At 33.7% G+C, this 115,343-nt stretch carries 106 protein-coding genes (1 of these 106 only partly in view); 66 read left to right on the top strand and 40 right to left on the bottom strand.

What is annotated here, in order from left to right; all coding sequences use genetic code 11:
• Together GXM17_RS09605 and GXM17_RS09610 are read left to right on the top strand one after the other, a co-directional pair.
• On the top strand, positions 1–889 hold the 3' portion of the coding sequence (locus GXM17_RS09605; protein ID WP_163399119.1) for a glycosyltransferase family 4 protein. It extends 218 nt beyond the left edge of the window; 889 of the gene's 1,107 nt are visible here — the last part of the coding sequence; the start codon falls outside the window, past its left edge; its stop codon occupies positions 887–889.
• Complete coding sequence (locus GXM17_RS09610; RefSeq protein WP_163399120.1) at positions 886–1,839, top strand: WaaS/CpsH family glycosyltransferase; 954 nt, start codon at positions 886–888, stop codon at positions 1,837–1,839. The genes GXM17_RS09605 and GXM17_RS09610 overlap by 4 nt, the downstream gene beginning before the upstream one ends.
• A gap of 169 nt (positions 1,840–2,008) precedes the next feature.
• Here the strand turns inward: GXM17_RS09610 and GXM17_RS09615 are convergent, their stop codons facing one another.
• A complete protein-coding gene (locus GXM17_RS09615) occupies positions 2,009–3,223 on the bottom strand; it encodes a glycosyltransferase family 4 protein (protein WP_163399121.1) in 1,215 nt (404 codons plus the stop codon).
• Between the two features lie 332 nt (positions 3,224–3,555).
• Here GXM17_RS09615 and GXM17_RS09620 point away from each other — a divergent pair, with 332 nt between their 5' ends.
• On the top strand, positions 3,556–4,125 hold the full coding sequence (locus GXM17_RS09620) for an L-threonylcarbamoyladenylate synthase (RefSeq protein ID WP_163399122.1): 570 nt from the start codon (positions 3,556–3,558) through the stop codon (positions 4,123–4,125).
• 7 nt (positions 4,126–4,132) lie between these two features.
• Here the strand turns inward: GXM17_RS09620 and GXM17_RS09625 are convergent, their stop codons facing one another.
• Positions 4,133–5,257: a cysteine desulfurase family protein gene (locus GXM17_RS09625; RefSeq protein ID WP_163399123.1), complete on the bottom strand. Its 1,125-nt coding sequence runs from the start codon at positions 5,255–5,257 to the stop codon at positions 4,133–4,135.
• Between the two features lie 87 nt (positions 5,258–5,344).
• Between GXM17_RS09625 and GXM17_RS09630 the strand changes: the two genes are divergently transcribed.
• A complete protein-coding gene (locus GXM17_RS09630; RefSeq protein WP_163399124.1) occupies positions 5,345–6,322 on the top strand; it encodes a hypothetical protein in 978 nt (325 codons plus the stop codon).
• Between the two features lie 136 nt (positions 6,323–6,458).
• Here the strand turns inward: GXM17_RS09630 and GXM17_RS09635 are convergent, their stop codons facing one another.
• A complete protein-coding gene (locus tag GXM17_RS09635; RefSeq protein ID WP_163399125.1) occupies positions 6,459–7,007 on the bottom strand; it encodes a Smr/MutS family protein in 549 nt (182 codons plus the stop codon).
• A complete protein-coding gene (locus GXM17_RS09640) occupies positions 6,997–7,158 on the bottom strand; it encodes a hypothetical protein (protein WP_341872903.1) in 162 nt (53 codons plus the stop codon). The genes GXM17_RS09635 and GXM17_RS09640 overlap by 11 nt, the downstream gene beginning before the upstream one ends.
• Before the next feature lie 125 nt (positions 7,159–7,283).
• Between GXM17_RS09640 and GXM17_RS09645 the strand changes: the two genes are divergently transcribed.
• Entirely contained in the window at positions 7,284–7,568 is a 285-nt protein-coding gene (locus GXM17_RS09645) for a DUF2752 domain-containing protein (RefSeq protein ID WP_163399127.1), read from the top strand.
• Positions 7,569–7,574: 6 nt separating this feature from the next.
• On the opposite strand, the gene GXM17_RS09650 is transcribed toward GXM17_RS09645, so the two are convergent.
• Positions 7,575–8,282, bottom strand: a complete 708-nt coding sequence (locus GXM17_RS09650) for a DUF1003 domain-containing protein (RefSeq protein ID WP_163399128.1) — start codon at positions 8,280–8,282, stop codon at positions 7,575–7,577.
• 190 nt (positions 8,283–8,472) lie between these two features.
• Here GXM17_RS09650 and epsC point away from each other — a divergent pair, with 190 nt between their 5' ends.
• The 5 genes from epsC to GXM17_RS09675 all read left to right on the top strand — a co-directional run bounded on the left by epsC (position 8,473) and on the right by GXM17_RS09675 (position 12,322).
• Positions 8,473–9,270, top strand: coding sequence for a serine O-acetyltransferase EpsC (epsC, locus tag GXM17_RS09655; protein ID WP_163399129.1), 798 nt, complete (start codon positions 8,473–8,475; stop codon positions 9,268–9,270).
• The gene (cysM, locus tag GXM17_RS09660) at positions 9,267–10,154 is read left to right on the top strand and encodes a cysteine synthase CysM (protein ID WP_163399130.1); all 888 of its coding nucleotides are present in this window, start codon (positions 9,267–9,269) and stop codon (positions 10,152–10,154) included. The genes epsC and cysM overlap by 4 nt, the downstream gene beginning before the upstream one ends.
• A 107-nt stretch (positions 10,155–10,261) precedes the next feature.
• Positions 10,262–11,248 carry an aldo/keto reductase gene (locus GXM17_RS09665; RefSeq protein ID WP_163399131.1) on the top strand — a complete coding sequence of 329 codons (987 nt, stop codon included), beginning with the start codon at positions 10,262–10,264 and terminating at the stop codon, positions 11,246–11,248.
• Between the two features lie 138 nt (positions 11,249–11,386).
• Positions 11,387–11,788: a hypothetical protein gene (locus GXM17_RS09670; RefSeq protein ID WP_163399132.1), complete on the top strand. Its 402-nt coding sequence runs from the start codon at positions 11,387–11,389 to the stop codon at positions 11,786–11,788.
• A gap of 93 nt (positions 11,789–11,881) precedes the next feature.
• Positions 11,882–12,322 (top strand): hypothetical protein, encoded by a 441-nt coding sequence (locus GXM17_RS09675; protein WP_163399133.1) that lies wholly within the window; start codon positions 11,882–11,884, stop codon positions 12,320–12,322.
• A gap of 1 nt (position 12,323) precedes the next feature.
• Here the strand turns inward: GXM17_RS09675 and GXM17_RS09680 are convergent, their stop codons facing one another.
• Complete coding sequence (locus tag GXM17_RS09680) at positions 12,324–13,376, bottom strand: sensor histidine kinase (protein ID WP_163399134.1); 1,053 nt, start codon at positions 13,374–13,376, stop codon at positions 12,324–12,326.
• Positions 13,377–13,534: 158 nt separating this feature from the next.
• On the opposite strand from GXM17_RS09680, the gene rlmD reads away from it, so the two are divergent.
• Genes rlmD through GXM17_RS09695 form a run of 3 tightly spaced genes read left to right on the top strand, consistent with a single transcriptional unit; the run spans position 13,535 to position 16,286 of the window.
• Positions 13,535–14,947 (top strand): 23S rRNA (uracil(1939)-C(5))-methyltransferase RlmD, encoded by a 1,413-nt coding sequence (rlmD, locus tag GXM17_RS09685; RefSeq protein ID WP_163399135.1) that lies wholly within the window; start codon positions 13,535–13,537, stop codon positions 14,945–14,947.
• Between the two features lie 12 nt (positions 14,948–14,959).
• On the top strand, positions 14,960–15,496 hold the full coding sequence (locus GXM17_RS09690; protein ID WP_163399136.1) for a DUF6452 family protein: 537 nt from the start codon (positions 14,960–14,962) through the stop codon (positions 15,494–15,496).
• Positions 15,468–16,286 carry a DUF6048 family protein gene (locus tag GXM17_RS09695; protein ID WP_163399137.1) on the top strand — a complete coding sequence of 273 codons (819 nt, stop codon included), beginning with the start codon at positions 15,468–15,470 and terminating at the stop codon, positions 16,284–16,286. The genes GXM17_RS09690 and GXM17_RS09695 overlap by 29 nt, the downstream gene beginning before the upstream one ends.
• 102 nt (positions 16,287–16,388) lie before the next feature.
• Here the strand turns inward: GXM17_RS09695 and GXM17_RS09700 are convergent, their stop codons facing one another.
• Positions 16,389–16,625 (bottom strand): hypothetical protein, encoded by a 237-nt coding sequence (locus GXM17_RS09700; protein ID WP_163399138.1) that lies wholly within the window; start codon positions 16,623–16,625, stop codon positions 16,389–16,391.
• A 137-nt stretch (positions 16,626–16,762) separates the two neighbouring features.
• Positions 16,763–17,920, bottom strand: coding sequence for a THUMP domain-containing class I SAM-dependent RNA methyltransferase (locus GXM17_RS09705; protein WP_163399139.1), 1,158 nt, complete (start codon positions 17,918–17,920; stop codon positions 16,763–16,765).
• 155 nt (positions 17,921–18,075) lie between these two features.
• Between GXM17_RS09705 and GXM17_RS09710 the strand changes: the two genes are divergently transcribed.
• From GXM17_RS09710 to GXM17_RS09755, 10 genes are all read left to right on the top strand, one after another.
• Positions 18,076–18,840: a class I SAM-dependent methyltransferase gene (locus GXM17_RS09710; protein ID WP_163399140.1), complete on the top strand. Its 765-nt coding sequence runs from the start codon at positions 18,076–18,078 to the stop codon at positions 18,838–18,840.
• 16 nt (positions 18,841–18,856) lie between these two features.
• On the top strand, positions 18,857–19,525 hold the full coding sequence (locus tag GXM17_RS09715) for a ZIP family metal transporter (protein ID WP_163399141.1): 669 nt from the start codon (positions 18,857–18,859) through the stop codon (positions 19,523–19,525).
• Positions 19,526–19,728: 203 nt separating this feature from the next.
• The gene (gene murQ, locus GXM17_RS09720; protein WP_163399142.1) at positions 19,729–20,541 is read left to right on the top strand and encodes an N-acetylmuramic acid 6-phosphate etherase; all 813 of its coding nucleotides are present in this window, start codon (positions 19,729–19,731) and stop codon (positions 20,539–20,541) included.
• Positions 20,542–20,658: 117 nt separating this feature from the next.
• Complete coding sequence (locus GXM17_RS09725) at positions 20,659–20,880, top strand: DUF6095 family protein (RefSeq protein WP_163399143.1); 222 nt, start codon at positions 20,659–20,661, stop codon at positions 20,878–20,880.
• 263 nt (positions 20,881–21,143) lie between these two features.
• A complete protein-coding gene (locus GXM17_RS09730; protein ID WP_163399144.1) occupies positions 21,144–21,716 on the top strand; it encodes a pentapeptide repeat-containing protein in 573 nt (190 codons plus the stop codon).
• Between the two features lie 2 nt (positions 21,717–21,718).
• Entirely contained in the window at positions 21,719–22,294 is a 576-nt protein-coding gene (locus tag GXM17_RS09735; RefSeq protein WP_163399145.1) for a DUF1572 family protein, read from the top strand.
• Between the two features lie 137 nt (positions 22,295–22,431).
• Entirely contained in the window at positions 22,432–22,803 is a 372-nt protein-coding gene (locus GXM17_RS09740; protein ID WP_163399146.1) for a DNA topoisomerase IV, read from the top strand.
• 33 nt (positions 22,804–22,836) lie between these two features.
• Positions 22,837–23,610, top strand: a complete 774-nt coding sequence (locus GXM17_RS09745; RefSeq protein WP_163399147.1) for a TerC family protein — start codon at positions 22,837–22,839, stop codon at positions 23,608–23,610.
• Positions 23,611–23,750: 140 nt separating this feature from the next.
• Positions 23,751–25,664: a DUF294 nucleotidyltransferase-like domain-containing protein gene (locus GXM17_RS09750; protein WP_163399148.1), complete on the top strand. Its 1,914-nt coding sequence runs from the start codon at positions 23,751–23,753 to the stop codon at positions 25,662–25,664.
• A gap of 2 nt (positions 25,665–25,666) precedes the next feature.
• A complete protein-coding gene (locus GXM17_RS09755; protein ID WP_163399149.1) occupies positions 25,667–26,296 on the top strand; it encodes a 3'-5' exonuclease in 630 nt (209 codons plus the stop codon).
• 28 nt (positions 26,297–26,324) lie between these two features.
• Here the strand turns inward: GXM17_RS09755 and GXM17_RS09760 are convergent, their stop codons facing one another.
• The 4 genes from GXM17_RS09760 to ychF form a co-directional block, all read right to left on the bottom strand.
• Positions 26,325–27,239: a YihY/virulence factor BrkB family protein gene (locus GXM17_RS09760; protein WP_163399150.1), complete on the bottom strand. Its 915-nt coding sequence runs from the start codon at positions 27,237–27,239 to the stop codon at positions 26,325–26,327.
• Positions 27,240–27,334: 95 nt separating this feature from the next.
• Positions 27,335–28,009 (bottom strand): hypothetical protein, encoded by a 675-nt coding sequence (locus GXM17_RS09765; RefSeq protein WP_163399151.1) that lies wholly within the window; start codon positions 28,007–28,009, stop codon positions 27,335–27,337.
• A 7-nt stretch (positions 28,010–28,016) separates the two neighbouring features.
• A complete protein-coding gene (locus GXM17_RS09770; RefSeq protein ID WP_163399152.1) occupies positions 28,017–28,691 on the bottom strand; it encodes a TIGR02117 family protein in 675 nt (224 codons plus the stop codon).
• Positions 28,692–28,995: 304 nt separating this feature from the next.
• A complete protein-coding gene (ychF, locus tag GXM17_RS09775) occupies positions 28,996–30,090 on the bottom strand; it encodes a redox-regulated ATPase YchF (protein WP_163399153.1) in 1,095 nt (364 codons plus the stop codon).
• Positions 30,091–30,381: 291 nt separating this feature from the next.
• On the opposite strand from ychF, the gene GXM17_RS09780 reads away from it, so the two are divergent.
• Positions 30,382–33,015 (top strand): TonB-dependent receptor, encoded by a 2,634-nt coding sequence (locus GXM17_RS09780; protein ID WP_163399154.1) that lies wholly within the window; start codon positions 30,382–30,384, stop codon positions 33,013–33,015.
• Between the two features lie 70 nt (positions 33,016–33,085).
• Here GXM17_RS09780 and GXM17_RS09785 read toward each other — a convergent pair whose 3' ends face one another.
• The 3 genes from GXM17_RS09785 to GXM17_RS09795 all read right to left on the bottom strand — a co-directional run bounded on the left by GXM17_RS09785 (position 33,086) and on the right by GXM17_RS09795 (position 35,174).
• Complete coding sequence (locus tag GXM17_RS09785; RefSeq protein WP_163399155.1) at positions 33,086–34,249, bottom strand: carboxypeptidase-like regulatory domain-containing protein; 1,164 nt, start codon at positions 34,247–34,249, stop codon at positions 33,086–33,088.
• Positions 34,250–34,324: 75 nt separating this feature from the next.
• Positions 34,325–34,834: a hypothetical protein gene (locus GXM17_RS09790; protein ID WP_163399156.1), complete on the bottom strand. Its 510-nt coding sequence runs from the start codon at positions 34,832–34,834 to the stop codon at positions 34,325–34,327.
• Positions 34,824–35,174, bottom strand: coding sequence for a 4Fe-4S dicluster domain-containing protein (locus GXM17_RS09795; RefSeq protein ID WP_110348282.1), 351 nt, complete (start codon positions 35,172–35,174; stop codon positions 34,824–34,826). The genes GXM17_RS09790 and GXM17_RS09795 overlap by 11 nt, the downstream gene beginning before the upstream one ends.
• A 137-nt stretch (positions 35,175–35,311) precedes the next feature.
• On the opposite strand from GXM17_RS09795, the gene GXM17_RS09800 reads away from it, so the two are divergent.
• From GXM17_RS09800 to GXM17_RS09830, 7 genes are all read left to right on the top strand, one after another.
• The gene (locus tag GXM17_RS09800) at positions 35,312–36,397 is read left to right on the top strand and encodes an acyl-CoA reductase (protein WP_163399157.1); all 1,086 of its coding nucleotides are present in this window, start codon (positions 35,312–35,314) and stop codon (positions 36,395–36,397) included.
• A 79-nt stretch (positions 36,398–36,476) separates the two neighbouring features.
• Positions 36,477–37,547, top strand: a complete 1,071-nt coding sequence (gene serC / locus GXM17_RS09805; protein ID WP_163399158.1) for a 3-phosphoserine/phosphohydroxythreonine transaminase — start codon at positions 36,477–36,479, stop codon at positions 37,545–37,547.
• Between the two features lie 238 nt (positions 37,548–37,785).
• The gene (locus tag GXM17_RS09810) at positions 37,786–38,736 is read left to right on the top strand and encodes a D-2-hydroxyacid dehydrogenase (protein WP_163399159.1); all 951 of its coding nucleotides are present in this window, start codon (positions 37,786–37,788) and stop codon (positions 38,734–38,736) included.
• Between the two features lie 99 nt (positions 38,737–38,835).
• Positions 38,836–39,396, top strand: coding sequence for a DUF937 domain-containing protein (locus tag GXM17_RS09815; protein WP_163399160.1), 561 nt, complete (start codon positions 38,836–38,838; stop codon positions 39,394–39,396).
• A 148-nt stretch (positions 39,397–39,544) separates the two neighbouring features.
• Complete coding sequence (locus GXM17_RS09820; protein WP_163399161.1) at positions 39,545–39,982, top strand: DUF6146 family protein; 438 nt, start codon at positions 39,545–39,547, stop codon at positions 39,980–39,982.
• Positions 39,983–40,014: 32 nt separating this feature from the next.
• Positions 40,015–40,317 (top strand): DUF6787 family protein, encoded by a 303-nt coding sequence (locus GXM17_RS09825; RefSeq protein WP_163399162.1) that lies wholly within the window; start codon positions 40,015–40,017, stop codon positions 40,315–40,317.
• A gap of 287 nt (positions 40,318–40,604) precedes the next feature.
• Positions 40,605–43,394 carry a T9SS type A sorting domain-containing protein gene (locus GXM17_RS09830; protein WP_163399163.1) on the top strand — a complete coding sequence of 930 codons (2,790 nt, stop codon included), beginning with the start codon at positions 40,605–40,607 and terminating at the stop codon, positions 43,392–43,394.
• A 53-nt stretch (positions 43,395–43,447) separates the two neighbouring features.
• Here GXM17_RS09830 and GXM17_RS09835 read toward each other — a convergent pair whose 3' ends face one another.
• Positions 43,448–43,744 carry a hypothetical protein gene (locus tag GXM17_RS09835; protein ID WP_163399164.1) on the bottom strand — a complete coding sequence of 99 codons (297 nt, stop codon included), beginning with the start codon at positions 43,742–43,744 and terminating at the stop codon, positions 43,448–43,450.
• Positions 43,745–43,930: 186 nt separating this feature from the next.
• Between GXM17_RS09835 and GXM17_RS09840 the strand changes: the two genes are divergently transcribed.
• From GXM17_RS09840 to GXM17_RS09885, 9 genes are all read left to right on the top strand, one after another.
• Positions 43,931–44,596: an ABC transporter ATP-binding protein gene (locus tag GXM17_RS09840; protein WP_163399165.1), complete on the top strand. Its 666-nt coding sequence runs from the start codon at positions 43,931–43,933 to the stop codon at positions 44,594–44,596.
• Between the two features lies 1 nt (position 44,597).
• A complete protein-coding gene (locus GXM17_RS09845; RefSeq protein WP_163399166.1) occupies positions 44,598–46,298 on the top strand; it encodes an LIC_10190 family membrane protein in 1,701 nt (566 codons plus the stop codon).
• Positions 46,291–47,055 carry a TIGR02757 family protein gene (locus GXM17_RS09850; RefSeq protein ID WP_163399167.1) on the top strand — a complete coding sequence of 255 codons (765 nt, stop codon included), beginning with the start codon at positions 46,291–46,293 and terminating at the stop codon, positions 47,053–47,055. The genes GXM17_RS09845 and GXM17_RS09850 overlap by 8 nt, the downstream gene beginning before the upstream one ends.
• Before the next feature lie 200 nt (positions 47,056–47,255).
• The gene (locus GXM17_RS09855) at positions 47,256–48,317 is read left to right on the top strand and encodes a HEAT repeat domain-containing protein (RefSeq protein WP_163399168.1); all 1,062 of its coding nucleotides are present in this window, start codon (positions 47,256–47,258) and stop codon (positions 48,315–48,317) included.
• Positions 48,314–52,117, top strand: coding sequence for a sulfatase-like hydrolase/transferase (locus GXM17_RS21785; protein WP_244307369.1), 3,804 nt, complete (start codon positions 48,314–48,316; stop codon positions 52,115–52,117). Before GXM17_RS09855 ends, GXM17_RS21785 begins: the two co-directional genes overlap by 4 nt.
• Complete coding sequence (locus tag GXM17_RS09870; protein WP_163399169.1) at positions 52,117–53,406, top strand: YaiO family outer membrane beta-barrel protein; 1,290 nt, start codon at positions 52,117–52,119, stop codon at positions 53,404–53,406. Before GXM17_RS21785 ends, GXM17_RS09870 begins: the two co-directional genes overlap by 1 nt.
• A 191-nt stretch (positions 53,407–53,597) precedes the next feature.
• Complete coding sequence (locus GXM17_RS09875) at positions 53,598–55,757, top strand: DUF4838 domain-containing protein (RefSeq protein ID WP_244307370.1); 2,160 nt, start codon at positions 53,598–53,600, stop codon at positions 55,755–55,757.
• Positions 55,758–55,774: 17 nt separating this feature from the next.
• Complete coding sequence (locus tag GXM17_RS09880; RefSeq protein ID WP_163399170.1) at positions 55,775–56,137, top strand: response regulator transcription factor; 363 nt, start codon at positions 55,775–55,777, stop codon at positions 56,135–56,137.
• 96 nt (positions 56,138–56,233) lie between these two features.
• On the top strand, positions 56,234–57,580 hold the full coding sequence (locus GXM17_RS09885; protein ID WP_163399171.1) for a DEAD/DEAH box helicase: 1,347 nt from the start codon (positions 56,234–56,236) through the stop codon (positions 57,578–57,580).
• Positions 57,581–57,673: 93 nt separating this feature from the next.
• On the opposite strand, the gene GXM17_RS09890 is transcribed toward GXM17_RS09885, so the two are convergent.
• Complete coding sequence (locus tag GXM17_RS09890; protein ID WP_163399172.1) at positions 57,674–58,786, bottom strand: lactonase family protein; 1,113 nt, start codon at positions 58,784–58,786, stop codon at positions 57,674–57,676.
• A gap of 210 nt (positions 58,787–58,996) precedes the next feature.
• On the opposite strand from GXM17_RS09890, the gene GXM17_RS09895 reads away from it, so the two are divergent.
• The 4 genes from GXM17_RS09895 (at position 58,997) to GXM17_RS09910 (ending at position 63,446) form a co-directional block, all read left to right on the top strand.
• On the top strand, positions 58,997–60,925 hold the full coding sequence (locus GXM17_RS09895; RefSeq protein WP_163399173.1) for a vWA domain-containing protein: 1,929 nt from the start codon (positions 58,997–58,999) through the stop codon (positions 60,923–60,925).
• A 187-nt stretch (positions 60,926–61,112) separates the two neighbouring features.
• Entirely contained in the window at positions 61,113–62,369 is a 1,257-nt protein-coding gene (locus tag GXM17_RS09900) for a dihydroorotase (RefSeq protein ID WP_163399174.1), read from the top strand.
• Positions 62,370–62,373: 4 nt separating this feature from the next.
• On the top strand, positions 62,374–62,700 hold the full coding sequence (locus tag GXM17_RS09905) for a hypothetical protein (RefSeq protein ID WP_163399175.1): 327 nt from the start codon (positions 62,374–62,376) through the stop codon (positions 62,698–62,700).
• A 101-nt stretch (positions 62,701–62,801) separates the two neighbouring features.
• Positions 62,802–63,446: an alpha/beta hydrolase gene (locus GXM17_RS09910; protein ID WP_163399176.1), complete on the top strand. Its 645-nt coding sequence runs from the start codon at positions 62,802–62,804 to the stop codon at positions 63,444–63,446.
• Positions 63,447–63,562: 116 nt separating this feature from the next.
• On the opposite strand, the gene GXM17_RS09915 is transcribed toward GXM17_RS09910, so the two are convergent.
• Positions 63,563–64,066 (bottom strand): hypothetical protein, encoded by a 504-nt coding sequence (locus tag GXM17_RS09915; protein WP_163399177.1) that lies wholly within the window; start codon positions 64,064–64,066, stop codon positions 63,563–63,565.
• A gap of 13 nt (positions 64,067–64,079) precedes the next feature.
• Positions 64,080–64,844 (bottom strand): MBL fold metallo-hydrolase, encoded by a 765-nt coding sequence (locus GXM17_RS09920; RefSeq protein ID WP_163399178.1) that lies wholly within the window; start codon positions 64,842–64,844, stop codon positions 64,080–64,082.
• Between the two features lie 91 nt (positions 64,845–64,935).
• On the opposite strand from GXM17_RS09920, the gene GXM17_RS09925 reads away from it, so the two are divergent.
• From GXM17_RS09925 to GXM17_RS09965, 10 genes are all read left to right on the top strand, one after another.
• Complete coding sequence (locus tag GXM17_RS09925; RefSeq protein WP_163399179.1) at positions 64,936–66,393, top strand: TonB-dependent receptor; 1,458 nt, start codon at positions 64,936–64,938, stop codon at positions 66,391–66,393.
• Positions 66,394–66,529: 136 nt separating this feature from the next.
• Positions 66,530–67,057: an NADPH-dependent FMN reductase gene (locus tag GXM17_RS09930; protein WP_163399180.1), complete on the top strand. Its 528-nt coding sequence runs from the start codon at positions 66,530–66,532 to the stop codon at positions 67,055–67,057.
• Positions 67,057–68,037 carry a transglutaminase domain-containing protein gene (locus GXM17_RS09935; RefSeq protein WP_163399181.1) on the top strand — a complete coding sequence of 327 codons (981 nt, stop codon included), beginning with the start codon at positions 67,057–67,059 and terminating at the stop codon, positions 68,035–68,037. Before GXM17_RS09930 ends, GXM17_RS09935 begins: the two co-directional genes overlap by 1 nt.
• An 82-nt stretch (positions 68,038–68,119) precedes the next feature.
• Positions 68,120–69,295, top strand: a complete 1,176-nt coding sequence (pncB, locus tag GXM17_RS09940; protein ID WP_163399182.1) for a nicotinate phosphoribosyltransferase — start codon at positions 68,120–68,122, stop codon at positions 69,293–69,295.
• Between the two features lie 162 nt (positions 69,296–69,457).
• Positions 69,458–71,326, top strand: a complete 1,869-nt coding sequence (locus GXM17_RS09945) for a DNA topoisomerase IV subunit B (protein ID WP_163399183.1) — start codon at positions 69,458–69,460, stop codon at positions 71,324–71,326.
• Between the two features lie 2 nt (positions 71,327–71,328).
• Entirely contained in the window at positions 71,329–71,451 is a 123-nt protein-coding gene (locus GXM17_RS21890) for a hypothetical protein (RefSeq protein ID WP_280115297.1), read from the top strand.
• A gap of 8 nt (positions 71,452–71,459) precedes the next feature.
• Entirely contained in the window at positions 71,460–71,720 is a 261-nt protein-coding gene (locus GXM17_RS09950) for a DUF1016 N-terminal domain-containing protein (RefSeq protein WP_163399184.1), read from the top strand.
• Between the two features lie 203 nt (positions 71,721–71,923).
• Entirely contained in the window at positions 71,924–73,255 is a 1,332-nt protein-coding gene (locus GXM17_RS09955; protein WP_163399185.1) for an AAA family ATPase, read from the top strand.
• A gap of 1 nt (position 73,256) precedes the next feature.
• Positions 73,257–74,174 carry a DUF4435 domain-containing protein gene (locus tag GXM17_RS09960; protein ID WP_208796431.1) on the top strand — a complete coding sequence of 306 codons (918 nt, stop codon included), beginning with the start codon at positions 73,257–73,259 and terminating at the stop codon, positions 74,172–74,174.
• Positions 74,175–74,211: 37 nt separating this feature from the next.
• A complete protein-coding gene (locus GXM17_RS09965) occupies positions 74,212–76,929 on the top strand; it encodes a DNA gyrase/topoisomerase IV subunit A (protein ID WP_163399187.1) in 2,718 nt (905 codons plus the stop codon).
• Positions 76,930–76,990: 61 nt separating this feature from the next.
• Here GXM17_RS09965 and bcp read toward each other — a convergent pair whose 3' ends face one another.
• Complete coding sequence (bcp, locus tag GXM17_RS09970) at positions 76,991–77,443, bottom strand: thioredoxin-dependent thiol peroxidase (RefSeq protein ID WP_163399188.1); 453 nt, start codon at positions 77,441–77,443, stop codon at positions 76,991–76,993.
• A 222-nt stretch (positions 77,444–77,665) separates the two neighbouring features.
• Between bcp and GXM17_RS09975 the strand changes: the two genes are divergently transcribed.
• Positions 77,666–78,352, top strand: a complete 687-nt coding sequence (locus GXM17_RS09975) for an endonuclease III domain-containing protein (protein ID WP_163399189.1) — start codon at positions 77,666–77,668, stop codon at positions 78,350–78,352.
• Between the two features lie 33 nt (positions 78,353–78,385).
• Here GXM17_RS09975 and GXM17_RS09980 read toward each other — a convergent pair whose 3' ends face one another.
• The 3 genes from GXM17_RS09980 to GXM17_RS09985 all read right to left on the bottom strand — a co-directional run bounded on the left by GXM17_RS09980 (position 78,386) and on the right by GXM17_RS09985 (position 80,723).
• Positions 78,386–79,450: a tetratricopeptide repeat protein gene (locus GXM17_RS09980; protein WP_244307371.1), complete on the bottom strand. Its 1,065-nt coding sequence runs from the start codon at positions 79,448–79,450 to the stop codon at positions 78,386–78,388.
• Positions 79,451–79,944: 494 nt separating this feature from the next.
• Positions 79,945–80,088, bottom strand: coding sequence for a hypothetical protein (locus tag GXM17_RS21565; RefSeq protein ID WP_167522116.1), 144 nt, complete (start codon positions 80,086–80,088; stop codon positions 79,945–79,947).
• Between the two features lie 50 nt (positions 80,089–80,138).
• Entirely contained in the window at positions 80,139–80,723 is a 585-nt protein-coding gene (locus GXM17_RS09985) for an RNA polymerase sigma factor (RefSeq protein ID WP_163399190.1), read from the bottom strand.
• Between the two features lie 850 nt (positions 80,724–81,573).
• Here GXM17_RS09985 and uvrA point away from each other — a divergent pair.
• On the top strand, positions 81,574–84,372 hold the full coding sequence (gene uvrA / locus GXM17_RS09990) for an excinuclease ABC subunit UvrA (protein ID WP_163399191.1): 2,799 nt from the start codon (positions 81,574–81,576) through the stop codon (positions 84,370–84,372).
• Positions 84,373–84,455: 83 nt separating this feature from the next.
• Here the strand turns inward: uvrA and GXM17_RS09995 are convergent, their stop codons facing one another.
• From GXM17_RS09995 to GXM17_RS10025, 8 genes are all read right to left on the bottom strand, one after another.
• Positions 84,456–84,755, bottom strand: coding sequence for a hypothetical protein (locus GXM17_RS09995; protein WP_163399192.1), 300 nt, complete (start codon positions 84,753–84,755; stop codon positions 84,456–84,458).
• 203 nt (positions 84,756–84,958) lie between these two features.
• Complete coding sequence (locus GXM17_RS10000; RefSeq protein WP_163399193.1) at positions 84,959–86,620, bottom strand: mechanosensitive ion channel family protein; 1,662 nt, start codon at positions 86,618–86,620, stop codon at positions 84,959–84,961.
• Between the two features lie 93 nt (positions 86,621–86,713).
• Positions 86,714–88,183 carry an oligosaccharide flippase family protein gene (locus GXM17_RS10005; protein WP_163399194.1) on the bottom strand — a complete coding sequence of 490 codons (1,470 nt, stop codon included), beginning with the start codon at positions 88,181–88,183 and terminating at the stop codon, positions 86,714–86,716.
• Between the two features lie 48 nt (positions 88,184–88,231).
• Entirely contained in the window at positions 88,232–89,515 is a 1,284-nt protein-coding gene (locus GXM17_RS10010) for a glycosyltransferase family 4 protein (RefSeq protein WP_163399195.1), read from the bottom strand.
• A 33-nt stretch (positions 89,516–89,548) separates the two neighbouring features.
• Positions 89,549–90,022 (bottom strand): nucleotidyltransferase, encoded by a 474-nt coding sequence (locus GXM17_RS10015; RefSeq protein WP_163399196.1) that lies wholly within the window; start codon positions 90,020–90,022, stop codon positions 89,549–89,551.
• The gene (locus tag GXM17_RS21570; RefSeq protein WP_167522117.1) at positions 90,019–90,186 is read right to left on the bottom strand and encodes a hypothetical protein; all 168 of its coding nucleotides are present in this window, start codon (positions 90,184–90,186) and stop codon (positions 90,019–90,021) included. The genes GXM17_RS10015 and GXM17_RS21570 overlap by 4 nt, the downstream gene beginning before the upstream one ends.
• 67 nt (positions 90,187–90,253) lie before the next feature.
• Positions 90,254–92,695, bottom strand: coding sequence for a YfhO family protein (locus GXM17_RS10020; RefSeq protein ID WP_163399197.1), 2,442 nt, complete (start codon positions 92,693–92,695; stop codon positions 90,254–90,256).
• Positions 92,696–92,744: 49 nt separating this feature from the next.
• On the bottom strand, positions 92,745–93,032 hold the full coding sequence (locus tag GXM17_RS10025) for a DUF4834 family protein (RefSeq protein ID WP_163399198.1): 288 nt from the start codon (positions 93,030–93,032) through the stop codon (positions 92,745–92,747).
• A 123-nt stretch (positions 93,033–93,155) separates the two neighbouring features.
• Between GXM17_RS10025 and GXM17_RS10030 the strand changes: the two genes are divergently transcribed.
• Positions 93,156–94,184 carry a transporter gene (locus tag GXM17_RS10030; RefSeq protein WP_163399199.1) on the top strand — a complete coding sequence of 343 codons (1,029 nt, stop codon included), beginning with the start codon at positions 93,156–93,158 and terminating at the stop codon, positions 94,182–94,184.
• 48 nt (positions 94,185–94,232) lie between these two features.
• Positions 94,233–95,363 carry a GTP cyclohydrolase gene (locus GXM17_RS10035; RefSeq protein ID WP_163399200.1) on the top strand — a complete coding sequence of 377 codons (1,131 nt, stop codon included), beginning with the start codon at positions 94,233–94,235 and terminating at the stop codon, positions 95,361–95,363.
• Between the two features lie 82 nt (positions 95,364–95,445).
• Here the strand turns inward: GXM17_RS10035 and yidC are convergent, their stop codons facing one another.
• The 8 genes from yidC to GXM17_RS10075 form a co-directional block, all read right to left on the bottom strand.
• On the bottom strand, positions 95,446–97,359 hold the full coding sequence (gene yidC, locus GXM17_RS10040) for a membrane protein insertase YidC (RefSeq protein WP_163399201.1): 1,914 nt from the start codon (positions 97,357–97,359) through the stop codon (positions 95,446–95,448).
• An 81-nt stretch (positions 97,360–97,440) separates the two neighbouring features.
• Positions 97,441–99,054, bottom strand: coding sequence for a CTP synthase (locus tag GXM17_RS10045; protein WP_163399202.1), 1,614 nt, complete (start codon positions 99,052–99,054; stop codon positions 97,441–97,443).
• Positions 99,055–99,276: 222 nt separating this feature from the next.
• Entirely contained in the window at positions 99,277–99,507 is a 231-nt protein-coding gene (locus tag GXM17_RS10050) for a DUF3820 family protein (protein WP_163399203.1), read from the bottom strand.
• Positions 99,508–99,589: 82 nt separating this feature from the next.
• The gene (locus GXM17_RS10055; RefSeq protein ID WP_163399204.1) at positions 99,590–99,991 is read right to left on the bottom strand and encodes an OsmC family protein; all 402 of its coding nucleotides are present in this window, start codon (positions 99,989–99,991) and stop codon (positions 99,590–99,592) included.
• Entirely contained in the window at positions 99,991–102,060 is a 2,070-nt protein-coding gene (locus tag GXM17_RS10060) for a PBP1 and LysM peptidoglycan-binding domain-containing protein (RefSeq protein ID WP_163399205.1), read from the bottom strand. The genes GXM17_RS10055 and GXM17_RS10060 overlap by 1 nt, the downstream gene beginning before the upstream one ends.
• Before the next feature lie 96 nt (positions 102,061–102,156).
• Positions 102,157–104,061: a LysM peptidoglycan-binding domain-containing protein gene (locus GXM17_RS10065; protein WP_163399206.1), complete on the bottom strand. Its 1,905-nt coding sequence runs from the start codon at positions 104,059–104,061 to the stop codon at positions 102,157–102,159.
• Between the two features lie 63 nt (positions 104,062–104,124).
• On the bottom strand, positions 104,125–105,654 hold the full coding sequence (gene guaA, locus GXM17_RS10070) for a glutamine-hydrolyzing GMP synthase (RefSeq protein WP_163399207.1): 1,530 nt from the start codon (positions 105,652–105,654) through the stop codon (positions 104,125–104,127).
• 146 nt (positions 105,655–105,800) lie between these two features.
• Entirely contained in the window at positions 105,801–106,511 is a 711-nt protein-coding gene (locus GXM17_RS10075) for a hypothetical protein (RefSeq protein WP_163399208.1), read from the bottom strand.
• 295 nt (positions 106,512–106,806) lie between these two features.
• On the opposite strand from GXM17_RS10075, the gene GXM17_RS10080 reads away from it, so the two are divergent.
• The 8 genes from GXM17_RS10080 (at position 106,807) to GXM17_RS10115 (ending at position 114,052) form a co-directional block, all read left to right on the top strand.
• The gene (locus tag GXM17_RS10080; RefSeq protein WP_163399209.1) at positions 106,807–107,724 is read left to right on the top strand and encodes a DnaJ C-terminal domain-containing protein; all 918 of its coding nucleotides are present in this window, start codon (positions 106,807–106,809) and stop codon (positions 107,722–107,724) included.
• On the top strand, positions 107,717–108,025 hold the full coding sequence (locus GXM17_RS10085; RefSeq protein ID WP_163399210.1) for a chaperone modulator CbpM: 309 nt from the start codon (positions 107,717–107,719) through the stop codon (positions 108,023–108,025). The genes GXM17_RS10080 and GXM17_RS10085 overlap by 8 nt, the downstream gene beginning before the upstream one ends.
• Positions 108,026–108,183: 158 nt before the next feature.
• Entirely contained in the window at positions 108,184–108,570 is a 387-nt protein-coding gene (locus GXM17_RS10090) for a RidA family protein (protein WP_163399211.1), read from the top strand.
• A 76-nt stretch (positions 108,571–108,646) separates the two neighbouring features.
• Positions 108,647–109,891, top strand: coding sequence for a voltage-gated chloride channel family protein (locus GXM17_RS10095; RefSeq protein ID WP_163399212.1), 1,245 nt, complete (start codon positions 108,647–108,649; stop codon positions 109,889–109,891).
• A 197-nt stretch (positions 109,892–110,088) separates the two neighbouring features.
• Positions 110,089–111,093: a DHH family phosphoesterase gene (locus tag GXM17_RS10100; protein ID WP_163399213.1), complete on the top strand. Its 1,005-nt coding sequence runs from the start codon at positions 110,089–110,091 to the stop codon at positions 111,091–111,093.
• Between the two features lie 6 nt (positions 111,094–111,099).
• Complete coding sequence (gene gldI, locus GXM17_RS10105; RefSeq protein WP_163399214.1) at positions 111,100–111,780, top strand: gliding motility-associated peptidyl-prolyl isomerase GldI; 681 nt, start codon at positions 111,100–111,102, stop codon at positions 111,778–111,780.
• Positions 111,781–111,796: 16 nt separating this feature from the next.
• The gene (locus GXM17_RS10110) at positions 111,797–112,876 is read left to right on the top strand and encodes a peptidylprolyl isomerase (protein WP_163399215.1); all 1,080 of its coding nucleotides are present in this window, start codon (positions 111,797–111,799) and stop codon (positions 112,874–112,876) included.
• 36 nt (positions 112,877–112,912) lie between these two features.
• The gene (locus GXM17_RS10115) at positions 112,913–114,052 is read left to right on the top strand and encodes a peptidylprolyl isomerase (protein ID WP_163399216.1); all 1,140 of its coding nucleotides are present in this window, start codon (positions 112,913–112,915) and stop codon (positions 114,050–114,052) included.
• 70 nt (positions 114,053–114,122) lie between these two features.
• Here GXM17_RS10115 and GXM17_RS10120 read toward each other — a convergent pair whose 3' ends face one another.
• On the bottom strand, positions 114,123–115,325 hold the full coding sequence (locus GXM17_RS10120) for an outer membrane protein assembly factor BamB family protein (protein ID WP_163399217.1): 1,203 nt from the start codon (positions 115,323–115,325) through the stop codon (positions 114,123–114,125).
• Positions 115,326–115,343 lie beyond the last annotated feature (18 nt).

Below are 115,343 nucleotides of genomic sequence, written 5' to 3' on the forward strand. Positions count from 1 at the left end.
CCAAATCTGCAAGACAGATAAAATTGACATTATCCACGTTCACGATTCTTCAGCATTAAATGCAGCTCTTTTATCTCTTTTATTTCTTCCAAAATCAATACAGATTCTTTTAAGCAGAAAAAGAAATAACCCTATAAAAGAAAAATTCTTAAACAAGTTCAAATATTCCCATCCCAGAATTATAAAAATTATTTCAGTCTCAAAAGCCGTTGAAGCAATTTTTAATAATATTATTGCCGATAAGCAAAAATTGGTAACCATTTACGATGCAATTGACGTAAATAATTTTACTGGCAAAAACAACAAAAACTTGCTTCACAAAGAGTATAATCTTAATGCAAATACTAAAATAATTGGAAACATTGCTGGTCTGACAGAACAAAAAGATATTTTTACTTTCATTGATACTGCAAAAAAAATCATCGAAAATAAGCCAGACGATTTATCTGCCGCATTTTTTGTTATTGGTGATGGTAATCTAAAATCAGAACTTTTAGAATATATCAAACTACAAAAACTTGAGAATTTTATATTTTTCACCGGCTTCCGAAATGATGTAGCTGAATTATTGCCAGAATTTGATGTTTTACTTATGACATCGGTTTCTGAAGGATTACCTCTCACAATTTATGAAGCATTTGCATCAAAAATTCCGGTTGTAACAACAAATGCAGGTGGTATTGCAGAGGTGGTGATTGAGGGAAAAACTGGTTTTATTACCAATTTAAGAGATTCAGTATCGCTATCAGAAAAAGTTCTTTATATATTGAAAAATAAAGAAATTGCAGAAAAAATAACACTTAATGCATTTGAGATTGTGAAAAAAAACCATGACCTTGAGGTGATGAAAGAGAATTACTATAAATTTTACAAAACTCTTGCAAAATGAAAATTTGCTTAATAAGCTTTGATTACTGGGGTTTCGACTATTACATTATCGAAGAGCTAAAGAAAAAAGGGATTGAAGCAAGTCATATCAATTTAAATGATTTCAAATACACATATTCAAATGTTTTTATAAGGATTGCAAACGGCTTTTCTAAAGTTTTTTTAAATAAGAATATTAAAAGAGTAAAAAAACAAAATTTTGTATTAAATCATCTTGAAAAGTTAGGGCATCAGGATATAATTCTAACGATTAGACCTGATCTTTTAGACAGAAAAACGCACAAAATAATCAAAACAAAAACAAATCGATACATCGCATATTTATATGATAGCATCAAAAGATTTCCGGTAAAGCATTTATCAAAAGGAATCTTTGACGACATATTCTCCTTTGACAGGGAAGAATGCAATTATTATAATTTCAAGAGAATTACCAATTATATTTATTTGCCTAAAAAAGAAATTGACGAAACTAAAACTTATAAAAATTCAGTCTTTATAGTAATGTCGAAAGATGAAAGATTAAAAACACTTAATTCTATTTCGCAAAAATTTGATGAGCTAAACATTGATTATAAGTTTATTGTCAAATCGAATAAGAATGTAGAGTGGTTAAATTCAAAAATCGAAATAACAAGAGAAGATATTGGTTTTGAAGATATCAAAAAACTAATCGAAGATTCAAAGATAATGATGGATATTTCACGGTCTGCCAATACGGGGCTTAGTTTTCGTTTTTTTGAATCTTTAGCATATCAAAAAAAGATTATTACAACAAATCAATCTGTCAAAAAGTATGCATTCTATGATCCAAATAATATTTTGGTAATTAATCCAAAAAATCCTGAAATCCCGAAATCATTTTTTGAAACTGAATATAAACCTTTGAGTGATGAAATATATAATAAATACACTATTAACAATTGGGTTAAAACAGTTTTTGGAATATAATAAAAATTGACACTGTCCCAAATAAGTGTGTACGTTGAAAAGTTGAGGCTTCAGTTTTTATATTGGAGCCTTTATTAGATAGAATTAATAACTTTAAAGCTTTAGAGTTTTTAATCTCAAAAATCGTTAATTTTTTCGTAATTAAATATATTCATACAAAACACATCAATCAATTGAATAAACCCATAATTTTTGATTCAATATTAAATACAGAAAATGGTTCAATAACTTTTTCAGAGTCATCGCTTATTTGTTTCCAAAGTTCTTCATTTTCATAAAGTGAGATAATGCTATTAACAATTTCTTGCTTATTATTTCCAACTAATAATTTTTCATTTTTACCAAAATCAAATCCTTCAGCTCCAATATGGGTAGTAACCAACGGCAATCCATATTCTAAACTTTGTCCTATTTTACCTTTTATCCCTGCTCCATAACGCAATGGTGCTACAAAAACCTTTGAATTTAAAAAATATGGTGCAACATCTTCAACATATCCCAATATTCTAAATTTTTCTGAATTTAATTGTTCGATTACCAGTGGTACATTACTGCCAATAATATTTATTGAGATATCTGGTTTGGTTTTCCATAGTAAGGGCATAATTTCTCCAAATAAATACTGTACAGCATCAATATTGGGTTTATGATCAAAACCTCCAATAAATAACAAATCCTTACGATCTTTAAAATTTTTAAATTCAATATTTTTACTATATTCATGAATGTTCCCTATGGCTATTGTTTTATCATCATTATCATAATATTTTTTTAGGTTTTGCTTTTCCATTTCTGAGATTACAATAATTTTATCTGCTTTTTGGCAATTATTAATTTCTAAGTCCAGAAACTTTTGAGCCTTTTTCATAATTTTAGCATTCCCGTAGAGCTCAGATTCTCTTTTGAATCTTAAATAATGAAAATCGACCATATCAAAAAACACCTTTATTGAAGGGTTATATTTTTTAATAATTGGATAATATTTTTCAAAAATATCCGGTCGATGTAACCATGCAAAAGTTACTTTAGGGAGAATTAATTTTAAAAAATCATTTTTTTTAATCAGATTACCATAATTATCTAATGATGGTTCATAAACTACAACACCCATTTCTTTAAAAAATGAAACATACTCCAATTTATAACGATATTCTTTATAATCAGAAAGTAAATAAACGCCAATTTGATTATCTGTCAGCAATTTAATAATTTCAGTTAATCTTCTTGAACCAGAATCTTTATCATACTCAGGTATTTTTGTATCTACAATTAAAACATAGTTTTTATCTTGCAAATCGCTAATAAAATTGATTTGCTTTTTTTCTTTTTTAAGCTTTTGAGCCAATAGTTTTAACCTAAAATATAACTTAACTGATTTATACATTTTATCTGATTTAATAATAACCAAAATTGAAATTAAGATCAAAGTAACTATTTTCTAAAACAAGAAACTATATAATTTTCTTTTTTTACAAAAAACACTGAGAGCGGCACCGACTTTGGCTATTTCAAAAACTGCAAATACTCACATTATTAAATTTATCAGAATTTAGAATTGAGCACAATGATTTTCGATACGTAGTCTTCCATATATTCTCAATTCAATAGTATTATTAAATTATCCATACAATTACAAGTTCATAATCCCATAAGATTTCAATAAATATTTTTCGTTTCTTTGCCAATATAAACTTGTTACCTGTATTCTTAATTAAAATGGAAAATCTCAACGAAGAAATAACCAAAGCTTACGAAATAATCAAAGAAGGCGGTATCATCCTGTACCCAACTGATACTGTTTGGGGAATTGGCTGTGATGCTACAAATCCTGAAGCTGTAGCTAAAATATATAAACTTAAACAGCGGGCAGAGACACAAAGCATGATTGTCTTAATGAATGGCGAAAAAATGATGTATAATGTTTTTAAAAACATTCCTGAAGTAGCCTGGCAAATTCTTGATTTATCTGAAAAACCGACAACTTTAATTTTAGATGAACCAAGAAATGTAGCTCCAAATATTATTGCTGCGGATAATTCACTTGGAATTCGGCTGGTAAAAGAACCTTTTTGCTTTAAATTGTTAGAAAGAATGAAAAAGCCGCTGGTTTCTACTTCAGCTAATATTTCCGGACAGCCAACACCAATTGCTTTTAAAGATATCAATCCCGAAATTATCAAAGGAGTTGATTATGTTGTGAATTTATATCATGATAAAGTGGCAGGAAAACCTTCAACAATCATTAAATTAACTAATGATTCTCAGGTAAAAGTAATCCGCAAATAATTAACAGTTATATGGTTTTAAGGCTCTCTATTAACAAGTCAATATCTTCTTTTGTATTGTAATGACTGAAAGAAATTCGGAGATTTGGTAATTTTAAATCGGTCTCCGAAAATATTTCTTTTAAAACATGTGAAGGCTTTATGCTTCCTGACTGACAGGCGCTTCCTCTGGAAACTGCAATTCCTCTCATATCCAGATTAAACAACAGCATTGAAGTTTTATCCTGGGAAAAAGGCAAAATTACATTGATAATATTATAAAAATCTTCCCTATTCCCTACGATTCTAAAATTCGGAAAATGAATTTCAAACTGATTTATCAGATATATTTTTAAACCAGAAATATATTCCCTCTCTGCTTCTAAATTTTCATACGAGACACTCAAAGCTTTTGCCATACCTGAAATCTGATGAGCAGCTTCTGTTCCGGCTCGCAATCCTTTTTCCTGTTCCCCTCCAAAAAGTAAAGGCTGCAACCCTGAGTTTTTTCGAACAAAGGCAAAACCAACCCCTTTTGGCCCATGAAATTTATGCGCACTGGCCACGATAAAATCTACATTATTTTTTTGTAAATCAATTTCTGTTTTGCCAACAGACTGAACGGTATCAGAATGAAAAAGCGCATTATACTGCTTACAGATTACACTGACCCTTTCAATATCAAGAATAGTCCCTGTTTCATTATTTACATGCATCAAACTTACAATTGTCTTTTTTTCTTCAGATAATAAATGAGACAAATGTGTTAAATCGACACTGCCATCAGGATTTATGTTAACATAATCAACTTCAATATGATAATCGGACTGCAAGGCCAAAACTGTATATAAAACAGCATGATGCTCAATTTTGGATGTAATAATACGCTGTACTTTCAAATCCTCTACAGCTGAACGAAGTATCCAGTTATTTCCTTCGGTACCTCCTGAAGTAAAAATTATTTCCTGAGCTGAACAATTGAGATATTTAGCAATATTTTTTCTGGAAAGTTCAATAATTGTTTTCGCATTTCTTCCAAAACTGTGTGTAGAAGACGGATTGCCAAAATCATCCATCATAATTTTTGTCATCTCCTGAATAACCTCTGGTCGTATGGCAGTAGTTGAAGCGTTATCTAGATATACTTTTTTCATTATGGCAAAGTTAGGAAATATCAATTGTCAATTCTTAAATATCATTTGTGAAATTTTTCACTATTTTTGGTGCAAATATAAAATACGATGAAAAAATTTGCATACCTGCTTTTATTGGGCCTTTTGTTAAACGGATGCGATGATGGCGATTTAACTGTTGAAACTTTTGATTTTACTGACCCAAGTATAAAAGTGCAAACCTGTACAGATACTTACGAGTTACTTTACAAACTAAAAAATCAAGAAAGTTTATTATTGCAAATACCTGAGGATAAACTTGGAAATGTAGCAGGTGAACAAACTTTTAACATTGACAACAACAGTTACAAATTAGTCTACAGAACGTATGATGGAACTGTTGCAACAGCTAATATCTGTAATGCCATTAGACCTTCATTGCCAAATATAACTGATGAGTGGTATGCTGAAGGCGGTACAATCGTAATTGTAACCAAAGCAAAATATGGTGAACCAAACACTACCGAAAATAGTACACGAATAGTCGGATATACTCATAGTATTTCTTTTAAAAACCTTACCTATTCCAAACCTGCCGGAACACAAGTTGGGCCTGATTTTGTTTTTGGGGATATTGATACAACTGTTGATGATTTAAATTTAACATTTGATGAAAGCGCTGACTTATGTACTTCTGCTACAAATGATAAGGTCGTATTCAATATTAATGATGAAGCGTCTTTAACAATAAACAATATTGACCCAACTCTTATTGCCAATGAGGTAACGCCTTCAGGCACTCCAAGAACAGGTTTAATTAGTGCAACACAAAATAAAGTATTTTATACTATTTATAATGGATTAATTACTGCAGATTATTTTTGCAAAATACCAATACCATCAACACCCACCATTTCTCAAACCTGGACGGGACTCGAAGGCGTAAGTGGGCAAAGCGGCATCATTGAAGTAACTACCACAAGCTTAGGACCAACAGTTTTTAAACATGTTATAGTACTTAAAGATGTAATATTAGATAATGGAAATGTAAACTTTAAATTAGGAAAAAACTTCCTGTTGGGAGAGTTAGTCACACAATCTAATTAATTTAAAATTGCACTTTTAAAACTTTTTTTTCTTACAAATTTAACATCCTTTTTTTAATCTTACTATTAAAAGTATTATTTAAAAAAGGATGTTTTTTTTTCAATCTTAATAAGCTATTTTTCTAAAGTGAAATGGGTTATTTGTTTTGTCTAAAATAAACTTCTGTAGCACCAAGTCCATATTTTTGATAATTGGCATCCTGAAAATCTACACCATCATAACGTCCTAACAAAAAATCAAGTTCGGCTTTTAAAATTCCTTCGCCAACTCCGTGAATAAAAACAATCTTAGGTATACGGTTTTTAATTGCAAATTCGATGTGTCTCTTTGCTGTTTCGGTTTGCAAAGTCAGGATATCATAATTTGACATCCCGCGTTTATTTGGAACTAATTTTTCGATATGCAGATCAAATTCAGGGGGAGCTGTTTCACGCTTGTCTCTCTTTTCTTTTACAAAACTTCGTGGTTTTGGCTCTTCTTTTTGCTTTGTAATAAAATCTAAATCAATTCTTTTAATAGAATTCATTAAATTATTGGAATCTTGCACTTTAACTAATTCATTGACAAAAAAAGTCATCATAAATCCTTCTTCAGATTCGATCATAACTTCGTTATTTTTAACAGAAACTACCGTTCCGTTAATAGCTTCGTCCAATACCGAAACCTTATCTCCCTTACTCAGCATCCTCTTCTTGTTTTTCTTGATTTTTACTTGGTGTACTTGAGCTTAACTGCATCATGCCAAACATAAATACTGCAATTGCAATTACTGTTATATAGATATTTTTATCTTCTGAAACCTGCTGGTAAAATGCAACCGAAATTGCAAGGACCATTATTAGAATTTTAAGAGTCTTCATATTTTTAATATAAGGCTTCAAAAATAAGAAACTTTAAAATAGCACATCCATCTTACTTTAAATCTTATCTGTTATTTTTGTAAATTGTAAAAAATAAAACTGTGGATTTAGAAAAATATATGCTGCCTTGTTTTAGCAAAACCCTGTTCGGAATTGAATGTCTGGGCTGCGGATTCCAACGTTCTTTATTCTTACTTTTTGAGGGAGAATTTTTAGCCGCATTTAATATGTATCCGGCGATCTACACCTCCTTGGTTTTTTTAAGTTTTGTAGCTTTACATTTTTTGGACAAAACAAAAAATTATAACAAATTAATTTGGACTTCGGGAATCATAAATGGCTTTTTTATGGTTGCCGGTTATTATTACAAACATTTTTATCTTTAATTTTTTTTACTTTTGCTTTTTGATTTGATCTAAAATATCATTCATCATTTCAATTTGAACTTTTTGAATCTCGATTAATTCCTGTTGCTGATGCATAATCAAATGATCGATTTTATCGTGAATCATCCTGATTTCTAATTCAGATTTGAGGTTAATCATATAATCTTTTTTGGCACGATTACGATCTTTTTCCTCCTGCCTGTTCTGACTCATCATAATCACAGGAGCCTGCAAAGCCGCAATGCATGACAAAATCAAATTCAATAAAATAAAAGGATACGGATCAAAACCTTTGTTCATTAAAATATAAACATTAGATCCAATCCACAATACAATAAAAATCAAAAACGAGATGATAAAGGTCCAGCTTCCTCCAAAATCAGCAACTTTATCCGCAATTTTTTGTCCAAAACTTCTCCTTTCATCTTCATCTTCCACAATACTTACAATTGATTTATCCTCTTTTAAAGACGAAATAACATTTTTTTCAAGATCTGAAAGTGCTCCAGTCTCTGTAGATAAATAATTCGAAATATATTTTTGACGATAAGTATTTAATTCGCTGAAAGAAATAAAATCGCTATCACAAAACGAGGGATGATCCTTAATTATAAGTCCTAAAACTGGGTCGTGTATTGATTTACCGGAAACTTTCTCGGTTTCAGGAAATAAAAGATCAGAAATAGCGCTTTTAAAAGTAGAATTATTTTTCATTTCACTAAATTTTACAGGCTAATTTACGCAATTAACCTCTTAACAATGTTATAAATTAGTGGTCTCAAAATTTATTTAATTTATCACAAATAGGATTATCAATAGAAAATTTCTTTACTTAATTCGTGCCTTTATTTACGAAAAACACCTTACTTTTAACACTTCAAATTATCCATTCAATTTTACAATTGTGTCAAAAGATCTTATCATACAAAATATCAGAGCTTTAAAGAGCCATTCAAACATAAATTACGGTATTAAAACCAAAACCGAAGAGTTTACGGAAAAGCTTTTTTACACCCTTTTTGATTCAAATGCAGTATTAGATGAAAGCATTGATGAACTTGAATTTCGTTTTAAAGAAATTGCTGTAATGGCCTGCAAGAAACCGGAAAAATTGTGCGGATCTATGTGGGATCTTTTTCTGGAAAAACTACCAAAAGTGTTAGAAAAACTAAATCAGGATGCCGAATATATCTTAGAAAATGATCCTGCTTCAAACAGCATAGATGAAGTCTATCTTGGATATCCCGGCTTCTACGCCATTGCAATATACAGGTTAAGCCACGAATTATACAAACTCGATTTGTTGTTGTTTTCAAGATTGATGAGCGAATACGCACATCGCATTACCGGAACCGATATACATGCAGGAGCCAATATTGCTTCGCCGTTTTTCATAGATCATGCTACCGGAATCGTTATCGGGGAAACAACTGTAATCGAAAAACATGTAAAAATTTATCAGGGCGTTACTCTGGGTGCACTAAGCGTAAGCAAGGAGATGAAAAATGCCAAACGTCATCCCACTGTTGAGAAAAATGTTTGTATTTATGCAAATGCAACCATTTTAGGAGGCGAAACCATTATAGGAAAAAATAGCATTGTGGGAGGAAATGCCTGGGTTACCAAATCAATCCCGGCAGATTCAATAGTATTGAATACCACTACAACCGAAGTTAAAATAAAAGAAAAGAAACAGGAATGAAACCACAGAAATTAATCAACCTGATTGGCAACACTCCATTAATGGAAACGGTCAGTCTGGTCAAAAATAAAAACGTAAAACTTTTATTAAAACTTGAAGGCAACAATCCGGGCGGAAGCGTAAAAGACAGGGCGGCTTATAACATGATTGCATCTGCTCTGGAGAGGGGCGATATCAAAAAAGGAGACAAATTAATTGAAGCCACAAGCGGCAATACCGGAATTGCACTGGCGATGATTGCACAATTGTTTCAGGTTGAAATAGAATTAGTCTTACCTGAAGATTCTACGAAAGAACGCACTCAAACCATGCGTGCCTATGGCGCAACGGTTATTTTGACACCTGCCAGTGAAGGAATTATCGGTTCACGCGATTATGCCGATAAAAAAGTTGCCGAAGGCGGTTACGTGATGCTAAATCAGTTTGCGAATGATGATAACTGGAAAGCACATTATAAAACCACCGGTCCTGAAATATGGGAAGACACAGAAGGAACTATAACCCATTTTGTATCCGCTATGGGAACCACTGGAACTATTATCGGTACATCATCCTATCTTAAAGAAAAAAATTCACAAATTCAGATTATAGGTGCTCAGCCGAGCGACGGATCACAAATTCCGGGAATCCGTAAATGGCCACAGGAATATTTGCCAAAGATTTTTGATGCTTCAAAAGTAGATACTGTTGTGGATGTAAGCGAAAAAGAAGCAAGAGAAATGACTAAAAGACTAGCACTTGAAGAAGGGGTTTTTGCAGGAATGAGCAGCGGAGGCTCTGTAGCTGTAGCCCTGAAAATAGCAGAACAGTTAGAATCAGGCGTTATTGTGGCAATTATCTGCGATCGTGGTGATCGTTATTTATCTTCTGATTTATTTGATTAAATGAAAAAGGCACTAAGGTTCTGAGCTGCTAAGGTTCTAAGTTTATACTTAATTTAAAAACCTTGGCAACTCAGAACCTTAGCAACTTAGAACCTTAAATAAAAAAAATGAACTACCGTAAATTAGGCAAAACCAATTTTAATATATCCGAAATTTCACTTGGCACCTGGCAGGTTGGAGGAAAATGGGGATCAGCTTTTGACAATAAAACTGCAGATAAACTTTTAAATACAGCAATTGATAATGGTGTCAACTTTATCGATACTGCAGATGTCTATGAAAACGGATTAAGTGAAACGGCTGTTGGAAGAGTTGTTCGCTCAAGATCTGAACGAATTTATGTTGCTACAAAATGCGGACGCCATATTAATCCGCATGTGAGTGAAGGCTACCAGCCAAAAGTGCTTCAAAAATATGTTGAAGACAGCTTAAAAAGACTGGGATTAGAAACTATCGATTTAATTCAGCTGCACTGTCCTCCTACTGATGTTTTTTATCGTCCTGAAATTTTTGAACTGTTTGATCGTCTGAAAGAGCAGGGAAAAATCTTAAATCTTGGTGTAAGTGTCGAAAAAGTGGAAGAAGCTTTGAAAGCAATCGAATATTCTAACGTTACGACGGTTCAGATTATTTTTAATTTATTTCGCCAGCGACCATCAGAATTGTTCTTTAGTGAAGCAAGAAAAAAAAATATCGGAATTATTGCGAGAGTTCCTCTGGCAAGCGGACTTTTAACCGGTAAATTTGACTCAAAAACGACTTTTGAACCACAAGACCATAGAAATTTCAACAGAAATGGTGATGCTTTTGACAAAGGAGAAACTTTCTCAGGCATTGATTACGAATTAGGGCTTAAAGCTGTTGCCGAATTGAAAGCTTTATTTCCTGATGCTACAAATTTAGCTCCCTATGCTTTACAATGGATTTTGAGTTTTGAAGACATCAGCTGTATTATTCCGGGAGCTTCCAAAGAAAGTCATGTAGTGTCCAATTTATCTGTTTATGATTTACCTAAATTATCCTCTGAAAAAATTGATGCAATGAATAAAATTTACCAAGAATACATAAAGCCTTCTGTACATCAGTTGTGGTAATTCTTTTTTAAGGATGTGAAACATTGAAACGCTTAAGTAAAAATTTTTAAAGTAAAATCTTATTTTTTTTCATGATTTAAGCAACCCTTTTACAATTAAGTCATCTTATCATTAAAATTAACCTTAAAATCATTAACCATGAAAAAATTAAGTTTTATTGTATTTATCATCTGCTTTGTCACTGTGTCCTGTAGCAATGAAGAAGAATCACAAGATGAAGATTTTAAAAAATTAGAAGTAATGCATGACGAGATTGTTGCTCTTTCATTGTCCACTTCTCAAGCCTGTACAAATCCTGAAGAGTGGGATTTTACAAGAATTAGTGCAAGTTCATGTGGCGGTGAAAATGCTTATGTAATATATTCTAAAAAAATAGATAAGACTAAATTCCTTGTAAAAGTAAACGAGTATTTAAATGCTCAGATTGCCTATAATCAAAAATGGAAAATAATTTTGGCCTGTCAACCCATGCTTTCTCCGCCGGGAATTGAATGTGTCGATGGGAAACCTAAATTTGTTCATTCAATAGCAAATAAATAAATTTTACAGAATTCTAAGGTATCATGCAATTTGATTTTTAAATTTTAAAAAACGTGGTACCTTAGAACTTTCTTTTCCCGGAAATTTTCTAAAATGCTAAAAAAATCAAATTTTAAAGAATGGTTTGACCGATATAAATATGCTGAGATAGCCAGTACAAGTGCTGCACTTACGGCTTCTCTTTTCAGCAAAATTTACAGCGGATTAACAACGGCGTATTTGATTACGTTTGCTGAATACCTGGCTTTTTACAGTGTGATTTTATTTTCTTCATATAAAAAGTTAACAAAGCAAAACAAACTTTCAGGCCAAAAAACTTCTTCTTTAGAAATCTTTAAACTTTTAAAAAATTTAATTTTAGAATTTGGATATCCGGCAATTTTAGATTTTTTGATAATTCGTCCCTTTTGCATGTACTGGATGCCGATACTTTTCGGGAATTATTTCTTCGGAATTATTTTTGGGAAAATTGCTGCTGATTTGTGTTTTTACTGTTTCACTATTATCAATTATGAATTAATAAAAAGGAAATAGTTTAGCAGCATTCCAATACAATTTTAAACTCGGCACCTTTATTTTTGCCTTCGCTTGAAGCTGTTAATTTACCATTACACCTTTCGATGATTTTTTTACACAAGTACAAGCCAATTCCGGTAGAAGATTCGTTTGCTGTTCCAAGTCGGCTCATTTTAGTAAATTTCTTAAACAATTCATCAATCTGATGCTGGTTAAAACCAATTCCTTTGTCAGAAACTGTCAATATTAAATTATTATTTTCAGTAAAAATCCTAAGTTTAATTTCGCTGTCAAAATAAGAGAACTTCACAGCATTACTAATTAAATTTACCAAAACCTGAATTAATAACCCTTCATCAACTTTAAGTTTTGCCTCTTCCGTTTCTACACTAACAGTAAACTTAATATTTTTATCTATAAGCCGCTGTTCCACCTGCTCATTGATAAAAGGTAATATATTGGAGAACAATATTATCCTGCTTTCCTGATTCACTTTAATAACCTGATCCTGTTCATTCAATAATTTAATAAAATTTTCAATGTATCGAAATTGCAAATTTGTTGATTCGCAGATTAAATTAGCCAGGTCTTTAATGGAATCGGATGGATTTTCATCTAAAATAAGTTTTGCCAGACCCTGAGGATTGCCTGCAAAATTTTTTAAATCGTGCGAAAGCATATAAATCAGATCCTGCTTTTCATTGATAAAGGTTTCAGATTCAAAAATAGATTCCTGAATATTGCTCATTAACAAACCCGCCTCATCATTATATTCTGTAGGTAACACAGACAATTTTCTCTCGTTTCTGTAATCATTTAATGCTTTTGAGGCTACAGCTATTGGCTTGATTAATTGATTTAGAACTAAAAGTGTAATCGCAGTTGCCAGCAAAGTCATAATCAGCGAAAAAACTAAAACGGATGTGGGTGATATAGAATGATCGAAGTAAAGTACAAAAAATAAAATTCCGATTAAAGGAATATGAATACCTATAAAAGCAACAAATAAAAATTTGAATGCATAACTTTTCTTTAAAAAGCCAATTTTCGAAAGATTATGATACAACTTCATAAGAAAAAAACAATTACTTAGACTTAAAATGGGGCTATCGAAGCATTTGACAAAACAAAGTTAGCTTTAAAAGCCGATTAAACTAAGTAAATTATAGAATTTGATAAAATATTTTAAAATTTAATTTATAAAAGTTTACAAACCCTTATTTTTGCGCTATGGGAAGAAAAAATACAGACAAAGTCGTCTTTCATCAAATACAAGTTCTTGATGCAGGCGCAAAAGGTGTATCAGTTGCAAAGGCTCCTGACGGAAAAGTAATCTTTATTCCAAATGTAGTTCCTGGCGATGTAGTTGATGTACAGACTTTTAAAAAACGTAAGGCTTATTACGAAGGAAAAGCCGTTAAATTTCATGAATTATCAAAACACCGCATTGATCCGGTTTGCCAACATTTTGGTGTTTGCGGCGGATGCAAATGGCAAAATATGAAGTATAGCCAACAGCTATATTACAAACAAAATGAAGTAAAAAACCATCTGCAAAGAATTGGCAAAATTGAATTACCGGAATTTGAGGATATCTTAGGCTCTGAGAAGCAGTTTTTTTACAGAAACAAAATGGAATTTTCTTTTTCAAACAGCCGCTGGCTGACCGAAAAAGAGATTGGAAGCACTGAAGATTTAGGAAACAGAAATGCTTTAGGTTTTCATATTCCTAAAATGTGGGACAAAATTCTCGACATTACCAAGTGCCATTTACAGGAAGATCCTTCAAATGCAATCCGTAATGAAATCAGGGATTTTGCAAACAAAAATAATTTAGCTTTCTTTAATCCCAGAGAACATTCTGGATTATTGAGGACATTCATGATCCGTACCGCTTCAACTGGCGAAATCATGGTTTTGATTCAGTTTTTCGAAAATGACAAGGCAGGTCGTGAATTGATTTTAGATCATCTTTATGAGAAATTTCCGCAAATTACATCTTTGCAATATGTGGTTAACTCAAAACCAAATGATACTATTTACGATCAGGACATAAAACTTTATAAAGGAAGAGATTATATTCTGGAAGAAATGGAAGGGTTAAAATTTAGCATCAATGCCAAATCATTTTACCAGACCAACTCAGATCAGGCATATGAATTATACAAAATTACACGTGATTTTGCCGGACTTTCTGGGGATGAAACCGTTTATGATCTATACACCGGAACCGGGACTATAGCACAATTTGTTTCGAAAAAAGCAAAAAAAGTCATAGGTGTAGAAAGTGTCCCGGAAGCAATTTTAGATGCCAGGGCAAATGCTGAACGCAATAATATTACCAATTGTGAGTTTTTTGTTGGAGATATGAAAGTCGTATTTAACGAAGCTTTCATTGCACAACACGGCAAACCGGATGTGATTATTACCGATCCTCCAAGGGATGGAATGCATAAGGATGTTGTTGAGCAAATTTTAAAAATTGCCCCTCAAAAAGTAGTTTATGTAAGTTGTAATTCGGCAACACAAGCAAGAGATTTGGCTTTAATGGATGAAAAATACAAAGTAACACGTGTCCGACCGGTTGACATGTTTCCGCAGACACATCACGTAGAAAATGTCGTACTTTTAGAACTTCGATAATACAAATTATAAATGAAAAAAATACTGTATTTTTTATTGGTCTTTACTTTTGGATTATCCGGCTGTGAGAAAGATGACATTTGTGATGCAAATACGCCAACTACTCCCCGACTGATTATTTCTTTTTATGATATTAAAACTCCTTCTGTAAAAAAGAATGTAACGCGTTTAAAAGTTGTTGGCAAGGATCAGCCTGAAGGGATAATCTTTAATGAAGGAGGAGCTGATATAACCAAATATCTGACAAGTGGAGATTCTATTGCTATTCCGTTAAAAACTGACGAAGACAGTACTACTTTTTCATTTATTTTAAATTCCGACAATACTAATCCTGAACTGGCAAATACTGATCAGATAACTTTTAATTACAGCAGACAAAATGTATATGTTTCAAGGGCTTGTGGTTTTAAAACAATTTACAAATTAAACACACAAATTCCATTTGTAAAAATTGATTCCGGCAATGATGGTATCTGGATGCAGGATGTTCGAGTATATAATCCAAACATTGAATTCGAAAATGAAACACATGTCAAAGTATTTTTTTAGTATTCTTTTGTTATTTGCAGTGTTTCTTGTTCAGTCACAGGAAATAACTACTGATACAGTAAAAAAAGAAATCAGGCAGGAAGAATCAAAATCCAAAACAACAACTAAAGCCGTTGTAGAAAAAACAACAGACAGCGTTCCGGTAAAAAAAGACCGCTATGGTTTACGTGTGGGTGTCGATTTGTACAAACTTACCCGCGGCCTTTATGACAAAGACTATAAAGGAGTAGAATTTGTAGGTGATTTTCGTCTTACCAAAAAATATTATCTGGCTGCTGAAATTGGTATAGAAGACAAGACTACTGATGATGACAGATTAAATTCGACAGCAACAGGAACTTACCTTAAAGGAGGTTTTGATTACAACATGTACAATAACTGGCTCGACATGGAAAATCTTATAACTGTTGGTTTACGAGGAGGCTTTAGTACATTTAGCCAGGAATTAAACAGCTATAAAATTTATAATCCCGACCAATATTGGGGAGAAATTCCGCCCATTACTGAAGGTGAAAAATACACTGGCCTGACAGCTGCCTGGGCAGAAGTTGCTGTGGGTATGAAAGCCAAAGTATTCAACAACATCTTTGTGGGATTCGGGGTTCAATTGAAATTGCTTTTAGCTAATAAGGACCCGGATGGTTTTGAAAACCTTTACATTCCCGGATTTAACAGAACTTATGATGGCAGTTTCGGTGTTGGATTCAATTATACCGTTTCTTATTTTATTCCTCTTTATAAAAAACAGGTAATAATTCCTGAAACAGAAAAAAAATCTCCTAAGAAATAATTATTTAAATCAAAAAACCACGAATTCAAAATTTAACTACTGAATTGGTGGTTTTTCTTTTGTTATTTTCTGTAAAATAATCAGAAAATCTACTGATTTAAATTATCGTATTTCTTTAATTCCTTTTATGAAAATCCATTTCATAAAAAGTTTTTCTCCATCTTTGGTTTTCAAAGCTTTAAACTGCGGAGCTATTAATGTAGCGACAATAAAAGCTGTCAACGGAATCCAGATTCCGGTTATTCCTGTGTATTCTGCAATTATAAATCTTCCAAGAATAAATAAAACTGCGAAACATCCTAATTGATATAGAAACGCTCTTACTTGTAATTTTGTCATTGTTTTTTTGAGTTGCTAAGGTTCTAAGCTGCTGAGTTTCTAAGTTGTCTTTTTTAACTCAGCTTTTTAAAAACCTAAATTATATCTTACTTTAATTCTAAATCCTTAGTAACTTAGAGACTTAGGATTTTAGAAGCTTAAACCTGAAATTTAGTTCTTTTACTTCCTTCGTACATTTCGTATTTTACCAGACGTGCTTCAAGGCTTCCGTTAAAAAGTTTGATTTTTCTGGAAGGTTTTAGTCCTACGAATTTCAGGGCATCCAGATTTGCAGTAATAAACCAGGCATTTGTACCCGGATAATTTTTCTTTAAAGTGTCACCTATATTAGCATAAAATCTTTCCATGTGAATATCCAGACGCTCATCATACGGTGGATTGAATACAATGTGAAGCTTCCCCTCTGCTTCTTTCTCCGTATCAAAGAAATTATCTTCAGAAATTGTTACATAATCTTCAAGATTTGCATTTCTGATGTTGTCCTTAGCTTTGTTTACGGCACTTGGTGCTTTGTCAAAACCTTTAATCGTATAATGAAATTCCCTTGTTTTTTTCATCAGGCTGTCAACAATTTTATCAAACAAATCATTGTCCCAGTCTTTCCATTTTTCAAAAGCAAATTCCCTTCTGTTGATGTTTGCCGGAATATTGCAGGCAATCATAGCAGCTTCTGCCAAAAAGGTTCCCGAACCGCACATTGGATCTAAAAAATGACTTTGCCCATCCCAGCCTGACAACAACAGAATTCCTGCAGCCAGAACTTCGTTGATCGGTGCAATATTGGTAGCGGTTCTGTATCCACGCTGATGTAAGGAAGTACCAGAAGTATCCAAAGCTACAGAAACCTGATCTTTATCAATATGAATGTTAATTCGTAAATCAGGATGCTGCTTATCAATACTTGGCCGCTGCCCCGTTCTTTCCCTGAACTGATCTACAATAGCATCTTTACATTTTTGGGAAACAAACTCAGAATGGTTAAAATAAGTAGAATGAACCGTAGCATCAATTACAAAAGTCTGATTTGCATTGAGCAATTTTGACCAGTTTATACCCGAAATTCCTTTGTACAATGCCTGCTCATTATTGGCCCTGAAAGAATAAATTGGCTTTAAGATTTTTAAAGCAGTTCTAAGTGATAAATTGGCTTTGTACATAAAACCTTTATCGCCCTTAAAACTTACCATTCTTACTCCTTTTTCCACTTCCTGGGCACCAAGATCGCGTAATTCTTTTTCTAATATTTCTTCAAAGCCAAAAAAACATTTGGCTATCATTTTAAAGTTTTCTTCCATCTTTATAGTTGAATTAAAAACAGATTTCAGATCAAATCAAATCTGTATTAACATTCCAAATAACGCAACAATGTTTCAGGTATGATTGCGAAATTGTTATTTTCGGCAAAAATACACTAAATTTGCCGGACTTTAAATTAATTGAAATAGAATAAATGTCTGAAGCACCTAACTCATCAACACCAAATCAGGAACGAAATACCGAAAACTGGTTCACCTCATGGTTTGATACTCCGTACTATCATATTTTGTATAAAGATCGTAATTACAGAGAAGCTCAGATTTTCATGGACAACCTTACACATTACCTGAACTTGCCCGATAAGGCAAAAGTATTGGACTTAGCTTGTGGAAAAGGTCGTCATTCTATTTATCTAAATCAGTTAGGTTATGATGTTTTAGGTGCCGATCTTTCTGAAAACAGTATTGCTGAAGCCAGTAAAAACAGCAACGAAACACTTCACTTTAAAGTGCACGATATGCGTGAACCTTTCGAGGAAAAATTCGATGCCATCTTCAATTTGTTTACCAGTTTTGGTTATTTCGAAAATGACGATGACAACCTGAAGACCTTAAAAGCAATCAAACAAAGCTTATCTGAATATGGTTTTGCGGTAATTGATTTCATGAACGTTAATCAGGTTATCGAAACGCTTGTTCCCCAGGAAGTAAAAGCCGTTGACGGAATCGATTTCAATATCAGGAGGTATGTCGAAGACGGACATATCTTTAAAGAAATTGATTTTGAAGATCAGGGCAAGAAATATCATTTTACAGAAAAAGTAAAAGCCTTAACATTAAAAGATTTTCAGGATTTAATGGAAGAAGCCGGCATTTATCTCTTAGATATTTTTGGCGATTACAAACTCAAAAAGTTTCATAAAACCGAAAGCGAACGACTAATCATGATTTTTAAATAATTTGGTAAATCAGCAAATGAATTATCTATTACCCCTATTTTCTGTACTTTTAGGTTATGCTGTGGCTTTGTTTATGAGACCAAAAAACAAAACCAATCTCAAATTATTACTGGCATTTAGCGGATCTTTTTTATTGTCTCTAACCGTAATACATCTTTTACCTGAAGTTTACGAAACACACAATCATAATATCGGAATCTTTATCATGGTCGGAATTTTATTCCAGATCATTCTCGAATTTTTCTCAAAAGGCGCAGAACACGGACACGTTCACGGGCATGCAAAAATGTCCCGGATTCCGTGGCTGCTTTTCATCAGCCTTTGTATCCATGCTTTTTTAGAAGGATTTCCGGTAAGTCATCATCATGGTCTGGCTATCGGAATTGCAATTCACCATTTGCCTATTGCCGTGATTTTAACAACCTTTTTCATCAATGCCGACCTCAACAAAAAAGCGATTTTTGCTTTCATGTTAACTTTTGCAGTTATGACGCCACTGGGAACTATAGCTTCTGAATTTTTACCGATACTAAACGAATATTATACCGAAATAACTGCAATCGTAATCGGAATATTATTCCACATTTCATCGACGATTATTTTCGAAAGCAGCGAAGGACACAAATTTAATGTAGCCAAAGTTTCAATGATTGTTCTCGGAATTTTACTGGCATTCTTTTTATAATCCGGGCGTGACCACATTTACAAAAGGCGCTATATAACAAACCGCTTATATGCGCCTTTCGCAAATCCGGTCGGGCTATCCAGGCTACTTCGGTAGCTTCTTTCTATCCCTCACGCAACCGTAAATCAGGTAAAATCATCCATTAAAAAGAAACAAAATCTTTGTAACTTTGAGACTTTGCAACTTAGATACTAAAAAACAAAATGACGTTTACAAAAACAACCGAACAATCTTCAAAATACGAACATTTAGAGAAAATGTCAGTTCAGGAACTCCTGACCAATATTAATAATGAGGACAAAACTGTGCCCAATGCTGTCGAAAAAGCTTTACCGCAAATCGAAGCTTTGGTAACACAGACTGTCGCTAATTTAAAATTGGGCGGACGTATTTTTTACATCGGAGCCGGTACATCCGGACGTTTAGGGGTTGTGGATGCTTCAGAATGTCCACCGACTTTTGGAGTCCCTTTTGATTTGGTAAACGGAATCATTGCAGGAGGAGACACAGCCATTCGTCGCGCCGTAGAAAATGCCGAAGATAATGCCACACAAGCCTGGACTGACATACAGGCACATAACATCAATCAGAACGATATTGTAATTGGAATTGCGGCTTCAGGAACTACTCCGTATGTTATTGGCGGGCTGGAAACCTGTAACAAAAATAATATTGCAACCGGATGTATTACCTGTAATGAAGGCAGCCCGCTGGCACTGACAGCAAAATTTCCTGTTGTAGTTGTTGTCGGACCCGAATTTGTTACCGGAAGCTCGAGAATGAAAGCCGGAACTGCCCAGAAACTGGTTTTGAATATGATTTCGACTGCATCAATGATTCAGCTTGGAAAAGTAAAAGGCAACAAAATGGTCGATATGCAGTTGAGCAATATCAAACTGGTTGACCGCGGCGTGAAAATGATTATGGGAGAAATTCCCGTTTCGTACGAAGAAGCTTCAGAATTATTGAAAAAATACGGCAGCGTGAGAAATGCTGTTGAAAATTATAACAAGTAAAAAGTTTTCTGTGAATGTAAAATATTGTTTAACCACAAAGAACGAAAGGTTTTACGCAACGTTCGCAAAGTTTTAAAACCTGAAACTTCAAACCTGAAACTTCAAACAAAAAAAAGAATGGCAACAAATAAACAATTATTAGGAAAAGGAATTAAATATTTAACCGGTGCACTTCCGCTGATGTTTATTGGTCCGTCGTTGATTTATAACGCTTTTCAGAACCAGCACACTGCATGGCATTATCTGGTTTTGGGAATCGGGATTGTGGCCTGCCTGAGTTCTATGGTTTTGATTTTTTTGGGACTGAAAATTATTATGAAAGGTATTTTTAATGACTAACTTTTAACTGGTTGTTGGATGAATAGAATAAAATAGCTTCATTCAAGAATTACATCTAATTTGATCTGCAAAAATCCTTTAAAATCTGCGAGAAATACTTTTACGTATTAATTTTTCACGCAGATTGAGACAGATTTATACCTAAGCTGATGCGATAGAATTGAAAAAAAAATTAAAAACCATTAATTAAAAACTCAATAAATAATGTTCAAGCTAAATTTTTTCTTGCTCATAACACCCCAAAATATCTTCAAAAAAATTCCATGGAAAGCTTAATTCACATTCAGAAAACATTCGAGAAAGTCATTTATATTGATAAAAAAATAAACAACCGTGAATTTGAGGATTGCGTTTTTAAAAACTGTGATTTTTCAAACAGTAATTTTGCTTACAATACTTTTTTAGACTGCGAGTTTATCGACTGTAATTTATCTATGACCAGTCTGTCAGGAACGAGTTTAAAAAATGCGACTTTTAAAAACTGTAAACTTTTAGGAATTGCCTTTAACGAGTGCGATGACTTTTTATTTCAGGTTTATTTTGAAGAAAGCACACTGGATTACGCTGTTTTTTCGAATAAGAAAATGCCGAAAACCAAATTCATCAATTGTTCTGTAAGAGAAGTTACTTTTATAGAGACCAATTTAACCAGTTCTGTTTTTGACAACTGTGATTTGGACGGTGCTATTTTTAATGAAACCCAACTTGCTGCAGTTGATTTCAGAACGGCTTACAATTACAAAATCGATCCCGAATTTAACCCGCTGAAAAAAGCACAATTTTCGACTCAGGGAATCGTGGGACTTTTAGATAAATACGACATTAAAATTGTATAAGCATGGAAACGAACGAATCTTATCTGGAAAGCGTTAAAAAGCAGTTTTTGTATTATAAAATGCTGGGCGAAAAAGCCATGCATCAGCTTGAACCTGAACAGCTTTTTATTGCCTTGAATGAAGACACCAATAGTATCGCAACAATCATCAAACATATTTCGGGAAATATGCTGTCACGGTGGACAGACTTCTTAACTTCTGATGGTGAAAAAGAATGGCGCAATCGGGATGCTGAATTTGAAAATGATTTGCAGTCAAAAGAAGAAGTTCTGGAAACGTGGAACGAAGGCTGGAATGTATTTTTTGATGCTTTAAACAATTTGAATCCGGAGCAGCTTTCGCAGATTATTTATATTCGGAATGAAGGTCATACGGTTGTCGAAGCTATCAATCGACAACTGGCACATTATCCTTATCACATCGGGCAGATTGTTTTTTATGCTAAACAACTGAAAAACAATCCCTGGAACAGCTTATCGATTCCGAAGAATAAATCCGGGAATTACAATGCTGAAAAGTTTGCCAAAGAAAAAGAAATAAAAAACTTTACCGATGATGAATTAAACAGATTAAAATAACTTAATTCTCTCTCTAATTTTCTAATGAAAAACGACTGCCCTAGCCCTGATGGAAGCGGCATCCTTTTGTGGCGGGGTTCGCCACAAAAGATATAGCGGACAGCAGGATTAGCTTCTTATAAAACTACTTATTTAAAATGAAAAAAATTGTATTCTTATTCCCAATACTTGCTTTAGTATCATGTTATAACGCAGAACACAACTGCAAAGATTTCAAAAACGGAAAATTCAAATTTGAGTTTGAAGTGAACGGCGTAAAAAAAACAACGATTTTTGAGCGTAAAGACAGTATTGAAATTGAAACTTTTGAAGGAAAAACCGATACCTCAACCATACGCTGGGTAAGTGACTGCGAATATGTCCTGCAGAAAAAACACCCGAAAAACATGGCAGAGGAAAAAGCCATAAGCATGAAGATATTAACCACTTCGAAAGATTCATATACTTTTGAATTCGGCATGGTGGGTTCTGAAGAAAAACAGCATGGAAAAGTTTTTAAAATCGAATAAAAAATAGTAATTTGAATGTAAATTAAGATTTACATGGAAGTATTTTTAAACCCTGATGCCTGGATTGCATTACTGACCCTGACATTTCTGGAAATTGTTCTGGGAATTGACAACATTATTTTTATTTCGATTGTTACAGGAAAACTGCCTGAACAGGACCGCAAAAAAGCAACCCGGATTGGTTTATTTCTGGCTATGTTTATGCGAATTGCCCTGTTACTGGGAATTTCGTATTTAATTGCTATGAAAGCTACCGTATTTAGTATTCACTGGGGCAGGCTGGAAGCTGATTTTACCGGACAGGCGATTATTTTATTGCTGGGAGGATTGTTCCTGATTTACAAAAGTACCAAAGAAATCAGTGAGAAAGTGGATCATAAAGGAGAAGAAGAAAAGAACATTCAGACAGCTGCAAAGAAATCTTTTTCGAATGTTATCCTTCAGATTTTACTGATTGATCTGATCTTTTCTGTTGACTCTATTTTAACTGCTGTCGGTATGACCAATGGTGTTGAAGGTGCATTAACTATTATGATTACAGCAGTTGTAATTTCTGTAGTTGTTATGATGCTTTTTGCTGTTCCGGTTGGCAATTTTGTTAACAGAAACCCTTCGATTCAGATTTTGGGGCTTGCATTTTTAATTCTCATTGGCTTCATGCTGATTACAGAAAGTATGCATTTATCAAATGCTGCTTTAGCGGGAGAACATATTGGAGCTGTCCCAAAAGGTTATTTGTATTTTGCTATTGCATTTTCACTGGCAGTAGAATTTATTAATATGCGAATTCGAAATAAGAAGTCATAATCAAATTTAAAAGTTCCCAACAGGAACTTTTTTTTTCACAAATAATCCTGATATTTCACAAAATATAGTTTGAATAGCAGCTGAAAATTGTTTCTTTTACAATACTGTTTTCCAATTCTAAATACAGAACTTAATCCAATATGAAAAATACCATTTCACATAGAGTTGCCGATTTTTTAAAGCACTTCCCTCCTTTTAATCTGCTGAATCAAAAAGATCTTGAAAAATTGTCTGAGCAGATATCTATCCTGTATAAAGAAAAAGACGCTGTTATTTTTTCTGAGAATGAAAAAACGCATGATTCTTTTTATGTAGTACACAAAGGAGCAATTGCCCTTAAGAAGAATCAAAAAACGCTGGACATGTGTGACGAAGGTGATATTTTTGGATTAAGACCGCTTCTGGCGCAGGAAAATTATGTGATGCAGGCCAGTGCTTATGAAGAGAGCATTTTATATGCGATTCCGATTGCCGTTTTTAAACCTTATGCTTTAGAGAATAAAGCCATTGGAAATTTCCTGATAGAAAGTTATGCTTCGAATACTAAAAACCCGTATTCTGAAGTTCATAAAAACAATTTGTATGGGGAAGTTATTGCGCAGCATGAAAACAATAATGACAAAGAGGTTTTTGATCTGCAACCTGTAAAGTTTTCAAAAAAGATTGTTACATGCGACAGGTCAACCACGGCAAAAGAAATCGCAAAAATCCTCACCAGGAAAAAAGTCGGTGCGATATTGATTGTTGATGAAATGCTTCCAATCGGAATTATTACAGATAAAGATTTGCGCAACAAAATAGTTTCAGGCGACTACCCTATTACCACGCCTGCCGAAACGATTATGACATCGCCTGTTATTACCTATTCTAAAAAAATGACGGTTACAGAGGCACAAATAGCGATGATTAAGAGCAATATCAGTTATTTGTGTCTTACCAAAGACGGAACAGTAAATACAAAGGCTGTTGGGATTTTGTCCAAACACGATCTTATGGTTTCACTTGGAAATAATCCGGCCGTTTTGATTAAAGCTTTAAAAAGAACCACAAAAGTAAAGGAAATCAAACCCATCAGAGCCCGAATCATGCAACTATTGCAGGGATATCTGGACCAGAATATCCCGATGACGCTGATTACAAAAATCATAACCGAATTAAATGATGCCTGTGTAACCCGGGTTATTGATATTTCATTGGAAAAGATGAATACGCCACCGCCTGTAAAATTCACATGGCTCGCATTAGGAAGTCAGGGTCGTGACGAGCAAATGCTGCATACCGATCAGGATAACGCGATTGTGTATGAAAATGTTTCGGAAGTTTTTAAGGATGAAACCAAGGCCTATTTCCTAAAATTAGCCACCCACATCAACAAAGGACTCTCTACTATTGGCTACGAATATTGCCCGGCCGAAATGATGGCATCCAATCCAAAATGGTGTATGAGCCTTGACGAATGGAAAAACCAGGTGGCTTACTGGATAAAAAATCCGGGTAAAAATGAGGTTTTGCTATCTTTTATCTTTTTTGATTATAGTGTAAAATATGGCAATCGTGAACTTGTAGATCAATTATCAGATTCGATATTTGAAAACGTAAAAGCCAATCCTATTTTTTATGTTCACTTGGTGAGCGGTGCATTGCAGAGTCCTTCTCCGACCGGTTTCTTCAGACAGTTTTTAGTGGAACAGGACGGTGCCAATAAAGATCAGTTCGACATTAAACGAAGAGCATTAATGCCTCTTACAGATGGTGCAAGGGTTTTGATTTTGTCTCATTCTGTAAAATCAATCAGTAACACAGCGGAACGTTTTGAAAAACTGGCCGAACTGGAACCTCAAAACAGTGAACTTTACTTATCGTGTTCTTATTCGTTTAAAGCTTTGTTGAAATTCAGAACCAAACAAGGGCTTTTACATCATGATTCCGGACAGTTTATAGCCCTGGAATCCCTTTCAAAAATGGAGAAAATAAAACTAAAGAGGACTTTTAAAACCATCAAAGAACTACAGGAATTAATTTCGGTACGTTTTAATGTTTCTAATATTGTATAAAAATGAGTTTATTTGATTTTTGGAAAAAGGAAGAAGAAAATTTTTTCGATGAAGATATCACTATCGAAGAAACCCGTTTTGTAGTTCTGGATACAGAAACCACAGGATTTGATTATACAAACGACCGCATTTTATGTATTGGTGCATTAGTATTACAAAACGGTACCATTTCAATTCAGGACAGCTTTGAGGTTTATATCGAACAGGATCATTATGATGAATCGACTGCGCAGATTCATGGGATTCTGAAAGATTTTGTTGTAAAACGCCCTTCAGAATCAGAAGCTTTAAAACAATTTTTAGATTATTTGGGCGATGCCATCATTATTGCACATCATGCGTATTTTGATATCACAATGATTAATAAAGCCCTTGAAAGAAATGGTTTGACTGAACTAAAAAACAAATCGCTGGATACCGGTATTTTGTATAAAAAGACACTAATAAAATCACATCTTTTTGAGCGTAAAGACCATTATTCTTTAGATGATCTGGCTGATAAATTTGATATTTCAAAAAAAGACCGTCATACCGCCTTGGGAGACGCTTATATCACAGCTATTGCGTTTTTAAAAATTGTTAAAAAACTGAGAGAGAAAAAACATGTAAATCTAAATCAGCTTTTTAAATAAGACTGGATTCTATTTTTAAATATTTAGGTTAGGACTGAATTTCAAAAATTTCTTTCTTGATTTCTACTGAATAATCGTTGGGAGAAATATTTCCGCCAAAAGTTTTCGCATAGACTTTGGTAAACTCAGCTCCAAAATACAGTATGATAGCCGAATAATAGACCCAGACTAATATGATAACTACTGATCCTGCAGCGCCATAAACGCTTGCAATAGTAGAACTTCCTAAGTAAAACCCGATTGCGAATTTACCAATCATAAACAGAATTGATGTAAATCCGGCACCAATAAAGGCATCCTTCCATTTAATATTTCCGTCAGGCAATGTTCTGAAAATTATAGCGAAAAGAAGCGTAATACTCCCTAATACAATGACAATATTTATAATATAAAACAGATATACAGTACTTTCCGGAAAGTAAATTTTTAATCTCGCATTCAAAATATCCAAAGTGGCGTTTAAGATTAAACTGACCAGCATTAAAAAACCAACAGAAACAATCATGGAGAATGACATCAGTCGGTTTTGAATAAATTTTCGCAACCCTTTATTCGGTTTTGCACGCAGTCCCCAGATATAATTAATAGAGCTCTGAATCTCAGCAAAAACTCCGGAAGCCCCTATAAGCAGCATAATCACACCAAAAACCGTTACAAAAACATTACTGTCTGAAAGCTGCACATTTTTGATTGCTTCCTGAATTTGTTTGGCAGCTTCGTTTCCAACCAACTCATTTATCTGACCATACAACTGACCAGTCACGGCTTCTTCGCCAAAAAAGAAACCACAAATAGTAATAATGATAATCAATAATGGAGGTAATGCGAAAATAGTGTAATAGGATAATGCAGCACTGAGTTTTATAGCGTCATCCTCTATAAATTCTAAAAAAGTCCTTTTTAGCAGATACCACGTTTTAGAGAGAATATTATGATTTTTCATTTACTGATTTTTTGAGATACTCTCAAATTTAAGCAATAATCAAAAATCTTTAATTTCTGATTTATAATCGAATTTTACATTTTTGCCATGTGGTTTTATTTGGAAATCATTTTATAATCCTGATCAAATCCTAAATTCTTAATTTTTAAAATCTTTTTGAATTCGCTTCGGGTTGGTTTAATAAGATATGAAGTTGTATCCAGCTTTTTTCCTTTTATTTTAGTAACGGAATCAAGTTTTGTCAGATCTACTCTTTCACAAATATTTTTAAATCTTAATGTATTTTTTTCAATTGAAAGAAACTGAATATTCCAAAATATAGAATCTTTTCTGCTTAATATCAATTGTCCATCAATTCGTTTTGCTTTTTCATAATGTGAGAATCGAAACAAAGTATCAATATGTTTTTGAACTAATTCTATTGAATCGCCTTTGGGAAACATATCAAATTTATCTTTCTTATCCTTTGTTATAAATTTTCCATCAACAATATTATACTCTGATTTTGTTGAGTCTAATGTGAGTTTATGAACTTTGAATTTATAATAGTATTCTTTTAAAATTCTGCTTTCGTCAACTCTAATAAAAGTCGAATCATTATTCATATATAATCCTCTGAACTTATTCGGGAAACGATCTAATTCTGAATCTTTATTTGGCTGGGGATTTTCAAAATACAAAACCATACAATCAGCACAGGCAGGAAAATCAGCTTTTTTACAAGAAGTGAATAATATCATTACTACCATAATTAAAATTGACTTTTTCATAGCAAAATCATTTATAATGACAAAAAATCCCTTTATCGTAAACCGTCCACAAACTTGCTTTTTGATTAGCCGCTTTCAAAGCATTATTTGCCCAGGTATTGCAGGTATAAAAAAGACTGTAACTTCCTTTTGCTTCGTAGAAAGCATCTTTTTTTCCGTAGCTGTGCCCTTCAATCCATTGAGGATGTACATGGCTGAAGCTGTCTGAAATATAAGTCACCAGATTTTGGTAATCTTCTTTTGAAATCAGGATGCGTTTACAGTCATTTCCTTCTTTTAGCTGTTTGAAAAATGTGGTATGCATCGCTGATGAACTTACCCCGAATGCTGCTTTGAATGCTGTACTCGCTTTAAGGTGTGACCATTCCGGCGTATCGAGATAAAAACCTTTGTCGCCCCAACCGAAAGCAACATAATTCATCAATGAATCTTTTGATTGTGTATGACTGAACTGAATCTCGTTTCGCCAGTCTTTGATTTCGTTTTTTACAGGAACTACAATATCAGTATGAACACCATTGGAGAGAATATAAATTGGAATTGCATTTTGTTCTTCTACCTGAGCGGTATCAGAATTCACAGTTATTTTTGAAATTAGAAGAACTGATGAAGTGTACAAGGCAAGAAAAGCGAAAATTCCGAAAAGCGTCCAGCCGAGAAATTTGAAAGTTTTTTTTAGCATTTTGATTGGTTTTAGATTTAGTTATGGTTGATTTTCTGTAACCAATTTTTGAGCCAAAATTTTTAAATGCTGAAATTTATCTCTCGCAGATTTTGCAGATCGGGCAAATTTATTCTCATTTTTGTCTTCCTGAGCGAAGTCGAAGGACACGCCAGAAACTACATAAATTATTTCCAATCATTGTGTGGACTTCGACTTCGCTCAGCCTGACAAAACAGTGATTTGTACATAAAAAAAACTGCCAAGTCTCCTCAGCAGTTTTTATCTATTCTCTTTATTCTTTATTCTATTCTCTTAAAAAAGATTATACGTTAAAACGGAAATGCATTACATCGCCATCTTTTACCACGTATTCTTTTCCTTCTACCCTGAATTTTCCGGCTTCTTTAGCTTTTGCTTCCGAACCATACTGAACGTAATCATCATAAGAGATAACCTCAGCACGAATGAATCCTTTTTCAAAATCAGTGTGTATAACTCCTGCCGCCTGTGGTGCTGTTGCTCCAATGTTGATGGTCCAGGCACGAACTTCTTTTACACCGGCTGTAAAGTAAGTCTGTTGTTTTAATAATTTGTAAGCTGCACGGATTAAAACGGATGCTCCCGGTTCTTGTAATCCCATATCTTCAAGGAAAACCTGACGCTCTTCGTAGCTTTCTAATTCTGTAATGTCAGCCTCTGCTCCTACTGAAAGCACGATAACTTCTGCATCCTCATCTTTCACTAATTCACGAACCTGATCAACATATTTGTTTCCACTTACAGCTGAACTTTCGTCAACGTTACAAACGTATAAAACCGGTTTTGCAGTAATCAACTGGAAGCTTTCTAATAAAACTTCTTCATCATTATTTTGAGGAACAATTGTTCTTGCAGATTTTGCCTGTAACAAAGCCTCTCTGATTCTGTTTAATAAAGCTTCTTCTGTCTGAGCTTCTTTGTTTCCGGTTTTTGCAGCGCGTTTTACTTTTTCCAGACGTTTTTCGATTGTTTCCAAATCTTTTAGCTGCAATTCGATATCGATGGTTTCTTTATCACGAATTGGATTTACATTTCCGTCAACGTGTACAATATTATCGTTGTCAAAGCAACGCAAAACATGAATAATAGCATTACACTCTCTAATGTTTCCTAAAAACTGGTTTCCAAGTCCTTCTCCTTTACTTGCACCTTTTACAAGACCTGCAATATCTACGATATCTACAGTTGCCATTTGTACACGCTCTGGTTTTACCAATTCCTCCAATTTGTTGATTCTCGGATCCGGAACGTTTACAACACCAATATTAGGTTCGATTGTACAAAACGGAAAGTTGGCACTTTGCGCTTTTGCATTAGATAAACAATTAAATAATGTTGATTTTCCAACATTTGGCAATCCTACAATTCCTGCTTTCATCTGTTTGTTTCTATTTATTTTATTCTGCCTTTTTCATTAGGCCAACTTTAGTGCTTGTAATTTAATTCTTTATGTATTACTTTTTCTGTTAGTTTTTGCCAAACTGATATTTTTTGGCTTTAAAATTTTGCAAATATAAGATTTAATAACTCTGGAGCGAAGTAAAAATGTGCATTAATGTATTTCTAAAGGTATTCGTATAAATTTTTAAACTTTTTGTTATCATTTTGTTAAAAAATATTAATTTTATAAACCTTAATAACAAAAACAAAACTAAAAAAAACAACAACCATGAAAAAAATTGCATTATTTTTATTTCTGCTGAATTCAGCATTTCTTTTTGCACAAAAAGAAGTCTCGGGTACTGTGAAGGACAAAACCGGAACACCACTTCCGGGTGTAAATGTTGTGGAAAAAGGAACTTCAAACGGAGTTTCTACCGATTTTGAAGGCGGTTATAAAATAAACGTTAAAGAAGGAGCTACCTTAATATTTAGCTATGTAGGCTTTTCTACGGTTGAGAAATTAGTTTCGAACGAAAAAATAGATGTATCTTTAGACGAAAGCGAGGGTCAGGTTTTAAATGATGTCGTTGTTACAGGTTCCAGAAGCACCAAAAGAACTGTTGTAAATTCGGCAGTTCCTATTGATGTTATCAGTGTAAAAGATGTTACAACACAAAGTGGGAAGATTGAAATCAATCAATTATTGCAGTATGTTGCGCCATCTTTTAACGCCAACAAACAGTCAGGTTCTGATGGTGCAGATCACGTTGATCCAGCCTCATTAAGAGGTATGGGCCCAGACCAGACTCTGGTTTTAATTAATGGTAAAAGAAGACACCAGTCGTCATTAATCAACTTATTTGGAACGCGAGGTCGTGGAAACACAGGAACCGATTTAAATGCAATTCCTGCAGCTTCGATTAAGAGAATCGAGATTTTACGTGATGGCGCTTCGGCACAATACGGTTCTGATGCCATTGCCGGAGTTATCAACATCATTACAAATGATACTATAGACGAACTTACAGGATCTATTACTTATGGAGCCTTTAATACACATGCAAAGGGTGATTTCCTGTCAGGAACTCCAAATACTGAAGGGTACAGACTTGATCAGGATGGAAATGGAAATTCATACGGAAAAGACCAGGATTTTGATGGTGGTTCTGTAAGAGTCGCTGCGAACTACGGAACAGGAATTGGCAGCAAAGGTGGTTATATCAATATTACCGGAGAATTTTTAAGTAAAAACAAAACATTAAGACCTGCTTACAGTTTTAGAAAAGGTTTTGGCGATGCCGAAATGAAAGGTGTTAACTTATTTGCTAATTTATCAATTCCAATTTCAGATAAAACAGAATTTTATGCTTTTGGAGGAAGTAATTTTAGAGATACAGATGCTTATGCTTTTACCCGTAATGACGGAGAAAGAGTTGTTGAATCTGTATATCCGGGTGGTTATACACCAAGAATTACTTCAAAAATCAATGATAATTCAGTCGCTGTCGGAATTAAAACACAATCTTCTGGCGGATGGAAATTTGATTTGAGTAATACTTTTGGAAAAAACAAATTTCAATACGACATTAAAGGAACAATAAACGCTTCTCTTGAAGAAAATTCTCCACACGAATTTGATGCTGGAGGCCATAGTTTGCTTCAAAATTCTACCAATTTTGATATTTCTAAAAGCTACGACAGCATTCTGAATGGTTTTAATATAGCTTTTGGTACAGAATTCAGAGCAGAACAATTTGAAATTTTTGCCGGAGAAGAAGGTTCGTACACTACTTATGATACAGACGGACAGCCAATTACTGATCCAACTACACAAAACGCCCCTGTTGATCCCATTAGTGGAGAACCAAGACCTGGAAGTTCTCAAGGTTTTCCTGGTTACAGTCCTGCAAATGAAGTTAATGAAAACCGTACTAACTTTTCTTTGTATGCTGACGGTGAATTGGATGTAACCAATGCATTTATGGTAAATGCAGCAGTACGTTTTGAAAATTACAGTGATTTTGGAAGTACTGTAAACGGAAAATTAGCATCAAGATTAAAACTTGGCAATCACTTTAATTTAAGAGGTTCTATTAGTACGGGTTTCCGCGCTCCTTCATTGGCTCAGATTTACTATAATTTAAGTTTCACAAACTTTAATGCAAGCGGTGCTACTGAGGTTTTATTAGCACCTAATAATAGTGAAATTACAAGGGCTTTTGGAATTGGTAAATTAAATGAAGAAAAAGCACTTAACGGTTCTTTGGGTTTCACAGCTACTTTTGGGAATTTCACAGCAACAGTTGACGGTTATTATATTAAAGTAAAAGATCGTATCGTCCTTACCGGATATTTTGATGCGAGTTCTTTAAACCTTGGTGTTTCTGAAGCACAGTTTTTTGCAAACGGAGTGGATACAAGCACACATGGTCTGGATTTAGTTTTATCATGGAAAAAAACATATGATTTCGGAAATTTTGCTGCAACATTAGTTGGAAACATTAATGATATGAAAATTGACAAAGTTAAAAATAGAGATCTGGATGAAGCTACTTTCTTCGGAAAACGCGAAAAAGCATTTTTACTTGCTTCGGCACCAGATAGCAAATTTGGTTTAAACTTAAATTACTCGAAAAACAAATTCGATGCCGGATTAGCTTTTACCCGTTTCAGTAAAGTAGTTTTAGTTGATTATGCTGATGAGGATGATGTTTACAACCCAAGATTAGTTACTGATTTGACTTTAGGTTATCAATTATGCAAAAACCTAAAGTTAAGCATTGGAAGCAATAACTTGTTTAACGTTTATCCAACTAAACAAGATGAGAGTGAAAACACCGAAGCCGGTGGTTACTGGGATGCTGTACAAATGGGTTTCAGCGGTGCTTATTACTACGCAAGGCTTGGGTTTAATTTTTAATTCAATATCTTAAAACACAAAAAATCCTGAGCAATAAACTCAGGATTTTTTGTACAATATTGTTAAATAATTACAACTTAAATTCTAAAGAATCGATAATTCCTCTTTCTTCATCGGTAGCGGTAAATCCGGAAATATCCCAATATTTGGTAAGGACTTTATTTTTTTTATTAAAAAGTGACTTTTCTTTAAAAACATCGCTTTCTTTATATGTAAAATTTTGTCTGTTGAAGTTGGTTGTTATAAAATTATTACGAACCTGAATGTTTTTAATTTCTTCTTTTAAAACCAAATCATACCCTATCTCTTCATTTGCTGTCAGAAGATAATAATCCTGACCATCAGCCCTGTAAGTTACTTTTACATTTGATCTTGTAACGTTTTTAGAACCAATTTGTTCATTTTCTGCTATTTCTGCCAAATGTTTTGGCTCAATAACAACGCTGAATTCTATAATTAACTTTTTTTCAGGATCGTAAACTATTTCATAAGTATCTAATGCTGTTTTTGCACTTTCCAATGGTACGACAGACATTATATAATAGTTTTTATTATTAGGATGCCCTTTGGTTGTAAAATTGTATTCTTTTTTTGTTTTTGAATCCAAAAGAGGGTCGAAATAATTTAGATTACAATAATTTTCCATGATATTGTTTAGATTATATCCCATCAAATCAGCACTGATATCATTTTCCAATAAACCGTAAGATCTGTTTTGCTCCACCAGTAAAGTTGTAGTTGCTTTCTTCTGGTTTACTGCAAACTGAAAATTTACCAGTCCGTCATTATAGTAAGAGTATTTGTTATCTAACAAAAAGAACTCCCGAACATATACCTTTAAGCGGTAAGAAGCAGCCAATTTCTGCCTTGAATTGGTAACAATTTTTTGAAGGATTTTTTGAGGATTTTCATTTGAAACAACGACTTCGTCCAATTTATTACGGCTATTTTTAAGATAAACTACAAATTGATCTTCCTTTAAAGTTGCCCATCGGAGTGTCAGTTTTTCATAATTTGTTTCAGAAACCTGAACATTTGAAGCTCCATTCAGTTCAAAGGTGACTTTTCCATCTTTATTACTTATTAAAGTCTGCTTGGTTTTCATAATAAAAACCGTCGCATTTTCTATCGGCAACAAAGTTTCTATATCTTTTACTACAATAGAATATTCGGTGCTTTGCGCAAAAATGTTTAAATTAAAGAAAAAGACAAAAAAAAGTATTAATCCTCTCATAGATTTATTAAATTTCGTACGAATATATTAAATTTTGATGGATAAATTAATACTTAAATAGCAAATAATTAATAATCAAACAAATAGCATTTTATCAAATACAAAATTTATTAAAAAAAAATCCTGAATGTTAGTTTCAGGATTTTTTTTTATTTTCATAAAAGTTCTTATATATCCATAAATGAATAAAAAAAAGAACAGACAAAGAATTAATTCATTATAATCAATCCAATAATAAAATAAGCTGTAAATTTTTACTTTATACTCATCTTCTTTATCTTCTAAAACTGTTATTCTTTCATTTAATTCAAAATTTGTTACAAGTCTTAGTTCACCCTGATCACACCTAATTGTATCATTATTTTTATAATATTCAATTTCTGGAATTTTTCTTGCTATTCTTACCGACTGCCCTCTCATTCCGGAATAACTTGATGAAACCGCATTAAGAGAAATTACTTTACCTTCGTAAAAATAATAATTGCCAAGATTTGTGACTTTAAGATAAATAAATCCGCAATAAACTAAAAATAAAGAAAAGGTTATAGGATTGTTTAAAACAAATTTACGGAGTTTACTCCCCATGCAAAAACGCCTGTCTGTTTAACAAGGTTTCTTCATCTTCTACGTGATTATCGTCTGGCACACAACAATCAACAGGACACACAGCTGCACACTGAGGCTCATCATGAAAACCTTTACATTCTGTACATTTTCCAGGCACAATGTAATATACTTCATCCGAAATTGGTGTCTGGGCATCATCTGCATCAACTTCTGTTCCGTCTGGTAAAATTACTGTTCCTGAAAGGCTTGTTCCGTCTTTATATCTCCAGTCATCAGCTCCTTCATAAATTGCTGTATTAGGGCACTCTGGTTCGCAGGCCCCACAATTGATGCATTCGTCGGTTATAATTATTGCCATCTTATTCTTGGTTACGGGTTAAAAATTACAAGACTTTACAAAAAATGCCAAACATTTTATTCTGCTTTGCCTTATAACTTAATATAGCTTATTTTTGTGCAAAATTACAATCAAAACCTTTCATAAACAAATTACTTATGTTACAAAACGAAAAAAAACAATCTTTTATAGCACTTGGTCGGTTTTTGAGTCAGTTTTCAGAAGAAAAAAACACTCAAAATGAATCTGTTTTAGGTAATGAATTGTTTTTTGATGATTTCATAAAACTCATTGAGCTTTCGCAATCACATAACGGATGGTACACTCCTGAACAAGTATATTTTTCAATAAAATCATGGGCAGATGCTTTGACCGAAGAAAACATTGACAAATGGCTTTCAAAGTATGAAGCTGAATTTTCTCAAAACAATAGAAAAGAGAAAACTGTAGCCTTAATCTTGGCCGGAAATATTCCGCTGGTAGGCTTTCATGATTTTTTATGTGTACTAATTACCGGAAACAAAGCTTTAGTAAAAACGTCTTCAAACGATCAGCATTTGTTACCATTTTTAGCCAAATATTTAATTTATATTGATGAAAGTTTAAAAGATAAGATTGTTTTCACAGAAGGAAAATTAGAGAATTTTGACGCTGTAATTGCTACCGGAAGCAACAATACTGCACGTTATTTCGAGTATTATTTTAAAAATAAACCATCTATTATCCGTAAAAACAGAAATTCTGTTGCAGTACTGAACGGTCAGGAAACCAAAGAAGACCTGGAAGCTTTAGGCGAGGATATTTTTCGCTACTTTGGTTTGGGATGCCGCAATGTATCTAAACTTTTTGTCCCGAAAGATTATAAATTTGATGCTTTTTTTGAGGCCATTTTCAAATATCAGGATGTGATTCATTATGAAAAATACGCCAATAATTACGACTACAACAAAGCTGTTTTTTTAATGAGCAATTTCAAATTACTGGACAATGGATTTTTGACAATAAAAGAAGATTCCAGTTATGCTTCTCCTATTTCAAGCGTTTTTTATGAATTTTACGAAAACCTGGAAGATCTTGAAAATCGTCTTGAAGCAGAATCTGAGCAAATTCAATGTATTGTAAGCAACAATCTGATTAAAAACAGCATTTCTTTCGGAAAAACACAGACTCCGCAATTATGGGATTACGCAGACAATGTCGATACTATATCGTTTTTGTTAATAACATCGGATAAAAAATTATAATTATTGCGAATAATTTAACGGTTTTTCGGCTTGTATTCCCGAAATTTGCGTTTTTAAAATTTGGACTTTTAACTATACCATGAAAAAACACAACTACAGCGCAGGACCAAGTATTTTACCTCAGGAAGTTTTTGAAAAAGCATCAAAAGCAGTTTTAGATTTTAATAATTCAGGATTATCAATTCTTGAAATTTCACACCGAAGCAAAGATTTCGTTGCAGTTATGGACGAAGCCCGTGCATTGGCTTTAGATTTATTAGGCCTTACAGGCAAAGGATACCAGGCTTTGTTTTTGCAGGGAGGAGCAAGTACAGCATTTATAATGGCTCCTTACAACCTGATGAAAGAAAACGGAAAAGCAGCTTATTTAGATTCTGGAACATGGGCGACAGCAGCCATCAAAGAAGCTAAACTTTTTGGAGAAACGGTTATCGTAGGTTCTTCAAAAGACGACAATTATACATATGTTCCAAAAGGGTATGAAATCCCTGCTGATGCAGATTATTTTCACTGTACAAGCAACAATACTATTTTTGGAACCCAAATGAAAGAATTCCCTGCAACCAGCGTTCCGGTTGTATGCGACATGAGTTCTGATATTTTTTCACGCGAATTGGATTTCTCTAAATTTGACATAATTTATGCCGGAGCTCAAAAAAACATGGGTCCTGCAGGAACTACTTTAGTTGTAGTTAAAGAAGAAATCTTAGGCAAAAACGGAAGAACCATTCCGAGTATGCTGGATTACAGCAAACATATTAAAGCAGAAAGTATGTACAATACTCCATCTGTATTTGCTGTGTATGTTTCACTGTTAACATTACAATGGATTAAAGAAAAAGGCGGTATAGCTGCTGTAGAAAAATTAAACAACGCAAAAGCAGAACTGCTTTATAATGAAATTGACAGAAATCCATTATTTAAAGGTGCTGCAAATGTTGAAGACCGTTCTAACATGAACGTAACTTTCTTGTTGACAAATGCTGATCATACAGAAACATTTGACAAAATGTGGAAAGAAGCCGGAATTTCAGGATTGCCCGGACACCGTTCTGTTGGTGGATACAGAGCTTCAATTTACAATGCTATGCCAATCGAAAGTGTTCAGGTATTGGTAGATGTAATGAAAGCTTTGGAAAGCAACGTTTAATTTTCAGACAAACGTTAATTCAAGGACAAGAGCCCTAGCCCCGATAGCAGTGAAAATCCTTTTATGTTTTTCTTTAAAAAATAAAAGATTACTTCACTAAAATATTTATTTAAATCGGAGTTCAGTGAACTTCGTTTGTAATGTATAGCGGGAATAGCTTCTAATTAAAAAAGAAAAAATTATATATCAGGGTTAATTGTAATCTTAAACTGTTAACCAAATAAACACATAAACTAAAATGAAAGTATTAGCGAATGACGGAATTTCAAAAAGTGGAATTCTAGCTTTAGAAAAAGGTGGATTTGAAGTTATCACTACAAAAGTAGCTCAGGAACAAGTTGCTAACTTTATTAATGAAAACAATGTTGACGTGATTTTAGTTCGTAGTGCAACTAAAGTCCGCAAAGATATTATCGACGCCTGTCCAGGTATCAAAATCATCGGACGTGGTGGTGTTGGTATGGACAATATCGATGTTGATTATGCTAAAAGCAAAGGAATTCACGTAATCAACACTCCTGCTTCTTCATCAGAATCTGTTGCTGAATTAGTATTCGGACACTTACTTTCCGGTGTTCGTTTTTTACATGATTCAAACAGAAATATGCCTCTTGAAGGAGATTCAAACTTTGATGGTTTGAAGAAAGCATACGCTAACGGAACTGAGTTAAGAGGAAAAACATTAGGTATTGTTGGTATTGGCCGTATTGGTCAGGCAACTGCAAAAATGGCTCTTGGTTTAGGTATGAAAGTTATTGCTGCCGATGGATTTATTCCGTCTGTAGATGTAAAAGTTGAGTTTTTTGATGGTCAGTCTATTACGACAACTATTGTTCCTCAGTCTTTAGAGTCATTATTAAAAGAATCTGATTTCATCACTTTGCACGTTCCTGCTCAGGATGGTTATATCATTGGTGAGAAAGAATTTGAAATCATGAAAAATGGTGTTGGAATCGTAAACTGTGCACGTGGTGGTGTTATTGATGAAGTAGCACTTGTAAAAGCTTTAGATTCAGGAAAAGTGGCATTTGCAGGATTAGACGTTTTTGAAAACGAACCAAAACCTGAAATGGCAATTTTAATGCATTCTAAAATATCACTGACTCCTCATATTGGAGCTGCAACTGGAGAAGCTCAGGACAGAATTGGTACTGAATTGGCATCACAAATCATTACTTTATTGAGTTAATCATTATAACTAAATAATTTTGAGGGGATTTATTAACGCTGTTTAATAAATCCCTTTTTTTTTGTTTAAATTTGAGTCTAATCTAAACACTAAAAAACCATGCTAGATCAATTAACCCAGTTAGTACAGCAATTCGGAGGAGATGCTGTTGTAAAAAATAACGCCATTCCAAATGAACAGAATGAAGATGTAATGAACGAAACAGGCAATTCTATTTTTTCAGGACTTCAAAAAATTGTTTCAGAAGGCGGAGGAGAACAGTTAGCAGCCTTGTTTAACGGAAATTCAATTGACAGTTCAAATCCGGTAGTGCAACAGCTAAGTCAGCAATTATCCGGAAATCTTGGTGAAAAATTTGGGCTAAGCAGTGATACTTCTTCCAATGTTGCAGGAAATATGATTCCGCAGATTTTAAATTCTTTGGTTAAAAAAGCTAAAGACCCTAAAGACGGAAGTTTTCAAATTTCAGATATTATAAATGCGGTCACAGGAAACAGCAGTCAGGCTTCGGGAATTATGGATACAATCTCAAAATATGGAATGCAGTTTGGGTTAGATCAAAATGCAGATGGCAAGGTTGACGTAGCTGATGTTCTTGTTGTTACTAAAAGCAGTGGTGGAATAGCCGGATTCATAGGCAAATTATTCAGACGTAAATAATATTTTTTTTCAAAATACTCAGGAGCTGTTTATCGAAATGTAGGCAGCTTTTTTTTATTAATATTAATTACAACAGTGTCCTTATACAATGTTAAATAATAAACAGCATCATCCCTTTTTCCGTAAATTTAAAACTCAAATTTAAGCCATGAAAAATTTCGTTTACATATTAGGGATTTTATTTACCATTATTGCATGTTCGACATCATCTAATAAGTCAATAGCAACAACTGATGCTCAAGTAAAAACATCTCTAAACGATACGGTCCGTATCGCCAATGATTCTCTAGAATATGAAGTTATCATTATAGATAATGGCTTTAGTTTCTGGCTGGCATCCACCGCATTACCCCGAAATTATTATTCATTAACCTATCTGGAAAATAAAAATCAGATTTATGTAACTGAATGGAACAACCGTGTTTTACAGCCTCAGCGATATAACCCAAATTTATACGAAATGGCAATAGACTATCAGCCCCACATTAGATACGGCTATGAAGTAAACTATCTGATCTACAATTATATGATTTATTTTCAAAATACTTACAAACAAAGGCTGGGAGGTTACGTTCCTTCCAGATAATGTTACTATATTTGTAATCATTCCAAACAAAAATGAATCGATTAAAGCAGCGCTGGGGAGTAACCTCTAACTTTCAACTTATCATCATATTCATTGTTTTTGCCATCACCGGATCGGCATCAGCATGGCTGTCCAGACCTTTTTGTGAATGGCTTAATATTACCAAAGAAGATTTTGGCGGATGGTTTACCCTTATCCGACTAATAATTATCTTTCCTATTTATCAGGTGCTTCTTGTTGCAATAGGAACACTATTTGGGCAATTCCGTTTTTTCTGGAACTTCGAAAAGAAAATGCTTAAAGGCATGGGATTTGGTTTTTTATTTAAAGACTGATTTTCTTTTCAGACCGACAGGATATTTTTTCGATGTAATAAAATTCTGTATTTCAATACAGAACGGTCTATTTTTTTGCATGTAAGCCATGTATTTTTTACTATTTCCAATGAACACCAGCAATATCAATAATTATTTAAGATTTAATATGCGCAATATAAAAAATTAATTAAGTTACCTTATTAAAACCTCAACCAGAACAGGATGGAACAGGACAGTTTTATTTTTGATATTTTAAAACTTTACGTTTAAGATAAATTCTTTACTAACAAAACCAACCAAACCACATGTTCAACAATACCTTAAAATTATCGTTTGTAATGGCGGCAATTTGCCTTACAATGTCAACGACAAAGATTTTTGCTCAAAATCCGGTAGTGAAAATTGATTTTGATCATACTGGAAGACCAACTGCAGAAGTTACAGATCCTGATTACTCAAGATGGGCATTTACATCTGCTACGCCAGCTCTCAACACTGAAAGTTTTACAGAAAAAGGCATAACATTCACTGCAACCAGAGTTGGAGACAAAGGAGATGCATTAGGAACTAATTACTATAAAGTTGGTGTTCAATCTCCAAATTATGCAAGATTAGTTGGTGACGGACTTACAGTGAAAGGAACAACTGCAAAAGACGGAGGACAAATAGAACTTCGTATTAGCGGATTAGCTACAGGAAAACATACATTGCTCGTTTTTTTAAATGTAGTTGATAGTGAAACCAACACTTATAGCCCTATCGATATTTCTACTGATGGAAATTTAGTGATGGACAACGTAATACCAACCATAAGAGCATTAACTCCATACACTGCAAAATCTGTCTATTTAAATTTACAAGCCACAGTAGGACAAGATGTTGTAATTCTTTTTGCTGCTGATATAAATACCAATGACACCTATAAAAATGTCATGATAAACGGAATTGAATTAAATACTCCTGATATCAACATTCAAGCGACTAATCCTAAACCATTACATAATGATGAACATGTAGAATTAAATTCTGGAACGAAATTATTACAATGGAATACTGCCAAAGAAGCGATTTCCCATAATATTTATTTTGGTACTACATTAGCAGCTGTTGAAGCAGCTAACACATCCTCACCTGAATATAAAGGCAACCAGCCGAAAGCAAATACTTCTTATCAATTAAAGGGATTATACACAGGAGAGACCTACTATTGGAGAGTAGACGAGGTTTTAGCAAACAATGAAATTGTAAAAGGAAATATATGGTTTTTCCGTCCTGCACAGCTTGCATTTCCAGATGCAGAAGGATATGGCCGTTTTGCCCGTGGCGGAAGAGGCGGAAAAGTAGTAGCCGTGACCAATCTAAATGACAGCGGTCCGGGAAGTTTACGTGAAGCTGTTACAAACGATATTGGTCCAAGAACTATTGTTTTTAATACATCGGGAATCATTCAACTTGAATCTCGTTTGGTATCAAATCAGCCTTATGTAACAATTGCTGGTCAAACTGCTCCCGGAAAAGGAATTTGTATTCGTAAAGCTCCATTTGGTATAACAGGAAATGATGCTGTAGTTCAAAATATAAGAGTTAGATTAGGTGGAGGAGCGACTTTTGATGGGATGGGTTTAACTGGTGCCAATTACAGTATTATTGATCATTGTTCTATTAGCTGGACTATCGACGAAGCTTTTAGTTCCCGTTCTGGAAAGAATATCACATTGCAAAAAACCCTTATATCTGAAGCATTGAATGCGGCCGGACATCAAAATTACCCCGCCGGAACCGAGCACGGTTATGCTGCTACAATTGGTGGTGATATTGGAAGTTTTCACCATAACCTTTTAGCACATTGCTATGGACGTAACTGGAGTTTAGGTGGAGGTTTAGAAGGAGCTGCCTACGGTGGCAGAATGGATATAACCAACAATGTAGTTTACAATTGGGGAAGCAGAACAACTGATGGCGGTACAAAAGAAGTTAATTTTGTGAATAATTATTATAAGCCGGGTGCCGGTTCCAAAATATTTGTTGCCTTTTCTGCAGATAACGAAAATGTAGGTACAGGAATGCAGCGCTGTTATTTTAACGGAAATGTAATGCCGGGCTATTTTGACGAAAGCAATCAGACTGTCGGAAGAAGATCTACTTATAAAAATGGCGCTACTAATACTTACGATAATTTTGTCAATGCACCATTTTTCCCTTCGTATGTAACCACACAATCTGCGAAAACCGCCTATAAAATTGTACTATCTGATGTTGGGTGTATCCAGCCTGAATTTGATCAACACGATCAAAGGATGATTACAGAAACATTAAACGGAACTTATACTTACAGAGGAAGTGTTACCAATAAACCAGGATTTCCTGATAACGAATCTGATGTCGGTGGATACGAAACATATCCTGAAATTGTCAGAGACGCAAACTGGGATACGGATCAGGACGGATTGCCTAACTGGTGGGAAACAATTATTGGAACCAATCTAAATTCGGGTATCGGAGATTTTTCAGATTCAAATGCTGATACAGACTTAGACGGATACACCAATTTAGATTTATATCTACAATGGATGTCCCTGCCTCATTATGATTCTCCAACCGGAAATAAAGTGGATATTGATATTCAGAAGCTATCAAGAGGATTTACAAGCGTTGTAAATTATTCACTTTCAAATGTTGTAAACGGTAATGCAACGCTTAATGGCAATATTGTAGCTTTTACACCAAATACAACAGGTTTATGTTCTTTCGATTTTACGGTTACAGATAATGAAGGAGCAAGTATGACCCGCAAAGTCAATATCGTTAGTGGCTACAGTTCTACTTTATCAGTAGAAAAACCAATCAAAGAAAACACATCTTTTAATGTTTGGCCTGTGCCTAATAACGGTTCATTTACTGTGCTGATGGAAAATAACGGAAGCAATGCAGAACTTAAAATCTTTGATATTTTAGGAAAAGAAGTGATGAAAAGAAAAATCAACGGAAAAATACCAGAAAACATCAATTTAAAATCAAAAGGAGTGTTCATCCTAAAAGTTTCTGATCCTGAAACAAAAGCAATTTTACATAGCAAAAAAATTATAGTACAATAAGTTTAAGTTTAGTTTTTTTAGTTTGAAAATGGCAGCCTGAGAAGCTGCCATTTTTATCGTAATTCTTTTTGTTTCTGAAAAAAGTAAGTGTAAATCCACGTAATGGTAAAGGACGGAATAACATCTGTAAATGGAATTATCTCTTCTACAAAAGTCAAAATACCAGCCACACGCCCTACCCTTCCCTTGTACATTCTTGCCATAATAAAGCCTGCAATTGGTGCCCAAATCACATCTGAAAACTCTCCAATAAGAGGAATCGAAAAAGAAATCATCCCAATTCCGTCCAAAAGCAAACCAATTAATAATTTTTGTATTCTGTTATCTTCAATAACTTTCAGGTCCTGCATGATATGATAATTTAAGTTACATTCAAAATTAAAAATAATGCATTGGAATACCTTATTTCTTAAGATGAATTAATTCCTAAATTCCCATCCCAGCAAACTCAACGATAAAATTTAGACTCATAAAATTCTGTTATACCATTTTAATATCGGCAGAATCTTTGTTTCTTTGTAAAAAACAGTTTCCAGATGATACACGCAAAAAACATACATAAATTCTATGATAAGCTTGAAGTTTTAAAAGGAGTTGATTTGCATATTCAAAAAGGGGAAATTGTTTCAATTGTTGGTGCATCCGGTGCCGGAAAGACAACTTTACTGCACATTTTAGGAACTTTAGACCAACCTGAAAAATCAAAACCAGAAACTTCTTTAACAATTAACGGTGAAAATATTTTAGGTCTGAATGACAAAGCTTTATCAAAATTTAGAAACCTGAATTTAGGATTTATTTTCCAGTTCCACCAGCTGTTACCTGAGTTTACTGCTCTTGAAAATGTTTGCATTCCTGCATATATTGCTGGCAAAAAGCCTTCTGAGACAGAAACAGAGGCTAAAAAACTGCTGGATTATCTGGGCTTGTCTCACAGGATTAATCATAAACCAGGCGAACTTTCCGGCGGAGAACAACAGCGCGTAGCAGTAGCAAGAGCATTAATCAATAAACCAGATGTGATTTTTGCAGATGAGCCTTCAGGGAATCTTGACACCCAATCTGCCGAAAATTTACATCAATTGTTTTTTCAGCTTCGGAATGAATTTGGACAAACTTTTGTAATTGTAACTCATAACGAAGAACTTGCAAATATGGCTGATAGAAAATTAGTGATGTCTGACGGGCAAATTATATCTTAAGATGTTTTTGATTTTTCTAAGTTGGATTTACATTCTTTTCACCACAATAAATTTTGGTTTTATCTTTGACAAAATTATCGGTATAAAAAATAATAATTTTGTCGTAACTTCAATATTAGGTCTTTTTTTTACCACAATTTTAGCCAGTTTCTGGGCAATTTTCGGAAGAATAAACATTGAATTTCACCTTGTTTTATTGTTCTTCAACATACTGTTGGTACTTAAATACAAGTTCACAATTTTAAAAATTCACAAACAATTTTTACTTGATTTTAAAAAACTAGAAAAAGTTTTAAAATTAATTCTGATCTTAATTACTCTTTTAATTATAGCACAATGTAGTACTGCTCCTTTTGTAATTGACAACGAATCTTATTACATTCAGACCATAAAATGGCTTAACGAATATGGTTTTGTAAAAGGAATTGCAAATTTGCATATTTACCTGGGTCAAACAAGTGGCTGGCATATTACACAGAGTATTTTTAATTTTTCGTTTTTATATAAAAACTTCAATGATTTAAGTGGTTTTTGTTTGTTTTTAGGCAGCATTTTTTCTGTTCAAAAACTAAATGAATATTACCGGAACAATAATACAAGCCATCTAATTACAGGTTTATTTCCCATCTTTACTGTTTTTCTGTTCCAATTTATAAGTGCGCCATCTCCTGATATTCCGGTTTATGTTTTTTCATTTATACTTTTTTTCTATTTTCTGGAAAACTTCAAAAAGGTAACTCCGGAAATATTTAATCTGACTGTAATTTTAACGCTGTTTTTAGTTTATATTAAAAATACAACATTAGCTTTAGCCATAATCCCAATCATTTTATTTGCGATTCATTTTAAGTTCTTATCAAAAAATCTTTTTAAGCCATTTTTAATTACAGGCTTAGTTTTCTTCATTTTCGTAATAAAAAATATGATTATTTGTGGCTCTCCTTTATTTCCTTCAAAAATTTTCTACACCCTTAAAACAGATTATGCCATACCTCCCGATATTGAAAGCTTTTATTACAACTTAATTAAATCTTACGGATATTTTACAGATATAAATGAATACAACTCAAGGTCTGCTTTGGATTTGTTTATAAAATGGTTATTACTTCCTAAATTAAACGGTATTTTCAATAAAACAGTTATTATTTTAATAGCAGTGGTGCCTCTGTTTATTTACAAAAATCAAAATAAAAAAAGTCTCTGGATTCTTTATCTGATAATGGTTTTCCAGCTGCTTTTGTTTCTTTTAACATCTCCTCAATACCGGTTTTTTATGAACTTTGTGATGTTCTTTTCAATATTTTGCTTAGTAAGTATTGTCAGAAAGAGAAAGACAATTGAGATGTTCTTATTCCTATCATTGCTTCCTGCAATAATTATTCTGTTTATGCCTTTAAGCGTAAGCTCTTTTTCAAATCACAATTATATGAGCAAAACAAGTAGCTTTAAGTTTGAAAATTTAGTTTTTCCACATAAAAACACAAAAAGCAATGCTGCATTTGTTACTTTTAGATTAGGCAATTTCAACTATAATTCACCTGTTAACAATGATTTTTTCTGGGCAAACGGTGATGGCAATCTTCCAAGTGTCAATAAAGAACAAATTGATTATTTTGAAAAATACTTTGGAACCATTCCTCAAATGCGTACGAACGATTTAAAAGATGGGTTTTACCCAAAAAAAGTACAAAACGATGAATAAAACTGAGCTAAAGGAATTTCTTGACGAAAAAGTCAATCAATACAACAACTTCGATTTTATTGAAAGCGACCCGGTGCAAATTCCGCATTTATTTTCGCAGAAAGAGGACATTGAAATTGCCGGTTTTTTAAGTGCCAGCATTGCATGGGGGAACCGTAAAATGATTATTAAAAATTCGCATCAAATGATGGATTTGATGGGAAACACTCCTTACGATTTTGTTATGTCGCATTCTGATTCGGATCTGGAACGATTAGAAAATTTTGTACACCGAACCTTTAACGGAAAAGATTTTGCAGGTTTCATTAAAGGATTACAGCATATTTACAAAAATCATAATGGATTAGAAGCAGTTTTTGCCAAACATCAGGAAAAAGACAGCCTGCAAAAAAGCATTCATGAATTTAAAAAGTTATTTTTCGAAATTGAACATTTGTCCCGTACGCAGAAACATATTTCAGATCCGCTAAATAATTCTGCTGCAAAACGCATCAACATGTACCTGAGATGGATGGTACGCCAGGATACAAAAGGAGTCGATCTGGGTATTTGGAAAAACATTTCACCAGCTGCCCTGTCCTGCCCTCTTGACGTTCATTCCGGAAATGTAGCACGAAAGTTAGGACTACTTTCACGTAAGCAAAATGATGCAAAAGCACTTGCCGAATTAGATTTAAAACTTCGCGAATTAGACCCTAATGACCCTGTGAAATACGACTTCGCCCTCTTTGGATTAGGAGTTTTTGAAGGATTCTGAAAAATTTTCTTCACAAAGTTCAACCTTTTAAAATTTAAAACCTTCAGGATTTCATCCATTTAATTCGGATCCCAGTCCCAAAAAGAGCTTTTTCTTTATTTTTTACTTTTAAAATATTAGTTATCTTTATGTAAAGTCAAATAAAGAAAGAATAGATTATTTGTTAATTTTTACAATAACATCAAACGCCTTTTTGTTAAATGGAAGTATTCATTCATTACTTTATACGAATCGTATTGCCCATACTAATCATAGGGTGTGTTTTATTAATTGTTGTTTTAATTATCAACAGATACATTTACGATTCATTTAGCCCAAGATTTGATGCAACAAAAAATGAAATCGATATCTTTCTGACTAATCTGATTTTTTCTCCTTTTGACGAAACACATCACAAAACTGAAATAGAGCAATTTAAAAAAGCAATTCCTTTTGAAAAAAACTGGTGCAAAAAATTATTACTCAACGAGATTATTTTTTTGAAACAGAACTTAAAAGGAGAGGTTACTAATAAATTTCATTATATCTACGAACAGTTTGATCTATTCAGATATACTCAAAAACTTTTAAAAAGCCGTCGTTTTTATTTAAAATGCCTGGGTTTATTTCAACTTGAAACATTAGATTATAAAAAAGGCAAGCACTACATCACTCCTTTGTTAACCCACAAAAACAGGGATATAAAATCCAGGGCTTTTTTGGCATTAATTTCATTGAGCCCCAATAAGCTGGAATCACTGATTGATTTTTCTCATGAGATTACAATTGCAGAAGAGATCAATATCATGGATATTCTACACCATAAAAAAACAAAAATGCCGGCAAATTTGAAAGACTGGATTGTGTCTGAGAATGCAACTATTGTAAAACTGGGCATTAAACTGATGATATTTTACAACTATACTAATGAAAATAAAAAGATAACAGAATTACTGAAACACAATGATAAAGCAGTTCGTCATGAAGTGATTTTGGCTATTAATTCCTTATTTATTATCGAAGCGGAAACCGAATTAATACAACACTTCAGCCATGAAGATACCGAAAATAAACTGGAAATTTTTAATACACTCTCCAAAATAGGAACAGCAGAATCAGAAAATTTTATCGCACAATTATTAGAAACCAAAACAGATGAAGGCATCAAACTGGATGCTGTTTATTGTCTTTACAAAATAAACCGTAATTATTTTGATAGTCATTTTTTAGATAATGAAGATGTGCAAAAAATGGTTGAACATGTTAAAGCCATCAAGAAATGATAGACGATATCTTATCCTTCTATACGAATTTCATAGGTGCATTTTCAATCACTTATATCATCTTCTATTGCGTATTGGCAGGTTTGTCCTATTATGCAATCAAGAAAAGCCTTAATACCAAACACTTCATCCCTGACAATGTTATCATAAAATCGAATTATATTCCCGGGGTTTCCATTGTGGCACCTGCATTCAACGAAGGAGCAACAGTAGTAAATAATGTCAAATCCCTTTTATCATTAAATTATCCCAAATTTGAAATAGTATTAGTCAATGATGGGAGTTCTGATGGTACTTTAGAAAAATTAATCAGAGAATTTGATCTCGTAAAAGTCGATTTCTATTATCAGGAACAAATTAAAACTCATATTGTCCGAGGACACTATAAATCTACGAATCCGCTTTATCATAAACTTTTGGTAGTTGATAAAGAAAATGCAAAAAGCAAAGCTGATGCCGTTAATGTTGGAATAAATTCTACACAATATCCATTATTTATCTGCACAGATGTCGATTGCATTCTAAAAAGTGATACGATTATAAAATTAGCCAAACCGTTTATAGAGTCAAAAAAAAGAGTCATTGCAACCGGAGCAGGTATCAGGATATCCAATTCCTGCCAGGTAAAAAATGGTTTTTTGGTTAAAGTTCATTTTCCAAAAGGCTGGCTGCCCCGATTTCAGGAACTCGAATATGTCAGGGCATTTCTATTCGGCAGAATGGCGTGGAGCAAAGTAAACGGATTACTACTGGTTTCCGGCGCTCTTGGAATGTTTGACAAAGAAATTGCAATCGGAGCCGGAGGATATTTTCATAAATCATTAGGTGAAGACATGGAACTGGTAACCCGAATGAGAAAATATATGTATGATAACAAATTGCCTTTTTCCATACAATACATCCCGGAATCACTTTGCTGGACGGAGGTTCCTGCTACAAAAGAAGTCTTTATACGCCAGCGTGTGCGATGGTCAAGAGGATTAGTCGAGACATTGTTTTTACATAAAAACATGTTTTTTAATCCAAAATATCAGAGAACAGCCTTTCTAATATTTCCTTATTTTCTCTTTTTCGAATTTTTAATTCCCATTCTTGAAGTAATCGGAGCTGTGGTATTAATTCTTTGCTTCGTTTTTTTTCATGAAGATTATGTTAATTTCCTTTATCTGACATTAACTGTTTATTTCTTTTATATCATCGTAACTTTTATATCCATTCTGCTGGATGATGTTATTTATAAAAATTACGCAAATGCCAAAGAGATTATTATTTTGGTATTAATGGCCATCATTGAGCCTTTTTTCTACCACCCTGTTTGTGTTTATGCTTCATTAAAAGGCTATTATAATTTTTTTAGCCTAAAAGAACAAAGCTGGGGAAATATGCAGCGGCAGGGTTTTGAGAAACCAGTAACAATCAAAGAAAAAGAGAACTTTATACAATATAAAATAAAACAAATGCACACTCACCATTCAAAATATTTATATCTCACCACTTCTTTAGTACTAATTTTTTGGCTATCCAGTTTTTCTGAAACGTATTTAAAAATAGCCAACGGTATTACAATTCCAAGTATGGGTATGGAGGTTGGGTATAAATTACTGAATGATTTAGTATGTGCCATAGCATTGAGCTTTGTGTTTTTGCCTTTGTTTATAGTCATTGGATATATAAATAAAACGTTTGCCATACGATTTATGACCGTACTTTTTACCCTTGTCGGACTCATACAGTTTGCATTGGTAAAATATAGTTCTACAACACTTATTAACCTTGGAGCCGACTTGCTGGGGTATTCTTTTTCAGACGTGTACACAACTGTCACGGCATCTGAATCGCTTTCCTTCATGTTCTTTTTGCCTTTCTTTATAATTCCGCTTTTATTTTTGGGAATTTATTTTGCTTTTATAAAATTCGGTAAGGGAAAGATAATTTTAGCAACAACATTTGTATTATTTATTATTGCCGGAGGTATGAAATTATTTGTTTCGGGCCTGTCGGACTCAAAGTACGAAAACAAACTCGCGTTTTTGACCAAAGATATTATTCGCTTTGAACAAGATAAAAAAATAGCCGCAAGTGTTCAGAACATCAAATTCAAGTCGGAATATCCGATATTAAAAGCTTTTAAATCTACCCCCGACGTTTTGTCTCCTTATTTTAATATCACTAATGAAAAACCTAACATTGTTGTTATCGTGGTTGAAGGTTTAGGAGCCGAATTTGTAGGTAAAAATGAATACGCTGGATTTATGCCTTATCTGGATTCGATGGTTCCCAAATCATTGTATTGGGAGAATTTTTTGAGTAACGGCGGAAGGACTTTTGCCGTACTCTCTTCACTATTGGGTTCCTTAACGTATGGTGAAAAAGGTTTTTTGGAATTAAATCCTTCTCCGAGGCATCTTTCACTCATAAATGTGTTAAAAGCTAATGGATACACTTCCTCTTTCTATTCTGGTGATAACGCTAACTTTGACAGGAAAATCAATTTTCTGGATCAAAACGGCATTGATAATATAATAGACAAAAATAATTATGGTCCCGAATATAAGCAGACGAAGGCCAATTCAGGAGGCTTTTCCTGGGGATATCCTGATGCTGAAATTTTCAGGAAAGCACTTATTGAAACTAACAAAATGAAATTTTCCCGACTGGACATCATACAAACCCTTACCAATCACGAGCCTTTTGAATTTCCGGAAAAAAATGCATATTTGAAAAAAATTGACGGAATTATTGATTCCCATCAAAATCTAAAATCGCAAAAAGAAAATATTAGCTCTTATAAAGATATTTTTGCCTGCCTGAATTACTCCGACAATTCAATTAAAAATTACATGGAAGCTTACGCAAAAAGACCTGATTATAAAAATACTATTTTCATAATTACAGGTGACCACCGTTTGATTCCTATTGCCCAAAAAGACAAATTATGCCGCTTTCATGTACCTTTGTATATTTTTAGTCCGATGCTGAAAAAAACGGAATCGTTTAAGTCGGTTTCTTCACATTGGGATGTGACGCCAAGTTTGGTTTCCTTTTTGTTTAATAATTATAAATTCAACAGACTGGATCAGACCGCCTGGATGGGCAAAGGACTTGACACTGCAAAAGAATTCAGGAACACTCAGGGTATTCCTTTGACACGCAACAAAGGAACAATTGATGATTATGTGTATAAAGAATATTTGTATTCAGGTGGAGAATTGTACAAAATAAAAGACAATTTTGATGTAGAAAAAATCAGTGACGATGTTGTTTTGGAAAAGATTATCAGCGAATTTAATGCTTTTAAACAGCTTAATGCGTATTTGACACAGAAAGATAAAATTATTCCTAAATCATTGGATTTACACAAAGAGCAGGGATTTCATTTTACTAAAGAGGAGCAAATTGAGATTGACAAATTAACAAAAGGATTAAATCCCGAACAAATTTTTTTCAAAGCAAGGGAGCTGGCATTCAATAAAAAACACAAAAAAGCGATTTTGCTTTGCGATTATCTATTAAATGAATTGCCCAATTATTCAGATGCACGTACGTTAAAAGGCAGAATACTGGGTTGGGACGGCGAGTATAAAAAAGCAGAACATGAGTTACTGATTGTCATCAAAAGGATGCCTCTGTATGATGATGCTTATTTGGCGCTGATGGATATGTACTGGTGGTCTGATCAGAATAAAAAAGCTATAGAAACGGGTAAATTAGCACTTTCAAACGGTGTAAAAGACCCGGAAATAAAAATAAAGATCGAAAGATCTCAAAAAAAAATAAACAATTCAAATACAAAAAAGTAATGGGTACTCTTATAAAAAATGGACATAGGGATTTTCAGATCTGTATTTTTCTCATTATAACTTTATTTTCTGCGTCATTTCAGATGACCGGACAAGAAAAAATGTATAGTGGCGACCCTGACGTTTCATTTGCAAAGGCCCGTGATATGGCTTTTAATAATAACAGAAAGCAGGCTCAGGATACTTTATTGCACATCCTGACTAAATATCCTAATTATCATGATGTTCGTGAATTTTTAGCCTCGACTTATGCCTGGGATGGAGATTATAAAAAAGCCAGAACCGAATTTCAAAAAGTTTTAACAAAAGACCAGCACAGACAAACCACATGGGTAGCAGCCATTAAAAATGAAATGTGGGCCGACTTTCCTTTTCTGGCTTTGAAATTATGCAAGAAAGCATTGAAAAAATTCCCAAATGATCCCGAAATATTAGATTTACAGAAACGTGCCCAGGAAAGCACTATGATACCAACTGCTACTGCCGGTGCGGTACAAACAATATCCAGCGATATCCCGAATGATTCTATATCCAAAGAAACTGAATCGGAATTGAGAAAAAAAGTACTAAATAATACGATTGGTGTCACTTCTGAAGTGAATATTTATTCTGATGTCTTTGATCCTATGTTTTACAATGCTGTAAAATATGCGCGTCAAACCAAATACGGCAGCATCATAGGCAGAGTTAACATCGATAGGAGACTTGGTGAGTACGGGACTCAGTACGAAGTCGATTTATACCCAAAAATTGCCAAAGGAACTTATGCGTATCTGAACTTTGGTGTATCAGGTTCTTCTTTATTCCCTGATTACAGATACGGTGCAGAAATTTTTAAATCGCTGCCCAGAAGTTTTGAAATTTCGGCGGGGCTCAGAGGTTTGCAATACGATACCACCACCATGATCTATACGGGTTCTGTAACCTGGTATAACGGAAATAATTACTGGTCTTTCCGCCCTTATTTTACTCCGGGTGACAATGGTTTGAGTTCCTCGGGTACTTTAACCTACCGAAAATACAGGAGCGACGCTGATAATTATTTTGGCGTTAATATTGGGGCAGGAATTTCGCCTGAACTTAATCAGAATTACTTTTTTGAAAATGATGACCGGATTGTAAATCTGCAATCTCAAAAACTGAATGTGGCGTATTATTTTTCTACCCATAATAAAAAAAATGCCTGGGGCGCACAACTCGGAATTATCCATCAGGAAATTCCTTTTGACCAGGGAAATTATTTCTGGATTTCAACCCTTGCACTGTCCTGGGAAATTCGCTTTAGGTAATTGGAATTTGAAAAATTAAAAGAGAATCATTTATATCTAAACTGTGTGAAGTCAATTTTGTAATAAGAAAAAGAAATAATAGAAATCAGGGGCTCATTCGAAGTTTTCAATATCAATCCTAAAAAATGCAAATCAAACAGCGCACTATTTTATATATTGTTGTTTTCTTGTCTTTTCTAAACTGCAAAATTATGGCTCAAAACTCCTTACATTTAGCAAATACGAAAGAACAGGAAGTGATTATTATTTCTTCTGATGAAAATGCTCAAAAAGCATCCGTTCTTTTAAAAACCTACTTAGATCAGGCTTTCGAGAATCCATTTTTAATTCAAAATGATAAATCAGAAAACGCTGAGAATTCAAAAATTATTCTTGAAATTAATAAAGCAATTGTCAGTAAAAACGATTCGTTTATAATCAAAAGTGATGAAAAAAACATTTATCTAATTGGTTCAAATGAAAAGACCTTGCGTTATGCCATTTATACTTTACTCGAAACATGGGGCTTTAGAAAATACACTGCAAAAGACAGTTTTATTCCGAAGCTGACAGAAGTAACTTTTCTAAAAAACTTCAATAAAACCTACAAACCTTCTTTTGAATATCGGGCATTATTTTATCCGGATTGTTACGATGAAAATTTTAGGGAATGGCACAAACTGGATTGGCATCCCGATGATTTTGGCATTTGGGGACATTCATTTTATAAATTATTAAGCGCCAAAGCATATTTTAAAACAAACCCTGACTTTTTTGCCCTATACCAAGGCAAGAGAAATGCCGAATCATTATGTATGACCAATGATACTGTCGTAAAAATTATCTCAAAAAAAATGGCTGACCTTATAAGTCAAAATCCTAATGCCCGTTTCTTTTCAATAAGTCAAAATGACGATGTGGTTTATTGTGAATGCGATAAATGTAAAGCTTTAAATGAAAAACATGGAGGACCACAAGGATCATTATATTATTTCCTAAATAAAATTGCAACACAATTCCCAAAAACTAAAATCACAACTTTAGCCTATCTTCATACCTGTCACGCTCCCAAAAACATAAAAATCAAACCTAATATTTATACGATTTTCTGTCCAATAGAAATGAATCGCGGCAAAGCTATCGGAGAAACATCAGACAATAAAGACTTTTTGAATATCCTAAACAAATGGACTACTACTACAGAACATTTTTATTTATGGGACTATACGGTTGAGTTTACTAATTATCTTTCTCCTTTTCCAAACTTTCATACTTTTTCGAAAAACTATCAATTGTACAAACAAAATAAGGTTAAAGGAGTATTTGTACAGGGTTATGCTGATATTGCCGGAGATTTATACGAATTGCGCCAGTATCTTTTAGCAAAAATAATTTGGGACACCAATACTGATGTTGAAGCCGTGACGAATGATTTCCTAAATGGCTTTTACGGAAATGCTGCCCCTTTTGTAAAAAAATATATTGAACTCCTTATTCAAAATCAGGAAAAAAGTGACCGCTATCTTGATATTTATACCAGCCCAATAGAAAGTAGAAACACATTTCTCTCCCCTGAAGCAATGAATCAATACGATCAGTTGATAAGTCAGGCAGAAATGATTTCCAAAAACGATCCTGTAATCGCAAGACGTATTTTAAAACTTCGATTAGCATTAGAATACGTTTATTTCGAACAGGCAAAATTCTACGGAAAAGAAGCTCACGGTATGTTTCAAAAAAACGGTGCTTCATTTTCCGTGAAAGATCATTTGGAGAAGAGGGTTTCGAATTTTGTACAAAATTGTACTGACTTCGGAATTTACGAACTTAGTGAAGATGGTTTAAGCCCAGAAGAATATGGTACTCAATGGAACTTCATTGCTCAGAACAATGTTGTCGATCATTTAGGCGAAAGCCTGAAATATGAATTTGCAACAAAGCCCGAACCGGAATTCAATCTAAAGAAAGAAAATGGACTGCAGGACGGTATAAAAGGCTATAAGGATTTTAATCTGAACTGGACAGGCTGGTATGGCCAAAATGCAGAAATAATCATTTCGGTCAATAATACAGATTGTACCTCATTAGAATTTCAATGTCTGGAAGATCAGCGCCACTGGATTTTTCTACCCTCAAAAATTATCATAAAAGGATTCAAAAATCAGAAATGGAAAACTTTAAAGGAAGAAAAAGAACCATATTTAACTGAAAATTATGACTTTACTATAAAAAAATACAATTTTAGCAACATTAGTTTCCGTAATTTTGATAAAATCAAAGTCATTTTAGTACCAGAAAAAAAATTGCCTGCGTGGCGGGAAAGAAAAAATAAAAAGCCCATGCTGATGCTAGATGAAATAATACTCAAATAGACGTAAAAATTAGCCCCATGCCAAAAAGGATATTTATTATTGAAGATGATAACATGACCATACAGATATTAAAATATATATTCTCTAAAGAAGGGTATGAAATCGTAATTTCCAGAGACGGCTTAGATGCTATCGAAAGAATCCCGGAAGAAAAACCTGATTTGGTTATGACAGATATCCTGATGCCTATGAAATCAGGACTTGAAGTGATAAAATTCATTAAAGACAACTTTTCTGAAACACCTGTAATTGCTTTGTCTTCTCTGGGTGAAGAAGAAGCTACGGTTTTGGATGCTTTTAAATTAGGCGTTGATGATTTCATCGCAAAACCTTTTAGCCCTAACGAATTATTATTGCGTGTAAAGAGATATTTAAAATAGTATTTCATTACAAATGACATATTTGAATAACGATGTTTTTCGTATTTCTCTCTTACCAAGTGGATTTAATGCTATCTTTGCAAAAAATTAATGCAAATGAGTACTTTCGAAAAATTCAATCTCCCAAAATCATTACAAAAAGCCGTTGACGAATTAGGGTTTGTAACACCTACTCCTATTCAGGAAAAATCTTTTTCTGTAATTATGTCAGGCCGTGATATGATGGGAATTGCACAAACCGGAACCGGTAAAACATTTGCCTATTTACTTCCTCTTTTAAAATTATATAAATTCACTAATACCAATACGCCAAAAATCGTAATTCTGGTTCCAACCCGTGAATTAGTGGTACAGGTTGTTGAAGAAGTAGAGAAATTAACCACTTATATGTCGGTTAAAACTCTTGGGATTTACGGAGGTGTAAACATCAATACACAAAAAAAAGCAGTTTACGAAGGCGTTGACATTTTAGTAGGAACTCCGGGTCGTACGATGGATTTAGCGCTTGACGCTGTTGTTCGTTTTGATGAAACCCAAAAACTGGTTATTGACGAATTTGACGAAATGCTGAATTTAGGTTTCAGACCACAGCTGACTTCACTTTTGGCCATGATGAAAACCAAACGTCAGAATATTTTGTTTTCTGCAACGATGACAGATGAAGTTGATGATATCTTAAATGATTATTTTGATTTCCCTGAAGAAGTTACCCTCGCAGCTTCCGGAACACCGCTTGAAAAAATTACTCAGATTACTTATAACGTTCCGAATTTCAATACCAAAGTAAATCTTTTGAAACATTTGCTCGAAAACGACGAAAGCATGAGCCGTATTTTAGTTTTCGTAAACAACAAAAAGATTTCTGACATGCTTTTCAATCGTATTGATGAGCTTTTTGAAGGACAATTTGGTGTAATTCACTCCAACAAATCTCAAAATTACCGTTTGAGTACCATGGCTGAATTTCAGGAAGGAAATCTTCGCGGATTAATTACAACTGATATTATGGCGAGAGGTCTGGATATTTCTGATATCACTCACGTAATCAACTTTGAACTTCCGGAAGAACCTGAATTATACATGCACCGGATTGGTCGTACTGGTCGTGCAGACGCTACAGGAACGGCAATTAGTTTTGTTTCTCCAAGAGAAGAAGAATTTAAAATCGAAACTGAACTTTTAATGGATCAGGAACTTGAAATCACTGATTTCCCTGAAGAAGTTGAAATTTCAGCCAAGCTGATCGAACCTGAAAAAGACAAACAGCCGATTAAGTTTTTGATGAAAAAAGTAAAACTTGAGGGTGACGGTGCTTTTCACGAAAAATCTAAAAAGAACCAAAAAGTCAATTTGGGCGGACCTTCAAAAACAAAAAAGAAAACCCACGGTTCTGTTAACCGAAATATGCTGAAGACCAGAAATGAGAAGAAGAAAAAAAAATAGCAACAGGTAATAAATTCCAATAAAAAAATTCCAAATTTCAATTAAAGTCTAAAATTGGAATTTGGAATTTTTATTTTTTGGAATTTGATAAAACTATATTTTAGTAAAAACTAGTCCCACCGGCGAGCATAACTCAATTTTCTTCCCTGTATTAGTAAGTTTCCCGGTAGTTTTATCTCTTTTAAAAATAATAATTTCATTAGTATGCTGATGTCCCACCAATAGATAATTACCCGTTGGATCAATCGCAAAATCCCTTGGTCCTTTTCCTAATGTGCTCTGCTGTTCTACCAATTCTATACTTCCGTTGGTAAGGATCTTATAAACAGAAATATTGTTCGCATCGACACGATCTGTTACATATAAAAATTTGCCGTCAGGCGAAATCTTGATTGCAGCAGCGCCGGTACCGCCTCTAAAATCTTTAGCTAGAATGCTTGTTTCGGCAATCTTTTTTAAACTACCGCTTTTATCATAGCTAAAAGTCGTCAGTGTTGCGTCTAATTCCTGAATTACATACACAAACTTACCATCCTTGCTAAAAGTCAAATGCCTTGGGCCGCTTCCTGCTTTTACATTTACACTTTCTTTTAATTTTAAAACATCGTGCGCCGCACTGGGATTATAGCTGTAAATGAAAACTTTATCTAAGCCTAAATCACTTGCCAATACAAACTTTTTATCAGGAGAAAAAGCAACCATGTGCATGTGCGCTTTTTCCTGACGCGCTTCATTAGGGCCTTTGCCTTCGTGCTGGATTAATTGCTGTCCTTCTGTAATACTCCCGTCAGCATTTTTCTTAAATACTGCAATATTCCCACCGGAATAATTAGCCGTAATTACATTTTTGCTGTCATTAATCAAATGACATGGATCTGCACCCAAAGCATCATTCTTATTAATTAATTTTATTGCACCTGATTTTGAATCATAGCTAAAAGCACTTACTGTGCTTTGTTTTCCGTTTTCATTTACAGCATAAACAAATTTATTATCTGCAGAAACCGATAAATAACTTGGACTTACAACACCTTCCGAAGATTTTTTCAAGTTAAACTCTCCTGAACCGGCATCAAATTCATACACGTAAATTCCCTTGCTTTCGCAGGTATTGGTATAGGTTCCTACCAACAAATTAAACTTATTTTGAGCTCTTGAAGTGGTTACTGCCAAAGCTGAAAATAGTATTAAATACATTTTTTTCATATTTTAAAGTGGTTTTTTGAATTAGCTAAAATAAGTAATAATATCTTTTACTGCAGATTTTTGGCTTATAAATGAATTTCGAAAAGTTATATGATTCAAATATCTTTTGACAAAATCATTCTTTGAAGCTTCTAACTCTCAACAAATTTGTATTTTTGGCAGGCAGATTCGCAAAAAAAATATAAAGTAATGAAATAAATCAAGGCCTGAATGCATTTTAAACATCCCGAAATTCTATACTTTCTCTTCTTACTGATTGTTCCAATTTTGGTTCATTTATTTCAATTACGACGTTTTAAAACCTCTTATTTCACAAACGTTCGCTTTTTAAAAGAACTTGCGGTTCAGACCCGTAAAAGTTCAAAAATCAAAAAGCGCCTATTGCTGGCAACACGATTATTGCTTCTTACGTGTGCAATTATCGCTTTTGCGCAGCCTTTTTTTGAAGCGAAAGACAGTAAAAATGCTTCAAACGAAATGTACATTGTACTGGATAATTCATTCAGTATGCAGGCCAAAGGCAAAAAAGGGGAACTATTAAAACGTGCGGTTCAGGAGCTTTTAGAAAACACGCCTGAAACAGCTAAATTTTCATTGCTGACCAATACCGAAAACTTATGGAACACAGATATCAAATCGGCTAAAAGTTCACTGCAGAATCTAAAATACAGTGCAACTCCATTTGAGCTTTCTGCCATAACAGCAAAGATAAAAGCACACAAATCAGCACATAAAAAGGATGTAGTTATTATTACTGATGCTGTTGGTTTAGCCGGAAAAGAGGTGAAAAATATGGATTTTGAAGAAAAACCGTATTTTATCATTCCGGAAGCAGAACAAAAAAACAACATTTCTGTTGACAGCGTTTTTATCAATCAGACTTTAGAAAACTTCTACGAAATAGGAATTAATTTATCCGCATACGGTGAAGATTTCAAACCGGTTTCAATGGCATTGTACAATCAGAAAAAGCTAATTGCCAAAACGGTCATCAATTTTGGTTCAAAGAAAAAGATAGTCAATTTTACAATTCCAAAAGAAGCTTTCCATGGTTATGTGACAATCGAAGACAACGGTCTTTCTTATGACAATACACTTTATTTCAGTATTTCGAAAGCTAAAAAAACAAATGTGATCAGTATCGGAGATCCGGAAAAAAGCGGCTTCTTGTCCAGAATTTATACTCCGGCAGAATTCAATTTCAGCAATTACCCAATCAGTTCATTAGATTACAATAGTTTAGAAAAACAGAATACTATAATCCTGAATGAATTAACTGAAATTCCACAAGCGTTGCAGACTACTTTAAAAGCTTTTGTTTCAAAAGGCGGTAATCTGGTTGTTATTCCTTCAGAAAAAAGTTCAGTTTCAAATCTAAATACTTTTTTAGGGAATTTTGGAAAAATTCAATTCAGCAATCTAAAAACAGCAAGCAAACTGATTACAAAAATCAATTTTGATCATCCTCTGTTTTCTGGTGTTTTTGAAAATAAAATCACGAATTTCCAGTATCCAAAAACCAATTCTTCTTTTGATATTTCCAGTCCATATCCTGCAGTTTTATCTTATGAAGATCAAAGTCCTTTTGTAACTATGATTCAGAATCCGGTTGCGGGGATTACTGTTTTTTCAGCACCACTAAATAGCACCAATTCAAACTTCCAGCAATCTCCGCTCATTGTGCCTTTATTTTATAAAATGGGGCAAAACAATCAAAAAACAGGTGTAAATGCCTTAACAATTGGCAATAATCAGCCTTATTTTGTAGATGTATTATTAAGTAAAGATGCCATTTTAGAAGTAAAAGGAACAGAAGATTCTTTTATACCGATTCAGCAGATTTTAAACAATAAAGTCAAATTAACATTCAATGATTTCCCTGACACAGCCGGGAATTACAGTGTTTTTGATAAAAAAGAAGCTGTGGAAAACCTAAGTTTCAATTACAACCGAAGCGAAAGTGATTTGAGTCAGGTAAACACAAATGTTGTTTCCGATTTTAAAACTGCCGATACGATTGCAACCATATTTAACACTTTACAAACAGAACGAACTGACAGCCAAATTTGGAAATGGTTTGTTATCTTTGCACTGTTATTTTTAGCATTAGAAATGGCTATTATTAAATTTGTGAAGTAAACTTATCTTTTCTTTTTTGCTTTTAGTTTGTCATTCCGAGGAACGAGGAATCTCCGCTAGAAGCTCGACAAAGATTGGCTTTCCGTTGCGGAGTTACTTGCGGAGATTTCTCCTCCGTCGAAATGACAAACTGTATGACTAAAAATTTTAGAATTATAATTCCAATTTAAAATAAATTTATCTATATATGAAAATAATCATCAGAAGCGCCAAAATTATCGATCCAAAAAGTCCGTTTCACAACCAGACTGTTGATCTTTTAATTGCAGATGGTTTAATTGAAAAAATAGGAACATCCATTCTTGATATTGACGATACAACCGAGGTTAAGCTGAACAACCTACACCTCTCCCAGGGTTGGTTTGACAGCTGTGTTTCATTTGGAGAACCAGGCTATGAAGACAGGGAAACGATAGCAAACGGACTGAATGTAGCTGCAAAAAGCGGATTTACTGCCGTTGCTTTACAACCTAACTCCTACCCTGTAATCGATAATCAGTCACAGGTAAATTTTGTAAAAAACAAAGCAAATGGTTTTGCTACAGAATTGTTTCCTATTGGCGCCTTAACTAAAGGCAGCGAAGGAAAAGACATGGCCGAGTTGTTTGACATGAAAAAATCCGGAGCCATTGCTTTTGGAGATTACAACAAGAGTCTTGACAACGCCAATCTCCTTAAAATCGCCTTACAATATGTGCAGGATTTTGATGGATTAGTGATTGCTTACTCACAAGATTCAAACATCAAAGGAAACGGAGTGGCAAATGAAGGAATCGTTTCGACAAGATTAGGCTTAAAAGGAATCCCAAATTTAGCCGAAGAACTGCAAATTGCCAGAAACTTATTTTTATTAGAATACACCGGCGGAAAACTTCACATTCCAACTATTTCTACAGCAAAATCGGTTGACTTAATCAGAGAAGCTAAAGCAAAAGGCTTACAAGTAACGTGCAGTGTTTCTGTACACCATTTGGTTTTAACCGATGAAAAATTAGAAAGTTTTGACACCCGTTTTAAAGTTACGCCTCCATTGCGTACCGAAGCTGACAGACAGGCTTTATTACACGGAATTGCTGACGGAACTATCGATATGATTACTTCAGACCATAATCCGATTGACATTGAATTCAAAAAAATGGAATTTGATACCGCAAAAAACGGAACTATTGGTTTAGAAAGTGCTTTCGGAGCTTTATTGACGGTTTTGCCCTTAGAAACCGTGGTAGCAAAATTAACTTCAGGAAGAGACGTTTTCGGTTTAGAAAATAACACAATCAAAGAAGGTGCAAAAGCTAATTTTACATTCTTTACCCCTGAAGGAAAATCAACATTTACGAAAGAAAATATTCTTTCAAAATCTAAAAATTCTTCTTTTTTAGGAACAGAAATCAATGGTTCTGTGTACGGAATTTTAAATCAAAACCAACTTGTCATCACAAAATAACAAAATGAATAATTCAGTAGAAGACGGAAAATCAATTGCCATTACCAGTTATATCCTGATTGTTGGTGTGCTGATAGCCATGAGTATGAATTCGGAAAACAAAAACAGTTTTGCTTCTTTTCACATTCGCCAGGCTTTGGGACTATCAATTACTTTTATTTCACTGGCATTAATTATTAGTCCTTTTGACAGTTTTCTGATTACGTTTCCAATGTGGATCTGTATGTCTGTTTTGTGGACTTACGGAATTTTTAGCGCCATACAGGGACAGACAAGACCCGTACCTTTAGTTGGCGGTTTATATCAGAAATGGTTTAAATCTATTGGATAAAAACCCCAAAAAACAAATTCCAAATTCCAAAAAAATTTTTCAAAATTGGGCTTCGGGGAAAACTCACAACTTATAACACTAAACTCATAACTGCTCAGGAAATGAACTTATCTTTAGAATATAAAATACAAGAACCAAAAGTAATTTTAGATAAAAATCCGTTATTGCTTTTATTACACGGATACGGAAGCAACGAGGCAGATTTATTCTCTTTTGCTACAGAACTTCCAGATAATTATTATGTGATTTCTGCAAGAGCGCCTTATGATTTGCAATATGGCTCTTATGCATGGTATGCGATTAACTTTGATGCAGACCAGAATAAGTTTTCAGACAACGAACAAGCTAAAATTTCAAGGGATTTAATCGCTAAATTCATTGATGAACTGACATCAAATTATCCAATTGATCCCAACAATGTAACGCTGATTGGTTTCAGTCAGGGGGCCATACTAAGTTATGCAGCAGCACTCTCCTATCCTGAAAAAATTCAACGGGTTGTGGCAATGAGCGGTTATTTTAATGATGAAATTATAAAAGAAGGTTATACCAAAAATGATTTCAAAAACCTGAAAATATTCGCTTCACACGGCACTGTAGATCAGGTTATTCCTATTGAATGGGCGAGAAAAACACCTGCTGTTTTAGAAAAACTAAATATTCCGGTTACGTATAAGGAATATCCTGTTGGTCATGGCGTGGCTCCTCAGAATTTCTTTGATTTTAAGAATTGGTTAGCTTTATAGCATAATTATATTGCAAAAATAAAAAAATGAGATGTGATTTGGTTTTACCATTTTACATCTCATTTTACTTTAAAATTTTTCTACTTTAAAATTGAATCTTTATATCAGAAAACTATTTATTTTTGATACAACAGCGACTGATTCACTTCAAAATCAATCGATTCATCATCATTCACAAAGTATTTCAACAGCACTTCACCCCATAATTCTCCATTACTGAAATCAGCAATAATCCATCTGTGGTTCAATACTTTTACTTTATTGATAATAAACTTATTTGGGCCAATTTTATCCTGACCGGTATAAGGATTTCCGTTTGGATTAGCATTTAAATCCAATAATTTTTCAGTCACTGCCGGAATCAGCTTTTCATATAAAATTACTTTTCCGCCAGAAGCACTGTTATCAAAATAATTTTGTGCATTTTCATTGTTTTCCAGCGAAAAATAATTTGATTCTGCCAGTTTTGTCGAAACCAGATTAATGCTGTCTCTAAGCTTTTTAGTCGTTTTATCATATCGTTCTTTTTCAAATTTTACTTCTCTGCTGTAAAACATATAAGTAAAAATATTCATTAGAATTGCTAATAAAAAAAGATAAAGCATTAAGGATTTCTTCATTTTGTAGGTATAATTAAATTGTAATTTCTAAGTTGTCATAAGCAAGGAAAACATTTTCAGGAAGCTGTTTCTGAACTTCTTCATGAAATCCCAAAACATGGCTGATATGTGTCAGGTAAGCTTTTTCAGGCTTTACTAAATTGATAAAATCAAGTGCTTCCTGCAAATTAAAATGCGTGTCGTGAGGTTCTACACGAAGTGCATTTACAACCAGAACTTTCAGGTTTTTTAATTTTTCAGTTTCAGTTTTGTCAATGGTTTTTACATCAGTCAGATAAGCAAAATCATCAATTCTGTATCCAAAAACCTGTAAGTCGCCATGCATCACATTTATCGGAACAGCCATTTTATCTCCAATAGCAAAAGGCTGGTTGTTGATTACCTCAATAGTTTTCACACTTGGTGCGCCCGGATATTTGTTTACCGTTTCAAAAACATAATCAAAACGCTTTTTTAAATTCTCAATCACACGCTGATGCGCATAGACCGGAATTTCTCCCTGTCTGAAATTAAAAGGGCGAATATCATCTAAACCAGCAGTATGATCAGCATGCTCGTGTGTGAATAAAATTGCATCGAGTTTTCGGCAGCCGCAGGATAGCATTTGCTGCCTGAAATCAGGTCCGCAATCTACGACATAAGAATGTTCGTCCCATGTGATCCAAATCGACACACGAAGCCTTTTATCCTTAGCGTCTGAACTCTTGCAAACAGGGTGATCAATCCCAATAATGGGAATACCCTGAGAAGTACCGGTACCTAAAAAATAAATCTTCAACTGAACTTGTTTTTTTTACAAAAATAGGGATTATTTCTCTTTCATTAGAATGCTAAATTACTAACTTTGTAACAAATCTATTCAAAATAAAATGGGCACAGAAATAAAACTCAAAGGTGACAAGGTCATCGCTCAGATTCCTTCCATAAAAGACAAAGCATTACGCATTAATTTAAACGAAAATATTTACGGAACTTTTGCAGAAATTGGCGCAGGCCAGGAAACTGTGAGACATTTTTTCAGATCAGGCGGTTCATCCGGAACAATTGCAAAAGCAATGTCTGCATATGATAAAGACTTTAGTGATGCGGTTTATGGTGTTGAGAGCGACGGACGATATGTTACTGAAAACCGACTCAAAAAAATGTTAACCTTTGAAGGAGAACTAATTGAAGAGCGTTTAAGCCGTGAAAAACACCCAAATAAACTCTTTTTTAGTTATGCCAATACAGTTGCCACTATAGATTTTGCCAAACAATTTAAAGGCCACGGCTGGGTTGGAATCCGATACCAGATTGAACCGGACGAAGCATATAACGAAATTATTCTTCACATTCGATTTAAAGAAACCGATGCACGTTTACAACAGGAAACACTCGGAATTTTAGGGGTTAACCTCATTTATGGCGCTTTTTACACCTACAACGACCCAAAGAAGTTACTTCGCCATCTATATGACCATTTAGATAAAGATCAGTTGGAAATTGATACAATCAACTTCTCCGGACCTCGTTTTGCAGATGTCGATAATCGTCTGATGAGTTTACAACTGGTTAAAAATGGCATGACTGATGCTGTAATGTTTAATCCGGAAGGAAAAAATATCTTACCGGCAGCCATTTTATACAAAAAAAACCTTCTTGCTTTTAGAGGAAGCTTCCGTCCTGTTACCAATGTAAATGTGGACATGCACAGAAAATCCTTAAAAATGTTTCTGGAAGAAAATAAGGTTGAAAAAGAAAACACCTTAGTGGTTTTTGAAATTACGCTTTCAAATTTACGCTCAGACGGAGAAATAGATGAACGGGATTTTATGGACAGGGCTGAATTGCTTTGTTCGTTGGGACAAACCGTTATGATTTCTAATTTTCAGGAATATTATAAAGTCGTAGAATATTTCTCTAATTACACCAAAGCCCGTATGGGACTTGCAATGGGAGTAAATAATTTAGTCGATATCTTTGACGAGAAATACTACCGCCATTTAAGTGGAGGAATTCTTGAAGCCTTTGGAAAATTATTCTATCGCGATATGAAAGTATTTTTATATCCAATGCTGGGTGAAGATGGCGAAATTATAACTTCTGAAAATCTGAAAGTACATCCAAGAATGAAAGAATTATATAAATTCTTCAAATTCAACGGAAAAGTTGTTGACATTGTGGATTACGATCCTAATATCCTGAATGTATTCTCCCGGGAAGTATTAAAAATGATTGGTCAGGGAAAACCTGGATGGGAACCAATGCTTCCATCCGGAGTTGCCGAAATTATAAAAGAACATCATCTTTTTGGTTATCATCCGGAAAAACAATTAGAACAGAATTAAAATTTACTTATTCAAAGTCATAAAAGTCCAAAAAAGAGTGATTCCTTTTTGGACTCTTTTTTTTAGTAAAATTTATTTCAATCTGCAGCGTTTTTAATTGTAATTTAATTTTAGTATTTTTAATTAAAAATAAACCATGAAAATTATAGCCTTTGCAGGAAGCAACAGTCAACAATCCATCAATAAACGTTTAGCAGCGTATGCCGCAAATCAGTTTGAAAATGCAGAAATAGAAGTTTTGGATCTGAATGATTTTGAAATGCCTGTATTCAGCGTTGACTTAGAAAAAGAAATAGGGCAGCATGAAACCGCAAAATCATTTCTGAAAAAAATAGAAAGTGCTGACATTCTTGTGGTTTCTCTGGCTGAAAATAACGGGAATTATTCAGTTGCTTTTAAAAATGTATTTGACTGGAGTTCCAGAATTATAAAAGATGTTTTCCAGCAAAAACCAATGCTTTTGATGGCAACTTCCCCTGGTCCAAGAGGCGGTGCTTCGGTTTTAGAAATTGCAAAAACTGCTTTTCCAAGATATGGCGCTCAGGTAAAAGGACTTTTTTCACTGCCTTCTTTCAATGCTAATTTTGATCTGGAGAAAAATAAAATCTCGAATCCCGAATTTGACAACGAACTGAAAACAATTGTAAAAAACAGTTTTAATTAATGAAATTTATACAGTTCGTTTTTGCTTTTATTTTTATAAATACCATTAGCCTTCATCTCTCCTACTCTCAAAAACTGAATGCTATTGACGGTATCGTCCTGAAATATCCTAAAAATTTCGACAATACTGAAGAATTGGCTGAAAAAATCGACAAAGATTTCAACTCAGATTATGACAAAGCAAGGGCTATTTACAGCTGGATCGCATTTAACATTAAATATGATTATGCAGCATTTTTAAATCCGCCGCAAGCAATGCGCTTTTCTTATCGGAATGAAGCTGAAAAAAAAAGAAAAATACAAGAGTTCAACAACCAAATACTGCAAAAGACATTCCGGTCTAAAAAAGCCGTGTGCGAAGGTTTTACCCTTTTATTTAAGCATTTGACGGCATTGGTTGGAATTAAATCAGAAATTATCAGAGGGGATTCCAAAACAAGACTGGCTGATATTGGCAGAAAAAATACTTCTTCAAATCACGCATGGAACATCGTGTTAATTGATGGAAAATGGCACTTAGTCGATGTTACCTGGGGACAAGGTTACTATGACAGTAGTAAGGGCAGAATGGTGAAGGATTTTGATCCGGTCTATTTTGACACTGAACCCGATTACTTTTTTGCTAAACATTTTCCTCATTCAGGCTCTTTTCTTAATAAGAAATTAAATAAGGAAGAGTATCTAAATGGCCCTTTAATTTACAACAAAACCATTACAGGAGACTATAAAATCATAAAGCCTGAATCCGGAATAATTGAAGTAAATAATGGTGGAAAAATAACTTTTGTGATCAAGAACATTTCAAAATCAGATCAGTTTTATTACTTAAATAAAAAGAACCAGCCTGTCCGGATAACAAACTCAAAAGAAAAAAGAGACGGTTTAGAATTTCAGTTGACTTTTGATAATACAATCGGGAATTATATTACATTTTATCTGGACACAAATAGTATTGCTTCTTTTAAAATAGTTCAAAAATAATTATCGCCAACCAGATTTCTTTCTTATTTTACTGAATTGGCGTAACTTAGCAGTTAGTGATAAAACATTAACGGCCTGAATTATGGAAACAACTTTTTTGAAATCGATTTTAGATAATGATTTCTATAAATTTACGATGCAGCATGCTGTAATCAGGCTTTTTCCAAAAGCCAGAGTCCGCTATGGTTTTATCAATCGTGGCAAACATATTTTTCCGCCCGGCTTTTCCGATTTGCTTCGAAAATCGGTTGACGCAATGGCAGACCTGAGATTAACCAAAGACGAGAAGAATTATTTATCACACAACTGTCCATATCTCGACCCAACTTATTTAGATTTCCTGCAAGGTTATACTTACGATCCATCAGAAGTCCATATTACCCAGGAAGGATCAGATATTAATGTTACCATTGAAGGTTATTGGTATCGTACTATTTTATGGGAAGTCCCATTGATGGCTTTAATTTCTGAACTCTTTTACAAATCGAATCTTTTAATCCGTTTAAATGATGAGGCTATAAAAGAGCTGACCAAAAACAAAATTGACAATTATAATAAACTTGGTGTTTCTGTTTTAGAGTTTGGCACCAGACGCCGTCACTCTTACGATGTGCATTATTTAGTAAATGAAACACTGAGAACTTACGGTTCCGGAAGCTTTCTGGGAACCAGCAACGTACATTTTGCAATGATCAACAACCGCAGACCTTTAGGAACGCACGCACACGAATGGTTTATGTTTCATGCTGCTCAGTACGGCTTCAAAATGGCTAACTCGATCAGTCTGGAACACTGGACTCAGGTTTACGGAGGTGACCTTGGAATTGCCTTAACAGACACCTATACAACAAATATATTTTTCAGTCAATTCGATAAAAAATACTCCAAACTTTTTGATGGCGTACGACATGATAGCGGCGATCCGCTTGAGTTTGCAAAAAAGGTAATTTCACATTACATCAAAATGGGGATAGACCCAAAATCTAAAGCAATCGTTTTTTCGGATTCCCTTAACTTTGATAAAGTAAAAATCATAGCAGATTCCTGCAGGGATAAAATCAGAATGTCTTTTGGAATTGGGACTAATTTTACCAATGATGTCGGACTTCCATCGATGAACATGGTTATCAAACTAACAGAAACAAAAGCCGATCACGCACATTGGCAAGGGGTTGTCAAACTTTCTGACGAAAAAAACAAAAACACAGGAACACCCGAAATGATTGATTTAGCCAGACAGGTACTCGGAATCAAATAGTGTTTTTTTGCCGAAAAATCAGTTTATTCAAAATTGTATTGGACTTTATTATTTATAAATGAATTGAAACAAGTTTTAACTGTTATTATTCATAACAAATAAAGAATACACTTTTATTTTTTACCGATAAATGGTACATTAGCCAAAAATCCAAATTCATTTATGCCAGAGCAAAATCAATATAACGAAGATAATATCAGATCCCTCGACTGGAAAGAGCATATTCGTATGCGTCCCGGAATGTATATCGGGAAATTGGGAGACGGATCTTCACCGGATGATGGTATTTATATTCTTTTAAAAGAGGTTTTAGACAACTGTATTGATGAGTTCGTAATGGGCTCCGGAAAAACCATTGAGGTAAGTATTAAAGACAAAACGGTTACCGTTCGTGATTACGGACGTGGTATTCCGTTAGGAAAAGTAGTTGATGTAGTTTCAAAAATGAACACCGGTGGAAAGTATGATTCTAAAGCTTTCCAGAAATCAGTTGGTCTGAACGGTGTCGGAACAAAGGCTGTAAATGCGCTTTCGAATTATTTCCGTGTAGAATCGGTTCGTGATGATAAACAAAAAGCAGCAGAGTTTTCAGCCGGTAATCTGGTTTTGGAAGAAGATGTAATCGACACCACAAAACGTAAAGGAACAAAAGTAACTTTTACACCAGACGAGACGATTTTCAAAAACTATAAATTCCGTTTAGAATATGTCATAAAAATGGTCAAAAACTATTGTTATCTAAACAATGGACTGACAATTATTTTTAATGGCGAAAAATATTATTCAGAGAACGGACTTCGTGATTTATTAGAAGAAACAATCAACGAAGAAGATTTAGAATATCCAATTATACACTTAAAAGAGCATGACATCGAAGTTGCTCTTACACACAGTAAAACGCAGTACAGTGAAGAATATCACTCTTTCGTGAATGGCCAGAACACCACTCAGGGTGGAACGCACTTAGCAGCGTATCGTGAAGCAGTTGTAAAAACGATTCGTGAATTTTACAATAAAAATTTCGAAGCATCAGACGTTCGTAAATCGATTGTGAGCGCGATTAGTATTAAAGTCATGGAGCCGGTTTTTGAGTCCCAGACCAAAACAAAATTAGGTTCTACCGATATGGGTTCTGATGACGGAACTCCTGCGGTTTCTGTTCGTACTTTTGTTAACGATTTCATCAAAACAAAATTAGATAACTACCTGCATAAAAATCCGGCAACTGCAGACGCTTTATTACGCAAAATTCTTCAGGCTGAGCGCGAAAGAAAAGAATTATCCGGAATTAGAAAACTGGCAACAGATCGTGCTAAAAAAGCCAATCTTCACAATAAAAAATTAAGAGACTGTCGTGCACATCTTCCGGATACCAAAAACCCAAGAAACTTAGAAAGTACGCTTTTTATTACCGAGGGGGATTCGGCTTCCGGATCAATTACCAAGTCACGTGATGTGAATACACAAGCGGTTTTCAGTTTACGTGGTAAGCCTTTGAATTCATACGGAATGAGCAAAAAAATCGTGTATGAAAACGAAGAATTCAACTTACTGCAAGCTGCATTGGATATCGAAGACGGATTAGAAAAATTACGTTACAACAATATCGTAATCGCAACCGATGCCGATGTCGACGGAATGCACATTCGTTTACTGTTGATTACGTTTTTCCTTCAGTTTTTTCCGGAATTAATCAAAGAGGGGCATTTGTATATTTTACAGACGCCGCTTTTCAGAGTTCGCAACAAGAAAGAAACAATCTACTGTTATTCTGAAGAAGAAAGAAAAGAAGCTATCGAAAAACTAAAGCCAAAACCGGAAATTACCCGATTTAAAGGTTTGGGAGAGATTTCGCCAGACGAATTCAAGAACTTTATTGGAGACACGATCCGCCTTGATCCTGTTATGATGGATAAACATACTTCGATTGAACAGTTGTTATCTTTCTATATGGGGAAAAATACCCCGGACAGACAAGATTTTATTATCAAAAACCTGAAGGTTGAAATTGACGAACTGGAAGAAATATAAAAATGGAAAAGAAGAAATTAATTTATGCCGCATTGGTGTTTATTGTAAGTTTTGCAATCACTTATGTTTTAATAAAAAATTATAAAAAAAGTCAGAATACAATTGAAAATATTCAGGTTAAATAAAAATAACATTGTCTAAAAATCTTCAAAACAAAGTACTTTTTCAACAAATTGCTGAGTTATTGCATAATGCCCGACAACAGGTTTTGTGCACGGTTAATTCAACAATGGTTTATACTTATTTTGAAATTGGAAGAGTTATAGTTGAAGAGGAACAAAATGGAAAAGAGAGAGCCGAATACGGAAAACAGATTTTAAAAGGGCTTTCTCAACAATTAACAAAAGACTTTGGAAAGGGTTTCTCTATTAGGAATCTAAAACAGATAAAATAGTTTTATTTGATTCTCTAAAAATCGGAGACAGTGTCTCGGATTTTGGAAATTCTAAAAACGCGGTCACTGACTTTGGAATTCAAATTTTGAATTTCGTCATCAGTGTTGACGAAATTTAATTGAAAAACCCCAGTCACTGACTGAGAAATTACAAAGAATTTGAAAAAAGCAATAAAGTAATTGTTTTAAAAATATTTAAGACTATGAATTATATAAAGAGATTTAGTGTAGTAGGTTTGTTTGGAACAAACGATGTTGATATTTTTTTTGATGAGAATAAAAAAATACTAATAGGAGAAAATGGATTAGGAAAGACTCAAATTCTTAATTTATTATACTATACTCTTACAAGAAACTTTTTAAGATTAAATGATTTTAACTTCTATAAACTCATTATTGAATTTGAGAATGAAGAAAAAAATTCTATTGAAATTAGAAAAGATGAGATTCAGAATTCGATTGATAGATTTTATAAAGAAAATGAAGCAAAAGAATTCATAAAAGAGTTTGGATATGCTCAATTTGAATCTTTGAGCAAAAGATTTAATCAGAAGAAGAGAAATTCTTATGAGTTGGAAAGATTGCTTGAGAATAATTCAAAATTTAGAAAGTATCCAATCCATAGATTATTTAGATTCTTCGAGGATTTTGAAAAAGAATTTAAATTTAATCCAACGTTTCAGGAATTAGATGTAAAAATTCAAAAAGAATTAGGAAATTCAGAGATTATGTATTTTCCAACTTATAGAAGAGTTGAAGAAGATTTACATAATCTAGGATATAATGATGATGAATTTCTTGAAGAAGATGCTACATTAATTCAGTTCGGAATGGATGATGTTCAAAGAAAGTTAAGTCAATTAGAAAATAAAATAGATAAACTGTTAAAAGAAGGATTAACTCAGTTTACAAAAGATGTATTAAATATAGTAATTGATGATAATGAGTTTGAAAATAATGTTCTTGAAAAGACTAATGAAGAAGATATTAATTTAATATTATCAAGAGTTGGTTCTTTGCTTTCAGATATACAAAAGGAGTCAATAAAAAATATTGTTATTGCAAAAAAAGTAAATAACCCTTTATCTATTCATTTGCTAAATAAATTAGTAGAAAGTTATGAAAAACAAAAACCATTAGATAAATTAATTAAAATATTTAAAGATGCATGTAATAAATACCTTGTAAATAAAGAAGTGTATTATGATGAGAGTAACATTAATATTTATATTAAATCTAAAATAACTAACAATAAAATTGATTTAAAAAATTTATCATCTGGAGAAAAACAAATAGTTTCTATTTTTTCTAAAGTTTATCTCTCTTCTGAAGATAAAAGATTTATCGTCCTATTTGACGAACCCGAGCTTTCACTCAGTATGAAGTGGCAAAAGGCGTTGTTACCTGATATTGTAAATTCAAATAAATGTGATTTTTTATTAGCAGTTACTCACTCTCCATTCATTTTTGATAATGAATTGGATAAGTATGCTGTTGGACTTAACGAATATTATTCACTTTCAGAGAATTTATAGTATGGGTTTGAGTGTTGAAGAATTAAGAGAAAGTCGAATGAGATCGGTTGTAGCTTATGCTGAATTTGTTGACTCAACTGGAAAATTACCGAATCATTTATTTTGCTTTTTTGAAGGAAAAGACAATCCATATTATGTTCCAAGAATAAAAAAATATACAGAAGATTTTCATCCAATAAAATGTGGCGGCAGATCAAAAGTTCTAGAAGTGCATAATCTTATAAAAAATCAAGAAGTATATAACAACAATAAAAAAGCCTTTTTTGTAGATAGAGACTTTAATGAAATATTATCAGTACAAGATCCAATTGTTTACGAAACTCCATGTTATTCAATTGAAAATCTGTTTGTGAGCGAAACAGTTTTTAAACAAATTTTGAGTAATGAATTTCATTTGTCTGAGACTACAAATCAATTGCATGAAAAATATTTAAATCTATATAAAAATAGACAAGAAGAATTTCACGACGCAGTTTTGTTATTCAATGCTTGGTATGCATGTTTAATTTGGATAAGAAATAATAAAGGCAAAGAAACTGGGGTAAAATTGGATAATAAATTCCCAAAAGGATTGATTAATATGTCAATTGAGCAAATTTTGCAAAATTACACTTTAGAAGATTTAAAAAGTATTTTTCCAGATGCTACAGAAGTAGCATTAGATAGTTTGAACTTAAAAGTTGAAGAGTTTAAAAACTGCAATAAATTAAAGTGCTTTAGAGGTAAATATGAAATGGATTTTTTATTGAAATTTATTGATTTAATGATATCTGAAGGAAAAAAAAATAATGAGCAAATTAAATTTTCTTTTGGAGGTGCATTGAATAACGAGAGAGCAATTTCTGTTTTTACGCATTATGCAGAAACTCCCGATTGTTTAGATGTTTACATTAACAAAGTGATTAATGAAATTGTTTAAAGTTTAAAACATTTAGTATTTATACTGAACAAAATATATGAAAGACGAAGAAGACGATAACATAATTCCAAACGACGACGAGAATCACGACGAGAACCAGATTGATGACAATCAAAATGGAGACGACGATGAGATTATCGACGTAGATGCTAAACATTTTGAAGGTTCGCATTTTTACGAAAATCAGGAAGAAGAAGGCGAAGACGTTATTACGAAAGTAACCGGAATGTACAAAGACTGGTTTCTGGATTATGCATCTTACGTGATTCTGGAACGTGCTGTTCCTGCTATCGAGGACGGTTTTAAACCGGTTCAGCGTCGTATTATGCATTCGCTAAAAGAGCTGGATGATGGTCGGTATAATAAAGTTGCCAATGTAGTTGGACACACCATGCAGTATCACCCACACGGAGATGCGAGTATTGGTGATGCAATGGTGCAAATCGGTCAAAAAGACTTATTGATTGACTGTCAGGGAAACTGGGGAAATATATTAACCGGCGATGGAGCTGCGGCTTCCCGTTACATTGAGGCACGTTTATCTAAATTTGCTTTGGAAGTTTTGTATTCTCCAAAAATTACCGAATGGGGTTTATCGTATGACGGTAGAAAAGCCGAACCGATTAATCTTCCTGTGAAATTCCCATTGCTTTTAGCGCAGGGAGCTGAGGGTATTGCAGTTGGACTTTCTACAAAAGTCTTACCTCATAATTTCAATGAATTAATTGATGCTTCGATTAAAATCCTGAAAGGAAAACCGTTTACGCTTTACCCTGATTTTATGACACAGGGTATTGCTGACGTTTCGAACTACAACGACGGAATGCGTGGCGGTCGTGTACGTGTTCGTGCCAAAATTTCGCAGTTAGACAAAAATACATTAGTGATTACACAGATTCCGTTTTCTACCAATACTTCGACTTTGATTGACAGTATTTTGAAAGCGAACGAAAAAGGCAAAATCAAAATCAAGAAAATTGAAGACAATACTGCAGCCGATGTTGAGATTTTGATACACCTTTTTCCTGGTGTTTCTCCAGATAAAACCATTGATGCTTTGTTTGCTTTTACAGCTTGCGAAACTTCGGTTGCGCCTTTGGGATGTGTCATCGAAGATAATAAACCGCTTTTTATTGGAGTCTCTCAAATGTTGAAAATTTCAACAGAAAGAACGGTTGATTTGCTTAAACAGGAGCTTGAAATTCATTTAGAAGAGTTAAAAAACAAATGGCACTTTTCTACTCTGGAGAAAATCTTCATTCGTGAAGAAATGTACATTGACTTCAAATTATACGGGGACAGAGAATCATTATACAAATACTTATATGACAGATTTGAACCTTTCAAAAAATCATTCGTAAGAGAAATCAACGATGACGATTTGCAAAGACTAACTCAGATTCCGATGATTCGTATTACCCGCTTCGACTCTGATAAAGCCGATGAATTGATTTCGAGATTAGAACAGGAAATGAAAGAGGTCGAATACAATCTGGAACATCTGACAGATTTTGCGATTGCGTATTTTACCAAATTAAAAGAAAAATACGGAAAAGGGCGCGAGCGTCAGACCGAACTTCGTGTTTTTGATAACGTTGAAGCTACAAAAGTAGTTTTGAGAAACACCAAATTATACGTAAACCGAGAAGAAGGTTTTGTGGGAACCAGCTTAAAGAAAGACGAACACGTTGGAGATTGCTCTGATATAGATGATGTAATTGTCTTTTTACGAGATGGTACAATGATGATTACAAAAGTGGATGCCAAAACATTTGTGGGTAAAGATATTATACACGTTGCCGTTTTTGACAAGAGCGATAAACGAACCATCTACAATATGATTTATCGGGATGGAAAATCGGGTCCGTCTTACATCAAACGTTTTAACGTTACCGGTGTTACCAGAGATAAAGCATATGATTTAACGAATGGCACCAAAGGTTCTCAGGTCGTTTATTTTTCGCATAATCCAAATGGTGAAGCTGAAGTTGTGACGATATTATTACGCCAAATAGGAACAATCAAGAAACTCAAATTCGATATCGATTTTGCCAAATTAGCCATCAAAGGCCGTGGTTCGAAAGGAAATCTGGTAACCAAATACCCAATCAAAAAAATCGAATTAAAAGAAAAAGGAATTTCGACCTTACTGCCTAGAAAAGTCTGGTTTGATGACACTGTAAAACGTCTAAATGTTGACGGAAGAGGAGAATTACTGGGTGAATTTAAACCAACAGATAAGATTTTGGTCATCAGCCAGTCCGGTAAATTAAAAGTTATTATTCCGGAGTTATCGACTCACTTCGAAGAAGATATGATTGTACTGGAAAAATGGAAGCCGAAAAAACCGATTTCTGCAATTTATTATGATGGTGAAAAAGAACGTTATTTCTTAAAACGTTTCCTTGTTGAAAATGAAGGGAAAGAAGAAAGTTTTATCACAGACCACCCGAATTCACAGTTAGAAATAGTTTCAACAGATTATCGTCCGGTAGCGCAATTGGTTTTTGCGAAAGTAAAAGGCGTTCAGAAAGAAGATTTGCATATTGATGTAGAAGACTTTATAGCCGTAAAAGGTTTTAAAGCTTTAGGAAATCAATTAACTACAGATAAGCTAAGACAAGTCAATTTATTAGAACCGCTGCCTTACGAAGAGCCTGTTGAAGAAATTCCGGAAAGACCCGAAATCTCTGAAGATGATTCAGTAGAAACCGAATTAGATGACGACGGTCAGATTGGTTTGGTGTTAGAATAATATTTAAATTATACACAAAAATGCCCTCTTGAAAAAGGGCATTTTTTATTGTACTTTACTGTTATTTCAAAATTTGAGCTGCATGCTCTTTTGTTTTCACCTGAGAAATAACCTCATCAATAATTCCGTTTTCATCGATTACGAAAGTCGTTCTGTGAATTCCGTCATATTCTCTTCCCATGAATTTCTTTGGTCCCCAAACACCAAATGCATTGATTACTGATTTGTCTTCATCTGCCAAAAGCGGAAAAGGAAATTCGTATTTGTCTTTGAATTTACTTTGTGCTTTCTGACTGTCAGCACTTACTCCCAAAAGCTCGTAATTATTAGCTTTAAAGCGCTCAAAATTATCTCTTAAATCACAGGCCTCAGCTGTACAGCCAGGCGTACTGGCTTTTGGATAAAAGAAAACCACTAATTTTTTCCCTGCATAATCAGCCAGCGTATGGTTTTTTCCGTCCTGATCTGTTCCGGAAAAATTGGGTGCCTTATCTCCTTTTTGTAATTTTGTCATTTTTTTTATTGTTAATTATCAATTGTTATTTTTTTTCTGCCCCGGATTGAAGTGAAAACCCCGGAGTTGTCAAAGTTTACATTTTTTGTATTAATAAAGCGACCAGCGGGAGCTCTTGTTAATGCTCAAAAATGTTACTTTGACAATGAGGAGTTGAAACGTAAAGCCGGATTAGGCACATCATCAAAATTATGCTATTTTTACGGCATTAAAAATACGGAAATGAATAAAGAAGCCCGGGTGCAATTTGTTATAAATACGTTAAAAGAACTCTACCCGACTATACCTGTGCCGCTTGACCACAAAGACCCTTATACGTTATTGATCGCTGTATTGCTTTCGGCTCAGTGTACGGATGTACGTGTGAACCAGATTACGCCTTTATTATTTGCAAAGGCTGATAATCCGTATGATATGGTGAAAATGTCTGTAGAGGAGATTAAGGAGATTATCCGTCCATGCGGACTGTCGCCAATGAAGTCAAAAGGAATTCATGGATTATCAGAAATTTTAATTGAAAAACATAATGGAGTAGTTCCTCAGAGTTTTGAGGCTCTTGAAGCCTTGCCGGCTGTTGGGCATAAAACCGCCAGTGTTGTGATTTCACAGGCTTTTGGAGTTCCTGCTTTTCCGGTTGATACGCATATTCACAGGCTGATGTACAGATGGAACCTTTCGAACGGAAAAAATGTCATTCAGACAGAGAAAGATGCTAAAAGATTATTTCCAAGAGCATTATGGAATGACCTGCACTTACAAATTATTTGGTATGGACGCGAATACTCACCTGCCAGAGGATGGAGTCTGGAGAAAGATATTATTACCCGAACTATAGGAAAAAAATCTATTATTGATGAAATGAGTAAAGTTAATACTGATTCTATAAAGCAAAAAAAACAAAGGTTTTAACGGACATATCAAAACCTTTGAAAAATTTAATCTCTAATTACTTATTGCTTTTAAAGAATTATACTCCTTGGTCATATCAAGAGACCTGTAAATTCCCAAAAGGGTTTTGGTAACCTCTGGATTTTTCGGCTCGATAGCAAGTGCCTTTGTAAGATATGGTATAGCACTTTTTGTTATTTCATCTTTTTTAGCGGTTAATTTATCATACTCCAGCATTTCTTTTTTAGAATTTCCCAAAGCATCTATCTTATCAACTATTTCTTTTTTTGACTGGAGCTTTATATAGGCCAGATTTATATACGAATCGATAAAATTAGGGTTCAATTCCAGAAGATAATTATAGGCAGCTTCTGCTTTGGCTAAATCTTTTCTTTCCAAATAGGCATAAGCCAGATTCTTGTTTACTTCAAACTTCCTGGAAGGAATGGCCACATTCCTTGGTTTCTCATAAAGTCCTTCCTTGATATAAGATTCCCTGGCTTTTGGAGAAATGAAACCATCTTCTTCTTTTGTTTTTTTATTAGTTGCATAATAGATAATACCGTTTCCTGAAAAATTCATTTTTTTTAACTGCTCATAATATTGGATTGCGAAACCAAATTCCTTTGCATTTAAATAAGCAGCTGCTGCGTTGAATAAATTCAACGTGTCTTTTTTATCGAATAAATATACTTTATAGCTCTTTTCGCCACTTTCCTTAAAATTACCTGCTTTAAAGTCAGCTGTTGCTCCATTTACAAGCTTTGCCTTCATATCTTTTAAAGCCAGGTTTGCTTTTACGGAAAATTTATACTTACCGGCTTCGTTTTCGTATAAAATCACATCCTGATAAGACTGTGATGCTGCAGAAAAATTATTGGCGGCATCAATGTTTTTGACAGCAAGATCCTTTAATACGTTTCCTTTTAAAAAATAAAAATCTGATTTTTCTTCATCCGGCGCATTCAGAATCAGGTATTCATTCTTTTTTAAAATTACAATTGCCTCATCTGATTTTCCTTTATCATACAAAGACTGAGCATCTTTTATCTGGGATTTTTGAGAATATACTCCAGCATTTATCAATACTATTGATAACATTATAAATTTCAATTTCATGTTTAAGTTAGTTTGATGGTTAATAGAAGATTTTAGGCAGCATATGGATGCTAATGTAGGCTTATAAATCTGGTTTCGATTTAAAAGCTTATTCAAACTAAATAGAACAATTAGGGTAGTTTTTCATCATATTCATTAGTTTTAATAGGGTTAAACACTTTTTTCAATATTATACAAAAATCATTTTTTTTACTCAAATTGAAATTATAAATGCTTTTTTGATGTATTTTTTTAAAGACAATTTATTTTTTATCTAAAAATAGAATTAAAAAATGAATATGCAAATAAAATGTAAAGTATTTTTTATATGACATTCTAAGAGAAATAATTCTGTATTACAAAATTTTCCAGGCAATCCGTAAGATGAGATTAACCCGAGATATAGCTTCCAAAAAAAACTCACTATTTGTATTTGCATACGAATAGTGAGCTTTCAACCAAAACGACCATTTGGTTTTCTTTGGAATAAACATCCGACAAAAGTAGTGGGCTGCTTAATTAGCTATAACTTCAAAACTTTTATTATCGATTTTCACAACTTTTAGTGCCTGTGAATAACTTAATAAAAAAGAAACGACTTCTTTTTTTGGTTTTAAATCTTTAGAAGCTAATGTCTTTTTAGAGTAAATTTTCGCCATACTATGAAAATGTTTTATACCAGTATAACGAAGCAATAACTAAAATAGTATTAGTTGGTTAAAATAATTTGATGCTTGTCAATAATTTTTCTCAAATTCATTAGTGCATAACGCATTCTGCCTAATGCTGTATTGATACTGACACCCGTCAGTTCGGAGATTTCTTTAAAACTCATATCCTGATACATTCGCATTACTAACACTTCTTTTTGATCCTCAGGAAGTTCTTGGATCAGTTTTTTAAGATCAATTTCGACCTGATCCACAATCATTTTGCCTTCAATAGTTAAACAATCATCAGACATAATCGAAAAAATCGAAAATTCTTCTGTTTCTCTGTACATTGGCATTTTTTTGGTTTTGCGAAAATGATCCACAATTAAATTGTGAGAAATACGCATAACCCACGGTAAAAATTTTCCTTCTTCGTTATATGAATTGGATTTTAAAGTTTTAATCACTTTAATAAATGTATCCTGAAAAATATCGTTTGAAATATCTCTATCAGCAATTTTAGAATATATGAATCCATATATTTTGGACTCGTGCCTTTTTATTAATGTTGCTAAAGCATTTTCATTGCCTTCAACATAATTTTTAACCAATAGAGCGTCAGGAATATGAAGATCAGCCATAATACTACTTTTTTAGTTTTATTTTAAAATTGGAAATAATTTTTCTAAAAAGTAATTTTATTATATAGGCTTATCGTTTTTGGTTTGTTAATAATCAGTCCAAATTTAACAAATTTTTATTTTAAAAAGCAAATGAATAGCATAATAATAGATAAGAAAATTGCAAATAATATCAATTAATTTAAAATTTTATTGACAAAGAGACGTTAAATCTTCAATAACTGGAATGTTTTAACAGTTTAAAAAAATTAATACAATTCTATAATTTATTAATTACAAGCAAGTTGCAGCTCTTATTTTTAGTAGTAGTTATTTTATATTATTCATAAAACACAAACATAGCCAACATAGAATATATTAGACAAAACTGTATCTTCAACAGCCGGTTCATCCAAATTACCTCCTATCGCTAAATTCAGTAATGATACAATGAAATATTAAAAGCAAGTATTTTTGTTTTGAAAATTGCTTTTTAAAAGAACTAAATGGCTTCAAACCAACTTTCCCTTTTCTTCGATTTCAAAGGAATCTTCATTTGTAGATGTTCGTTTTGGAGTTGGATATATCCCAATCGTTGGATTTATATTCCAAAAACACCATAATATTGAAATTACCTCATATTTTGTTTATCCTGCATGAATAGCCGAAGGACATTTAATCATTGGTGGTAAAGATTTTATTTTTTATAAACAGTTGTAAAATAGGTTACTTCAAATCAAACAAGCAAATTGTAATGTAAATATTTGAATACTAACACTTACACTTTCGCCTTGATTCTGTTAAAATTTGAGACAACTACCTTAACAAAACTCAGCTTAAAATTGATTACTTTTGTAGAAATTGACTTTTTATGCAGATTGATCTTTCGACATTAGACCCAAAACATAATATTATCATTAAAGGCGCTCAGGTACATAATTTAAAAAATGTAGATGTTGCAATTCCGCGAAATAAACTTGTAGTCATCACAGGGCTTTCAGGATCTGGAAAATCAAGTCTTGCATTTGATACTTTATATGCCGAAGGACAGCGTCGTTATGTGGAAAGCTTATCATCGTACGCACGTCAGTTTTTAGGACGATTAGATAAACCAAAAGTTGAATATATCAAAGGAATCGCTCCCGCAATTGCAATTGAGCAGAAAGTAAATACCACTAATGCACGTTCGACGGTAGGAACTTCGACTGAAATCTACGATTATATCAAACTATTGTACGCCAGAATTGGCCGTACTTATTCTCCCATTTCCGGCAGAGAAGTAAGAAAGAACACGGTAACCGATGTTGTTGCGGATGTTAAAACTTTAGAAACAGACAGCAAATGGCTTTTATTGTCGCCTATTCATTTAGAAGAAGGAAGACAACTTGAAGACAAACTTAAAGTTCTTTTGCAGCAAGGATTTGCACGTATATTAGTGGATAACGAAATGGTTCGTTTAGATGAGTTTACACCTACAGATATTCACAAATTAGATAATAAAGACATTTTATTGGTCATTGACAGAATTGTTGTTAAAGAGGAAGAAGAATTTTATAATCGTCTTGCAGATGCTGTACAAACTGCTTTTTTTGAAGGAAAAGGAATTTGTTACCTTCAGGAATTAGGTACCGATAAAAGATTCTCTTATTCTAATAATTTTGAATTAGACGGCATTACATTTTTAGAACCCAATGTTCATTTATTCAGTTTCAATAATCCTTATGGAGCCTGTCCTGTTTGCGAAGGCTACGGGAACATTATTGGTATTGATGCCGATTTGGTTGTACCAAACACAGCATTATCTGTTTTTGAAAGCGCTATTTATCCATGGAGAGGAGACAGCATGAGCTGGTATAAGGATGAATTGGTTAAACATGCTTACAAATTTGATTTTCCAATTCACAAGCCTTATTTCGAACTCACAGAAAATCAAAAAGACTTAATATGGAAAGGCAATCAGTACTTTCAGGGATTAAACAGCTTTTTTAAAGAACTTGAGGAGAAAAATTATAAGATTCAAAATCGTGTCATGTTATCCCGTTACCGTGGGAAAACCAAATGTCATGCCTGCCGCGGTAAACGTTTACGAGACGAAGCTTCTTATGTAAAAATAAATGGTAAAACCGTTTCTGATTTAGTTGATTTACCAATTAAACATCTTGTTGCTTTTTTCAAAAACATTGATTTAAATGTTTACGAACAGCAAATAGCCAGGCGCTTAATGGTCGAAATCAACAATCGTTTATCATTTTTGACAGAAGTTGGTTTAGATTATCTTACTCTAAACAGAAACTCGGCGTCACTCTCCGGAGGCGAATCACAGAGAATTAACCTAGCCACTTCATTGGGAAGCAGTTTAGTCGGATCGATGTATATTCTTGATGAACCAAGTATTGGTTTACATCCAAAAGACTCTGAACGATTGATAAAAGTTTTGCTTTCGCTTCGTGATTTAGGCAATACAGTAATTGTGGTCGAACACGATGAAGACATTATGAAGGCTGCAGATATGATTATTGATATTGGTCCTGAAGCCGGAACTTTTGGAGGAAACCTTGTTGCTCAGGGAACCTACGATGAAATTTTACAATCTGAGTCTTTGACAGCCCAATACTTAAATGGCAATTTAGAAATTTCTGTTCCCAGAAAGAGACGCAAATTCAAAAATTATATTGATATCATTGGCGCCAGGGAAAACAACTTGAAAAATATTAATGTTACTTTCCCGTTGGATGTTTTAACCGTAGTCACAGGAGTTTCAGGAAGCGGAAAAAGTACTCTTATTAAAAAGATTTTGTTTCCGGCTATGCAGAAGAAACTGGAAAACGCTTCCGAAAAAGCAGGTCAGTTTACCGATTTAAAAGGATCTTTTTCTCAAATAAGGCATATAGAATATGTTGACCAGAATCCTATTGGAAGAAGTTCAAGATCCAATCCTGTTACATATATTAAAGCTTATGATGACATCCGTGATTTGTACGCTAAAGAAAAACTGTCTAAAATAAGAGGCTACCAGTCCAAACATTTTTCTTTTAATGTTGACGGTGGCCGATGCGAAACCTGCAAAGGAGAAGGCTCTATAAACGTCGAAATGGTATTTATGGCTGATGTCTCTTTGCCATGTGAAACCTGTGGAGGGAAAAGATTCAAAAAAGAGATTCTGGAAATTAATTTCGACGAAAAAAACATCAACGATATTCTAACAATGACTATTGATGATGCTATTGCTTTTTTTGAAAAAAACAAACAAACCAAAATCACCCAAAAACTACAGCCGCTTCAGGATGTTGGCTTAGGGTATGTACAGCTGGGACAATCTTCTTCTACCCTTTCGGGCGGGGAAGCACAACGTATCAAACTGGCTTCATTTTTAGTAAAAGGTGCTACAAAAGACAAGGCTTTATTCGTTTTTGATGAACCAACAACAGGATTACATTTTCATGATATAAAGAAATTACTGGCGTCGTTTGATGCCTTAATCGAAAAAGGTCATTCTATTATTGTAATTGAACACAATCTTGACCTCATAAAATGTGCTGACTGGATTATTGATTTAGGTCCTGAAGGAGGAGAAAATGGAGGTCATTTATTAGCTGCTGGAACTCCTGAAGAAATTATGAAAGTTAAGGAATCTGTTACAGGAATTTATTTAAAGGAAAAACTAAACTAAATAATTTAGCCACGAATTATTTCTTTTTTACCGAATTGTAATAAGAAATAACTCGTGGCTATTTTTTTTAAAAATTGCTAATCCTAAGCAACCAAACATCTTTCTTCAAAAGGAACGCCATCTTCATCTATAGCAACTAAAATCTTTTTTTGTTTAGATGCTTCGACTGTAAGATACAACCATGCTACTGACCAAAGACCTAATGTTAAACAAAAGATAATAAAATTGAATCCATGATCTACTGCTTTTCCTCCTTTTGAAAGTACCGCAAAAAGCATTTTGTCGTTGCGTTCTTCAAGGACAAATCCGTTATGAACCTTTTTAGAAATCATATTAGAGAATACCTGAAGACTTTCTTCCTGGCTGAATTGATTGTTTTTCATAATCATTAAATTAAAACTAATCTTACTTAATTTTTAACAAAATTACATAAATCCAATACTTATGACAATACCCACTTTTAGTGATTTGTAAATAATTTTTCAGCATAAAAGCAGATTTGTTATTAATTTGCGAACATAAAGATAGTTTTTATATTATAAAATACAAAATAAACAAGCATCAACTTTTTACTAAAAGTTAATTATCAATGCATTATATCTTTTTTTTCATTATCAAAATAGCCGGAGGGTTTATCTGCACTAAAATAGTTTTCAGGTATAGTGGTTTTATTTCCATCCCGCCATGCATTATAGTGGGGTGACATTATTTCGATACCTGCTTCATTAAAAGAATCCTGAATATTTTGATGGAGAGATGAATAGATTAGGGACTGTTTATTAGGCTCTCTAGTATATACATTTATTTGATATGAAACATAAAAATCATCTAAACTGGTTTGCAGGACAAATGGCGCAGGAACAGGCTGAATCATTTCAGTTTTTAATGCTGCATCAATTAAAGCTTTGTAAATATCTTTCCAGGGAACATCATAACCAATTGTAACTGTTGTATGAATTAGCAGTCCGTGCGTATCATTTTTTGTGTTAGCAGAATAATTTGTAGAGGTACTGGACAATACTGTTGCATTTGGAATTGTTATGTCTTCAAATTTTGGTGTTCTGATCCGGGTTACCAATGCAGTCTTTTCTATCACTTCACCACTTACATCACCAATTTTTATAAAATCACCAATCTTAAAAGGACGCATATATGTGATTACTAAACCGGCCACCATATTCGCTATAGCATTTGATGAACCCAATGAAAATAAAACGCCTACAAAAACAGAAACTCCTTTAAAGATTGGAGAATCAGAACCTGGCAGGTAAGGAAAAATAATCACCAACATAAAAGCATACGCTAAAAAACGGATAATATTAAAAGTTGGTTTTGCCCAATCACTGTAAAAGCCATCAACCTTTATGTTTTCCTTGTTTATTTCGTCGACAAAGAATTTAACTATTTTTAGCGAGTACCTAAAAATCAAAACAATAACAACTATTCTGAATAAATTAGGCAGAAAATCAATAATTCCCAATAAAGCAGATTTTACGGGAGTAAGTGTCCACCTTAAAATCGTTGTGGTATATACTTTTGTTGCCGGAAATATATAAAAAAGTACAGGCAGAGTAAAATACACAATTAACAATAAAGTAAATAACTTGATAATCCACAACATACGAATTGCCAGAAACAGCTGTTTTTCAGGGCTAAGAATGGTGATATTATTATAATTAAACCCCTTAAAATATTTTTCCTTGTGTATGGATATGCGGTTTTTTATTTTATTAAAAACTTTAGATACCACAAAAAGAACAAATCCCAAAATAATGATCAATAATGCTGTAAATCCTATACGTTTAGGCAGTAATGAAAAGTTTTCATTTTGATAGATAATTTCTTTTTTTATTGCTTTGTAGTTTCGGTTTGCAATTTCGTGAACAGATTTGTTTTCAGATTGTGCATCCGAATTTAAAACTGACATTATTACCAAATCATCTTCATAAACTATATCCAGACTAATATCTGATCGGACAATTTTTAAAGAGCCGGCATCAAATACATGATTTTCATAAAGTAATTTTATTCTTGACTCAATAGCTTTGGCTCTGTTTTCTGCAGAAAAAGACCCCACTTTATTGAATACATAGAAAAGAGTGTCCTTAAAAGGATTTACAGGATATCCTTTTATAATGGATTTATCAATAACAGGTGTTTTTGTTTTTAAATTCTCTTTTTGAGCAAAACCTGCTATCGAAAATAGAACTAGAAAGAATGACAAATAACAAAGTATTTTTTTTCTCATTTTATTAATAATAAGTTAGTTATCCTTCTAACAAATATAATAACAAAATCGCTTCAAAATTAAATTAGTCTTTACTTTCTGAATCAAATCATTTTAAATTTTAACTCCAAATTTTATTAAAATACCATCAATTACCTTATTTATATCTGGAGATATATAGAATTTATAATTCAGATAAAGATACAAAACCGTAACAAGAACAGATTTTAAAGCAATACCAATGAGAGGGTAAACCGGGAAATCCCAAAAATAAAAAGCCAGAAACAAAACTGTCGTAACCGCCAAAGAATATAAATTCTGTTTTGTAAATGGGTATAAATGAAGTTTCCTAACAACAAAAAGTAATTTAGCCAAACTATAAAATGTGATAGACAATAAAGTGGCAAATGCTGACCCCATAATACCATAAAGAGGTATAAAAATTACGTTTAAAATAAACGTCAATACAACCAATCCTAATCCAAGAAACAATACGGTTTTGTAATATTTAGTATTAAAAATAATCGCATTATTATTTCCTAAAATCAAATCAAAATATTTAGAAAGGCCAATCATAAAAACTACCGGAATTCCTCCTCTATATTCGTCCGGTACTATTTCGTACAGCTGGTTGATATTGACAAAGATGCACAACATAACAAAACCACCTACAATCTGCAGATTTATAGATGTTTTTTTATACAAAATATTTAGTTCATCGTGTTTATTTTCGTGCATCAATTTAGCTGTAATCGGATATACAATCTGATGCATAGCGCGGCTTGGAACCGAAATTACCAACGCAATATAGGTTGCTACAGAATAATAAGCAATATTCTTGATTTCCATGTATTGGTTCAGCATCAGTTTATCGCCGTCCAATAGCAGATTAGCAACACTTCCTGACAAAATAATATAAAAAGTATATTCCATAACGCTTTTTACATTGTCAGGAATTGTAATTTGAAAATTGGGCCTTTTGATATAAAATGCATAAAACATTGTTATAAGGAAAGCAATAAAATAAATCGCAGCAGTTAAATAAACAAATTCGACTAATGAAATCCATTTAAAGTAAAGACCAATTAAAGCAAAGCTGGAGAACAACCTCAAACCTACTTCTTTAATAAAGTTTCCAAAAACCGAATGCATATGTACTCTCGCCCATGCGTAAAATATTTCAAAATAAGCCATACAGATTCCGATAAACGGAATTAAAAGCATGAATTCTTTTACTACCGGATTTTCCTTAGAAACAAAAGCCGTAATATCATCAAAGAAAAAGATTCCGATGATCCCTAAAGGAATGCACATTAATACCGGAAATAATGCTGTAAAAGACAGAAATTGCTCTCTCTCCTCTTCTGTATCATATTGTGAATAAAATTTGACTAATGTATTTTGCATTCCGATAGCAAACAAAGGCATGATAACATTTGCTGCCGAAAGAATATAATTTGTTAAGGCATAATAAGTTGCACCTAAATAAATTGGATATAAATAAAGTGTATTAATAGCTCCGATGCCGAAACCAATATAAGTTATTATAGTATTTTTGAAAGACTGGTTTAAGACAATACCCATGTTTGAGTTTAAATTGTAGAATTTAGATTATTTGGTTTGTAAAATTTATTATTTTATCAATTGGGCCAGTTGTTTAGTCAGGTTTTTTCTTGAATATTGCTGTAAACCAACTCCATGAGCCTGTAAGTTTCCAGACAAAAACTGATTATAAAAGTCCAAAATTACACTTTTTAGCCTCGCTTTTTCAGAATAATCAAAAAATACTCCTGTGTTTGTTTCTTTTATAATATCTGCAAAGTCTGAACCTTGCGGACCTATTGCTATTATTGGGCGATTTGACACCATGTATTCAAATAATTTCCCGGGAATAATACTTTTGGTATCTTCTGAATTAATTTCGATCAAAAGCAAAACCTGAGATTTTTTTTGATGTGCTATTGCCTCATGATGAGAAACATAACCAAGAAGATTCAAATAGACGCTTAGTTCAAATTCTGTAATTGAATCAAGAACTTCCTGACTTACGGCACCAATTAGTTTAATTTCTAAATGTGATTTAAAATCAGGGGCTTCATTTAATAATTCAACCAGACATTCCCATAAAAACTTTGGATTTCGGTCTGATAAAAAAGAACCAATATGTGCGAGAGTAAATTTGGTATCTAAAACTTGTTTCTCTACATTCTCAGTATCATAACCATTTGTAATAACAGAAATAGGTTTATCAGTTATTGACTGAAACTCTGCTTTAGTAGTTTTACTGGTCACAATGATTTCGTCTGCCGAATTAAGCACTTTATGTTCTAAAATTTTATGCTTTTTTTCAGCATAAGAAGATAATCGAAGGGATTTATGATAACCAATCGTGGTCCATGGATCCCGGAAATCGGCAAACCACTTAATATTTAGTTTTTCTTTTAATTCTAAGCCAATCAGATGCAAACTGTGAGGTGGTCCCGAAGTTACGATTGTATCAATATGATTTTCCCTGATATACCCCTCCAGATAAGTCAAAGAAGGCCTTACCCAAAAAACACGGGCATCCGGAATAAAAAGATTCCCTCTGATCCAAAGAAAAGTTTTATCCAAAAAAGACTGTTTTCTTTTATTGGGTACAATACCAGATGCAATTTTTTTCGTTTTATTTTTCGAAAAAAAAGAAGCCAACTGGTAAGGTTCCCAAATCTTATGCTTTAAAACAATAGCTTTATCGGAAATCTCTCTTATCAAACCTTCATCAACAATTGGATAGGTTGGGTTTTCGGGAACATAAACGATTGGCTGCACATCAAATTCCGGCAGGTATTTTACAAATTTTAGCCAGCGCTGTACTCCTGGACCTCCTGCTGGCGGGAAGTAATAGGTAATTATCAAAAGTTTCTTTGGTTCCAATTTTTATTCAATATTAAAAACTTAATTGTGGAATTATACATCCTCTTCATTATTGTTATTCACTTTCGCTAATTCTTCAATATCCAGAATATCTTTTGGCCGGTTAGAAGCTTTCTTAGCGATAATTAAATTTTCATAGTCGATAAAATAAACAGGAGTTTCATCAATCATAACAATTGTTGCGTCTTCTAGCAAAGAAGAAAAAGATTTATCTTCTAAACCTTTTACGGCGGTCATAATATCCAGCCTGAGTCCATAATTTAATGTAAAATCTGTCCAGCCGGGAATAAATTGCATTGTTTCAATTGATTCAAAGTCTCCTAAATTAATTGATTTTAATGCTTTTCGTAAATTAAGTCTATTTTCAATGGTGTCTTCTAAATAGATATCAATGTCTCCGGTATTTCTATTATAACCATAAATGTTTACCGCAAAACCTCCAATCGTTATATACTTAACGTTATTTTGAAAGAAACTATTCCAAATAGCAATTATTTGCTCATTCATCGTTTCTTAGATTGAATTATTTTAGCAGTTTTCAATTTATGGGAAATTTCAATAATAGCCATCAATCGCTCTAATCGCTCTATATAAGAAAGCGATTTTATTTCTAAAATTCTTCTAGCTTCCAATTCTTTTGGAGTACCAAATTTTAAAACAATATCTTTCATTACTTTAACTTTTGTAATATTCTAAAACAAAGATACAAAACGATATAGTACTCAATAGCTAATCAATTTAATTATGAATTTTATCCTTAGATTTTCTGTTTTCAAAATAAAACCCTCCAATTAAAAGCAATAACATCCCAATTGAACTTACCAGTGTAATTGTACTTCCGGTTTTAACAACCTGAGGTTCAAATTTAAATTCAATAGTATGTTTCCCGCCCGGAATTTCCATAGCTCTTAAAACATAATCAACAGGGAAATGATCTGTTAATTTTCCGTCAATGTAAGCATTCCAGCCGTTTTTATAATACATTTCAGAAAAAACAGCCAAACCATCTTTTCCGTTCTCAGACTGGTATTTGATATAATTTGGCTTATATTCTACAACTCTGATTGTACCGGTAGTATCCCACTTTTTTTTCAGTCGGGCACTTTTAAATTTTCCCTCATATTCATGAACATTAAAAACAGCAACTTCTTTGGTATCTAAATCATCTAAAGCTTTCATGACATCATCCGGCTTATTAACGAGTTTTACAGTACTCACAAACCAGGCGTTTCCATTTGTGTTCGGGTTTATTGTTGGAAATTCTTTTCCTTCTTTATCAGTCTGAATAATGTATTTTACGTTTAACATATCCAAAACTTCCATATTGTTTTTTGCGATCTGGTAATCAAACAATTGCTGGATTCTTCTTGGTTTTGCAGCATGATATCCCCCTAATGAATGATGAAAATAAGAAGCACGTGCACTTGACATGTTTCCGCTGACCTCAAAAACCCTGTAGTGGGTAGTATCTTTTAAGATCTGGGCATCAGATGGCGTTTCCTGAAATGGGGCGGCAATTTCTACCGGACTTACAAAATCTTTAGCAGAAACGTACTTTTTATCCACAAAAAACAAATCAAAAATCATCAAAAGCCCAACCAGAATCAGAGTAGTATTTTGAGCCAGTTTATTTTTGATGAATAGCCATAAAATCCCAAAAGTCACTACAATAAAAAATCCTGAGCGTAATAAATCTGCAGAATACAAAGTCATTCTGTCTTCTTTCAAAGCATCAACAAAACCTGGACCATAACTTTCTAAAAAATAATTATCGCTGCTTCCTGTAAAGTGGAAAAATCCTTTGGCAATTACCAAAATCAAAATTATCCCCAAACCGAATACACCAGTTTGCATCAGGGCTTTTTGCTGCAGTTTTGGCTCTTCTTTCGCTTTAAAAAACGACTGAATACCCATTACAGCCAAAACCGGAAAACATAATTCAAGAATCACCTGAATAGAAGAAACTGCTCTAAACTTATCATACATCGGAACGTAATCAATAAAGAAATCCGTTAATAATGAGAAGTTTTTTCCCCAGGAAAGCATTAATGAGAATAGTGCTCCACCCAGAAATACATATTTTATTTTTCTGCTATCAATAAATAAAGCCAAAACACCTAAAAAGAAAACCACAATACCAATGTAGGCCGGTGCTGCAACAATTGGCTGGTCGCCCCAATAAGTAGGCATTCCTGATACAAAATCCTTAGCCTGTGCAGATGGACCCCCCTGTTCGATCATAAACGAATACATACGGCTGTCTGTCCCTACATTTTCATGATTTGAACCACCAAAAAGCCTTGGTGCAATCAGGTTAAAACTTTCAGCTATTCCGTAACTGTATTCTGTAATATATTCACGGCTTAAAGCATTTTCATCGGTCTTTTTAGAGCCATCCGGATTAAAAGTCAACTCACTGTTGCTTCTTGTACTGAATTTAGCATATTCACTTGTTGCCATCAAATTAGTAGCATTTGCTCCAATTGCAAAAATTCCGGCAATAGCCAAAACTCCAACTGCTGTCCCAAGTTCTTTAAATTGTTTTTCTTTAATGAAAATAAAAGCAAAATATCCTGAAAGTATCAATAAGAAAATCAATAAATAATAAGTCATCTGAAAGTGGTTTGCATTTACTTCCAGTGCAACCGCAAACATGGTGAGCAAACCTCCCCAAATATATTTTTTCTGAAAAACGAGTATAAATCCGGCAATAACCAACGGCATATATGCAATTGCATGTGCTTTTGCATTATGCCCAACACCAAGAATTATAATTAAATAAGTTGAAAAACCAAAGGCTATGGCTCCTATAAAAGCTTTTAGCGGGTCTGTCTTTAAAACCAGAAGCAAACCGTAAAAACCTAAGAAGTATAAAAATAAATAATCTGCAGGACGTGGTAAAAAGCGTAAAAAATCATCTAATTTACCCACAAAATCATTTGGATAATTAGCTCCTAACTGATAAGTTGGCATTCCTCCAAAAGCAGAATTTGTCCAATAGGGCTCCGTGTTTTCAGCAGCCCTAAAATCATTCTGCTCTTTTGCCATTCCGGTATATTGAGCGATATCAGACTGAAAAATTTGTTTTCCCTGCAAAACAGGATAAAAATAAATTAATGAAACGAGAATAAAGCCCAGAATTACAAGGGCATGCGGATAGAACTTATTTACTATTTTCAATTTTGGCTGGTTTGGTTAAATGATGAATCCTGTTATTTAGGACACAAACTTAATCTATTTCTTCGTAATCAACATAATCGCCAACTTTTTTGGTTTCTCGTGGCTTTTTTGCATTAGCGGTATTAATGATTATCTCATCATTATTGTTGTTTGGGGCTCTTTGCCATGAATTATCCTGACTGTATTGCTGTTGTCTCTGAAAATTTTCCCCTGCTTTCTCTACCGCCTTTTTCACAAGTACAGGCAAAAATATTTTAGCCAGAAATTTAAAAATATAATAAAAAGCTATTACCCACATTATGGTTTTAAGGAACCCTGAAAATGATGCTTCTTGCATAATCGTATAATTTTTTTCAAAATTAATAAAACCATTGTTCAAAATTAAAATATGAATCTTAAATAAATAATAAAATATGTACATTTGAAATACGTTATTACTTTTTAAATTAAAAAGATATTTATGTTAAAAATTAAAAATTTACTTGCCCCGGTACTTTTTTTCATCTCACAACTTTTCTTTGCCCAGCATACTGATGTAATTAATTCGAACCGCCCCGGAGAAACTATGTCGGCTTTCTCTGTTGGAAAAAGTGTTATTCAGGCCGAAGTTGGTTTTTATGGCATAACAGAAAAGCATGATGCCCAAAACTATGAGGCATCGGGTTTTGGTACCGATTTTACCGCTCGCTGGGGACTCTTTGATGAAAAACTAGAATTTATTGCCGATATCCAGTATCAAAATGAAAAGTTTACAACTCCAGCCACCACTTTTAGAAAAAGTAACCTCAGACAAACCGTTTTCGGAGCAAAATACCTGATTTATGATCCTTTTAAAACATATAACAAAGACATTAATATTTACAGCTATAATGCAAATAAAAAATTCAGATGGAGTCAACTGATCCCTGCGGTTTCAATCTTTGCAGGTGCTAATTTCGTATTTAAAGACAATCCATATGCCTATAATACCAATATACTCAATTATTATTCAAACGAATTTAATATCTCTCCTAAGCTAATGCTGATTACACAAAACCATTTTGGTGATGGAAGATGGGTACTAGTGACAAATATTATAGCAGATTATATTGCAAGCGACAATTCAGGATTCGGTTATGTAATAACACTTACAAGAGGATTTAACAGCAAATGGTCCGGTTTTCTTGAGAATCAGGGCTACAAAAGTGATTTGTACAGCGATGCTATTGTGAGAGGAGGTGCAGCTTATTTATTATCAAGAAATGTACAAGTAGATGCATCAATTAGCAAAAATTTAAAAAACTCACCTTCATTACTATATGGAGGAATTGGCTTTTCTATCCGTTATGACGATAAACATCAGGATAAACTTGTCAATTATGGTAAAAAGAAAAAGGTAAAAAGCAGTAAGGATAAAAAGAAAAAAGACAAAAATGCAGTAGAAGAGCCTGAAGAAGAAACAATAGACTATCAGGAAAAAGAACGTGAAAGAAAAGCTAAATACGAATAACCTCAGTATCTTTACTCCCAATACTATGAGAATTCAAATTTAAATTAGATGATTACAATTAAAGAGGCCAAAACAAAAAAGGAATTAACAGAATATATCAAATTCCCTTTTGCTTTATATAAAGACAACCCATATTGGGTTCCGCCCATTATTTCAGATGAATTAGAATCATTTGACAAAACAAAAAATCCGGCTTTCGAAAATGCTGAAGCATATTTTTACATTGCTTATAAAAATGACAAAGCTGTCGGAAGGATTACAGCTATTATAAACTGGTCAGAAGTTAATAATCAGCATAAAAGAAAAGTTCGTTTCGGCTGGTTTGATGTTATTGATGATATCGAAGTAACGAAAGCTTTGCTTGAAAAAGTATATGAATTAGGAAAACAGCATAATCTGGAACACATGGAAGGCCCTATGGGATTTTCTAATTTAGATAAGGTTGGAGTCTTAACAGAAGGTTTTGATCAGGTAGGAACCATGATTACCTGGTACAACAATGAATACTATGTCAAACATTTTGAACAGTTAGGCTTTCAGGTAGAAAAGCAATATATAGAAAGCATTTTTCCTTTTTCAAACGTAAAGCCTGAATTTTTCCAGAAAGCACAGGAACTGATTAAAAAGCGATACGGCTTAAAATCCCTAACTTTTACAAAGACAAAAGACATTATGCCACATGTGGACAAAATGTTTGATTTGTTTAATGAATCATACGAAAAATTAGCTTCATTTGTAGCCATATCTGATGTTCAGAAAGATTATTTTAAAAAGAAATATATCGGCTTTATCAATCCTGAATATATCAAGTTTGTAGTGGATAAAGATGATAAATTAATTGCCTTCAGCATTGTAATGCCAAGTTTTACCGAAGCTTTACAAAAGATAAAAGGAAAACTGTTTCCATTTGGTTTCCTTCATTTATTAAGAGCAAAAAAACACAGTAAGGATGTTGTTTTTTATCTTATAGGAATTCACCCAGAATATCAGAACAAAGGCGTTACAGCAATTATTTTTGACGAATATTATAAAACGTTCTCTGAAAAAGGGATTCGCAACTGCATCAGGACTCCTGAATTACTTGAAAACAATGCCATTCATCTATTATGGAAAAATTTTGACCCTATAATTCATTGTCAAAGAAAAACTTATCGAAAAGACTTGTCTCAATGGACATGAAATTTATCTTAATTATGTAATTACAAAAAAAGGTCGAAATTAAAATTTCGACCTTTTTTATACTTGGATTATTCCTGAAATATTATTTCTTTTTATTTTGAGCTTTCTTAGCTGCCTCCTGCTGCTCCATTACTTCCTGAAGACGCTGTTGAAATTTACTTGGCTTTTTAGGCTCTCTTTGTTTGTTTTCCTGAATCTGGGCATGAATTTTTTCGCTGTCTACGATATAATTCTTAATAACAAACATAATTCCGATTGTAATTAAGTTCGAAATAAAGTTGTACAAACTTAATCCGGCACCGTAACTGTTGAAGAAAATTAACATCATCAACGGCGAAACGTAAATCATGATTTTCATCATTTTTGCCATATCCGGCATACCTTCCTGCTGCGGAGCTGCCATCTGCTGATCTCCAGAAGTCATTTTCATGTAGAAGAAAATTGCAATTGCCGCCAAAATTGGAAACAAACTGATATGATCACCATACAAAGGAATATTGAATGGTAATTTTGCAACAGAATCAAAAGAAGATAAATCATCAGCCCAAAGGAAACCTTTTTGTCTTAATTCAAACGCTGCAGGGAAAAATTGAAACGATGCATACATAAAAGGAAGCTGAATCAATGCCGGAATGCATCCTGCCATTGGATTTACTCCTGCTTTATTGTACAGTTTCATAGTTTCCTGTTGCTTTTTCATTGGGTCTTTTTTGTATTTTTCTCCCAATTCTGTAATATCAGGTCTTAAAACTTTCATTTTGGCCTGAGACAGGAATGACTTATATGTAATTGGCGACATGGCCAATTTGATGATAATCGTAAAAATAATGATTGCAATTCCTAACGATAATCCAATAGTTGAACTTAAGAATCCAAACAACGGAACGAATATCAACTTGTTAATCCACCCGAATATTCCCCATCCTAATGGAATAATTTTTTGGAAATTTTTATCGTAAGATTTTAACACCTTATAATCTGCCGGTCCAAAATACCATTGCATTTTATAATCAATCTCACCATTAGAAAACGCCAAAGGAATGTTTGATTTAAACTGTTTTGTAAATACAGTATCTATTTTTTCGTCATTAACCAAATTAGTTGATTCTAATTTAGCATTGGCAAATGGTTTTTCTGTAACTAAAATTGAAGTAAAAAAGTGCTGTTTATAAGCAATGAAGCTTACTTTTTCAATTGTCTCTTCTTCGTGACTACCCAGACCTGCGTAATTGATTTTACCATCTTCATGTTCGTAATAAATTTCGGCATAACGATTTTCGTATGAAATACTTTTTTCGTTTCTGTATGTTTTTAAATCCCATTGCAAATCTAATGGCTTAGCAGAATTTAAAACACGGCTCAACCCCTGTGAACGAATATCAAAACCAACCAGATAATCGTTTGGTTTCAGAATGTATTTATACTCTAAAAATTCATTTGCACCTGCTTTTAAACGCATAGATAAAACTTGGTCTACACCAATTTTCTCTAATGTTGGTTCAAAATACAAATCTTTAGAATTTAGTGTTCTGTTATCTGTAGTAAGAAGCTGTAGATTTAAATTTGAGTTGTTGTTTTTAATTAATTCAACTAACTGGCCCGAACCTTTTTTAAACTTTTCAAATTCTTTTAAAGTTGCTTCCACTATGTAACCACCTTTATTAGCGATTTTAAGTTTAAGCTTTTCGTTTTCGATTGTAGTATAAGACTCTTTTGCAGAAGGAAGTGTTGCAGAATAAGCAAAACCGCCTAAAGTTTTTTGCAATTGAGCCAACTGAACTGTATCACCAGGAGTTGCAGCCTTCGCCGGTAGCGCTGCTGTTTTTGCTTTATCAGCTTTTGCCTGAGCTTCTTGTTTAGCTACTAATTCTTTCCTGGCTTTTTCAGCAGCAATTTCTTTTTCAGAGGGCTGATTTTGGTACATAATCCAAATCAAAATTCCGAATATCAATACAAAACCAATAATTGAATTAAGGTCTAATTTTTTTTCTTCCATTATTATTTAAAAAAGGTTATTCGTTAAAGGAAATTAGTTATGAGTCTGACTCAAAAGTTACATCCTCTTAGAATATTAATATTATTTTTTATGAAAATTTACAGCAGCAGCTACAAAGTTTACGAAAATTGGGTGTGGGTTTGCAACCGTACTTTTGTATTCAGGGTGGTATTGAACGCCAATAAAGAATGGGTGGTTCTCTAATTCTACAATTTCTACTAAACCAGTATCAGGATTAACTCCGGAAGCAATCAAACCTGCTTTTACCAATTCATCTTTGTATTTATTGTTGAATTCATAACGATGGCGGTGGCGCTCAGAAATCGTTTTTTCACCATAAATTCTGTGCGCCAGAGTGTTTGGTTTAATTTCACATTTCCATGCTCCAAGTCGCATTGTTCCCCCTTTGTCTGTAACTGTTTTTTGATCTTCCATCAAATTCACTACCGGATGTTTTGTTTTTTCATTCATCTCAGTAGAATTCGCTTCAGCGTAACCTAAAATATTTCTTGAATATTCGATAACAGACATCTGCATTCCCAAACAAATTCCGAAAAACGGAATATTATTTTCACGTGCATAACGAACTGCTTCAATTTTTCCTTCAATTCCTCTTTCGCCAAATCCCGGAGCAACTAAAACTCCATCAAGTGGCCCTAATTTCTCAGCCACATTATCAATATTAATGTGTTCTGAGTGAATCGAAATTACATTTACTTTTGTTTCATTTGAAGCACCTGCATGAATAAATGCCTCTAAAATAGACTTGTAACAATCCTGCATTTCTACGTATTTCCCAATCAGACCAATATTTACGGTATGTTTAGGCGTTTTTAATCTACGTAAAAAAGTATTCCATGTTTTTAAATCCGGAGCAGCTTTCTTAGGTAAATCTAATTTCTTTAAAGCCACAACATCCAATCCCTCTTCAAGCATTAAATTTGGAACTTCATATATCGTAGAAGCATCAATAGATTGAATAACCGCTTCTTTTTTCACATTACAGAATAAAGCCAGTTTTTGACGCAATTCCTGAGACAATTCATGTTCTGTTCTACAAACTAAAATATCTGCTTTGATACCACTTTCCATTAACGTTTTTACAGAGTGCTGGGTTGGTTTTGTTTTCAATTCTCCCGCTGCAGCCAAAAATGGAACCAAAGTCAGATGAATCACAATTCCGTTGTTTTCACCTAACTCCCAAACCAACTGACGAACAGATTCAATGTAAGGTAATGATTCGATATCACCTACAGTTCCGCCAATTTCAGTAATTACAATATCATAATCACCGGATTTACCCAGCAATTGCATTCTGTCTTTGATTTCGTTTGTGATATGAGGGACAACCTGAACCGTTTTTCCTAGAAACTCCCCTCTTCTTTCTTTTTCAATAACCGAAAGATAAACTCTTCCTGTAGTAACATTATTAGCCTGAGAAGTAGGAACATTCAGAAAACGCTCATAATGTCCTAAGTCTAAGTCTGTTTCTGCTCCATCATCTGTCACATAACATTCTCCGTGCTCATAAGGGTTTAGTGTTCCCGGATCAACGTTGATGTATGGATCAAATTTCTGAATAGTTGTACGGTATCCTCTTCCTTGTAACAATTTTGCCAAAGATGCCGCGATAATCCCTTTTCCTAATGAAGAGGTCACACCTCCTGTAACAAAAATATATTTTGTTTGATTCATTCTGTAGTTGTTTGTATTGTAGTTGTGTAAAAAACTTGGCAAAAGTACAAATTAAATTAGACAATTTGCTAATTAGAAAATTAGAAAATGTGTCAATTGAAAATTTTAAGAAATACATAAGCGATAATTAGAAAACAATGAATTAAATTCATTTTAAACCAATATTATAAAGCTATCTATCTAAACATTATCTAATTTTCTAATTTTCCCATTATCCAATTTTTAAGGTTTTGGATATTGTTTTTTAATGTTACGTATCAACTCTTCCAGTCCATTTAGTTTTAATTCATAAACAAGCTGAAGCTGCTGTCCTAATTCTCCTTTTGGAAAACCTTTATTATGATACCAGACCACGTAATATTCGGGTAAATCAATCAAAAAACGTCCTTCATATTTCCCGAAAGGCATTTTGGTATGTGCTAATTTTATGAGTTGTTTTTTGTCCTGTTCCATTTTTTTAAAAGAAAAAAGAAGCAAGAAAAAAGAATATTGATTTATCCTCTTTCTTGCCTCTTTAAATTCTGTAATTGTGTTTTTATTTCCAGTTGAAAGTAACTCTTTTTTCGATATCCGGGTGAAGACTCAAAAATACCGGGCAAGTCATAGCAGCTCGTTCTAAGATTGTTTTGTTTTTTTCATCAGCATTACTTATCAGCTCAAAAACAATTTCGATAGCACCAATTCTTCTTGGTTCAGCATTCATAATTTTAGTTACTTCAGCTGTGGAATCAACTAAATCTACATCTAAATCACGGGCTTTGATTCCCATAATGGTGAACATACAGCTTCCTAAAGCATTAGCCACTGTATCTGTTGGAGAAAACGCTTCTCCTTTTCCGTTATTATCTAATGGTGCGTCCGAAATGATTTCGCTTCCTGACTGCACATGTATTGATTTTGTTCTTAAATCGCCTAAATAGGTTACTTTTGATGTCATTAATTTGCTACTTTTAAAGTTAAGTCTGAATCGTAATATAAAATGTAAACACCTTTATTAGCGTGTCCGCCATCTTCTTTTTTATAATATTGAAATTTATTGTCAACTTGTTCGGTTGTCATTAAATCAGCTGTTTCCTGATAGGTTTTTCCCTGAACCAAACGCATCATGGTATCAAAAGTTACATCAAAACCACGGGTTGCATAAGTATTAGGATCTATTTTGTTTTTTAACTTGTATTCTTTTTCAAAAATTAACACTCGCGATTCGTCGCTTTCGCGGGAAACTGACGGATACATCAATTTTAATTTAACTAAATTTTCAAAATAAATTTCATCCGTATCCAAAGTACTGTTTGGTTCTAAAATCACCAATTGGATCTGACAGGTTTTTTGCGCATCAATCAAAGCCTTAATCGTATATTTTATCATCGCGGTACTGGCTGTTTCCATTACCACATAATTCATTCTGTTTGGCATTAATAAGCTTTTCAGACTGGCAACATCCAAACTTCCGTTTTCGGTTAAAGATGCGAAGGCAACCCCTTTTTGGTTTTGCTTGATGTAATTGATAACCGATTCTTTTTTCTTATCAACTACTGCGACAATATTACCATTTTTAGAACGCATATAATCAAAAACCGTATTCCTGACTATGTCTGGTGTTGGTATTGACTGATACAAATTATCAATAGGGTTAGCAGCATCTTTAGATAATGGCGAGATTACGGGCACATTATGTAAACGCAGTGTATTAGCGGTTGTTTCGGCATTAGTCTGATAAAACGGCCCTATGATTGCATCCGCATCCTGCAGTTTATTTTGGGTAATCAGACTCGGAATATTTGAAGTATTTTTTGTCTCCTGCGAATCATAAATTGAAATATCAATTGGCAGTTTCAACGTTTTTGCCGAATCAATAGCCATCATTGCTCCTGAATAAAAATCAAGTGTCATATTCAAAAACTTATCCGTTTTTACGCGGTTCGCGAAACCTACTGTGTCATTTTGTATTTTGGCTATATTAAAAGGCAATAACAGAACCAGCTTTTTACGTTCATTATGACCTCTCTTTTTATTTAATTCAACCACTTCCGGATCAGCAGAAACAGTTTCTGATTTTACCTTTTCAAGTATCTGAATCCCATCTTTATTTTCTACCTGTTTTTCAGTCTGTCCTGGTTCTTTTGCAATAATTGGCACCGGAGCTAAATAACCAGTTGGAACTTTAAGCACCATTCCCTCTTTTACACCTTCAGAAAGGGACGGATTTAATTCTGTCAACTCCTCCTGAGTAAGATGAAATGTTCTTCCTAAACTGTAAAAAGTCTCTTTTGGTTTTACCTGATACTCCATGTATGTTGTTAGTTTTCTTGAAGTCTCCGCAGGTTTTACAGTATTAGGAACTGAAGCTGAAGCTGTAGTTTCTGTTTTTGGAGCAGTACCTTTTATTGTTAATCTGTATCCCACAGGTAAATTCGAAACAATTTCCGGATTGCGTTTTTCTAACTCCTCAACAGTCAGATTATACTGTTTAGCAATACCAAATTTGGTTTCTTTAGGCTGAACATCATGATAAACATATTTTTCAGAACCTTTATCTTTCGTTTTTTTATTTGCAGCAGCAACACTTTTAGAAGCATAGCCTTTTGCAGGAATTACTAATTTCTGTCCAATCTGAATACCTGTCTTTTCTAAAAAAGGGTTAGCAGCTTTCAAATCTTCGGCAGAAATACCATATTTTTTTCCGATACTGAAAAAAGTTTCTTTGGGCTGTACTTCATGAATGACTTCTTTAGTATTTCCATTCTTTTTGACAGAAGTTTCATCTTTTTTTACCGATGCAGTCTTACCGCTGCTGCTCGGAATCAATAAAACTGTATTCGGCTTCAGGGAAGTTCTCGCATCAGGGTTCAACTCGTAAATATCATAAGGAGTAACTTTAAATTTCTGAGCAATCTGATTGATTGTTTCTCCGGCTGAAACAGTGTATTTAACCACCTTCCCCTGAGAGAAAGCAGAACATGTTATAAACAAAACAAAAGAAAATGTGGTGAAAAAATATTTCATAATAGATATTAAAAACAATTATTCTTTTAATGCGAACAAGATACTAATTTCTCTTTAAAACAAAAATCAGTCCGAAAGTTAATTCTTTACTAATTATTACCTGAGATCTATTTCTGCCCTCGCAATAATGATGTTTTTATATAACTCATTTTCTTCCTTTTTCTTGCATTGATAAATGAGTTCTTCCATAGTATTGTATTTCCCTGAATAGACATAATATGAAAGACTGTTGATGTTAAAAAAGAAACTCGCATTAAAATCGCCTGAATCAATGAGTTTCATTATAAATTGGTCTCTTGGCGCTGCATCTGTAAATGTACCTAAAACCAGATAATATCCATTAGGAACTTCTTTAAGATTATCAAAAACTTCAATTTTTATGTTTTTTTCATTCTTAAACGGGTTTTCTTTGAGTTCCTTTTTCATTTCTTCCAGTGAAACTGCTTTTGAAGTTTCTGCAGATCCTGATTTTTTTATTGCTTCATCCTGATACTTTTTCAGTTTTACCAAAGCCAGTTTATCGTCAAATTTTCTGGCTTCCATACTATAATAAGAAGCTTTGCTGATATGTCGTTTTACCTCAATTTTTTTCTGAACATCTAACGAATCCATTTTCGCAATTAAAAGCTGATTTTTTGCATCTCCTCGTTCCTGTTCAATTTTATATCGCTTGATTTCTTCTAATGAAAGTCTTTGCTGTATTGAGGTAACATTATTCTTTTTTTCGCTTTCTCGGATTTTTTTCTTGTATACCTGATTTTCCTGAACAGCAATCTCTTCAACTCTATTCATCAAACCTGCGTATGCTTTTCTGTTTTCAGACAGTTCCTTTTTCAACTGTGAAGACAACTCACTGGTTTTTCCGATACTCTCATACGATTGTTTTTCTAAACGTTTCGATTCTTCAACATTGAGAATATCCATTCTTTTTAATTCAACCAAATCATAATTCATCGTATTGATCAACGAATCCAGCTTTACCATCAGGATGTCCTGCACATTTTTATTAGCTTCTAAAACCAGTCTAAGTTTCTCAACCGAATTCTCTTTAGAACCGTTCAGATCATTCAGATTCATTTTTAGATCATTGATTTTTATGATTTTCTCATTCATTTCTTTCTGAACAATTAATCTGTCTTTTAAATCATCAATTTCAACCGTTTTTGCTTTAGTTTTTTCAACCACAACTTGTTTTTCGGCAAGAGCAAGCATTAGTTCTTCGCTTTCGTTGGCTGGTGTTATTGCTGTAGTATTGATTGCCAGTTTATTTCCAACAATTAATCCGTTTACAATTTCTGGGTTTTGAGATTCCAGCTGCTCAATTGTAATACCATATTTTTTAGAAATAGAAAATTTAGTCTCTTTAGGTTCTACTATATGAAAAACCGTTTCTTTATTAATCACACGAACTCTTCCGTCGAGCGTTTTTCTTTTGTTCGGAATTGAAATTGTCTGACCAATTTGCAATCCGTTTTGCAGTAAATCTTTATTTAAATTTTCAAGATCCTGAACCGAAACATTGTATTGTCTGGCAATACTAAACAACGATTCTTTGGCAACAACTAAATGTGTTGTTTTAGAAGAATTTGTGCTTTCAGTTTTTGTAAAATTTGAATTTTTCTGCGGAATAACTAATTCCTGCCCAACCTGAAGTCCGTTGGCAAGAATTGGATTTGCATTTTGAAGTGCTTCTACAGAAACATTATATTTTCTTGACAAACCGTAAAGTGTTTCCTTTTCTCCAACAACATGAGTAATTTGCTGGTCTGACTTTGGTTTTTCTGAGGAATGAACCGGAATCTTAATAATCTGGTTGTCTTTGATTCCGTTTTGTGATTCGGGGTTGAGTTTGTAGATTTCGTCAACCGAAACCTTATATTTTTGGGCTATAAAATAAGCAGTTTCCCCTTTTTGAATTTTGTATTCAATAATTGAATCTTGCGCAGCTATTTTGTTAAAAGACAAAATAAACACAAGAGAAATGGTTAAAAGTTCTCTCATAAATAGTAGGTTATAAAAAATTAAGGCCTTACAAATGTAAGACCTTAATTTTAAATTATGCTACTATTCCCACTCAATTGTTGCAGGTGGTTTTGAACTAATATCGTAAACAACACGATTCACGCCTTTTACCTTGTTGATAATATCGTTTGATACTTTCATCAGGAAATCATAAGGCAAATGAACCCAGTCAGCAGTCATACCATCTGTTGATTCAACAGCTCTAAGCGCCACTACTTTTTCGTACGTACGTTCATCGCCCATCACACCAACAGAATTTACAGGAAGCAAAATTGCTCCGGCCTGCCATACTTTATCGTATAATCCCCAGGATTTTAATCCTTCGATGAAAACAGAATCTACATCTTGTAAAATCCTAACTTTCTCCGGAGTAATATCTCCTAAAATCCTGATTGATAATCCAGGTCCAGGGAAAGGGTGCCTTCCTAATAATTCAGGATCTATTCCTAATGTAGCTCCTACTCGTCGCACTTCATCTTTAAAAAGCATTCTAAGCGGTTCTACAATTTTTAATTTCATATAATCCGGCAATCCACCAACATTATGGTGTGATTTAATGGTAGCGGATGGACCTTTAACCGAAACAGATTCGATAACGTCTGGGTAAATTGTTCCCTGCGCTAACCATTTTACATCTTCTAATAAGTGTGATTCATCGTCAAAAACCTCGATAAATACACGACCAATTGTTTTACGTTTGGTTTCAGGATCACTGATTCCGGCTAATTCAGAAAGAAAACGATCTCCGGCATCTACTCCTTTTACGTTCAACCCCATTCCTTTGTATTGATCTAATACATTTTGGAATTCGTTTTTACGTAAGAGACCATTGTTAACAAAAATACAGTATAAATTTTGTCCGATTGCTTTGTTTAATAAAACTGCTGCTACAGTAGAATCTACTCCTCCGGAAAGTCCTAAAACGACTTTATCGTTACCAAGTTTTTCTTTTAACTCTCCCACCATTTCTTCTACGAAAGCATTTGGTGTAAAGTTTTGAGGAACTTCAGCAATTTTAACTAAAAAATTCTCCAGCATTTTTGATCCGTCTGTCGAATGGAAAACCTCCGGATGGTATTGAATTGCATATGTAGTTTCGCCTTCGATTTTGTAAGCTGCAAATTCTACATCGTGCGTACTTGCTAACTTTACAGCATTTGTTGGAAGCGCTTTGATACTATCGCTATGACTCATCCAGACCTGGCTGTTTTCTGAAACTCCTTCAAAGAAAGTTTCATTGTCTTTTATATAAGATAAATTCGCTCTACCGTATTCTCTGGTATTTGAAGCCGCTACTTCGCCTCCGCTAAAGTGTGCTAAATATTGGGCTCCGTAACAAACGGCAAGCATTGGAAGTTTACCTCTTATTTGCGATAAATCAGGATGTGGAGCATCTTCTGCACGAACAGAAAAAGGACTTCCTCCTAAAATTACTGCTTTGTAAGGTGATAAATCACTAGGAAAGTGATTGTAAGGAAAAATTTCGCAGAATATATTTAATTCGCGAACTCTACGCGCAATAAGCTGAGTGTATTGCGATCCGAAATCTAAAATAAGTACGTTATGTTGCATGCGCAAAAATACTTTTTATATTCGAAAATGAAAAATCGGAACAATGAAAAATTTATTTTTTTTCATTGCTCCGATTTTTAGGCACTAAGGTTCAAAGTTGCAAAGATTCAGATTTTAAAATTGCTTTTCAACTTTGAGCCTTAAAATTATTCTTTTGTTACAATAATTGAAGCTTTAAAACCTGCCGCAAGATTGTTCCAATAATCATTGGTAATTAACGTACCTTTGTCATCAAAAACCTGAATTTCAGCAGTATTCCCTCCAAGAGAGCCAATATTTAATGCTTCAAAATCAAGTTTGTTAAAACCATTTGAAAGTATAATTTTTACTTGCTTGAAATTACTATCTAAAAATATTTGGCTCTGAATGATCTGATCATTTGAAGATACCTTTACCAAATCACCGTCTATGGCTCCAAAATCCCTGAATTTCACAATAAAATAAGCTGATTTGGTTTTAAAATCTCCTAAAGAAATATTCTTTTTAATCAATTCTCCTCTTCCCTCTTTTAATCCGGCTTCTCTCAAAGCTTTATCCAGATCTTTTTCCATTTTAGGAATATACCGATCACCAGGATTGGCAAATTTATTCTCTGTTGACATAGAAAAATTGCTTTTCTCCTCCCCTATAGTAAATCTGGATTTTGGAGTGATACTTGTATTATCAAAAACATTTGGTGTCTTAATACCTGGAATATCCGTATTTTCTGTCTGTGGGTTCTTAATTTCAGGAGCAGGTATTTTCTTCGGTTTAGCATCAAACTTTGGAGCAGGTATCGATTTAAACCCCGAATTAAGTTCCTGAGCAGAAACTGTCAAAGCTGTAAAAAACAATATGAAAAATAAAATGTGCTTCATTGAAAAAGTATTTATCGAAATCGGCTTTAAATCTTATAAAATCAACAATATCGTATCGCAAAAATAGTATAATTTAATTTGCAGGTAGAACTTTATGACTTTTATAACAATATATTAGGCTAATTTTTGCAATCAAAAAACCTGCCATTTTTATAATTCAATTAAAAAAATCCAAACTCCAAAAATGATTCAAAAACAATATTCTTTTCATTCAAAAATAACCACATTGCTTTGATAATTAACAACTTATTCTTAACTTGATTGTCTATTTATTATATTTCAAAAATTCAGAAAAATGGATTATATCGACTATTATAAAATATTAGGAATAACAAAATCGGCAACGGAAGCCGATATCAAAAAAGCTTATCGAAAACTGGCAAGAAAACACCATCCTGATTTGAATCCAAATGATAAGGAAGCTGAGAAAAAATTTAAGGAAATAAATGAAGCCAATGAAGTTTTAAGTAATCCTGAAAATCGTAAAAAATACGATAAGTATGGAAAAGACTGGCAACATGCAGATGAATTTGAAAAAGCAGGTTATAATCCGAATCAGCAACAGCGATATTCAGGACAGCAAGGCAGTCAGGACTTTTCAGGTTTTGGCGGAGGGAATTTCTCCGAAAGTGATTTTTCAGATTTTTTCAATTCCATGTATGGTTCGGGAAGAAGCTCCAGAAGCCAGTCAAAATATCGTGGTCAGGATTTTAATGCTGAATTGCAATTAGACCTGGTTTCGGCATATACGACTCACAAACAAAGTTTAACTGTTAATGGAAAAAATATCCGGATTACAATCCCTGCCGGTGTAGAAAACGGCCAAATCATCAAAATCCCGGGACATGGCGGACCTGGTGCAAACGGAGGTCCCAATGGTGACTTATATATTACTTTCCTGATTGAAAACAATTCTGTTTTTAAACGTGAAGGAAATAATTTGTATGCTGATGTAGATCTTGACCTGTACACAGCAATTTTAGGAGGCGAGATCAATGTTAACACTTTTGATGGAAAAGTAAAAATAAAAGTTCCGGCTGAAACACAAACCGGAACAAAAGTCAAGCTGAAAGGAAAAGGATTCCCTATGTATAAAAAAGAGAATCAGTTTGGCGATTTATTCATTACTTATAAATTAAAAACTCCGACAAAATTATCCGAAAAAGAAAAAGATTTATTTAAAGAATTATCTAAAATAAGAAATCATGAATAGTAAAAATTTAATTCAGATAAAACAATTTTGTCTGTATCACGAAATCGAAAACACCTTTATAACAAAACTGAATAATTATGGTCTGGTTGAAATTGTTATTTTAGACGAAGATGAATATCTGCAGCCGGAACAACTGCCAATTGTAGAGAAAATGATGCGTTTGCATTATGACCTGAAAATTAATTTAGAAGGAATTGATGCTATTACACATTTACTTAGCAAAATTGAAGCCCTGCAGCAAAAGCTAAACATTGTACAAAATAAACTTCGCATTTTTGAACAGCATGAAACAGAATCCTGAAAACAAATCACTTTAAAATATCACAAAAAAGGGCAAATTACAGCGTGATTTCAAAAAAATTCCTCTCATTTAACTGACGTATTTTATAAATTGCAGCGTATTTAATAACCTGAATTTGCCTATAAAACTAAAAAGCAAATTCAATAAAAACAGAAGAAATGAAAAGAGAGAACATCTTAACAGGATCGCCGTGGGAAGACAAAATGGGATATTGTCGTGCTGTAAGAATTGGCAATATTATTGAAGTTTCCGGTACTGTGGCTATTGTTGATGGCGAAAAAGTGAAAGCCGATGATGCTTACGCACAAACTTATAATATTCTGGAACGCATTGAAAAAGTATTAGAAGATCTAAATGTAGGAATGAAAGACGTTATCAGAACAAGAATTTTCACTACCAATATTGGTACTTTTGAAGAAGTTGCCAGAGCACATGCTGTTTTTTTCAAAGATGTAAAACCAACGACCGGTTTTTATGAAATAAGCAAACTGGTTGCACCTGAATATTTAGTTGAAATTGAATTTACAGCTGTAATACAGGAATAATTTTTTTGTCACGAATTTCATTTATAACTTTTAAAATTCGTTTTAATTGGTGAAATTCGTGGCAAAATTTCTCTAAATGTGTCTTCAAAAATTAAAAGAAATATTTCTGACAATCTCCAAGTGGATTCTCATTTGTGTATTAATTGGCTTTTTTTCAGGATCTGCATCAGCTTTCTTTTTAGTTTCACTGGAATTTGTTACACAATTTAGAATTCAGCATAACTGGATTATCTGGTTTTTGCCTCTGGGCGGATTAATCATTGGATTGACTTATCATTATTGGGGAGAATCTGTTGTAAAAGGCAACAATTTACTCCTTGAGGAATATGAAAACCCTCAGAAAGTAATTCCGTTTAAGATGGCTCCTTTAGTACTTTTAGGAACCTTACTTACTCATTTATTTGGGGGGTCTGCCGGCCGTGAAGGCACTGCTGTACAAATGGGCGGTGCTATTGCCGATCAATTCACAAAAATTTTCAACTTAGATAATTCCGAAAGAAAAATTCTGATTGTTCTTGGAATCAGCGCGGGTTTTGCATCCGTTTTCGGAACTCCATTGGCAGGCGCCATCTTTGCGCTTGAAGTTTTGTATTTCAGTAAAATCAATTTTAAAAGCATTGTTTTGTCGTTTTTAGTGGCATATTTCGCTTATTTTACCGTTGAGTTTTGGCAGGTAAAACATACACATTATAGCATTCCGGTTGTTCCTGAATTTAATTTTACCATCTTGTTCTACACCATTTTAATTGGAATTTTATCTGGCTTAGCTGCTTTACTTTTTTCCAAGAATGCCCATTTTTGGGGTTCTTTTTTTTCGAAAAATATAAAGTTCCCGCCATTAAGGCCTTTTATTGGAGGAATCATTTTAGCGATTGCATTTGCAGGTTTCGGACACACAAAATTTTCAGGATTAGGTATTCCGGTAATAGTGGATTCTTTTTCGAATCCTAATCCATGGTATGATTTTTTGCTTAAAATATTGTTTACCGGATTCACTTTGGGTGCCGGTTTTAAAGGCGGCGAAGTAACACCTTTATTTTTTGTGGGTGCTGCTTTAGGAAGCGCATTGTCAATCGTTATCCCAATGCCTATTGCACTTTTGGCCGGTCTGGGATTTGTAGCTGTATTTTCCGGCGCTACCCACACTCCTATCGCCTGCACTTTTATGGGAATGGAATTATTCGGAATTCAGCCGGGAATTTTTATTGCTATAGCCTGTACAATTGCTTATTTCTCTTCGGGTTCTGTTGGGATTTATAAATCTCAGATTGCGAAAGGTCCAAAGTATAAGTTATATCAGAAGTTAAATTCCAATTTTTAAATTCCAAATTTCAAAGCTCAGAATAACCACTCAATAAAGTGAATTTTTCAAATCTTTTAATTCTTGGCGAATTTATGCGAAAACAATTTCGGTCATTAAAACTTATAACTCTTAACTAATAACTTCCAACCTATAAAAGTGTGTTAATCTACAAAATGATTTCAGCATTACACTAAAAAAATGTAAATTCGCACACTATGAAAATACAAGATATTGAGGCGATAAAATTATTACTCGCAACCCCAAAGAAAATTGCAATAATTCCGCATAGAGGTCCTGATGGTGACGCTATGGGTTCAACCTTAGGTTTATACCACTTTTTACTAAAAAACAATCATCAGCCAACCGTGATTGCCCCGAATGATTTTCCTGATTTTCTCGCCTGGCTTCCGGGTTCTGAAACTGTAAAAATATTCGAAAAAGATACTCAAAACTGTACCAAAATATTAGAAGAGGCTGAACTGATTTTTACACTTGATTTTAATGCTTTTCATCGTACGGGTGAAATGGAACATACTTTAGCCAGACTGACAGCGCCATTTATCATGATCGACCATCATGAAAAACCACATGATTACGCAGCTTATACCTATTCTGATACTGCTTTTGGTTCTACCTGCGAAATGATTTATAATTTCATATTGTTTTTAAACAAAAAAGAAGACATAGACAAAACTATTGCAACCTGCATTTATACAGGGATATTAACTGATTCAGGTTCCTTTCGATTTCCTAAAACCACAGGAAACACACATCGTATAGTAGCAGAATTAATTGATTTAGGCGCAGACAATACCGAAATTCCGGTTTTATTATACGACAACAGTTCCTATAGCCGTTTGCAATTATTGGGACGAGCTTTGGAGAACATGAAAATATTATCAGAACATAAAACTTCCTATACATCCCTGACACAGGAAGAACTTGATTCTTTTAAATATGTAAAAGGGGACACAGAAGGAATAGTGAATTACGGATTAAGCATAAAAGATATTGTTTTCACAGCTATCTTTATTGAAAACAAAGAAGAGAACATTATCAAAATATCTTTCCGTTCACAAGGCGGATTTGATGTAAATCAGTTTGCAAGGGATCATTTTAATGGCGGAGGTCATATAAACGCCGCTGGTGGAAGATCAGAAGTTTCAATGGAAGAAACCCTGCAAAAGTTTGAAGATTTAGTAACTAAACTAAAAATATAACCCAATATGAACTACTTAAAACTAAGCATTTGTACGTTGCTTTTTACTGTTTTATTTATTAGTTGCAAACATCACGAGGAAGCCAGAAGACCAATTTCTCAGGCTTCAGGAACATTCATGAAGAAATCGGCCGACAGAAACAAAAAACTGGTAGCAAATGAAGAGGATGTGATAAAAAAAATCATCAAAAGTAATCCGAAAGTAAAATATTACGCCACCAGAAAAGGCTACTGGCTATACTATGACGAAAAAAATACTACCGATACCCGTACTCCGCGAAAAGGAGATATTGCCTACTTTAATTTAGAAATAAAAGATATTAAAGGCAAAATCATCTATTCTGAAGCTGAACTTGGTCCGCAAACCTATTATGTAGATAAACAAGACATCATGATGGGATTGAGAGACGGAATCAAACTAATGCACAAAAATGAAACTGTCACCTTCTTGTTTCCATCACATATTGCGTATGGATATCATGGAGACAACAAAAAAATCGGAACCAATCAATCCCTAATCTGTACAGTTACTTTACGTAATTTCGTTCCTGATCCTAATGCAACAGAATCTCCTGCTACAGACTCGACAAGACAAACAACAACCGTAAAAACTACAACGAAACAAACTCCAAAACCTACAGCGGTAAAACCAGCGGCTGTAGCTAAAAAAGATACAATAAACCCATAAAACAACTTTTTAAAAAATGAAAAAGAGTATTCTACTATTACTATTAGCCGTTACTTCATTTTATTCCTGTAAAAACGAGCATAGCAATTTACCAGATGGTTTATATGCTGATATTGAAACGAACAAAGGACATATTATAGTTGCATTAGATTATAAAAAAGCCCCGGTAACTGTTGCTAATTTTGTAACACTGGCAGAAGGAAAAAATGAATTTGTAACGAAAGATTACCTGAAAAAAAAGCCTTTCTTTGACGGATTGAAATTTCACAGGGTTATTGAAAATTTCATGATTCAGACCGGGGATCCGGAAGGAACAGGCTCTGGAGATACCGGTTATAAATTTAAGGATGAATTCTCAGATTTAAAATTTGATAAACCTGGTATTCTGGCAATGGCCAATAACGGTCCGGGGACAAATAGCAGCCAATTCTTCATTACACATGTAGAAACTCCATGGCTTGACAATAAACATACTATTTTTGGGCATGTTGTTGATGCAAAAGATCAGGAAGTCGTTAACAAAGTACTTCAGGATGATACCATTGTTTCTGTAACTATTATCAGAAATGGTGAAGAGGCAAAAAAGTTCGATGCTGTAAAAGTATTTCATGATTATTTTTCAGAGATTGCAAAAGAACAAAGTAAGTATGCCGGCATTCAAAAAGAAAAAGCAGCTTCATTGACTGCCTTGAAAGCAAAAGCTACAAAAACAAATAGTGGCTTACAATATGTAATTACTGAAAAAGGTTCAGGAAAAAAGCCGGCTGCAGGCACACAAGTTTACATTAGCTACTCAGGTTTTTTAGAAGACGGAACTTTATTTGATTCAAGCTCTCCGGATATATCAAAAACATTTGGAAAGTTTATTCAGGCAAAAGCGGATGCAAACGGATATCAGCCAATACCTTTCACAGCGGGAAGTAAACAAGGATTGATCCCTGGATTTATTGAAGGAATTGAGCAGCTCTCTTTTGGAGATAAAGCGGTTATTTTTATTCCGTCACATCTGGCATATGGCGAATCCGGAGCCGGAGGTGTAATTCCGCCAAATGCAAATATTATTTTTGAAATTCAACTATTAGAAAAGCCACAATAATTATTTTTAACCAACATTGATTAAAATCAATATACAATGAAGCTTAAATTTTTATTTCTTTTTTGCCTGGCAATATTTAATATTCAAGCGCAAACTACTAAAAAACCTGCACAGAGGCCAAAAGCCGCTACAACAAAGCCAGCGTCAAAAACAACGACTAAGACAAATAATCCTGCTGAAGGTATTTTTGCTACTATTTCAACTACAAAAGGCGATATTGTTTTGACTTTGGAATATATAAAAGCACCTGTAACAGTTGCAAACTTTATTTCTTTGGCAGAAGGTAAAAATCCAAATGTTAAAATAGAAAAACTGAAAGGCAAACCATTTTATGACGGACTAAAATTCCACAGAGTAATCAATGACTTTATGATTCAGGGTGGTGATCCTGATGGAAACGGCTCAGGAGGTCCGGGATATTCTTTTAAAGATGAATTCGTAAAAGAACTAATATTTGACAAAGGCGGTATTTTGGCTATGGCTAATTCTGGTCCTGCAACGAATGGAAGTCAGTTCTTCATCACACACAAAGAAACTCCGTGGTTAAACGGAAAACACACGATTTTTGGGCATGTCGTTTCAGGAATGGAGAATGTGAATAAAATTGTTCAGGATGATATCATGAACAAAATAACTATTACACGCAAAGGCGCTGCTGCCAAAAAATTTGATGCATTAAAAGTTATTGCTGATGATGCTAAAAAAGAGGAAGCAAAAAAATCAGAAGCTCAAAAAGTAGTTAAAGACAAAGCGGCTTATTTTGCAGCCAACAAAGCAAAAGCTACTACAACTGCATCTGGGTTGAAATATGTGATTACACAAAAAGGTACTGGCGTTAAAGGAGCTGAAGGATCTACAATTTATTTTCATTATGCAGGATATTTTGAAGACGGAAATCTTTTTGACAGCAGTATGGCTACTGTAGAAAAAGCATACGGAAAATATAATCCTAACAGAGATGCACAGGGAGGATACAAATCATTTCCTTTTACTGTAGGTAAAAAAGATGGTATGATTCCCGGATTTATTGAAGCGCTAGATATGATGACAGACGGAGATAAAGCCATCTTCTTTCTTCCTTCAAATTTAGCCTATGGAGAGAAAGGTGCCGGAGGAGTAATTCCGCCAAATGCAACCCTGATTTTTGAAATTGAAACCTCCAATAAGCAACAGTAAAATTGTTTAAAACAAATTTATAAAACAAAAAGAGGCTGTCCAAAAAGCATGGGCAGCCTCCTATTTTTTGTTATCGGATCAATTTTACATAGGCACTGTAGGCGTCGTCTTTGATAGAGGTCCGCAGGTAAACTTCGTTTTCGTCTTTTGTTTTAAATTCAAACTGAATTAAAGCAGCATCAGAAAAATAAAACAAGGATTCATCATCGCTGGCAAATTCAAAATTCGAAATTGGTCTGGTGGTTAATTTAACTTCTGATGCTATCTCACCATTCGTTAAGTCTATTTGAAAAAGTTTTCCTTTGCGGGTATATCCCCAAATGTTATCACTTTCTTCAATCATGTAACCTATATTATCCGCATTAAAATCTGTTTTCCATAATTGTGTTCCTGTATTTGCATCCAAAGCGTAGATTGAAGTAACTTCAGAACCTTGTGCTGCAAAGTATACTTTTTTGTCTTTACCAAATATATGTTCCCCTACATTATTTTGGTTTTCATCAAATTTAAATTCCCACAAAACATCTAATCTATCCGGGCTTAAAGCATAAATTGTATTTTTTTCATTAGCTATAAATATAGTTTCCCCGTCAGTGGCAGGTTTTCCGGAAATGGCTGTTTCAAAACTTTTTTGGCTAAGAAGTTTTCCTGTATTTGCATCAAAACTATAAACATTTGACCCACCCTGGGTAAAAACTTTGTTGTCAAAAAAAAGAACCGGCATATCATTATTTGCGGAATCTAACTTGTAGCTCCATGCCAGACTGCCATCTTTTACATTAAGAGCATAAATACTATTATTTGGACTTTGAGTCGTTATAAACAGTTTGCCATTATTGATGACCGGAATTTGATTTTTTAATATAATTTGATCTGTACTATTACCAAATCTGGATTTCCAAAAAATTTCACCGGTTTGATTATCAATCGCAAAAATTTCGCCGTTTATAAACGGAACATACAAAACCCCATCAAGAAGCGTTACTCCGTTTGCGCACATTTCAGTAAAAGCATCTGTAGCTTTTACAGTCCAGGCAATTGTTTCAGATTCTAAATCAAATGTAAAAAGAGTGCCATCGTAATCATAAATCAGGATTAAAGCTTCATCCAACGGAACCTTTTTTACCGGCCTTAATGTCTTATTAGTGAAAACATCAGCAGCTGAAACGGTATTTGCAGGATCAAGAGTTTCATTAGGTTTTGGTGTTGCCGGAACTTGTCCAAATACATTTACAACAGTAAATACAACTAGTAGGATTATATTTTTTTTCATTTTTCAGATTTGATTTTC

The organism is Flavobacterium fluviatile (assembly GCF_010645065.1).
In the GTDB taxonomy this organism is placed as follows: domain Bacteria; phylum Bacteroidota; class Bacteroidia; order Flavobacteriales; family Flavobacteriaceae; genus Flavobacterium; species Flavobacterium fluviatile.

Bases quoted from the DNA above. Each gene is read 5' to 3' on its own strand.
- GXM17_RS09610 (WP_163399120.1), top strand. From the start codon at position 886: ATGAAAATTTGCTTAATAAGCTTTGATTACTGGGGTTTCGACTATTAC.
- GXM17_RS09615 (WP_163399121.1), bottom strand. From the start codon at position 3,223: ATGTATAAATCAGTTAAGTTATATTTTAGGTTAAAACTATTGGCTCAA.
- GXM17_RS09620 (WP_163399122.1), top strand. From the start codon at position 3,556: ATGGAAAATCTCAACGAAGAAATAACCAAAGCTTACGAAATAATCAAA.
- GXM17_RS09625 (WP_163399123.1), bottom strand. From the start codon at position 5,257: ATGAAAAAAGTATATCTAGATAACGCTTCAACTACTGCCATACGACCA.
- GXM17_RS09630 (WP_163399124.1), top strand. From the start codon at position 5,345: ATGAAAAAATTTGCATACCTGCTTTTATTGGGCCTTTTGTTAAACGGA.
- GXM17_RS09635 (WP_163399125.1), bottom strand. From the start codon at position 7,007: ATGCTGAGTAAGGGAGATAAGGTTTCGGTATTGGACGAAGCTATTAAC.
- GXM17_RS09640 (WP_341872903.1), bottom strand. From the start codon at position 7,158: ATGGTCCTTGCAATTTCGGTTGCATTTTACCAGCAGGTTTCAGAAGAT.
- GXM17_RS09650 (WP_163399128.1), bottom strand. From the start codon at position 8,282: ATGAAAAATAATTCTACTTTTAAAAGCGCTATTTCTGATCTTTTATTT.
- cysM (WP_163399130.1), top strand. From the start codon at position 9,267: ATGAAACCACAGAAATTAATCAACCTGATTGGCAACACTCCATTAATG.
- GXM17_RS09665 (WP_163399131.1), top strand. From the start codon at position 10,262: ATGAACTACCGTAAATTAGGCAAAACCAATTTTAATATATCCGAAATT.
- GXM17_RS09670 (WP_163399132.1), top strand. From the start codon at position 11,387: ATGAAAAAATTAAGTTTTATTGTATTTATCATCTGCTTTGTCACTGTG.
- GXM17_RS09675 (WP_163399133.1), top strand. From the start codon at position 11,882: ATGCTAAAAAAATCAAATTTTAAAGAATGGTTTGACCGATATAAATAT.
- GXM17_RS09680 (WP_163399134.1), bottom strand. From the start codon at position 13,376: ATGAAGTTGTATCATAATCTTTCGAAAATTGGCTTTTTAAAGAAAAGT.
- rlmD (WP_163399135.1), top strand. From the start codon at position 13,535: ATGGGAAGAAAAAATACAGACAAAGTCGTCTTTCATCAAATACAAGTT.
- GXM17_RS09690 (WP_163399136.1), top strand. From the start codon at position 14,960: ATGAAAAAAATACTGTATTTTTTATTGGTCTTTACTTTTGGATTATCC.
- GXM17_RS09695 (WP_163399137.1), top strand. From the start codon at position 15,468: ATGAAACACATGTCAAAGTATTTTTTTAGTATTCTTTTGTTATTTGCA.
- GXM17_RS09700 (WP_163399138.1), bottom strand. From the start codon at position 16,625: ATGACAAAATTACAAGTAAGAGCGTTTCTATATCAATTAGGATGTTTC.
- GXM17_RS09705 (WP_163399139.1), bottom strand. From the start codon at position 17,920: ATGGAAGAAAACTTTAAAATGATAGCCAAATGTTTTTTTGGCTTTGAA.
- GXM17_RS09710 (WP_163399140.1), top strand. From the start codon at position 18,076: ATGTCTGAAGCACCTAACTCATCAACACCAAATCAGGAACGAAATACC.
- GXM17_RS09715 (WP_163399141.1), top strand. From the start codon at position 18,857: ATGAATTATCTATTACCCCTATTTTCTGTACTTTTAGGTTATGCTGTG.
- murQ (WP_163399142.1), top strand. From the start codon at position 19,729: ATGACGTTTACAAAAACAACCGAACAATCTTCAAAATACGAACATTTA.
- GXM17_RS09725 (WP_163399143.1), top strand. From the start codon at position 20,659: ATGGCAACAAATAAACAATTATTAGGAAAAGGAATTAAATATTTAACC.
- GXM17_RS09730 (WP_163399144.1), top strand. From the start codon at position 21,144: ATGGAAAGCTTAATTCACATTCAGAAAACATTCGAGAAAGTCATTTAT.
- GXM17_RS09735 (WP_163399145.1), top strand. From the start codon at position 21,719: ATGGAAACGAACGAATCTTATCTGGAAAGCGTTAAAAAGCAGTTTTTG.
- GXM17_RS09740 (WP_163399146.1), top strand. From the start codon at position 22,432: ATGAAAAAAATTGTATTCTTATTCCCAATACTTGCTTTAGTATCATGT.
- GXM17_RS09745 (WP_163399147.1), top strand. From the start codon at position 22,837: ATGGAAGTATTTTTAAACCCTGATGCCTGGATTGCATTACTGACCCTG.
- GXM17_RS09750 (WP_163399148.1), top strand. From the start codon at position 23,751: ATGAAAAATACCATTTCACATAGAGTTGCCGATTTTTTAAAGCACTTC.
- GXM17_RS09755 (WP_163399149.1), top strand. From the start codon at position 25,667: ATGAGTTTATTTGATTTTTGGAAAAAGGAAGAAGAAAATTTTTTCGAT.
- GXM17_RS09760 (WP_163399150.1), bottom strand. From the start codon at position 27,239: ATGAAAAATCATAATATTCTCTCTAAAACGTGGTATCTGCTAAAAAGG.
- GXM17_RS09765 (WP_163399151.1), bottom strand. From the start codon at position 28,009: ATGAAAAAGTCAATTTTAATTATGGTAGTAATGATATTATTCACTTCT.
- GXM17_RS09770 (WP_163399152.1), bottom strand. From the start codon at position 28,691: ATGCTAAAAAAAACTTTCAAATTTCTCGGCTGGACGCTTTTCGGAATT.
- ychF (WP_163399153.1), bottom strand. From the start codon at position 30,090: ATGAAAGCAGGAATTGTAGGATTGCCAAATGTTGGAAAATCAACATTA.
- GXM17_RS09780 (WP_163399154.1), top strand. From the start codon at position 30,382: ATGAAAAAAATTGCATTATTTTTATTTCTGCTGAATTCAGCATTTCTT.
- GXM17_RS09785 (WP_163399155.1), bottom strand. From the start codon at position 34,249: ATGAGAGGATTAATACTTTTTTTTGTCTTTTTCTTTAATTTAAACATT.
- GXM17_RS09790 (WP_163399156.1), bottom strand. From the start codon at position 34,834: ATGGGGAGTAAACTCCGTAAATTTGTTTTAAACAATCCTATAACCTTT.
- GXM17_RS09795 (WP_110348282.1), bottom strand. From the start codon at position 35,174: ATGGCAATAATTATAACCGACGAATGCATCAATTGTGGGGCCTGCGAA.
- GXM17_RS09800 (WP_163399157.1), top strand. From the start codon at position 35,312: ATGTTACAAAACGAAAAAAAACAATCTTTTATAGCACTTGGTCGGTTT.
- serC (WP_163399158.1), top strand. From the start codon at position 36,477: ATGAAAAAACACAACTACAGCGCAGGACCAAGTATTTTACCTCAGGAA.
- GXM17_RS09810 (WP_163399159.1), top strand. From the start codon at position 37,786: ATGAAAGTATTAGCGAATGACGGAATTTCAAAAAGTGGAATTCTAGCT.
- GXM17_RS09815 (WP_163399160.1), top strand. From the start codon at position 38,836: ATGCTAGATCAATTAACCCAGTTAGTACAGCAATTCGGAGGAGATGCT.
- GXM17_RS09820 (WP_163399161.1), top strand. From the start codon at position 39,545: ATGAAAAATTTCGTTTACATATTAGGGATTTTATTTACCATTATTGCA.
- GXM17_RS09825 (WP_163399162.1), top strand. From the start codon at position 40,015: ATGAATCGATTAAAGCAGCGCTGGGGAGTAACCTCTAACTTTCAACTT.
- GXM17_RS09830 (WP_163399163.1), top strand. From the start codon at position 40,605: ATGTTCAACAATACCTTAAAATTATCGTTTGTAATGGCGGCAATTTGC.
- GXM17_RS09835 (WP_163399164.1), bottom strand. From the start codon at position 43,744: ATGCAGGACCTGAAAGTTATTGAAGATAACAGAATACAAAAATTATTA.
- GXM17_RS09840 (WP_163399165.1), top strand. From the start codon at position 43,931: ATGATACACGCAAAAAACATACATAAATTCTATGATAAGCTTGAAGTT.
- GXM17_RS09845 (WP_163399166.1), top strand. From the start codon at position 44,598: ATGTTTTTGATTTTTCTAAGTTGGATTTACATTCTTTTCACCACAATA.
- GXM17_RS09850 (WP_163399167.1), top strand. From the start codon at position 46,291: ATGAATAAAACTGAGCTAAAGGAATTTCTTGACGAAAAAGTCAATCAA.
- GXM17_RS09855 (WP_163399168.1), top strand. From the start codon at position 47,256: ATGGAAGTATTCATTCATTACTTTATACGAATCGTATTGCCCATACTA.
- GXM17_RS21785 (WP_244307369.1), top strand. From the start codon at position 48,314: ATGATAGACGATATCTTATCCTTCTATACGAATTTCATAGGTGCATTT.
- GXM17_RS09870 (WP_163399169.1), top strand. From the start codon at position 52,117: ATGGGTACTCTTATAAAAAATGGACATAGGGATTTTCAGATCTGTATT.
- GXM17_RS09875 (WP_244307370.1), top strand. From the start codon at position 53,598: ATGGCTCAAAACTCCTTACATTTAGCAAATACGAAAGAACAGGAAGTG.
- GXM17_RS09880 (WP_163399170.1), top strand. From the start codon at position 55,775: ATGCCAAAAAGGATATTTATTATTGAAGATGATAACATGACCATACAG.
- GXM17_RS09885 (WP_163399171.1), top strand. From the start codon at position 56,234: ATGAGTACTTTCGAAAAATTCAATCTCCCAAAATCATTACAAAAAGCC.
- GXM17_RS09890 (WP_163399172.1), bottom strand. From the start codon at position 58,786: ATGAAAAAAATGTATTTAATACTATTTTCAGCTTTGGCAGTAACCACT.
- GXM17_RS09895 (WP_163399173.1), top strand. From the start codon at position 58,997: ATGCATTTTAAACATCCCGAAATTCTATACTTTCTCTTCTTACTGATT.
- GXM17_RS09900 (WP_163399174.1), top strand. From the start codon at position 61,113: ATGAAAATAATCATCAGAAGCGCCAAAATTATCGATCCAAAAAGTCCG.
- GXM17_RS09905 (WP_163399175.1), top strand. From the start codon at position 62,374: ATGAATAATTCAGTAGAAGACGGAAAATCAATTGCCATTACCAGTTAT.
- GXM17_RS09910 (WP_163399176.1), top strand. From the start codon at position 62,802: ATGAACTTATCTTTAGAATATAAAATACAAGAACCAAAAGTAATTTTA.
- GXM17_RS09915 (WP_163399177.1), bottom strand. From the start codon at position 64,066: ATGAAGAAATCCTTAATGCTTTATCTTTTTTTATTAGCAATTCTAATG.
- GXM17_RS09925 (WP_163399179.1), top strand. From the start codon at position 64,936: ATGGGCACAGAAATAAAACTCAAAGGTGACAAGGTCATCGCTCAGATT.
- GXM17_RS09930 (WP_163399180.1), top strand. From the start codon at position 66,530: ATGAAAATTATAGCCTTTGCAGGAAGCAACAGTCAACAATCCATCAAT.
- GXM17_RS09935 (WP_163399181.1), top strand. From the start codon at position 67,057: ATGAAATTTATACAGTTCGTTTTTGCTTTTATTTTTATAAATACCATT.
- pncB (WP_163399182.1), top strand. From the start codon at position 68,120: ATGGAAACAACTTTTTTGAAATCGATTTTAGATAATGATTTCTATAAA.
- GXM17_RS09945 (WP_163399183.1), top strand. From the start codon at position 69,458: ATGCCAGAGCAAAATCAATATAACGAAGATAATATCAGATCCCTCGAC.
- GXM17_RS21890 (WP_280115297.1), top strand. From the start codon at position 71,329: ATGGAAAAGAAGAAATTAATTTATGCCGCATTGGTGTTTATTGTAAGT.
- GXM17_RS09955 (WP_163399185.1), top strand. From the start codon at position 71,924: ATGAATTATATAAAGAGATTTAGTGTAGTAGGTTTGTTTGGAACAAAC.
- GXM17_RS09960 (WP_208796431.1), top strand. From the start codon at position 73,257: ATGGGTTTGAGTGTTGAAGAATTAAGAGAAAGTCGAATGAGATCGGTT.
- GXM17_RS09965 (WP_163399187.1), top strand. From the start codon at position 74,212: ATGAAAGACGAAGAAGACGATAACATAATTCCAAACGACGACGAGAAT.
- bcp (WP_163399188.1), bottom strand. From the start codon at position 77,443: ATGACAAAATTACAAAAAGGAGATAAGGCACCCAATTTTTCCGGAACA.
- GXM17_RS09975 (WP_163399189.1), top strand. From the start codon at position 77,666: ATGAATAAAGAAGCCCGGGTGCAATTTGTTATAAATACGTTAAAAGAA.
- GXM17_RS09980 (WP_244307371.1), bottom strand. From the start codon at position 79,450: ATGAAATTGAAATTTATAATGTTATCAATAGTATTGATAAATGCTGGA.
- GXM17_RS21565 (WP_167522116.1), bottom strand. From the start codon at position 80,088: ATGGCGAAAATTTACTCTAAAAAGACATTAGCTTCTAAAGATTTAAAA.
- GXM17_RS09985 (WP_163399190.1), bottom strand. From the start codon at position 80,723: ATGGCTGATCTTCATATTCCTGACGCTCTATTGGTTAAAAATTATGTT.
- uvrA (WP_163399191.1), top strand. From the start codon at position 81,574: ATGCAGATTGATCTTTCGACATTAGACCCAAAACATAATATTATCATT.
- GXM17_RS09995 (WP_163399192.1), bottom strand. From the start codon at position 84,755: ATGAAAAACAATCAATTCAGCCAGGAAGAAAGTCTTCAGGTATTCTCT.
- GXM17_RS10000 (WP_163399193.1), bottom strand. From the start codon at position 86,620: ATGAGAAAAAAAATACTTTGTTATTTGTCATTCTTTCTAGTTCTATTT.
- GXM17_RS10005 (WP_163399194.1), bottom strand. From the start codon at position 88,183: ATGGGTATTGTCTTAAACCAGTCTTTCAAAAATACTATAATAACTTAT.
- GXM17_RS10015 (WP_163399196.1), bottom strand. From the start codon at position 90,022: ATGAATGAGCAAATAATTGCTATTTGGAATAGTTTCTTTCAAAATAAC.
- GXM17_RS21570 (WP_167522117.1), bottom strand. From the start codon at position 90,186: ATGAAAGATATTGTTTTAAAATTTGGTACTCCAAAAGAATTGGAAGCT.
- GXM17_RS10025 (WP_163399198.1), bottom strand. From the start codon at position 93,032: ATGCAAGAAGCATCATTTTCAGGGTTCCTTAAAACCATAATGTGGGTA.
- GXM17_RS10030 (WP_163399199.1), top strand. From the start codon at position 93,156: ATGTTAAAAATTAAAAATTTACTTGCCCCGGTACTTTTTTTCATCTCA.
- GXM17_RS10035 (WP_163399200.1), top strand. From the start codon at position 94,233: ATGATTACAATTAAAGAGGCCAAAACAAAAAAGGAATTAACAGAATAT.
- yidC (WP_163399201.1), bottom strand. From the start codon at position 97,359: ATGGAAGAAAAAAAATTAGACCTTAATTCAATTATTGGTTTTGTATTG.
- GXM17_RS10045 (WP_163399202.1), bottom strand. From the start codon at position 99,054: ATGAATCAAACAAAATATATTTTTGTTACAGGAGGTGTGACCTCTTCA.
- GXM17_RS10050 (WP_163399203.1), bottom strand. From the start codon at position 99,507: ATGGAACAGGACAAAAAACAACTCATAAAATTAGCACATACCAAAATG.
- GXM17_RS10055 (WP_163399204.1), bottom strand. From the start codon at position 99,991: ATGACATCAAAAGTAACCTATTTAGGCGATTTAAGAACAAAATCAATA.
- GXM17_RS10060 (WP_163399205.1), bottom strand. From the start codon at position 102,060: ATGAAATATTTTTTCACCACATTTTCTTTTGTTTTGTTTATAACATGT.
- GXM17_RS10065 (WP_163399206.1), bottom strand. From the start codon at position 104,061: ATGAGAGAACTTTTAACCATTTCTCTTGTGTTTATTTTGTCTTTTAAC.
- guaA (WP_163399207.1), bottom strand. From the start codon at position 105,654: ATGCAACATAACGTACTTATTTTAGATTTCGGATCGCAATACACTCAG.
- GXM17_RS10075 (WP_163399208.1), bottom strand. From the start codon at position 106,511: ATGAAGCACATTTTATTTTTCATATTGTTTTTTACAGCTTTGACAGTT.
- GXM17_RS10080 (WP_163399209.1), top strand. From the start codon at position 106,807: ATGGATTATATCGACTATTATAAAATATTAGGAATAACAAAATCGGCA.
- GXM17_RS10085 (WP_163399210.1), top strand. From the start codon at position 107,717: ATGAATAGTAAAAATTTAATTCAGATAAAACAATTTTGTCTGTATCAC.
- GXM17_RS10090 (WP_163399211.1), top strand. From the start codon at position 108,184: ATGAAAAGAGAGAACATCTTAACAGGATCGCCGTGGGAAGACAAAATG.
- GXM17_RS10095 (WP_163399212.1), top strand. From the start codon at position 108,647: ATGTGTCTTCAAAAATTAAAAGAAATATTTCTGACAATCTCCAAGTGG.
- GXM17_RS10100 (WP_163399213.1), top strand. From the start codon at position 110,089: ATGAAAATACAAGATATTGAGGCGATAAAATTATTACTCGCAACCCCA.
- gldI (WP_163399214.1), top strand. From the start codon at position 111,100: ATGAACTACTTAAAACTAAGCATTTGTACGTTGCTTTTTACTGTTTTA.
- GXM17_RS10110 (WP_163399215.1), top strand. From the start codon at position 111,797: ATGAAAAAGAGTATTCTACTATTACTATTAGCCGTTACTTCATTTTAT.
- GXM17_RS10115 (WP_163399216.1), top strand. From the start codon at position 112,913: ATGAAGCTTAAATTTTTATTTCTTTTTTGCCTGGCAATATTTAATATT.
- GXM17_RS10120 (WP_163399217.1), bottom strand. From the start codon at position 115,325: ATGAAAAAAAATATAATCCTACTAGTTGTATTTACTGTTGTAAATGTA.